The sequence below is a fragment of the Pseudomonas sp. MS646 genome, from assembly GCF_036693845.1.
Lineage (GTDB): Bacteria > Pseudomonadota > Gammaproteobacteria > Pseudomonadales > Pseudomonadaceae > Aquipseudomonas > Aquipseudomonas chlororaphis_E.
Window position 1 is genome coordinate 4,338,929 of the sequence record NZ_CP144763.1, and the last position, 112,569, is coordinate 4,451,497.

The 112,569-nt window shown below is 63.1% G+C and carries 113 protein-coding genes and 4 tRNA genes (1 of these 117 running past the window's edge); 26 read left to right on the forward strand and 91 right to left on the reverse strand.

Annotation, left to right across the window (positions count from 1 at the left end):
- Positions 1-36: 36 nt before the first annotated feature.
- From V3H56_RS18895 to V3H56_RS18905, 3 genes are all read left to right on the forward strand, one after another.
- A complete protein-coding gene (locus V3H56_RS18895) occupies positions 37-726 on the forward strand; it encodes a crotonase/enoyl-CoA hydratase family protein (RefSeq protein WP_042730335.1) in 690 nt (229 codons plus the stop codon).
- A gap of 248 nt (positions 727-974) precedes the next feature.
- A complete protein-coding gene (locus V3H56_RS18900) occupies positions 975-1,697 on the forward strand; it encodes a 1-acylglycerol-3-phosphate O-acyltransferase (RefSeq protein WP_047736406.1) in 723 nt (240 codons plus the stop codon).
- Positions 1,698-1,830: 133 nt separating this feature from the next.
- Complete coding sequence (locus V3H56_RS18905) at positions 1,831-2,802, forward strand: magnesium and cobalt transport protein CorA (RefSeq protein WP_042730333.1); 972 nt, start codon at positions 1,831-1,833, stop codon at positions 2,800-2,802.
- Positions 2,803-2,904: 102 nt separating this feature from the next.
- Here V3H56_RS18905 and V3H56_RS18910 read toward each other — a convergent pair whose 3' ends face one another.
- The 3 genes from V3H56_RS18910 to V3H56_RS18920 all read right to left on the reverse strand — a co-directional run bounded on the left by V3H56_RS18910 (position 2,905) and on the right by V3H56_RS18920 (position 7,097).
- Positions 2,905-3,636: an amidotransferase gene (locus V3H56_RS18910; RefSeq protein ID WP_042730332.1), complete on the reverse strand. Its 732-nt coding sequence runs from the start codon at positions 3,634-3,636 to the stop codon at positions 2,905-2,907.
- An 86-nt stretch (positions 3,637-3,722) separates the two neighbouring features.
- On the reverse strand, positions 3,723-5,867 hold the full coding sequence (locus tag V3H56_RS18915; protein WP_047736407.1) for a 3-hydroxyacyl-CoA dehydrogenase NAD-binding domain-containing protein: 2,145 nt from the start codon (positions 5,865-5,867) through the stop codon (positions 3,723-3,725).
- Positions 5,868-5,891: 24 nt separating this feature from the next.
- Positions 5,892-7,097: an acetyl-CoA C-acetyltransferase gene (locus V3H56_RS18920; RefSeq protein ID WP_047736408.1), complete on the reverse strand. Its 1,206-nt coding sequence runs from the start codon at positions 7,095-7,097 to the stop codon at positions 5,892-5,894.
- 595 nt (positions 7,098-7,692) lie between these two features.
- Here V3H56_RS18920 and V3H56_RS18925 point away from each other — a divergent pair.
- Positions 7,693-8,499 (forward strand): cytochrome c, encoded by an 807-nt coding sequence (locus V3H56_RS18925; protein ID WP_047736409.1) that lies wholly within the window; start codon positions 7,693-7,695, stop codon positions 8,497-8,499.
- Positions 8,500-8,609: 110 nt separating this feature from the next.
- On the opposite strand, the gene V3H56_RS18930 is transcribed toward V3H56_RS18925, so the two are convergent.
- From V3H56_RS18930 to V3H56_RS18980, 11 genes are all read right to left on the reverse strand, one after another.
- On the reverse strand, positions 8,610-8,951 hold the full coding sequence (locus V3H56_RS18930) for a ribonuclease E inhibitor RraB (RefSeq protein WP_042732242.1): 342 nt from the start codon (positions 8,949-8,951) through the stop codon (positions 8,610-8,612).
- Between the two features lie 200 nt (positions 8,952-9,151).
- The gene (locus V3H56_RS18935; RefSeq protein ID WP_042732241.1) at positions 9,152-9,388 is read right to left on the reverse strand and encodes a hypothetical protein; all 237 of its coding nucleotides are present in this window, start codon (positions 9,386-9,388) and stop codon (positions 9,152-9,154) included.
- 138 nt (positions 9,389-9,526) lie between these two features.
- The gene (locus V3H56_RS18940; protein ID WP_042732240.1) at positions 9,527-10,135 is read right to left on the reverse strand and encodes an START domain-containing protein; all 609 of its coding nucleotides are present in this window, start codon (positions 10,133-10,135) and stop codon (positions 9,527-9,529) included.
- A 48-nt stretch (positions 10,136-10,183) separates the two neighbouring features.
- A complete protein-coding gene (locus V3H56_RS18945; protein WP_042732239.1) occupies positions 10,184-10,438 on the reverse strand; it encodes a YkgJ family cysteine cluster protein in 255 nt (84 codons plus the stop codon).
- A 145-nt stretch (positions 10,439-10,583) separates the two neighbouring features.
- Complete coding sequence (locus V3H56_RS18950; RefSeq protein WP_047736410.1) at positions 10,584-11,057, reverse strand: hypothetical protein; 474 nt, start codon at positions 11,055-11,057, stop codon at positions 10,584-10,586.
- 86 nt (positions 11,058-11,143) lie between these two features.
- The gene (locus V3H56_RS18955) at positions 11,144-12,586 is read right to left on the reverse strand and encodes a PLP-dependent aminotransferase family protein (protein ID WP_014339472.1); all 1,443 of its coding nucleotides are present in this window, start codon (positions 12,584-12,586) and stop codon (positions 11,144-11,146) included.
- A gap of 196 nt (positions 12,587-12,782) precedes the next feature.
- A complete protein-coding gene (locus tag V3H56_RS18960) occupies positions 12,783-13,592 on the reverse strand; it encodes an OmpA family protein (protein ID WP_042732092.1) in 810 nt (269 codons plus the stop codon).
- A complete protein-coding gene (locus V3H56_RS18965; RefSeq protein ID WP_042732091.1) occupies positions 13,589-13,948 on the reverse strand; it encodes a DUF4398 domain-containing protein in 360 nt (119 codons plus the stop codon). Before V3H56_RS18965 ends, V3H56_RS18960 begins: the two co-directional genes overlap by 4 nt.
- Before the next feature lie 9 nt (positions 13,949-13,957).
- On the reverse strand, positions 13,958-14,782 hold the full coding sequence (locus tag V3H56_RS18970; RefSeq protein ID WP_042732090.1) for a transporter substrate-binding domain-containing protein: 825 nt from the start codon (positions 14,780-14,782) through the stop codon (positions 13,958-13,960).
- Positions 14,783-14,960: 178 nt separating this feature from the next.
- Positions 14,961-15,890: an FAD-binding protein gene (locus tag V3H56_RS18975; RefSeq protein ID WP_047736411.1), complete on the reverse strand. Its 930-nt coding sequence runs from the start codon at positions 15,888-15,890 to the stop codon at positions 14,961-14,963.
- A 2-nt stretch (positions 15,891-15,892) separates the two neighbouring features.
- Positions 15,893-16,642: an electron transfer flavoprotein subunit beta/FixA family protein gene (locus V3H56_RS18980; protein ID WP_028620627.1), complete on the reverse strand. Its 750-nt coding sequence runs from the start codon at positions 16,640-16,642 to the stop codon at positions 15,893-15,895.
- Positions 16,643-17,185: 543 nt separating this feature from the next.
- Here V3H56_RS18980 and V3H56_RS18985 point away from each other — a divergent pair.
- Positions 17,186-18,850: an electron transfer flavoprotein-ubiquinone oxidoreductase gene (locus V3H56_RS18985; RefSeq protein ID WP_338473756.1), complete on the forward strand. Its 1,665-nt coding sequence runs from the start codon at positions 17,186-17,188 to the stop codon at positions 18,848-18,850.
- A gap of 185 nt (positions 18,851-19,035) precedes the next feature.
- On the opposite strand, the gene V3H56_RS18990 is transcribed toward V3H56_RS18985, so the two are convergent.
- Positions 19,036-19,926, reverse strand: a complete 891-nt coding sequence (locus V3H56_RS18990) for an AraC family transcriptional regulator (protein ID WP_042732993.1) — start codon at positions 19,924-19,926, stop codon at positions 19,036-19,038.
- Between the two features lie 179 nt (positions 19,927-20,105).
- Between V3H56_RS18990 and V3H56_RS18995 the strand changes: the two genes are divergently transcribed.
- Positions 20,106-21,158, forward strand: coding sequence for an NAD(P)-dependent alcohol dehydrogenase (locus V3H56_RS18995; protein WP_338473757.1), 1,053 nt, complete (start codon positions 20,106-20,108; stop codon positions 21,156-21,158).
- Positions 21,159-21,213: 55 nt separating this feature from the next.
- Here the strand turns inward: V3H56_RS18995 and V3H56_RS19000 are convergent, their stop codons facing one another.
- From V3H56_RS19000 to V3H56_RS19020, 5 genes are all read right to left on the reverse strand, one after another.
- Positions 21,214-22,017, reverse strand: coding sequence for an IclR family transcriptional regulator (locus V3H56_RS19000; protein ID WP_042732127.1), 804 nt, complete (start codon positions 22,015-22,017; stop codon positions 21,214-21,216).
- 59 nt (positions 22,018-22,076) lie between these two features.
- Positions 22,077-23,387, reverse strand: coding sequence for an MFS transporter (locus tag V3H56_RS19005; RefSeq protein WP_042732128.1), 1,311 nt, complete (start codon positions 23,385-23,387; stop codon positions 22,077-22,079).
- Positions 23,388-23,574: 187 nt separating this feature from the next.
- On the reverse strand, positions 23,575-24,723 hold the full coding sequence (dgoD, locus tag V3H56_RS19010; RefSeq protein WP_042732129.1) for a galactonate dehydratase: 1,149 nt from the start codon (positions 24,721-24,723) through the stop codon (positions 23,575-23,577).
- A 49-nt stretch (positions 24,724-24,772) separates the two neighbouring features.
- Positions 24,773-25,393, reverse strand: coding sequence for a 2-dehydro-3-deoxy-6-phosphogalactonate aldolase (locus V3H56_RS19015; RefSeq protein WP_042732130.1), 621 nt, complete (start codon positions 25,391-25,393; stop codon positions 24,773-24,775).
- 19 nt (positions 25,394-25,412) lie between these two features.
- Positions 25,413-26,396, reverse strand: a complete 984-nt coding sequence (locus tag V3H56_RS19020) for a 2-dehydro-3-deoxygalactonokinase (protein ID WP_338473758.1) — start codon at positions 26,394-26,396, stop codon at positions 25,413-25,415.
- A 188-nt stretch (positions 26,397-26,584) separates the two neighbouring features.
- Here V3H56_RS19020 and V3H56_RS19025 point away from each other — a divergent pair, with 188 nt between their 5' ends.
- Positions 26,585-27,217, forward strand: a complete 633-nt coding sequence (locus tag V3H56_RS19025) for a glutathione S-transferase family protein (RefSeq protein ID WP_123578329.1) — start codon at positions 26,585-26,587, stop codon at positions 27,215-27,217.
- 5 nt (positions 27,218-27,222) lie between these two features.
- Here V3H56_RS19025 and V3H56_RS19030 read toward each other — a convergent pair whose 3' ends face one another.
- Positions 27,223-27,705, reverse strand: a complete 483-nt coding sequence (locus V3H56_RS19030) for a GNAT family N-acetyltransferase (protein ID WP_042730311.1) — start codon at positions 27,703-27,705, stop codon at positions 27,223-27,225.
- Between the two features lie 188 nt (positions 27,706-27,893).
- On the opposite strand from V3H56_RS19030, the gene V3H56_RS19035 reads away from it, so the two are divergent.
- Positions 27,894-28,241 carry a hypothetical protein gene (locus V3H56_RS19035; RefSeq protein ID WP_338473759.1) on the forward strand — a complete coding sequence of 116 codons (348 nt, stop codon included), beginning with the start codon at positions 27,894-27,896 and terminating at the stop codon, positions 28,239-28,241.
- Between the two features lie 32 nt (positions 28,242-28,273).
- Positions 28,274-28,654 (forward strand): Rho termination factor N-terminal domain-containing protein, encoded by a 381-nt coding sequence (locus tag V3H56_RS19040; protein WP_338473760.1) that lies wholly within the window; start codon positions 28,274-28,276, stop codon positions 28,652-28,654.
- A 156-nt stretch (positions 28,655-28,810) separates the two neighbouring features.
- On the opposite strand, the gene araH is transcribed toward V3H56_RS19040, so the two are convergent.
- The 23 genes from araH to V3H56_RS19155 all read right to left on the reverse strand — a co-directional run bounded on the left by araH (position 28,811) and on the right by V3H56_RS19155 (position 49,031).
- Complete coding sequence (gene araH / locus V3H56_RS19045; protein ID WP_042730314.1) at positions 28,811-29,779, reverse strand: L-arabinose ABC transporter permease AraH; 969 nt, start codon at positions 29,777-29,779, stop codon at positions 28,811-28,813.
- A 9-nt stretch (positions 29,780-29,788) separates the two neighbouring features.
- A complete protein-coding gene (gene araG, locus V3H56_RS19050) occupies positions 29,789-31,333 on the reverse strand; it encodes an L-arabinose ABC transporter ATP-binding protein AraG (RefSeq protein ID WP_042730315.1) in 1,545 nt (514 codons plus the stop codon).
- Positions 31,334-31,399: 66 nt separating this feature from the next.
- On the reverse strand, positions 31,400-32,404 hold the full coding sequence (locus V3H56_RS19055) for a substrate-binding domain-containing protein (RefSeq protein WP_042730316.1): 1,005 nt from the start codon (positions 32,402-32,404) through the stop codon (positions 31,400-31,402).
- A gap of 175 nt (positions 32,405-32,579) precedes the next feature.
- Entirely contained in the window at positions 32,580-33,398 is an 819-nt protein-coding gene (locus tag V3H56_RS19060; protein ID WP_047736418.1) for an SDR family oxidoreductase, read from the reverse strand.
- A gap of 236 nt (positions 33,399-33,634) precedes the next feature.
- Complete coding sequence (locus V3H56_RS19065; RefSeq protein WP_047736419.1) at positions 33,635-34,510, reverse strand: SMP-30/gluconolactonase/LRE family protein; 876 nt, start codon at positions 34,508-34,510, stop codon at positions 33,635-33,637.
- Positions 34,507-35,253: a FadR/GntR family transcriptional regulator gene (locus tag V3H56_RS19070; protein WP_042730319.1), complete on the reverse strand. Its 747-nt coding sequence runs from the start codon at positions 35,251-35,253 to the stop codon at positions 34,507-34,509. Before V3H56_RS19070 ends, V3H56_RS19065 begins: the two co-directional genes overlap by 4 nt.
- A 175-nt stretch (positions 35,254-35,428) precedes the next feature.
- Positions 35,429-35,989: a DUF1285 domain-containing protein gene (locus V3H56_RS19075; RefSeq protein WP_042730320.1), complete on the reverse strand. Its 561-nt coding sequence runs from the start codon at positions 35,987-35,989 to the stop codon at positions 35,429-35,431.
- A gap of 15 nt (positions 35,990-36,004) precedes the next feature.
- Positions 36,005-36,610 carry a DUF4823 domain-containing protein gene (locus tag V3H56_RS19080; RefSeq protein ID WP_042730321.1) on the reverse strand — a complete coding sequence of 202 codons (606 nt, stop codon included), beginning with the start codon at positions 36,608-36,610 and terminating at the stop codon, positions 36,005-36,007.
- A 137-nt stretch (positions 36,611-36,747) separates the two neighbouring features.
- Positions 36,748-37,716 carry a radical SAM protein gene (locus V3H56_RS19085; RefSeq protein ID WP_042730322.1) on the reverse strand — a complete coding sequence of 323 codons (969 nt, stop codon included), beginning with the start codon at positions 37,714-37,716 and terminating at the stop codon, positions 36,748-36,750.
- Between the two features lie 136 nt (positions 37,717-37,852).
- Positions 37,853-38,491 carry a TetR/AcrR family transcriptional regulator gene (locus tag V3H56_RS19090; RefSeq protein ID WP_042730323.1) on the reverse strand — a complete coding sequence of 213 codons (639 nt, stop codon included), beginning with the start codon at positions 38,489-38,491 and terminating at the stop codon, positions 37,853-37,855.
- Positions 38,492-38,876: 385 nt separating this feature from the next.
- On the reverse strand, positions 38,877-39,671 hold the full coding sequence (locus tag V3H56_RS19095; RefSeq protein ID WP_047736420.1) for a TatD family hydrolase: 795 nt from the start codon (positions 39,669-39,671) through the stop codon (positions 38,877-38,879).
- 11 nt (positions 39,672-39,682) lie between these two features.
- Positions 39,683-40,039, reverse strand: coding sequence for a PilZ domain-containing protein (locus V3H56_RS19100; protein WP_042730325.1), 357 nt, complete (start codon positions 40,037-40,039; stop codon positions 39,683-39,685).
- 42 nt (positions 40,040-40,081) lie between these two features.
- The gene (locus V3H56_RS19105) at positions 40,082-41,068 is read right to left on the reverse strand and encodes a DNA polymerase III subunit delta' (protein WP_047736421.1); all 987 of its coding nucleotides are present in this window, start codon (positions 41,066-41,068) and stop codon (positions 40,082-40,084) included.
- Complete coding sequence (tmk, locus tag V3H56_RS19110; protein ID WP_042730327.1) at positions 41,061-41,693, reverse strand: dTMP kinase; 633 nt, start codon at positions 41,691-41,693, stop codon at positions 41,061-41,063. The genes V3H56_RS19105 and tmk overlap by 8 nt, the downstream gene beginning before the upstream one ends.
- Before the next feature lie 19 nt (positions 41,694-41,712).
- A complete protein-coding gene (gene mltG / locus V3H56_RS19115) occupies positions 41,713-42,873 on the reverse strand; it encodes an endolytic transglycosylase MltG (protein WP_080922082.1) in 1,161 nt (386 codons plus the stop codon).
- Between the two features lie 3 nt (positions 42,874-42,876).
- Complete coding sequence (gene pabC / locus V3H56_RS19120) at positions 42,877-43,692, reverse strand: aminodeoxychorismate lyase (protein WP_042730329.1); 816 nt, start codon at positions 43,690-43,692, stop codon at positions 42,877-42,879.
- Positions 43,692-44,936: a beta-ketoacyl-ACP synthase II gene (fabF, locus tag V3H56_RS19125; RefSeq protein ID WP_047736424.1), complete on the reverse strand. Its 1,245-nt coding sequence runs from the start codon at positions 44,934-44,936 to the stop codon at positions 43,692-43,694. Before fabF ends, pabC begins: the two co-directional genes overlap by 1 nt.
- 108 nt (positions 44,937-45,044) lie before the next feature.
- On the reverse strand, positions 45,045-45,281 hold the full coding sequence (gene acpP, locus V3H56_RS19130) for an acyl carrier protein (RefSeq protein WP_003175607.1): 237 nt from the start codon (positions 45,279-45,281) through the stop codon (positions 45,045-45,047).
- Positions 45,282-45,472: 191 nt separating this feature from the next.
- Complete coding sequence (gene fabG, locus V3H56_RS19135; protein WP_042728825.1) at positions 45,473-46,216, reverse strand: 3-oxoacyl-ACP reductase FabG; 744 nt, start codon at positions 46,214-46,216, stop codon at positions 45,473-45,475.
- A 15-nt stretch (positions 46,217-46,231) separates the two neighbouring features.
- Positions 46,232-47,170 carry an ACP S-malonyltransferase gene (gene fabD / locus V3H56_RS19140; RefSeq protein WP_338473761.1) on the reverse strand — a complete coding sequence of 313 codons (939 nt, stop codon included), beginning with the start codon at positions 47,168-47,170 and terminating at the stop codon, positions 46,232-46,234.
- Positions 47,171-47,293: 123 nt separating this feature from the next.
- Positions 47,294-48,304 (reverse strand): phosphate acyltransferase PlsX, encoded by a 1,011-nt coding sequence (gene plsX / locus V3H56_RS19145; protein WP_338473762.1) that lies wholly within the window; start codon positions 48,302-48,304, stop codon positions 47,294-47,296.
- A gap of 3 nt (positions 48,305-48,307) precedes the next feature.
- Positions 48,308-48,490 (reverse strand): 50S ribosomal protein L32, encoded by a 183-nt coding sequence (gene rpmF, locus V3H56_RS19150; protein ID WP_003179396.1) that lies wholly within the window; start codon positions 48,488-48,490, stop codon positions 48,308-48,310.
- A gap of 13 nt (positions 48,491-48,503) precedes the next feature.
- Entirely contained in the window at positions 48,504-49,031 is a 528-nt protein-coding gene (locus V3H56_RS19155; protein WP_003204262.1) for a YceD family protein, read from the reverse strand.
- Positions 49,032-49,136: 105 nt separating this feature from the next.
- Here V3H56_RS19155 and V3H56_RS19160 point away from each other — a divergent pair, with 105 nt between their 5' ends.
- Positions 49,137-49,715, forward strand: coding sequence for a nucleoside triphosphate pyrophosphatase (locus V3H56_RS19160; protein ID WP_123578335.1), 579 nt, complete (start codon positions 49,137-49,139; stop codon positions 49,713-49,715).
- A gap of 77 nt (positions 49,716-49,792) precedes the next feature.
- On the opposite strand, the gene V3H56_RS19165 is transcribed toward V3H56_RS19160, so the two are convergent.
- From V3H56_RS19165 to rluC, 3 genes are read right to left on the reverse strand one after another with little or no spacing between them, the layout of a single operon-like run.
- Positions 49,793-50,782 (reverse strand): S49 family peptidase, encoded by a 990-nt coding sequence (locus tag V3H56_RS19165; protein WP_042728821.1) that lies wholly within the window; start codon positions 50,780-50,782, stop codon positions 49,793-49,795.
- 19 nt (positions 50,783-50,801) lie between these two features.
- A complete protein-coding gene (locus V3H56_RS19170) occupies positions 50,802-51,464 on the reverse strand; it encodes an HAD-IIIA family hydrolase (protein WP_042728820.1) in 663 nt (220 codons plus the stop codon).
- Positions 51,454-52,410, reverse strand: coding sequence for a 23S rRNA pseudouridine(955/2504/2580) synthase RluC (gene rluC, locus V3H56_RS19175; RefSeq protein ID WP_047739465.1), 957 nt, complete (start codon positions 52,408-52,410; stop codon positions 51,454-51,456). Before rluC ends, V3H56_RS19170 begins: the two co-directional genes overlap by 11 nt.
- 698 nt (positions 52,411-53,108) lie before the next feature.
- Between rluC and rne the strand changes: the two genes are divergently transcribed.
- Entirely contained in the window at positions 53,109-56,336 is a 3,228-nt protein-coding gene (rne, locus tag V3H56_RS19180) for a ribonuclease E (RefSeq protein WP_052497360.1), read from the forward strand.
- Positions 56,337-56,564: 228 nt separating this feature from the next.
- Here the strand turns inward: rne and V3H56_RS19185 are convergent, their stop codons facing one another.
- From V3H56_RS19185 to V3H56_RS19240, 12 genes are all read right to left on the reverse strand, one after another.
- Positions 56,565-57,155 carry a nucleotidyltransferase family protein gene (locus V3H56_RS19185; protein ID WP_338473763.1) on the reverse strand — a complete coding sequence of 197 codons (591 nt, stop codon included), beginning with the start codon at positions 57,153-57,155 and terminating at the stop codon, positions 56,565-56,567.
- A 20-nt stretch (positions 57,156-57,175) separates the two neighbouring features.
- Positions 57,176-58,147, reverse strand: a complete 972-nt coding sequence (locus V3H56_RS19190; RefSeq protein ID WP_053146128.1) for an XdhC family protein — start codon at positions 58,145-58,147, stop codon at positions 57,176-57,178.
- Positions 58,147-60,462, reverse strand: coding sequence for a xanthine dehydrogenase family protein molybdopterin-binding subunit (locus V3H56_RS19195; protein ID WP_042728816.1), 2,316 nt, complete (start codon positions 60,460-60,462; stop codon positions 58,147-58,149). Before V3H56_RS19195 ends, V3H56_RS19190 begins: the two co-directional genes overlap by 1 nt.
- Positions 60,459-60,929 carry a (2Fe-2S)-binding protein gene (locus V3H56_RS19200; protein WP_042728815.1) on the reverse strand — a complete coding sequence of 157 codons (471 nt, stop codon included), beginning with the start codon at positions 60,927-60,929 and terminating at the stop codon, positions 60,459-60,461. Before V3H56_RS19200 ends, V3H56_RS19195 begins: the two co-directional genes overlap by 4 nt.
- Positions 60,930-61,194: 265 nt before the next feature.
- Complete coding sequence (gene murB, locus V3H56_RS19205) at positions 61,195-62,214, reverse strand: UDP-N-acetylmuramate dehydrogenase (RefSeq protein WP_123578341.1); 1,020 nt, start codon at positions 62,212-62,214, stop codon at positions 61,195-61,197.
- Complete coding sequence (locus V3H56_RS19210) at positions 62,211-62,675, reverse strand: low molecular weight protein-tyrosine-phosphatase (RefSeq protein ID WP_338473764.1); 465 nt, start codon at positions 62,673-62,675, stop codon at positions 62,211-62,213. The genes murB and V3H56_RS19210 overlap by 4 nt, the downstream gene beginning before the upstream one ends.
- Positions 62,675-63,439: a 3-deoxy-manno-octulosonate cytidylyltransferase gene (kdsB, locus tag V3H56_RS19215; RefSeq protein ID WP_042728812.1), complete on the reverse strand. Its 765-nt coding sequence runs from the start codon at positions 63,437-63,439 to the stop codon at positions 62,675-62,677. The genes V3H56_RS19210 and kdsB overlap by 1 nt, the downstream gene beginning before the upstream one ends.
- Positions 63,436-63,621, reverse strand: coding sequence for a Trm112 family protein (locus V3H56_RS19220; RefSeq protein WP_042728811.1), 186 nt, complete (start codon positions 63,619-63,621; stop codon positions 63,436-63,438). The genes kdsB and V3H56_RS19220 overlap by 4 nt, the downstream gene beginning before the upstream one ends.
- Positions 63,622-63,646: 25 nt before the next feature.
- Positions 63,647-64,657 (reverse strand): tetraacyldisaccharide 4'-kinase, encoded by a 1,011-nt coding sequence (lpxK, locus tag V3H56_RS19225; protein WP_047736433.1) that lies wholly within the window; start codon positions 64,655-64,657, stop codon positions 63,647-63,649.
- Entirely contained in the window at positions 64,657-65,085 is a 429-nt protein-coding gene (locus V3H56_RS19230; RefSeq protein ID WP_338473765.1) for a biopolymer transporter ExbD, read from the reverse strand. Before V3H56_RS19230 ends, lpxK begins: the two co-directional genes overlap by 1 nt.
- Positions 65,082-65,717, reverse strand: coding sequence for a MotA/TolQ/ExbB proton channel family protein (locus V3H56_RS19235; protein ID WP_161796100.1), 636 nt, complete (start codon positions 65,715-65,717; stop codon positions 65,082-65,084). Before V3H56_RS19235 ends, V3H56_RS19230 begins: the two co-directional genes overlap by 4 nt.
- Positions 65,718-65,812: 95 nt before the next feature.
- Positions 65,813-68,059 (reverse strand): DNA internalization-related competence protein ComEC/Rec2, encoded by a 2,247-nt coding sequence (locus V3H56_RS19240; protein WP_338473766.1) that lies wholly within the window; start codon positions 68,057-68,059, stop codon positions 65,813-65,815.
- A gap of 144 nt (positions 68,060-68,203) precedes the next feature.
- Between V3H56_RS19240 and V3H56_RS19245 the strand changes: the two genes are divergently transcribed.
- Positions 68,204-68,719, forward strand: coding sequence for a DUF2062 domain-containing protein (locus V3H56_RS19245; protein ID WP_042728806.1), 516 nt, complete (start codon positions 68,204-68,206; stop codon positions 68,717-68,719).
- A 134-nt stretch (positions 68,720-68,853) separates the two neighbouring features.
- Here the strand turns inward: V3H56_RS19245 and V3H56_RS19250 are convergent, their stop codons facing one another.
- The 4 genes from V3H56_RS19250 to V3H56_RS19265 all read right to left on the reverse strand — a co-directional run bounded on the left by V3H56_RS19250 (position 68,854) and on the right by V3H56_RS19265 (position 72,024).
- Complete coding sequence (locus tag V3H56_RS19250) at positions 68,854-69,633, reverse strand: ABC transporter permease (RefSeq protein WP_042728805.1); 780 nt, start codon at positions 69,631-69,633, stop codon at positions 68,854-68,856.
- The gene (locus tag V3H56_RS19255; protein ID WP_042728804.1) at positions 69,630-70,562 is read right to left on the reverse strand and encodes an ABC transporter ATP-binding protein; all 933 of its coding nucleotides are present in this window, start codon (positions 70,560-70,562) and stop codon (positions 69,630-69,632) included. The genes V3H56_RS19250 and V3H56_RS19255 overlap by 4 nt, the downstream gene beginning before the upstream one ends.
- A 132-nt stretch (positions 70,563-70,694) precedes the next feature.
- The gene (locus V3H56_RS19260) at positions 70,695-71,318 is read right to left on the reverse strand and encodes a glutathione S-transferase (RefSeq protein WP_042728803.1); all 624 of its coding nucleotides are present in this window, start codon (positions 71,316-71,318) and stop codon (positions 70,695-70,697) included.
- A gap of 46 nt (positions 71,319-71,364) precedes the next feature.
- Complete coding sequence (locus tag V3H56_RS19265) at positions 71,365-72,024, reverse strand: transglutaminase family protein (protein ID WP_042728802.1); 660 nt, start codon at positions 72,022-72,024, stop codon at positions 71,365-71,367.
- Positions 72,025-72,299: 275 nt separating this feature from the next.
- Between V3H56_RS19265 and V3H56_RS19270 the strand changes: the two genes are divergently transcribed.
- The 5 genes from V3H56_RS19270 (at position 72,300) to V3H56_RS19290 (ending at position 78,026) form a co-directional block, all read left to right on the forward strand.
- Positions 72,300-74,747, forward strand: coding sequence for an acyl-CoA dehydrogenase (locus tag V3H56_RS19270; protein WP_338473767.1), 2,448 nt, complete (start codon positions 72,300-72,302; stop codon positions 74,745-74,747).
- A 140-nt stretch (positions 74,748-74,887) separates the two neighbouring features.
- The gene (locus V3H56_RS19275; RefSeq protein WP_024776930.1) at positions 74,888-75,295 is read left to right on the forward strand and encodes a PA2817 family protein; all 408 of its coding nucleotides are present in this window, start codon (positions 74,888-74,890) and stop codon (positions 75,293-75,295) included.
- Between the two features lie 442 nt (positions 75,296-75,737).
- A complete protein-coding gene (locus V3H56_RS19280) occupies positions 75,738-76,961 on the forward strand; it encodes a type II and III secretion system protein family protein (RefSeq protein WP_042732920.1) in 1,224 nt (407 codons plus the stop codon).
- Positions 76,962-77,017: 56 nt separating this feature from the next.
- Positions 77,018-77,731: a tetratricopeptide repeat protein gene (locus V3H56_RS19285; RefSeq protein WP_123578347.1), complete on the forward strand. Its 714-nt coding sequence runs from the start codon at positions 77,018-77,020 to the stop codon at positions 77,729-77,731.
- 22 nt (positions 77,732-77,753) lie between these two features.
- Positions 77,754-78,026 (forward strand): DUF3613 domain-containing protein, encoded by a 273-nt coding sequence (locus tag V3H56_RS19290; protein ID WP_042732918.1) that lies wholly within the window; start codon positions 77,754-77,756, stop codon positions 78,024-78,026.
- Positions 78,027-78,483: 457 nt separating this feature from the next.
- Here the strand turns inward: V3H56_RS19290 and V3H56_RS19295 are convergent, their stop codons facing one another.
- The 12 genes from V3H56_RS19295 to V3H56_RS19350 form a co-directional block, all read right to left on the reverse strand.
- Positions 78,484-79,449, reverse strand: a complete 966-nt coding sequence (locus V3H56_RS19295; protein WP_042732752.1) for a type II secretion system F family protein — start codon at positions 79,447-79,449, stop codon at positions 78,484-78,486.
- A gap of 27 nt (positions 79,450-79,476) precedes the next feature.
- Positions 79,477-80,463, reverse strand: a complete 987-nt coding sequence (locus tag V3H56_RS19300) for a type II secretion system F family protein (RefSeq protein ID WP_042732753.1) — start codon at positions 80,461-80,463, stop codon at positions 79,477-79,479.
- Entirely contained in the window at positions 80,460-81,896 is a 1,437-nt protein-coding gene (locus V3H56_RS19305) for a CpaF family protein (protein ID WP_047736440.1), read from the reverse strand. The genes V3H56_RS19300 and V3H56_RS19305 overlap by 4 nt, the downstream gene beginning before the upstream one ends.
- A 3-nt stretch (positions 81,897-81,899) precedes the next feature.
- Positions 81,900-83,120 carry an AAA family ATPase gene (locus tag V3H56_RS19310; protein WP_042729927.1) on the reverse strand — a complete coding sequence of 407 codons (1,221 nt, stop codon included), beginning with the start codon at positions 83,118-83,120 and terminating at the stop codon, positions 81,900-81,902.
- Entirely contained in the window at positions 83,114-83,608 is a 495-nt protein-coding gene (locus tag V3H56_RS19315; RefSeq protein WP_047736441.1) for a TadE/TadG family type IV pilus assembly protein, read from the reverse strand. The genes V3H56_RS19310 and V3H56_RS19315 overlap by 7 nt, the downstream gene beginning before the upstream one ends.
- Positions 83,608-84,087 carry a TadE/TadG family type IV pilus assembly protein gene (locus V3H56_RS19320; protein WP_338473768.1) on the reverse strand — a complete coding sequence of 160 codons (480 nt, stop codon included), beginning with the start codon at positions 84,085-84,087 and terminating at the stop codon, positions 83,608-83,610. The genes V3H56_RS19315 and V3H56_RS19320 overlap by 1 nt, the downstream gene beginning before the upstream one ends.
- An 8-nt stretch (positions 84,088-84,095) precedes the next feature.
- Positions 84,096-85,430, reverse strand: a complete 1,335-nt coding sequence (locus tag V3H56_RS19325; RefSeq protein WP_338473769.1) for a TadE/TadG family type IV pilus assembly protein — start codon at positions 85,428-85,430, stop codon at positions 84,096-84,098.
- Between the two features lie 74 nt (positions 85,431-85,504).
- Positions 85,505-86,317 carry a Flp pilus assembly protein CpaB gene (gene cpaB / locus V3H56_RS19330; protein ID WP_338473770.1) on the reverse strand — a complete coding sequence of 271 codons (813 nt, stop codon included), beginning with the start codon at positions 86,315-86,317 and terminating at the stop codon, positions 85,505-85,507.
- Between the two features lie 15 nt (positions 86,318-86,332).
- Positions 86,333-87,661: an ATPase AAA gene (locus V3H56_RS19335; RefSeq protein ID WP_042729932.1), complete on the reverse strand. Its 1,329-nt coding sequence runs from the start codon at positions 87,659-87,661 to the stop codon at positions 86,333-86,335.
- 2 nt (positions 87,662-87,663) lie between these two features.
- A complete protein-coding gene (locus V3H56_RS19340) occupies positions 87,664-88,194 on the reverse strand; it encodes a prepilin peptidase (RefSeq protein ID WP_338473771.1) in 531 nt (176 codons plus the stop codon).
- Between the two features lie 144 nt (positions 88,195-88,338).
- Entirely contained in the window at positions 88,339-88,530 is a 192-nt protein-coding gene (locus tag V3H56_RS19345) for a Flp family type IVb pilin (protein WP_042729934.1), read from the reverse strand.
- A 137-nt stretch (positions 88,531-88,667) separates the two neighbouring features.
- Positions 88,668-88,859, reverse strand: a complete 192-nt coding sequence (locus V3H56_RS19350) for a pilus assembly protein PilA (RefSeq protein WP_042729935.1) — start codon at positions 88,857-88,859, stop codon at positions 88,668-88,670.
- A 276-nt stretch (positions 88,860-89,135) separates the two neighbouring features.
- Between V3H56_RS19350 and V3H56_RS19355 the strand changes: the two genes are divergently transcribed.
- Positions 89,136-90,005 carry a response regulator transcription factor gene (locus tag V3H56_RS19355; protein WP_042729936.1) on the forward strand — a complete coding sequence of 290 codons (870 nt, stop codon included), beginning with the start codon at positions 89,136-89,138 and terminating at the stop codon, positions 90,003-90,005.
- Between the two features lie 102 nt (positions 90,006-90,107).
- Here V3H56_RS19355 and V3H56_RS19360 read toward each other — a convergent pair.
- The 4 genes from V3H56_RS19360 to V3H56_RS19375 all read right to left on the reverse strand — a co-directional run bounded on the left by V3H56_RS19360 (position 90,108) and on the right by V3H56_RS19375 (position 90,521).
- Positions 90,108-90,183 (reverse strand) — tRNA-Gly (locus tag V3H56_RS19360).
- A gap of 3 nt (positions 90,184-90,186) precedes the next feature.
- Positions 90,187-90,262: transfer RNA gene (locus V3H56_RS19365), tRNA-Glu, on the reverse strand.
- A gap of 105 nt (positions 90,263-90,367) precedes the next feature.
- Positions 90,368-90,443, reverse strand: a tRNA-Gly gene (locus V3H56_RS19370).
- A 2-nt stretch (positions 90,444-90,445) separates the two neighbouring features.
- Positions 90,446-90,521 (reverse strand) — tRNA-Glu (locus V3H56_RS19375).
- Between the two features lie 371 nt (positions 90,522-90,892).
- Here V3H56_RS19375 and V3H56_RS19380 point away from each other — a divergent pair.
- Positions 90,893-91,651 (forward strand): hypothetical protein, encoded by a 759-nt coding sequence (locus V3H56_RS19380; protein WP_042729937.1) that lies wholly within the window; start codon positions 90,893-90,895, stop codon positions 91,649-91,651.
- A gap of 142 nt (positions 91,652-91,793) precedes the next feature.
- On the opposite strand, the gene V3H56_RS19385 is transcribed toward V3H56_RS19380, so the two are convergent.
- The 3 genes from V3H56_RS19385 to V3H56_RS19395 form a co-directional block, all read right to left on the reverse strand.
- Positions 91,794-93,758, reverse strand: coding sequence for a methyl-accepting chemotaxis protein (locus V3H56_RS19385; protein WP_042729938.1), 1,965 nt, complete (start codon positions 93,756-93,758; stop codon positions 91,794-91,796).
- Between the two features lie 110 nt (positions 93,759-93,868).
- Entirely contained in the window at positions 93,869-95,266 is a 1,398-nt protein-coding gene (locus V3H56_RS19390; RefSeq protein ID WP_042729939.1) for a PLP-dependent aminotransferase family protein, read from the reverse strand.
- A 205-nt stretch (positions 95,267-95,471) separates the two neighbouring features.
- On the reverse strand, positions 95,472-96,233 hold the full coding sequence (locus V3H56_RS19395) for an SDR family oxidoreductase (protein ID WP_042729940.1): 762 nt from the start codon (positions 96,231-96,233) through the stop codon (positions 95,472-95,474).
- A gap of 224 nt (positions 96,234-96,457) precedes the next feature.
- On the opposite strand from V3H56_RS19395, the gene V3H56_RS19400 reads away from it, so the two are divergent.
- Complete coding sequence (locus tag V3H56_RS19400) at positions 96,458-97,462, forward strand: NADP-dependent oxidoreductase (protein ID WP_047736445.1); 1,005 nt, start codon at positions 96,458-96,460, stop codon at positions 97,460-97,462.
- 125 nt (positions 97,463-97,587) lie between these two features.
- On the opposite strand, the gene pyrF is transcribed toward V3H56_RS19400, so the two are convergent.
- Positions 97,588-98,286, reverse strand: a complete 699-nt coding sequence (pyrF, locus tag V3H56_RS19405; protein ID WP_161796108.1) for an orotidine-5'-phosphate decarboxylase — start codon at positions 98,284-98,286, stop codon at positions 97,588-97,590.
- A 290-nt stretch (positions 98,287-98,576) separates the two neighbouring features.
- On the opposite strand from pyrF, the gene V3H56_RS19410 reads away from it, so the two are divergent.
- From V3H56_RS19410 to V3H56_RS19420, 3 genes are all read left to right on the forward strand, one after another.
- Positions 98,577-99,335, forward strand: a complete 759-nt coding sequence (locus V3H56_RS19410; RefSeq protein WP_042729943.1) for a response regulator — start codon at positions 98,577-98,579, stop codon at positions 99,333-99,335.
- Positions 99,335-100,378 carry a HAMP domain-containing sensor histidine kinase gene (locus V3H56_RS19415; RefSeq protein ID WP_123578356.1) on the forward strand — a complete coding sequence of 348 codons (1,044 nt, stop codon included), beginning with the start codon at positions 99,335-99,337 and terminating at the stop codon, positions 100,376-100,378. Before V3H56_RS19410 ends, V3H56_RS19415 begins: the two co-directional genes overlap by 1 nt.
- A gap of 143 nt (positions 100,379-100,521) precedes the next feature.
- Positions 100,522-101,256, forward strand: coding sequence for an EF-hand domain-containing protein (locus tag V3H56_RS19420; protein WP_042729945.1), 735 nt, complete (start codon positions 100,522-100,524; stop codon positions 101,254-101,256).
- Positions 101,257-101,394: 138 nt separating this feature from the next.
- On the opposite strand, the gene V3H56_RS19425 is transcribed toward V3H56_RS19420, so the two are convergent.
- The 8 genes from V3H56_RS19425 to V3H56_RS19460 all read right to left on the reverse strand — a co-directional run bounded on the left by V3H56_RS19425 (position 101,395) and on the right by V3H56_RS19460 (position 107,738).
- Positions 101,395-102,432 carry an AI-2E family transporter gene (locus tag V3H56_RS19425; RefSeq protein ID WP_047736447.1) on the reverse strand — a complete coding sequence of 346 codons (1,038 nt, stop codon included), beginning with the start codon at positions 102,430-102,432 and terminating at the stop codon, positions 101,395-101,397.
- 60 nt (positions 102,433-102,492) lie between these two features.
- Complete coding sequence (locus V3H56_RS19430; RefSeq protein ID WP_338473772.1) at positions 102,493-103,311, reverse strand: DUF4892 domain-containing protein; 819 nt, start codon at positions 103,309-103,311, stop codon at positions 102,493-102,495.
- A 129-nt stretch (positions 103,312-103,440) separates the two neighbouring features.
- A complete protein-coding gene (locus tag V3H56_RS19435) occupies positions 103,441-104,292 on the reverse strand; it encodes an alpha/beta hydrolase (protein ID WP_042732567.1) in 852 nt (283 codons plus the stop codon).
- Positions 104,289-105,083, reverse strand: coding sequence for an alpha/beta hydrolase (locus V3H56_RS19440; RefSeq protein ID WP_338473773.1), 795 nt, complete (start codon positions 105,081-105,083; stop codon positions 104,289-104,291). The genes V3H56_RS19435 and V3H56_RS19440 overlap by 4 nt, the downstream gene beginning before the upstream one ends.
- Before the next feature lie 151 nt (positions 105,084-105,234).
- On the reverse strand, positions 105,235-105,678 hold the full coding sequence (locus tag V3H56_RS19445) for a hotdog fold thioesterase (RefSeq protein ID WP_042732569.1): 444 nt from the start codon (positions 105,676-105,678) through the stop codon (positions 105,235-105,237).
- Positions 105,679-105,887: 209 nt separating this feature from the next.
- Complete coding sequence (gene sixA / locus V3H56_RS19450; RefSeq protein ID WP_042732570.1) at positions 105,888-106,340, reverse strand: phosphohistidine phosphatase SixA; 453 nt, start codon at positions 106,338-106,340, stop codon at positions 105,888-105,890.
- Positions 106,337-106,684 carry a DUF4389 domain-containing protein gene (locus V3H56_RS19455; protein ID WP_042732571.1) on the reverse strand — a complete coding sequence of 116 codons (348 nt, stop codon included), beginning with the start codon at positions 106,682-106,684 and terminating at the stop codon, positions 106,337-106,339. Before V3H56_RS19455 ends, sixA begins: the two co-directional genes overlap by 4 nt.
- Positions 106,685-106,712: 28 nt before the next feature.
- Positions 106,713-107,738 (reverse strand): NAD(P)H-dependent glycerol-3-phosphate dehydrogenase, encoded by a 1,026-nt coding sequence (locus V3H56_RS19460; protein WP_047736449.1) that lies wholly within the window; start codon positions 107,736-107,738, stop codon positions 106,713-106,715.
- 199 nt (positions 107,739-107,937) lie between these two features.
- Here V3H56_RS19460 and V3H56_RS19465 point away from each other — a divergent pair, with 199 nt between their 5' ends.
- The 3 genes in view from V3H56_RS19465 to V3H56_RS19475 are tightly spaced (each overlapping or abutting the next) and all read left to right on the forward strand, a layout consistent with a single transcriptional unit that may run on beyond the window.
- Complete coding sequence (locus tag V3H56_RS19465) at positions 107,938-110,064, forward strand: TonB-dependent receptor (RefSeq protein WP_042732865.1); 2,127 nt, start codon at positions 107,938-107,940, stop codon at positions 110,062-110,064.
- Positions 110,065-110,997, forward strand: a complete 933-nt coding sequence (locus V3H56_RS19470; RefSeq protein WP_047736450.1) for an ABC transporter substrate-binding protein — start codon at positions 110,065-110,067, stop codon at positions 110,995-110,997.
- Positions 110,994-112,569, forward strand: the 5' portion of a protein-coding gene (locus V3H56_RS19475) for an ATP-binding protein (protein ID WP_047736451.1). Its footprint extends 326 nt past the window's final position; only the first 1,576 of its 1,902 coding nucleotides appear in the window; the start codon lies at positions 110,994-110,996; its stop codon lies beyond the right edge, outside the window. The genes V3H56_RS19470 and V3H56_RS19475 overlap by 4 nt, the downstream gene beginning before the upstream one ends.

A 112,569-nucleotide genomic window follows, 5' to 3' on the forward strand; every position in this document is an offset into this window, starting at 1 on the left:
AACGTCTGCCTCACTTCTCTTACAAGGAATAGCGTGATGAGCGACCTGATTGGCTACCATCTCGAAGACGGTATCGCGACCCTGACCTTGAACAACGGCAAGGTGAATGCCATCTCGCCCGATGTGATTGTCGCGCTCAACGCTGCGCTGGACCAGGCGACGGCGGATCGGGCGGTGGTGATCATCACCGGGCAACCGGGGATCCTGTCCGGTGGCTATGACCTGAAGGTCATGACGGCCGGCCCTCAGCAAGCGGTGAGCCTGGTCACGGCCGGCTCGACGCTGGCCCGTCGCCTGTTGTCGCACCCCTTCCCTGTCGTCGTCGCGTGCCCGGGGCATGCCGTGGCCAAGGGCGCGTTCCTGCTGCTGTCGGCGGACTACCGCATTGGCGTGGACGGACCGTTCAGCATCGGCCTGAATGAAGTGCAGATCGGCATGACCATGCACCACGCCGGTATCGAGCTGGCCCGTGACCGCTTGCGCAAGTCGGCCTTTCACCGCTCGGTGATCAACGCCGAGATGTTCAACCCGCAGGACGCAGTGGGTGCGGGCTTCCTCGACAAGGTGGTGTCGGCGCAGGAACTGCAAGAAGCCGCGCTGGAGGCGGCGCGTCAGTTGAAGAAACTCAACATGACCGCCCACAAGAACACCAAGTTGAAGGTGCGCAAGGCGCTGTTGGAGACACTGGACAGTGCGATCCTGCAGGATCAGGAACACTTGGGTTAACCCCTTCCACCAGCCAACATGGCTGGATCAACCCCGTGGCGAAGGATCATGCGCCTTCGCCACGGTCCTCTGTCGACTTTTCCCACCTGCCCTGTTTGAAAATCAGCGACCGGCTTAGCCTGTTTCCGCCATGCCTTCGGGGAGCGTTCCCCGTGAACGTCGTCCATCTCCTACCTCTATAGGGACAATTGCCGAAAACAGTGCACAACCGTACACTGCGCCCACTTTTGTCGCAACAGGGCCTGTAGATGCTGTTTGTACTGCGTATGTTGTTGATGGGACTGCATTTTGTCCTGGCAGGTGTGCTGGGGTTGATCCTTGGTATCTGCCGGCCGTTCAACCCGGACAACAGCCGTCTGTGCGCCCGGCTGTACGCGCTGCCGGCGATGTGGATCCTGCGCCTGCGGGTCAGGGCCGACGTCACCTCGTTGATGGATAAACCCCCGAGCTGCGTGATCATCGCCAATCATCAATCCAACTATGACCTGTTCGTGTTCGGCAACGTGGTGCCGTACCGTACCGTGTGCATTGGCAAGAAGAGCCTGAAGTGGGTGCCGCTGTTCGGGCAGTTGTTCTGGTTGGCCGGCAACGTGTTGATCGACCGTGGCAATGCCATCAGGGCACGCCGGGCGATGCTGACCACCACCCATACGCTGCAACATGAGGACACCTCGATCTGGGTGTTCCCGGAAGGCACACGCAACCTCGGGGCCGACCTGCTGCCGTTCAAGAAAGGCGCCTTTCAGATGGCCATCGCGGCCGGGGTGCCGATTATCCCGGTGTGCGTGAGCAACTACGTCAAGCACATGCACCTCAATCGCTGGCGCAGCGGTGATATTTTCATACGCTCATTACCGGCAATTCCTACAGCCGGGCTGAGCATGGATGACATGCCCCAGCTCATCGCCCAGTGCCGTGAACAGATGCGCGAGTGCATCGCCTCGCTGGACCGGCAAGCGCAAACCGCTTGAGTGCAAACCCGCCTGATGGCGGGTTTTCTTTTGCCCGCGGAAACTCGGCAGATTTTGCTGACTCTCAAATGACAGCGCACGCTAAGCTGGACGTTGCGTGCCACTGCCATTTTCCAAGAAGTGAACCATCACCATGGGTAGAGTCGTTGCTGCTGCGGTATACAGCGCCGGTAAGAAAGTCACCAATATCACCCTCGACGAAGGCAGCGCCTGGGCTGCGAAACCTGGCCATTTTGTCTGGATCGGTCTGGAAGAACCCAGCGCCCAGGAGCTGAACAACTTGCAACGCCAGTTCAACCTGCACGAACTGGCCATTGAAGATGCGATGGAAAAGCACAGCCGCCCCAAGCTGGAAACCTTCGGCGATGCCCTGTTCATCGTGACCTATTCGCCGATTCGCAAGGACGGCAAGTTGCAGTTCATCGAGACGCATATCTTTGCCGGCAAGGGCTACATCATCACCGCCCGCAACGGCCACTCGGCATCCTACGCCCACGTCCGACAACGCTGTGAGGCGCGTCCACTTCTGCTGGAGCACGGGGAAGATTTCGTGCTCTACGCCATCCTCGATTTCGTGATTGAAAACTACCAGCCGATGGGCGAAGCCATTCATGCCGAGATCGATGAACTGGAGCACCACGTGCTGTGCAGCGCCTTGAACGAGCGGGACATCCAGAATCTGCACAGCCTGCGCCGTGACGTGTTGCGCCTGCGTCGTTATGCGGCGCCGATGGTGGAGATCAGCGAAGAGTTGCAGAAGCTCAACTTCCCGTTCATCGACAAGAACATGCGCCCATACTTCCGCGACGTGCAGATTCACGTCACGCGGCAGATGGAGGACCTGACGACCCTGGCGGACATCGCCAGCCAGACCATCGAAGTCGGTGTACTGCTCGAGGCCTCACGCCAGAGCGTGGTCCAGCGCAAGTTCGCGGCGTGGGCGGCGATCCTGGCGTTTCCGACGGCGGTGGCCGGGATCTACGGGATGAATTTCCAGGACATGCCGGAGTTGAGCTGGCACTACGGCTACTTCACGGTGCTGGGGGTGATTACCATTGGGTGCACGGCATTGTGGGCCAGCTTCAAGCGCTCGGGTTGGCTGTAGCGGTTCAGCCCGCGGCGCGGGGATTGGGCCGACCTCTTCGCGAGCAGGCTCACTGCCACAGTGACTGGGGGTCACTGTGGCACTTGGGTCAGCCCAATGGCATCAACCCTGGGTCGCGGCCTCGGGCTTGTGGGCAACGAAGCGCATCATCCACTCCGCCACGGTCGTGCCATGGTGCTCCTGGTCGAGGCTGGCCACGCCCTGGCTGTAGACCTGCTCGCCCAGGTGCTGCTGCCGAAGCTCCAGCAAGGCGCGGGAGTAATCGTGGATGAATTCCGGATGCCCCTGGAAGCACAGCACCTGGTCGTTGATGTGGTAGGCGGCGTACGGGCAGAAATCGCTCGAAGCGATCACCGTGGCGTTTTCGGGCAATTCGGTGACCTGGTCCTGGTGGCTGATCAGCAGCGTCAGTTCTTCTTTCACCGGGCTCATCCACGGCGCCTTGGCGGCGAGTTTGTAGCGATGGGTGCCGACACCCCAGCCCTGGGTGGCGCGCTCGGTCTTGCCGCCCAGCAGCAAGGCCAGCAATTGATGACCAAAGCACACGCCGAGCAGCTTGTCGCCCCGCTGGTAGCGGTCCAGCAGGTAGGTCTTGAGGGTTTGAATCCAAGGGTCGGTGCCAAAGGAGTCGGCCTTGCTGCCGGTCACCAAATAAGCGTCGAACTGTTCGCTATCGTCGGGGTAATGCCCCTCCATCACGTTGTACACGATAAATTGCGCCGCGATGGGCTGCTGTGAAAACAGCCGCTGGAACATCTGCCCGTACCCCTGATATTGGTCGACCAGTTCCGGACGCAGGATATCGGTTTCCAGAATGCAGATGCGTAACGACATAAAAAATACCTGACACGTGATGGGAATATTGCACACCCCAGAGCCTGCCCTGAAACACGGTCCCAAGGCAAGCCCCTCACGGCGTCTCAGAACAGTTCCTGGCGAGCGGCTTTTTCCAACAGCAAGGCCGGCGGCGAGAAGCGTTCACCGTACTGCTCGGCGAGGTATTGGGCGCGAGCGACGAAATCCGGCAAGCCGTACTGATTGATGAACTGCAAGGCGCCACCGGTCCAGGCCGCAAAGCCGATGCCGAAGATCGAGCCGACGTTGGCATCGGCGGTCGACGTGAGCACACCTTCCTCCACGCAACGCACGGTTTCCAAGGCTTGGATAAACAGCAGGCGATCGCGGACATCCTGCGGTGAAATCTGCCCGTCGGCTTGCTCGAAGCGGCTCTTGAGACCCGGCCAGAGATGCTTCGACCCGGTGGTCGGGTAATCATAGAAACCACCGCCCGCGGCCTTGCCCGGTCGCTTGTATTCGTTGAGCAGTACGTCGATCACGGCGAAGGCCGGGTGTTCGCTCGGTGCTGTCCCTTCGGCCTGCAGGTCCTTGGCGGTTTGCACGCGGATATGGTTCATCAGGCTGAGGGACACTTCGTCAGCGATCGCCAGGGGACCGACCGGCATTCCGGCCTTGCGCGCCTCGGTCTCGATCATCGGCGCGCTCACACCTTCGCCGAGCATGGCGATGCCCTCGCTGGTATAGGTGCCGAACACCCGGGAGGTAAAGAAGCCGCGGCTGTCGTTGACCACTATCGGCGTCTTGTTGATCTGCAGGACAAAGTCGAAGGCCCGCGCCAAGGTTTCATCGCCGGTGCGTGCCCCCTTGATGATCTCCACCAGGGGCATTTTCTCCACCGGGCTGAAGAAATGCAGGCCGATGAACCGGCTCGGGTCAGGCACCGCCGTGGCCAGGCCGGTGATGGGCAAGGTCGAGGTGTTGGAAGCGATCACCGCCTCAGGCCCCGCCACGGCCTGGGCGGCCGCCGACACCTGAGCCTTCAAGGCGCGGTCCTCGAACACCGCCTCGATGATCAGGTCGCAACCGGCCAGGTCCGCGTCGCTGCCGGTGGCATGGATCCGCGCCAGCGTGGCGTCGCGCTGCTCGACAGTGAGCTGGCCGCGGGCGATCTTCTTGTCCAGCAGCGCCGCCGAACGGGCCTTGCCCTTTTGCGCTGCGGCCAGGTCGACATCCTTGAGCACCACGTCGATACCGGCCACGGCGCTGACGTAGGCAATGCCGGCGCCCATCATGCCGGCCCCCAGGACGCCAACTTTCTTCGTCAGAGACTGCGCAAAACCGTGTGGGCGAGAGCCGCCAGCCTTGATCTCGTTGAGCTGGAACCAGAAGGTCCCGATCAGGTTCTTGGCCACCTGGCCGGTGACCAATTCAGTGAAATAGCGGGTTTCGATCAGGTGAGCGGTGTTGAAATCCACCTGAGCGCCTTCCACGGCCGCGCAGAGTATCTTCTCCGGCGCGGGCAGGCAGCCTTGGGTCTTGTTGCGCAGGATCGAAGGCATGATCGCCAGCATCTGCGCCATTTTTGGCTCGGTCGACGTGCCACCTGGGATCCGGTAGCCCTTCACGTCCCATGGCTGGGCCACGCCGGGGTTGGCCAGGATCCAGGCCCGGGCCTTGGCCAACAGCTCGTCACGGTCTGCCGCCAGCGCGTCGATCAATCCTGCCTGCAACGCCTGTTGCGGGCGAACCTTCTTGCCTTCCAGCAGATACGGCAACGCCTGCTCCAGGCCGAGCAGGCGGACCATGCGCACCACCCCGCCGCCGCCCGGCAACAGGCCGAGGGTGACTTCCGGCAGGCCGATCTGCACCGACGGATGATCCAGCGCCACCCGATGATGGCAAGCCAGGCAGATCTCCCAACCACCCCCCAGCGCCGCGCCGTTGATCGCCGCCACTACCGGTTTGCCGAGGGTTTCCAGGGTGCGCAATTGCGCCTTGAGATCCAGGACGCTGGCGTAGAACGCCTGGGCCTCGGGCTTGCCGACCTTGACCAGCTCGTTGAGGTCGCCGCCAGCAAAAAAGGTCTTCTTGGCCGAGGTGATGATCACACCGGCGATTGACGCCTTCTCGGCGATCAGACGGGACAGGCAGGCCGCCATGGCCTCCCGGTACGCCGCATTCATGGTGTTGGCGCTCTGGCCCGGCAGGTCGAGGGTCAGGACGACGATCCGGTCGGCGCCGGTTTCGTAACGGATGGCATCGGTCATGAAAAGTGTTCCTTGAAGTCGGGCTCAGAGGCGTTCGATGACGGTGGCAATGCCCATCCCGCCGCCGACACACAGGGTCGCCAGGCCATAACGCAGGCGCCGTGCCTCCAATTCATCGAGCAAGGTGCCGAGGATCGCGCACCCGGTGGCGCCCAACGGATGCCCCAAGGCAATGGAGCCGCCATTGACGTTGACCTTGGCGGGGTCAATGGCCATGTCCTTGATGAACTTGAGCACCACCGAGGCGAAGGCTTCGTTGACTTCGAACAGGTCGATGTCCTCCACCCGCAACCCGGCCTTGACCAAGGCCTTGCGAGTGGCCGGGGCCGGGCCGGTGAGCATGATGGTCGGGTCGGTGCTGGTGACGGCCGTGGCGACGATGCGCGCCCGCGGTTGCAGGCCCATTGCCCGCCCCTTGGCTTCGGAGCCGATCAACATCGCCGCCGCACCGTCGACGATGCCGGAACTGTTGCCCGGCGTGTGCACATGGTGGATGCGCTCGACATGGCTGTAGACCCGCAGCGCGGTGCCGTCGAACCCCATCTGGCCCATGGCTTCGAAACTCGGCTTGAGCTGGCCCAGGCCTTCGAGCGTGGAGTCGGCACGAATGAATTCATCATGGTCCAGCAGCACAATGCCATTCTGGTCCCGTACCGCCACCAGGGACTTATCGAACGCTCCCTCAGCCCGGGCTCGCGCCGCCTTTTGCTGGGAATGCAGCGCATAGGCATCGACTGCCTCGCGGCTGAAACCTTCGAGCGTGGCGATCAGGTCGGCGCCAATCCCCTGGGGAATGAAATGACCGTGCAGGTTGGATTGCGGGTCCAATGCCCACGCGCCGCCATCGCTGCCCATGGGCACCCGGGACATCGATTCGACGCCGCCCGCCACCACCAGGTCCTCGAACCCGGAGCGCACCTTCATGGCCGCCAGGTTCACCGCTTCCAGGCCGGAGGCGCAGAACCGGTTGAGCTGTACACCCGCAACGCTGACATCCCAGTCGGCCACCAGCGCGGCGGTCTTGGCGATGTCGGCGCCCTGTTCGCCCACCGGCGTCACGCATCCGAGCACGATGTCGTCGACCTGGCTGGTGTCCAGGTCCATGCGTTGCTGCAAGGCGCCGAGCAAGCCGCCCATCAGGTTCACCGGCTTGACGCTGTGCAAGGCACCGTCGGCCTTGCCCTTGCCACGGGGCGTGCGCACGGCATCGAAAATCAAAGCTTGGGTCATGACGTCCTCGGGGCGTAATGCGAGGTCTTCACCATAAGCCCAACGGCGTCGGATTCAATGACCGCAGCGCTCAATGACGTTGACGGCCACGCTCAGACGAACGGTAGTGAGCTATCGGGTTAACCGTTTCAGGAGAGCGAGCTGTCTAGCCAAAGGGCCTTCAAGAAGGTGGCAATAGGCCTCATGCCGTTTTAATAGAAAAAATACAGCCATTGATACGAATTGGATCTAAGCCAAGCCGGCTGCGGCCCCTAATGTAATCCTTGTACAAGAAAGTCGTCGGGTTTTGCCGAGGCACTTGTCAAACAGGAAGTGCAACGCCAGCCGTCATGGAGATGCAGGCTGGCCTCAGGAAATAACAATAAAGGCGGGTCAGCCATGTTCAAACATTCGAAAGTTCGTCAAGCCGGGCTCATTCTCTTTGCCACGACGCTGCTGTTGATCTTGCCGAACATCACCAAGGTGATCGGCTGAGTCGTACGCGCGCCGCCTGCATCCAGACATCTGCATCACCAAAAAAGTAGCGGGGCTCGTTGTTCGGGTCGGGGTGGCTGTGCCAATCTTTGCGCTCCCCTCGACACGGAAGGCGACCCCCTTGAAAGCTCTCCTCATGATCGGGGCGCTGCTGCTCAGCTCGCCCTTGTATGCCGCGCAGTTGGTGCTGGACCTCGGCGCGAATGCGCGCACCTGGCAAACCGAGGCCTTGCTCAAGCACCCCGAAGCCCGGACGATCCAGATCGCTGAGGACGTTTCCTACAAGAAGCCAATGACATATCGCGCCGTGCCGCTGGCGGCGCTGTTGACGGGGGTGCAGCCAAGCGATCATCTGCAGGCCGTTGCCCTGGATGGCTTCGCGGCAGAAATGCCCGCCGCGCCGCTGCTCGAACGCCACGGTGCGCGAGCCTGGCTCGCGATCGAAGACCCGGCCAGCCCATGGCCGCCGCTGAGTGAAGGCAAGTCCAGCGCCGGACCTTTCTACCTGGTCTGGACGGATCCCCAGGCGGGCCCCATCAGCCCCGAGCAATGGCCCTACGCGGTCGCCACCATCAAGCGCTTGCCGGCGGTGGCCGAACGCTTCCCTGCCCTGCTGCCGGCCGCCAGCCTGGCGAAGGACGACCCGGTCAACAAAGGTTTCGAACTGTTCCAGAAGCATTGCCTGGCGTGCCATCGACTCAACGGCGCAGGCGACGCGCAATTCGGGCCGGACCTGAACATCCCCTTCAATCCGACCGAGTACTTCTCCGGCGATTTTCTCAAGCACTACATCCGTGACCCGCAAGGCCTGCGCCGCTGGCCCCAGGGCAAGATGCCGGGGTTTTCGGCGGCGGTGCTGCCAGATTCGGAACTGGACCTGCTGGTGGGCTACCTCAAGCACATGGCGGGGCGCAAGCAACCCCAATGACCCTGGCGCGGGCGGGCCGTGCTCGACAGCGGTTGCGGGGCCAGCCCGGGCCACACATGAAAACGGCCGACCCCAAGGTCAGCCGTTGTTCGGGTTACGCAGGTAGGCAATCAGCCCTGCAGGCGTCGGATCTCCTGCTTGACTCCCCACCCCTCGATGACGCCGCCCAAGGGTTCCACGACGGCCTCGAAATCTTGCTCGAAGTCTCCAATGTCATCGTAGGTCGCGTACATCACCCGGCTCAATTCCAACGACCATGCCCCGTCGTCCCGGGCACTGACCTGCGCGTTCAACGACTCGCCCCGAAATTGACCTGCCGCCCTGCGCGCCCGCTCCTCGTCCGGGAAAATGGCGTAGAACTCGATGGGATGGAATCGGGAAAAATCGAAACCGCCTTCTTTCATGCGGCGCAACACGTGGGTGCTGATGTCTTCTTGATAGGCTGTGCTCATGAAACGTCCTCCTAACAGATGGATAGACTTTCCGTCTTCCCGTGCGTGCCACCCGGAGGTTGCAGGCGATACGGCATCAAATTGCCGTCGGGACACAAGCATGTAGCTGACAAGACCGGACCTTGGCGATCCTTTCGCTGATCTCAATTGCAGAGTAGCTTCAAGTGATGGCCACTGCCAAGCGAGGCCAGCCAACGATTTCATGAAATCGATTTAATGCTGATGATTTCAATACTGTGCTGGGACTTGAGATTCTTGACCGTCGGGTCCTCGGTGCGCCCTTCCAGATCGTTGAGGTCCAGCTTTGCGGGCACCGGCAGCAGCTTTTCGCGAATCAATTGCGCCGCCTGTTCCATCGTGGGCTCCTGTTCATAGTCGAACTGCTCGGCGATGGCTTCGCCATGATCATCCACGAAAGTGATTTCCCACTTTTGCATCGGTATCTCCTTGATCAATTCAGGGCCGGGATTACCTTTATCTCGACATTGAGGGCTGAACAATCGTTCCACCAGGCCGGTGGACGGCACACATGAAAAGACCGCCACGTGGGCGGTCTCGCGAGGCTCACGCGGCGATTATTTTTCGGCGCGGTCCCTCAGGGCTTTCAAGGTGTTGAACGGCGCATCCACCACGAACTTGTTCGCCAGCCAGGACGGTACATCGCCTCCTGGTTCGGTGTGGACCTGATAGGTCACCTCGATCTGGTCGGCGCCCTTGGGCGCGAACTTCCAATAGCCGTCGACCTGGGTGACGCGCACGAAACCCTTTTCTTCCGGCAGGTAGGTCGGCACGCCCTTGAGCTTGCGGGTCAGGCTGCCATCGGCGCCTTCTTCGGTGGTGACTTCCAACACCGAGTCCCGGGAGGTCACCGGCCATGGCGTGTTGAACTGGGTGTAGGTCCAGCTCTGATTGCCTTCGTGCTTGAGCAGCTTCTGGCTCTTGCATTCATGAATCCACGCACAGGCACCCGGCACGTCTTCCTGCAGGGCGCGCAGCTTGGCCATGGTGGTTTTCATCACGGTCACGCCGCGATAGGCCTTGTACTTGGAGCCGGCCACTTCGCTGAGCGAAACCTTGATGCCGTCCTGCTCCTTGGCGACCTGCCAGTCTTCCGCCTGAGCGGTTGCGGTTGCCATCAACACGGTCAACCCACACAACATGGCCATACGATGCAGCGAACCCATGGTTTTTTTCCTTATTGTTCGTTCATTTGAATTGCGCACAGTGCCCCATTACGCCGCCGTGACTTGCTCCCACCAGTCGATCAGGCGGATGGCTTCTTCACGGCTGCTGCCGCACACCTCGATGTCTGCCTGGAACCCCGAGCACACGGCCGGACGCTGCGGCTGACCGAAAATCAGGCACAGATTATCGACCGACAACTGCACGCAACGTTCTCCCGCCGGCTTGCCGTCGGGCATGCCAGGGATCGGTGAACTGATGGAAGGGGCGATGCAGCAGGCGCCACAGCCTTCACGGCATTTCATGCGACGACATCCTCACGGCGGTAATGGTTGGTAACAAACACAGAGTAACGGCTAAAACACCTGTTTTAAATTACTGGCTGCGTGTTTTTTTGACCACGGCACGCATGACCGATCGGTCAGCGACGAACTGCATGATGGCACCGGTTTATTGCTTGAATTCGAAGTCCAGTGCCGCGCCCTCCAATTCACTGCGCTCGGGGTTGCGCAGGGGCAGTTGCATCTCGTTGCTCAGCAAACGGCCATTGAGTTGGAAGGGACCGGGCTTCTGGCCGAACATGGACGGCAACAGCGGCTCATGCTTGGGCGTCACCACCTTGCCCGGCGGCTGCAACGCCTCGACCATGTCGTGGGGCAGGCTCAAGTCCAGCTTCGCGGGGGGCAACGGGGTCTTGGCGACCTCACGGGCGGATTTGCTCTTGGACGCGATGGGCGCGCGTTTTTTCTTCGTCGCGGCGGGTTTCTTCACCGGGGCTTTCTTGGCCACGACGGGTTTCTTCGAGGCATCGCGGGTGGCGCTGGCGGCCGGTTTATCCTGCGCCGAAGCCGCCATGACACCTCCCGCCTGAAACGCGGTGAGCAGGCCGATCAAAACCCAGGCAGCAGGAGCAATGGCTTTCATAACACACAACGGCAATAACGGCAGAGGCCCCCATGCTCGCCTGATAATGAGGCGCTGACAAGCACATCAGGCTAAGGTGCTGATTCCTATAAAAACCCGTTGGCGGTCTCTTGGCACAGTTGGGTGGCCAATAGCCCCAGTGTCATCAAGGCCCGCTCTGCCTCGCGGTTCCACGGCGTACCGCAGTTCAGGCGGATGCAATGGTTGAACTGCTCGGTGTTACTGAAGATCAGCCCCGGCGCAATACTGATGCCCTGCTGCAATGCCCGGACGTGCAGCTCTTGGGTGTTGACCCGGCCCGGCAGGCTGACCCACAGGATGAAACCGCCGGTGGGACGGCTCATCTGAGTGCCTTCGGGGAAGTACTGCTGCACCGCCAACTGGAAAGCACTGAGGTTCTTTCGGTACTCCTGGCGGATATAGCGCAGGTGGCGGTCATACCCGCCATTTTCCAGGTACGCCGCGATCCCCATCTGCGTGACGCTGCACGCCGAATGGGTGCTGAAGGTCTGCAAGCGCTGGATTTCCTGCTGGAACTTGCCGGCGATCATCCAACCGATGCGTACGCCCGGCGACAACGTCTTGGAAAAACTCGAGCAATATATGACCCGGTCCAGCCGATCGTAGGCCTTGAGGGCCTTGGTCCGCCCTTGCTCGAACATCAGTTCGCCGTAGATATCGTCCTCGACGATCTGGATGTCGAAGTCCGATGCCAGGCGCAACAATTGTTTCTGCCGCTCCTCGGGCATGGTGCCGCCCAACGGGTTGCTCAGGCGCGTGGTCAGCACCAGCGCCTTGATCGACCATTGGTTGGCCGCCAGTTGCAGGGCTTCAAGGCTCATGCCGGTAACCGGGTCGCTGGGGATCTCGATGACCTTGAGGCCCAGCAGGTCGGCCAGTTGCAACAAGCCATAGTAAGTCGGCGACTCGGCGGCGATCAGGTCCCCCGGTCGGGTCAGTACCCGCAAGGACATCTGCAAGGCATCGACGCAACCGTGGGTGATCACTACTTCGGAGGGGTCCACCACCACGCCGGCATCGCGCATGCGAATCGCCACCTGGCGTCGCAACGGCTCGAAGCCCGGGCTGAACATGTAGCTGAAGGCCCGTGGGCTGTGGAAGCGCGTGACCTTCGCCAACTGCTGATGCAACGCCCGCACCGGTAAGTAGTCGACGCTAGGCACCGCCGCTCCCAAGGGAAACACCCCCTCGCGGCGCGATTCGACCAGTACCTGCTGGATGATGCTGCTGCGCGTCACCAGCCCCGGCCGCTCTACCCGGGCGATGTCCGGCGTCGGCGCCGTCAGGGCCGGCGTCTGGTGCACGTAGTAACCCGATTGCGGCCGCGCGCGAATCAACCCCTGGTCTTCAAGGTTCGCGTAGGCCTGCAATACCGTGGCGTGGCTGACATTGAGCTGCGAGCTCATCTTGCGCACCGACGGCACGCGCTCCCCGGGCTGGTACACACCGCGCCGGATGTCTTCAGCCAGCTGTTGAGCAATACGTTGATAGAGCAGAAGGTTGGTCATGACGCAGCACTCGATTTCACGGGCATTTTATTCTTGTCGGAAACGATACCGGAACAGTTTAGAAGTGTACTGGGACAGTTGCCAGATTACTCGACCGTACAGTGCAGTGACAGCCCCAACTGTACTCATTGCCCCGATTCACTGGCAAAAAAAACCCGGCACCTTCAAGGCGCCGGGCTTTCCAGTGACGCCGCCCTCAGCGGGCGGCGCCGAGCTGGCCTTTCTCGTCGGAGAACACGATCTCGACGCGACGGTTCTGGGCCCGGCCACGCTCGGTGGCGTTGACGTCCACCGGGTAGTCGTCACCGTAGCCCTGGACTTCGATGCGCTTCTCATCAATCCCTAAGTCCACCAGCACATCCGCCACCGCCTGTGCGCGGTCGCGGGACAGCTTGAGGTTTTCCTGGCGACCGCCAGTGCTGTCGGTGTACCCCTCGATGCGCACCACGCGCTTGGGGTTGAGCTGCAGGAACTGGACGATCTTGAGCACGACCCGATTGGCCGAATTCTTCAACTCCGCTTCGCCGGTGTCGAACAGCACATCGCCCAGGGTCATCACCAGGCCGCGATCGGTCTGGGTGGTGGCCATGGCCATGATCTGTTCCTCCAGCCACTTGCCCTGCTGTTGCACGCTGAGCAGCTTGGATTCGCGCAAGGCCAGTTGCAGGCGCTGGCGCTCCAGTTCGAGCTTCGCCGCACGCTCTTCGTTGAGCACCTGGTTGCTGTGTTCACGGGCGATCGCGCTGTAGCGCTGGCTCAAGTAAGCGTAATGCTGCACGTCTTCCCCGCTGCCCCAGTAGGTGGACAAGCGATCGGCACGGGCCAGGGATTCGCCGGCGCGGATCACATCCCGGGGCGCGGCGCGCAATACATTGGCGTCTTCCTTGACCTTCTGGAAATCGGCACTGGCCTGGTCGAGCGCGGCTTCGCTACGCTGGCCCGCACAGCCATACAGACTCGCCAGGCCGGCAATAACCAGGCCGCCGAGGACTTGGGACGACTTCATTGGGCGTCCTCCCTCAGTTGTTTGCGCAAGCGCTTGATACGCGTGTCGAGCACGTTCAGTTGTTCCTGGCTCTTGAGGGTCAACACCTTCGCTTCCGCCAGGCGTGCATCCAGTTCAGCCTGCTCGGCGCGCATGCGCGCCTTCTTGTAGGACTCGTCGGCCATGTTGGATTTGGCCCGGGCGAACTTTTCTTCAGCCAGTTTCAACTCGGGCACTTCGTCGGCGTTGGCGCCCACGGCCCGGGCCTGCTCCAAGGCCTGTTCGGTCAGGCGGATCTGTTCATTCGGCGCCGGATCGGCTGCGCAACCCGCCAGAGCCAGAACGGCCAGGGCAGCGAAAAGAGGTCGAATAGTCACTAATGTTCCCTACTGTTTTGGGGCACCGACAGGAGACTGCAACTGTGTGTTCCAGCGCTCTAGATTGCGTTGCAACACAGCCTCTGCCAGGCCGGACGCGGACAATTCTGTCATCTTTTGCGCCAGCTGTCCGCGTAACCATGGGTCATTGCAGGCCGAGTTATGGGAAACCGCGAGGAACAGGCCAGGCTTATCCACCGGTTGCGGCGCGGCCTGCAGGTCATTCGCCATCCCCAGTGTCTGCGCCATGGCCAGGCCCGAGTAGCGTCCCGCCAGGACATATTCCACCTCTCCCAACAGCAATTTCTGAAAGGCCTGGGTCAGGTTTGGCGTACGGGTGAGGGACAATTGCTGCTCTGCAAAAACGCCGAATCCTGCAGTCATACGTGACTTTTCCGACAAGGCGCCGGTATGTCCATGAAGGTCTTCGGGGCGGTTGATGACCAGCGTGGAGTCCTTGCGGGTCCAGACCAGGTAATCGTTTTCCAGCAGCGGCGGATGCACGTAGTCCAGGGCTTCGAGCCCGGTCGTGGTCAGCGGTGCATCGGTGAGCAAGTCCATGCGCCCGCTGCGCACTTCGTCCAGCGCCTGGGCACGCTTGCCGGCATAGAGCAGCTCAATCTTGATGCCCAGTTGCGCCGCCACTTGCGTCAGCAGGTCGGCACCGGCGCCAATCAGATGCTTGGGGTCCTGGGGGTCTTGCCAAAGATAAGGCGGCGCATCCGGGCTGCCGGTGGCGATCAGTCGTTCACACTTGCCGGCAGCGAGCGCCAACCCAGGCCCGACCATCAACAGGCCCAACAACGGCCAGCCGGCCAAACGGCGAAGATCCATGGCGACACGCTCCCCTTCAAAATGCAGACGATAAAAAGCCCGGCCAGGCCGTAGCGTTGTCATCAAGGGAATGGATCTGTGGCGAGCAAGCTTGCTCCCTCGCCACGATGATCCAGACAACCCTCAAATGAACACTGCTACCGCCAAAGCCGGGCTCTTTATAAGTGAAGAAGCCGGATTAGACCAGCTTCTCCAACTCGGGGACTGCTTCGAACAGGTCAGCGACCAGGCCGTAATCGGCCACCTGGAAGATCGGCGCTTCTTCGTCCTTGTTGATCGCAACGATCACTTTGGAGTCTTTCATACCGGCCAGGTGCTGGATCGCGCCGGAGATACCGACGGCGATGTACAACTGTGGCGCAACGATCTTGCCGGTCTGACCGACCTGCATATCGTTCGGAACAAAACCGGCATCGACCGCGGCGCGGGAAGCACCTACGGCAGCGCCCAGCTTGTCGGCCAGGGCGTACAGGTGCTTGAAGTTGTCACCGTTCTGCATGCCGCGGCCGCCGGAAACGACGATTTTGGCAGCGGTCAGCTCAGGACGGTCGGACTTGGCCAGTTCTTCGTTGACGAAGCTGGAAATGCCGGCGTCGTGGGCAGCGCCTACGGCTTCGACGGCAGCCGAGCCACCTTCGGCGGCAACCGGGTCGAAACCGGTGGCGCGCACGGTGATGACCTTGATCGCGGCAGTCGATTGCACGGTGGCAATGGCGTTACCGGCGTAGATCGGACGCTTGAAGGTGTCGGCGCTTTCTACCGAGATGATCTCGGAGATCTGGTCGACATCCAGGGCAGCGGCAACGCGCGGCAGGATGTTCTTGCCGTTGGACGTGGCGGCAGCCAGGATGTGGCTGTAGCCCTTGCCCAGCTCGGTGACCAGTGGCGCAACGTTTTCCGGCAGCTGGTTTGCGTAGGCGGCGTTGTCGGCCGACAGTACTTTTGCCACGCCGGCAATTTTCGCGGCGGCTTCGGCTACGGCGCCAGCGCCCTGCCCGGCGACCAGTACGTGAACGTCGCCGCCGATTTTGGCCGCGGCAGCAACGGTGTTCAGCGTGGCCGGAGCCAGCGCCTTGTTATCGTGTTCGGCGATTACCAAGATAGTCATAGTTAGATTACCTTCGCTTCGTTTTTCAGTTTCTCGACCAGTTCAGCCACCGACTTGACCTTGATGCCCGCGCTGCGTGCCGCCGGCGCTTCGACTTTCACGGTCTTGTTGGTGGAGGCGGTGGAAACGCCCAAAGCGTCAGGCGTCAGCACTTCAAGCGGCTTCTTCTTCGCCTTCATGATGTTTGGCAGGGACGCATAGCGCGGCTCGTTCAAACGCAGGTCGGTGGTGACGATGGCTGGCAGCTTCAAGGAAACGGTCTGCGCGCCGCCGTCGATTTCACGGGTCACGGCAACGCTGTCGCCGCTGACTTCGACCTTGGACGCGAACGTGCCCTGACCGTAGCCGCTCAATGCAGCGAGCATCTGGCCGGTCTGGTTGTTGTCGCTGTCGATGGCTTGTTTGCCGAGGATCACCAGCTGTGGTTGTTCCTTGTCGACAACGGCCTTGAGCAGCTTGGCCACGGCCAGGGAGGTCAGGTCTTCGGCGGATTCGACGAGGATGGCGCGATCGGCACCCAGCGCCAGCGCAGTGCGCAGTTGCTCCTGGGCGGTGGTCGGGCCGATGGAGACAACGACGATCTCAGTCGCCACGCCCTTCTCTTTCAGGCGTACGGCTTCTTCTACGGCGATTTCGCAGAAAGGGTTCATCGACATCTTGACGTTGGCGAGGTCGACGCCGGAGTTGTCCGCCTTGACGCGAACCTTGACGTTATAGTCGACCACTCGTTTGACAGCTACAAGAACCTTCATGGATTCCTCGTTACTCTCCGGTGAAAAGAAAGTCGCCTAGGCGAACCTGGCGGTTGATGCTCATGGGCGCAAGGGCACCTCTAAAAACGCCGGCATGAACCACACATGACCCTGCTCACGGGAGTGAAGACCATTGGTCGGCGAGACCGATGAGTCATTCAATATCGCGGCGTGTAAACTGCGCATCCGAGCCACGCAATACGTCACTTTGTGCTGCCTTCGCCCTGTCTTTAGAGGTGCTCTTGAAACCAACAGTCAGCCTACGGCGAGCGCAAAACCGCCCGTATCTTGACCGGAACGCCTATTCCGGTCAATACGGCAAAATGGCCAGGCATAAGCCGTACGTCAGTGATTTATCTGGGCTGCGGCAATTTCAAACAAACGTTTGTATTGGACCCTGAGAGTGGTGTAGATATAATGCGCCACCCAGAGAGACCCGCGTCTGATCCGTTGTCACTTTCGTCAGTTTTGCGAGTCAACAACGGATGCAACGCCCAACCTCCAATTAGAAAAAAACCGTGAGCCTTGAGTAGGAGATAGCCTGTGGAACGCGAATACATGGAATTCGACGTGGTCATCGTCGGTGCCGGCCCCGCTGGCCTGTCTGCCGCTTGCCGACTGAAACAGAAGGCTGCCGAAGCCGGTAAGGAAATCAGCGTCTGCGTGGTCGAAAAAGGCTCCGAAGTCGGTGCGCACATTCTCTCCGGTGCGGTGTTCGAACCCCGTGTCCTGAACGAACTGTTCCCCGACTGGAAGGAACTGGGCGCGCCGCTCAATACCCCGGTCAAGCGCGATGACATTTATGTCCTGAAGAACGCCGACAGTGCGAGCAAAGTCCCTGACTTCTTCGTGCCCAAGACCATGCACAACGAAGGCAACTATATTATTTCCCTGGGCAACCTGTGCCGCTGGCTGGCCCAGCAGGCCGAGAACCTGGGCGTGGAAATCTACCCAGGCTTCGCCGCCCAGGAAGCGCTGTTCGACGAAAATGGCGTGGTCCGCGGGATCATCACCGGCGATTTGGGTGTCGACCGCGAAGGCCACCCGAAAGAAGGCCTGTACACCCCCGGCATGGAACTGCGCGGCAAGTACACGCTGTTTGCCGAAGGCTGCCGTGGCCATATCGGCAAGCAACTGATCAAGCGCTTCAACCTCGACAGCGACGCCGACGCCCAGCACTACGGCATCGGCTTGAAGGAAATCTGGGAAATCGACCCGGCCAAGCATCAACCGGGCCTGGTGGTGCACACCGCCGGCTGGCCGCTGGACATCATGGGCACCGAGAACACCGGCGGTTCGTTCCTTTATCACCTGGAAAACAACCAGGTGGTGGTCGGCCTGATCGTCGACCTGTCCTACAGCAATACCTACCTGTCGCCCTTCGACGAGTTCCAGCGCCTCAAGCACCACCCGGTGCTCAAGCAGTACCTGGAAGGCGGCAAGCGCGTCAGCTACGGCGCCCGCGCCATCTGCAAGGGCGGCCTGAACTCGCTGCCTAAAATGGTCTTCAAGGGCGGCGCCCTGATCGGCTGCGACCTCGGCACGTTGAACTTCGCCAAGATCAAAGGCAGCCACACCGCCATGAAGTCCGGCATGCTCGCCGCCGAGGCGGTGGCCGATCGCCTGTTCGCCGAGTCCGAAGGCGGTGATGAACTGACCGCTTACGTCGACGGCTTCAAGAACAGCTGGCTGTATGAAGAACTGTTCGCCAGCCGTAACTTCGGCGCGGCGATCCACAAGTACGGCGCGATCATCGGCGGCGGCTTCAACTGGCTCGACCAGAACATCTTCGGTGGCAAGCTGCCGTTCACCCTGCACGACAACAAGCCTGACTACGCCTGCCTGAAGCTGGCGGCCGATTGCAAGAAGATCGACTACCCGAAACCGGACGGCAAGATCAGCTTCGACAAACTCAGCTCGGTGTTCATCTCCGGTACCAACCATGAAGAAGAACAGCCCTGCCACCTGAAGCTGACCGATCCAAGCATCCCGCTGGCCAAGAACCTGCCGCTGTACGACGAACCGGCCCAGCGCTACTGCCCGGCCGGCGTGTATGAGGTGGTGACCAAGGAAGACGGCGAGAAACGCTTCCAGATCAACGCCCAGAACTGCGTGCACTGCAAGACTTGCGACATTAAAGACCCGGCCCAGAACATCACCTGGGTGACCCCGGAAGGCGCTGGCGGACCGACCTACCCGAACATGTAAGCCGACCCGCTGAACATCAAGGCTCCCGCAATGGGGGCCTTTTTGTTGCGTGCCCATCCAAGAACATCGCAGACCAACGTGTGGGAGCGAGCTTGCTCGCGATGACGGCAGCCCATTCAACATTGATGCAAGCTGAACCGCCGCTATCGCGAGCAAGCTCGCTCCCACAGGTGAACATCACAGGATCAGGCGGCGCGTTCTTCCCCGGGACTGCGCTCGAAATAACGCTTGTACTCCCGGCTGAACTGCGACGAGCTCTGATACCCCACCTGATGCGCCACCTGCGCCACCCCCATGCCATCGATGAGCAACAGCCGCTGGGCCTTGAGCAAACGCAAGCGCTTGAGGTACTGCACCGGCGAGAGCAGCGTGCTGCGCTTGAAATGCTCATGAAACGTCGAAGCACTCATGTTGGCGCAGTTGGCGAGGGTCTCGACGTTCAGCGGCTCGGTGAAGTGCGCGTGCAGATGGCTCAGGGCCGCGGCAATCCGGGCGAACTGGCCGTGCTGTTCCACCAGCGCCCTGAGCACATCGGCCTGGGGCCCGCGCAAGGCGGCGAAGAGTAATTCGCGCAGTCGCGCCTGGCCCATGACCTGGCACTCCAGCGGATCATGCAAGCATTGCAGCAGACGTTCGACGCAGCCGCGCATGGCGCCATCGAGCACGGCACTGGTCATGGACTCCGGCGTCTGGGCCGCGAGGCTTCGCCCCGGCATCAACCCCATGGCCAGCACCAACTCGCCCAACAGCGCCCGATCGATCGCCACGGATATCCCGAGCAACGGAGCATCGGGCATGGCATAGGTTTCGCACTCGAACGGCACCGGCAGTGCCTGGATCAGGTAATGCCCGGCGCCGTACTCCAGCGTGCGCGGGCCCAGATAAGCCAATTTGCTGCCTTGGGCGATGATCACCAGGCTCGGTTCGTAGAGCTGCGGGCCACGGGCAATGTCCTGGCTGCACCGCAGCACTTGCACGCCCGCAAGACGTGTAGGGATAAAGCCGTCACGGGTCGCCAAGGGTTCGATCAGCGAAACCAGCGCCGCGTTGGCATCGAGATGACGAGTCAGCAACATGGGGAAAACTTCACGGAAAAAGGGATGAGGACATCATCGCAGGTCTGGCGCCCCATAGGAGCAATCCACGGCCAAGGTCGGAGGATTAGGCATGACACCCGTAGGAATCGCCATCGCCGCAGGCCGCCACGGCTCCCAGAATAGATCACCTCACTGTTCACTGCTTAGCGAGGTCCATCATGTACACCGCCATCGGATACGCCGCTCAATCACCCACCGCGCCCCTCGCCCCTATGAAGTTCGAACGCCGCAGCCCACGGGCCGACGACGTGGCGATCGAAATTCTCTACTGCGGCGTCTGCCACTCCGACATCCACCAGGCGCGCAACGAGTGGGGCATCGCCGTCTACCCGCTGATGCCTGGCCACGAGATCGTCGGCAAGGTTACCGCCGTCGGTGCGAATGTGACCCGCCATAAGGTCGGCGACGTGGTGGGCGTAGGCTGCATGGTCGACTCCTGCCGCGAGTGCGAAGCCTGTCATGCCGACCTGGAGCAATACTGCTATCAGGGTATGACCCAGACCTACGCCAGCCCGGACCGCGTGAGTGGCGGCCATACCATGGGTGGCTACTCCAACAGCATCGTGGTCCAGGAGCACTTCGTGCTGCGCATCCCGGCTGGACTGGACCTGGCCAGCGCCGCACCGATCCTCTGCGCAGGCATCACGACCTACTCCCCGCTCAAACACCACGGCGTGAAAGCCGGCGACAAGGTCGGCGTGTTGGGCATGGGCGGCCTCGGCCACATGGGCATCAAGTTCGCCAAGGCCATGGGCGCGGAAGTCACGTTGTTCACCCGCTCGGCCAGCAAGGCCGAAGAAGCCCGTCGCCAGGGTGCCGATCATGTGATCGTATCCACCGACGCCGCGCAGATGGCCGCCGCAGCCGGACGCTTCCACTTCCTGCTGGACACCATTCCGGTACAGCACGACCTCAACCCCTACCTCAGTACCCTGCGCTTCGACGGCGTGCACATCCTGGTGGGCCTGGTCGAGCCGATCGATCCGCCAGTGCATGCGGCCAACTTGATCATGGGTCGCCGGGCCCTGGCCGGCTCGCTGATCGGTGGCATCGCTGAAACCCAGGAAGTGCTGGACTTCTGCGCCGAACACAACATCAGTTGCGACATCGAGATGCTCGACATCCGCCAGATCAACGAGGCCTACAGCCGCATGATCGCCGGTGACGTGAAGTATCGCTTCGTCATCGACATGGCCACGCTCAAGGCCTGACGCAGTGGCCTGTACGGTTAATTCGAATACTCGAATTAGCCACACCGGCCACTCATCAGACCTTGGCGCCCAACTCCGCCGAAAGCCGGGCTGTGACCCCTTTGACCAGGGGAATCAGCTCGGCCATTTTTTCCAGCGGCATGTACGGCACGGTGCTGGCGATGCTGATACCGGCGACAATCCGTTTGCCGGCGTCACGAATCGGCGCCGCCACGCAGCGAATCGACGGTTCGTTGTCTTCCAGGTCGAACGCATAGCCCCCCGCCACGTACTCCAGCATCCGTTGCTGGAACTGCTCCCAGGATTGCTCCTGATGCTGGGGCCAGAATTGATGCTTGCCGCCGGCCGGCAGACTGATTTCATACAACCGCTGCCACATCTGCGGAGAATCATCGAGCATCAACGCCTTGCCGATCCCGGTGCGCGCCAAGGGCATGCGATGGCCCACCCGTGAGCGCATTTCCGGGCCGTTGCGCCCCGGATTCTTCAGCAGGTACAAAACCTCGTCGCCTTCGCGGATCGCCAGGTGCACGGTGTCCCCGGTGAGCGCCGACAATTCGTCCAGGTACGGCCCCGCCAGGTTCACCAGCGGCAGTTCTTCCCGGGCCTGGAAACCCAGCTCGATCAACTTCGGCCCCAGCAGGTAACCCACTTGTGGCACCACGCGCAGGTAACGTTCCTCCACCAGGCAACTGGCGAGGCGATGGGTGGTGCTGCGGGTAGTGCCGATCAGCCGGGCGATTTCCTTCAGGTCACGGGCGCCGCTGGCGACTGCCTGGACCACCCCCAGGCCGCGCAGCAATGTCTGGGTGCCCGTAGGCGCTGCGTCCTTGGTGGTTTTTGGTTCGTCTTGCTGCATAACCGGCCTTCAACAGTGAGCGGGGAACGGGCGGCATTATGGTCGCCCGCCCCGTCGGACTACAACTCGATGCGCTCGACCTTCCCGACCAGCAGAATGTAGGACAGCGCGCCAACCAGTGCCAGAACGGCGATGTAGGTGATGGCCGGGGCGAACGAATCGCCACTGGCCAGGAAGCCGATGACGATGGGCGTGGCGATGGCCGCCAGGTTGCCGATGAAGTTGAACACCCCACCCGTCAGCCCGAGCAGGCGTGCCGGCGCCAGGGTGGAAACCAACGACCAGGTGATCGACGCCAGGCCATTGCCGAAGAACGCCAGGGCCAGGAAGGCGATGACCAGCGGTGTCGACTCGACGAAGTTGGCCCCGATGATCGCGGTGGAGATCAGCAACCCGCCAATGATTGGCAGCTTGCGCGCGAACCCCACGGTGGCACCGCGCCGGATCAGCCAGTCGGAGAAAAACCCCGAGCACAACACGCCAACAAACGCCGCCAGGAACGGCAACGACGCCAACAAGCCAGACTTGATGAAGTCCATCCCGCGGTATTTCACCAGGTAGGTCGGGAACCAGGTCAGGAAGAACCACAACGTGGAGTTCAGGCAGAACTGCCCTAGGTAGATGCCCCACAGCTTGCGCTGGGTCAGGACGATGCCGAGGTCGGCCCAACTGAACTTCGCCTTGGCCCGGGTGGTTTCGGCCTGGATGTCCACCAGCCCGCCGCCCTCGCGGATTAACTCGATTTCGGCGGCGTTGGCGCCTTTGAAATCCCGTGGCTCGCGATACACCGCGTACCAGATCGCCGCCCAGATAATGCCCACGGCACCGGTCACCACGAACACCATGTGCCAGCCGAAAGCGTGTTGCAGCCACGCCAGCACCGGAGTCAGGAAGGCCAGCCCGACGAACTGCCCGGAGGTGTAGAAACCGATGGCCGTGGCCCGCTCGCGCTCGGGAAACCAGGTGGTCACCACGCGGCTGTTGATCGGATACGCCGGCGCTTCCAGGGCACCGACCGCCATGCGCAACACGAACAGCGCGATGAAGCTGGCGGCGAAACCGAGCATCACCGTGGCCGCCGACCATAACAACAGCGCCACGCTGTACAGGATGCGCGGCGGCACGCGGTCCACCAGCCAACCGCCAGGAATCTGCATGGCGGCGTAGGTCCAGCCGAATGCCGAGAAAATCAGCCCGACATGAATCGGGTCGATGCCCAGTTCACTGGTCAGTGCGGGAGCGGCGATCGACAGGTTGCTGCGGTCCAGGTAGTTGATCACCACGGTGATGAACAGCAGGACCATGATGAAAAAACGCTTGCGGCTGGGCGTCACCAACGACGCCTGCGCGCTCAGGGTGTGCGCTTGCATGTGAGGTGCCTCTTCTTATGGTTATTGAGGGGGCGGACGCTTGATGAGCGATCTCCTGACCTACGGAGATCAAACTGTGGGAGCGGGCTTGCTCGCGAAGAGGGAGTGTCAGCTGACGAATGTGCGGCTGACACACCGCCTTCGCGAGCAAGCCCGCTCCCACAGGGATTGGCGGAGTGTCAGGCAGTTACCACTCAGCAAAACTCCCATCGGCATGCCGCCAGATCGGATTGCGCCAACGGTGGCCGATGGCCGCGCGCTCGATGACGTACTCCTCGTTGATCTCGATGCCCAGGCCCGGGCCATTGGGGATCTTCACAAAACCCTGGTCATAGTCGAACACCTGCGGGTCCTTGATGTAGTCCAGCAGGTCGTTGCTCTCGTTGTAGTGGATGCCCAGGCTCTGCTCCTGGATGAACGCGTTGTAGCACGCGGCGTCCAGTTGCAGGCACGCCGCCAGGGCGATCGGCCCCAGCGGGCAGTGCAGCGCCAGCGCCACGTCGTAGGCCTCGGCCATGTTGGCGATCTTGCGGGTTTCGGTGATGCCGCCGGCGTGGGAGGCGTCCGGTTGGATGATGTCGACGTAGCCTTCACTGAGCACCCGCTTGAAGTCCCAACGGGAGAACAAGCGCTCGCCCAGGGCAATCGGCGTGCTGGTCAGCGGCGCCAGTTCCTTGAGCGCTTCGTAGTTTTCACTGAGCACCGGCTCTTCGATGAACATCAGCTTGTACGGGTCAAGTTCCTTCATCAGCACCTTGGCCATCGGCTTGTGCACCCGACCATGGAAATCCACGCCGATGCCGACGTTCGGCCCGACCGCATCGCGCACGGCGGCGACGTTGGCCAAGGCCAGGTCGACCTTCTCGAAGGTGTCGAGGAATTGCAGCTCTTCGGTGCCATTCATCTTCACCGCCGTGAAGCCACGGCCCACGGCCTCTTTGGCGGCGCGGGCGGTGTCCGCCGGCCGGTCACCGCCGATCCACGAATACACGCGGATCTTGTCGCGCACCTGGCCTCCGAGCAAATCGCTGACCGACACGCCCAGGGCCTTGCCCTTGATGTCCCACAACGCCTGGTCGATGCCGGCCAAGGCGCTCATATGCACGGCGCCGCCGCGGTAGAAGCCGCCGCGATAGAGCACGGTCCAGATGTCTTCGATGTTGCGTGGGTCTTTGCCGATCAGGTAGTCGGACAATTCTTCAACGGCTGCCGCCACAGTGTGGGCACGGCCCTCGACCACGGGCTCGCCCCAACCGGTGACACCCTCGTCGGTCTCGACCTTGAGGAAGCACCAGCGCGGCGGAACGATGAAGGTGGTCAGTTTGGTGATTTTCATCTTGTTGTCTCTCTTATCGGATGCAGCGCCTGCAGCGCCGGAAAAATCTTCAGTTCAGGGCATTCCACGCGGCCACATAGGCCTTGGCGCGCACCGCGACCTCCTCGGCCGTCAGGCCCGGCTTGAACAGCCCGGAACCGAGGCCGAAGCCCTTGACGCCAGCCTCGACGAACACCGCCATGTTGTCCGGCGTGATCCCGCCCACCGGCACCAGCACAGTCCCGGCCGGCAGCACGGCGAGCCAGGCCTTGACCACTGCCGGGCCCATTTGCTCGGCGGGAAACAGCTTCAGGACATGGGCGCCTTCGGCCAGTGCGGCGAAGGCTTCGGTGGGCGTGGCGACCCCCGGCGACAGGTACAGCCCTGCCGCTTTCGCCGCACGCAAGACTTTCGGGTCGCTGTGGGGCATGACGATCACCTGGCCGCCGGCGGCCTTGACCTGTTCCACCTGCTCAGGCGTAAGCACGGTGCCGGCACCGATCAGGCAATCGGCAGGCAAGGTACTGCGCAGAATGCGGATACTTTCGTACGGCTCGGGGGAATTGAGCGGTACCTCGATGACGCGAAATCCGGCGCTGTACAGGACTTCGCCGATGGCTGCCGCCTCTTCGGGACGCAGACCACGCAGGATCGCGATCAGCCCGTTGTGCGCCAGTGCTTGAGTGAGCATGTCAGACCTCCAGTCAGGGTTAACGCGATGCGGTGGAATCGAGCAGCCCGGCCGCCACGGCCAGTTGCCACAAACCACGTTCGGTGGCCTGTTCGGCCAGGGTCACCCGGGTAAAACCGCAGGCGTCGAGCGCTCGTTGATAACGGGCGCAGAGTTGGGAATTGCCGATCAGCACCACCGTTGGCAGGTGGACGCTGTTGCGCCGCTGGCGTTGCACGGCGGCCAGCGCCGTCAATTCGTGGCCGATCAACAGGCCGGAAAGGTAGTCCGCTTGGGCTGCGGCGCCGAGTGCACCGGTCAGGCCGAGGCTACGGGCGCTGAACACCGTCGACAGCGGGCCGATCTGACCGTCCGTGGACAACGCCACCTGCACGCCGCGATCGAAGGCCTCGCCGTCGAACGTCGCGCCCCGCTGCTGGGTCCGACCGAGAATGCTGTGATCACTGAGCACGGCGAAGATCTCACCGGTCATGAAGGTATCGAAATGCACGATGCAGCCGGCAGCCACTTCTACCCATTTCGAGTGGCTGCCGGGCAGGCCGATCAACACGGCTTCGTCCGGCAGGCTGTGCAGGGCACCAAGTACCTGGGTCTCTTCACCCCGCATCACATTGGGCAAGCGGGAACGTTGGATCACGCCGGGCACGATGTGCACATCGACACCGCGAAGACTGCGAACGGTTTGTAGGGAATGTCCGAGATTGGCCACGTTGGCCGGCGTGTCGCAGTAAGGCGCTTCGCGCCAGCCTTGGGCGCTGCCCACCATGCCGCAGGCAATCACTGGCAAGCCTGGCTGTGCATCGAGCCAGTCGCCACAGGCCTCGTCGAACGCCAGCTCGAAACCATCGCTGCATAGCCGACCGGCCACGGTGCGCGGCCCGGCGGGCAATTGCATGATCCCCGACGACAGCGCGCGCTGTTCCAGCACCTCGCCGCCGGCAGCGAGTTTGTAAGCCCGTAATGAGGTGGTCCCCCAATCGAGCGCGATCAATTGCGCCTGCATCCGCTTCACCTGTTCTGTTTTTTGGCAGTGAGTGAGGCGGACTATAAACCTGAGCACAGAAAAATCTCAATATATAAATAACACTCCCATATATTGGGAATAAAACCACCCTCCGCCAAACCCATCGCCATCCGCCCGCGACCCTGCTACGTTCTGCGTCGGATGCCTCTACTCTCAGGGAAAACGTAATGGGACAACTGTTGAAAATTCTCGGTCGGACCTCTTCGATCAACGTCAGGAAGGTGCTGTGGACCTGCCAGGAACTGGCCATCGACTACGACCGGGAAGACTGGGGCATCGGCTTCAATTCGACCCAGAACCCGGAATTCCTGGCGCTGAACCCCAACGCCCAGGTGCCGGTGATCATTGACGAGAATGGTGTGCTCTGGGAATCGAACACCGTCTGCCGCTACCTGGTGGGCAAGCATGGACGCAGCGATCTGCTGCCCGTCGAACCGGCTGCGCGGGCGCGGATCGAACAGTGGATGGACTGGCAGGCGACGGAGCTCAACCCGTCATGGGGCTACGCGTTTCACGCGCTGGTGCGCAAGAACCCGGCGATGCAAGACCCGTCGGCCATTGCCGCAGGCATCAAGGGCTGGAATGAGAAGATGGGCCTGTTGGAGCAGCAGTTGAACCGCACCGGCGCGTACGTGGCGGGTGCCGATTTTTCCCTGGCCGACGTGCTCATCGGCCTATCCGTGCACCGCTGGCGCCAGGCGCCCATGGAGCGCCCGCACTACCCGGCCGTTGCCGCGTATTGCAAGCGCCTGGAGCAGCGACCGGGATTTGCCCAGTGGGCGTCCAACGACCACTCGTGAGCCGTTCAATGGCCCTGGGCGAAATCCCGTAGCACCTTGCCGTCCATGCGGTAGCGCACCCATTCTTCCTGAGGCTGCGCACCCAGGGACTTGTAGAACTCGATGGCCGGCGTGTTCCAGTCCAGGACACTCCATTCGAAACGGCCGCAATCGTTGTCACAGGCGATCTTCGCCAGATGCCGCAACAGCGTCTTGCCCGCCCCGCCGCCGCGCTGGTCGGGGGTGATGTACAGGTCCTCCAGGTACAGGCAATTGCTGCCCAGCCAGGTGGAGTAGCTGAAGAAAAACACTGCGAAACCGATCGGCACGCCATCGCGCAGACAGATCAAACCGTGGGCGGTCGCGCCTTCGCTGAACAGGCTGCGCTCGATGTCGGCCACACTGGCGATGACTTCGTGACGAGCCTTTTCGTAATCGGCCAATTCGGTGATGAAGGCAAGGATTTGCGGCGCATCGCTGGGTTGCGCGGGACGGATCTCGATCGACATGGACAGGCCTTGTAGCCAATTGAAAACGCCATACTAAGCCGCTACGTCGCGCTCGTCACGGGCAGCGTCCAGCTTCTGGCAGATAGACAGGCGGTTTTCCAATGCGCCATTCGTCGCCCTCCAGGCACCAACCTCGAACCGCCAAGGCCCAAGATCAGGCAAGCATTCAAAAAAATGGAGGCGACACCATGATCACTTCAAGGCTGACTGCATTTACCCTCGCCACGCTGCTGTCCTCGGCGGCGTTCGCGGCGACCACTTCCGGCACCGGGCCGACCGACCCCGTGCAGGCGCCCAACTCCCCGGCCACCCAAGGGCTGCCCAAGTTGAACACCGACGGTACCGGCGGCGGCACCTTGAACAATGGTCAGCCACCAGCCGCCGGCACCGACCCGCGCGTGCAGGGCAATGACACGGGGCGCCAGGGCGGGATGAATACCCCGGACGCCACCGCCCCCGACAACGCCGGCACCGGCGTGGGCTCGAAAACCACCACCGGGGGTTCGGGTTCCGAAGGCGGCGGCGCCAGCCAGTAAGCGCGGCTCACACACCGGAGGAGGAAGATCCCATGCCTCGTGGAAGCAAAGACAAGTACACCGCCGAGCAAAAGCGCAAGGCCGAGCACATCGAGGAAAGCTACGAGAAGAAAGGCTTGTCCGAAGAGAAGGCCGAGGCCCGGGCCTGGGCGACGGTGAACAAGCAATCGGGGGGTGGCGAACGCGCCGGCGGTTCGGGGAAGGACAAGCCGGTGGCGCGGAAGAAAACCGATCGCAAGGCGTCCGCCCGCCGCGCCGCCAAGACCCGCGAAGGCCATCCGCGCAGCAGCAAGGCCTCCCACCAGACGCAAACGGTGGACAGCCTGATGAAGGAAGCCCGGGCGAAAAACATCCCCGGGCGTTCGAAGATGCGCAAGCAGGAACTGGTCGAGGCGTTGCGCAAGGCAGGGTGATGGTTGAGCGTCAGGGATGACGCCTTCGCGAGCAAGCTCGCTCCCACAAAGCCCAGGCCGGCACAAGATTCGCACCCACCACAAAATCACCCACCACCGCAGCCACTGTGGGAGCCGGGCTTGCCCGCGAAGGGGCCCGCCCGGCCGCCGCAGGGTTCAGCGCTGTTTCAGGCGGTCGATCACCACCGCCAGCAACAGGATCGAGCCGCGGATGACGTATTGGTAGAAGGTGTCGATGTTCTTCAGGTTCATCGCGTTTTCGATGATCGCCAGGATCAGCACGCCGGCAATCACGTGGCGGATCATGCCGATACCACCGCTGAGCGACACTCCACCCAGGACGCAGGCCGAAATCACGGTCAGCTCGAAGCCCTGGCCGATCATCGGTTGCCCCGAGGTCATGCGCGAGGCCAGGATCACCCCGGCCAGGGCGCCGATCACACCGTGCACGGCGAAAATGATGATCTTGGTGCGATCAACGTTCACCCCCGCCAGCAACGCCGCTTCCTGGTTGCCGCCGATGGCCATGGTGTTGCGCCCATAGGTGGTGTAGTTCAGCAGCCAGCCAAAAAACAGGAAACAGGCAATGGTGATCAGGATCGGCACCGGCACGCCGAACAACTGGCCGTTGCCGTACACGAAGAACGCTTCCTGGGACACGCCCACCGCTTTACCGTTGGCGAAGATGTAGGCCAGGCCGCGGACGATCTGCATCGTCGCCAGCGTGGTGATCAACGCATTGACCCGCAGCTTGGCGATGACGATGCCGTTGATCAGGCCGACGATCAGCCCCATCACCAGCGCCGCGCCGACGCCCAGCAACACGCTGTCGGTGTCGCGCATCACCACGGCCGCGACCACGCCGGCACAGGCGATCACCGAGCCGACCGACAGGTCGAAGTGCCCGGAGGCCAGGCAATACAACATGGTGCAAGCGGCGATGCCGGTGGTGGAAATCGCCAGGCCCAGGCCGCGCATGTTCAAAGGCGACAGGAAGTTGTCGATCAACAGCGTGCAGAGCACGAAGACCCCGATGGCCGCCAGCAACATGGCCCAATCGTCGAGGAAACGCCGCATATCCAGGGGTTTGCGCGCCGTTGGCAGTGCATTGTTTTGAATGGTCATGATTACCTCTCAGTTCGCCGCGTCGGCAACGCGTTGGCGTGGCAGCGCCAGTTGCAGCAGGTTGGATTCATTGGCCTGGTCGCGCGGCAACTCGCCACGCATGGCCCCTTCGCAGAGCACCAGGATCCGGTCGGAAATACCCATCACTTCCATCAGGTCGCTGGACACCACGATCACCGCGATACCGTCGGCTGCCAGGTTGTGGATAATCTGGTAGATCTCGGCCTTGGCGCCGATGTCGATGCCGCGGGTCGGCTCGTCCAGCAACAACACCTTCATCGGCATCGACAGCCAGCGACCGAGAATCGCCTTCTGCTGGTTGCCGCCGGACAGGTACATGATTTTTTGCCCCGCCGTCGGGGTCTTCACTTTCAACGCCTTGATCTGTTTGTCGGCGTTGCCCCGCTCCCAATCGCCGCGCAACAGGCACCCCAGGGTGGAATGGGCGCTACGGGCGCTGATGTTGATGTTCTCGCCCACGCTCGCCAGGGGCATGATGCCTTCCTTCTTGCGGTCTTCCGGGCAAAGCAGCACGCCGGCACCGATGGCGTCCCGGGGCGAACGCAGTGTCAGTTCCTGGCCATGCAAGACCAGGCGCCCTTCGGTCTGGCGCTCCAGACCGCTCAGCAAGCGCAGGAGCTCGGTGCGACCGGCCCCCACCAACCCGAACAGGCCAAGGATTTCACCCTTGTGCACCTGGAAACTCACCGGCTCGCGCAGCCCCGGCCCGAGCAGGCGCTCGACCTGCAACGCCACTTCGCCGCGCTCGCGCGCACGGTAATCGTAGATGTCCTGGATATCGCGGCCGACCATGCAGGTGACCAACTGGTCGTGGGTCAGCTCGCCCATGTTCTCGAAGGTGCGCACGTAGCGACCGTCCTTGAACACCGTCACCGCGTTGCAGATGCGGAACACCTCTTCCATGCGGTGGCTGACATACAGCACCACTTTGCCCTCATCCCGCAGGCGCGCGATGATCGCCATCAACCGGTCGATCTCCCGGGCCGACAGGCTGCTGGTGGGTTCGTCGAAGGCGATGACATGGGCGCCACGGGACAGCGCCTTGGCGATTTCCACCAATTGGCGCTGGCCGAGGGACAGGCGGCCGACCTTTTCGTGCGGGTCGATTTCGTCGGCCAGGCCCTTGAGCAGGTTCAGCGCCTGCTGGCGCAACAACCCACGGTTGACCAGGCCGAAGCGAGCCGGCAGATGGCCGAGGAACAGGTTCTCGGCGACGGTCATTTCCGGCACCAGGTGCAACTCCTGGTGAATCACCGCCACGCCGCTGGCGATGCTGTCGGCGGTGGATTTGAAGGCCATCGTCTGCTCGCCGATCTGCAGCTCGCCGCTGCTCGGGATGTAGGCGCCGCCGAGGATCTTCAGCAACGTGGACTTGCCCGCGCCGTTCTCGCCCATCAAGGCATGAACCTGACCCGGATGCGCGACGAAACTGATGTTGGCCAGCGCCTGCACGCCGGGAAAGGATTTGCCGATCCCGTTGAACCGCAAGCTGCCGCCGATGTTGTGTTGTTGTGTCGCTGTTTGCGCTTGCATAACCACCTCGAACTCACAGAGATCAAGCGGCCCCGTTACCAGGGCCACTCTTGAATCAACCGACCGTCAGTTCCACAGGCCGATTTTTTCCAGCTCCTGCTTGAAGTTCTCGCGGGTGATCAGCGTCACCTCGTCCATTGCGGTGTACTTCGGCGGTTCCTTGCCGGTGGTGATCCACTCGTACATCATCTCGGCGGTCTTGTAGCCTTCGATGTGCGGGCTTGGCAGCATTGACCCAAAGAAGCCGCTGTCGGGTTTCTTCAGCTCGCCAATGGCGTCGGTGCCGTTGATACCGATCCCGATCACGTTCGCTGCCTTGAAGCCGGCACTTTCGGTGGCGCGCACGCCGCCCAGCACGGTGTTGTCGTTCATGCCGCCGATGATCAAGTTCTTCGCGCCGCTGGGCAGTTTCACCAGGGCGGAGTTGGTGGAGTCCATGCTGCCTGGTACGTCGAGGGTCTTGAGCGCCGAAAAGAGGATATGGTCTTGCGGCATCCCGGCCTTCTTCAATGCATCGACCGAACCGTCGGTGCGCTTCTTACCGGTGTCCAGCTCGTTGAAGGTGTTGATCACCGCGTAGGTGTCCTTCCAGTCCCAGTTACGTTTTTTCGCTTCGGCAGCCATGGCGGCGCCCTGCTTCTGGCCTACTTCGAACGCGGCCATGCCCAGGTACGGGACGTCTTCCATGAACTTGCCGCTGGCGTCGACGAAACGGTCGTCGACGGCAATGACCTTGAGGTCGTTGAGCTTGGCCTTGGCCATGATGGCCGGGCCGAGGGACACGTCCGGCGGGCAGATCACGAAACCCTTGGCGCCGTTGGCGGCCAGGCTGTCGATGGCCGAAAGGGTTTTCTCGCCATCGGGCACGGCAATCTTGATCAGTTCGAAGCCTTTATCCTTGCTCGCCTTCTCGGCGAACGCCCATTCGGTCTGGAACCAAGGCTCCTCGGCCTGCTTGACCAGGAAACCGATTTTCACGGGATCAGCCGCCAGCAAGCTGCTGCTGAGGCTGACCGCGGTAACCGCCAGGGCGGCGCGGCACAGGGAACGGATCCCACGACGATGCTTCATAGTTGACTCCTTGTTTTTTTTATTGAAAGCCAGACGTCCAGGGCCCTGCTCCACCGTCGGTGAAAAAACGCAGGCTGGGCGGTTACAGCACGTTGCTACACAGCATAGGCCTAAATAGTCATATCGTATGATGATTGGATGACAGGCGAAATTTCACCCGGCCATCCAGGTTCGTTCAGTCGTGGTACATGACCGAACGCCCACCATCGATGGTGATGCATGAGGCATTGATAAAAGGTGCTTCATCGCTGGCCAGGAACACCGCCGTCATGGCCACTTCGATCGGTTGCCCGATACGCCGCGGCGGGTGCAGGTCCAGTGCTCGCTGGCGTTCGGCATGGGGATCGGCAAAGCCGTTCCAGTAGTCGACGTTCAGTTGGGTTTCGATATACCCCGGGGCGATGGCGTTCACGCGTACCCCCTTGGGTGCGTATTCGATGCCCAGGGCGCGGGTCAGGCCCAACAGGCCGTGCTTGGCCACCGGGTATGGGAAACAGCCGGGAATAATGTGGGACGAATGGGTCGAGGCGATGTTGATGATGCTGCCAACGCCCTGCTCGATCATCTGCGGCAACACCGCCTTGCAACCGTACCAGGCACCATCCAGGTCGATGGCGAAACAGCGCCGCCAGTCTTGCTCGGTCATTTCCAGCGGGTCACGGAAGACGTTGACGCCGGCGCAGTTCACCAGCACGTCGATGCGACCATGCAATTCGACAGCCCGGCGGGCCATGGCGTCCAGGTCCTGCGGGTTCGACACGTCAGCCCGCATGGCGTGGACGTCCGCCCCGCGCTCACGCCAGAGCGCGGCCACTTGCTCGACCTTCTGCGCCTGGATGTCGCTGATCACCAACCGTGCCTGTTGCGACGCGAACGCGGCGACGATCGCCTCGCCAATCCCCTGGGCCGCCCCGGTGAGCAACACGACCTTGCCCTTCAGGCGCTCGCCCTTGGGTGGCTCCGGCACGGGCGGCAGGCGAAGCGCATCAGCCATGGATCAAATCTCCTGTTTCCAGGCATGACGAAAACCGGGCATCCACGGATGACCGGTCCAGAGGCACTTGGAAAAACACTGGCTCGCGTACGCCACCGGGGCGCACGGGGGAGGATCGTTGCATCACTTCACCTGTCTTGTTTTTTTAGTGTGAGTGCGTCTTGCTGATGGAGCCGACTATAAACCCGGCCGGCCAACAATCTCAATATATATATTTACATCCCATATTTTGGGATCTAACCAGCAAACCTCGTACACGCTATCCCTGGCACATCGACCCGCATCGACAGCACGGCACCGTCCAGCGGGTGGCCCAGCGGGCTCGCCGCGCTGGTGATGTACAGCGTCTTGAGGTCTTCGCCGCCAAACACACAGCTGGTCGGGCGGCTGACAGGCAACTCGATCACCTGGTCGACATGGCCGTCCGGGTGCAAGCGCAGCAGGCAACTGCCATCCCAGCGCGCGTTCCAGATGTAGCCACGGGCGTCCATTGCCGAACCATCGGGCCCGCCGCGCGGGTGGGGGCCGAACCAGACCTCGGGCGGCGCCAAGTGGCCTTCGGGGTAGATAAAGTGCCGATACAGCGTGCCGTCGAGGCTGTCGCCGAAGTACACCGTGGTGCCGTCGGGGCTCCACAGCAACGTATTGGGAATGCCCAGCCCACGTAACAGCGGCATCACCCGGCCGTCGCTACCGACGCGAAACAACCCGCCGGAACGTCGTTCGATGGGCAAGTCTTCGCCGGCTTCGCCGATGTTGTTCTGCATGGTGCCGAGCCAGAGCTGGCCCTGGGCATCGCAGCGGGCCTCGTTGGGGCGGTTGCCGGGCTGGGGATCGGCCATGCACAGCAGCGTCAGGCGCGGTTGCAGCCCAGGCGAGTCGAGGTCCAGCCGATAGACACCGCTGCTCAGGGTCACCAGCGCGTCGCCATTCTGGGTTGGGATAAAGGCCGAGACATGCTCGGGCATCTGCCAGATCTGCACATTGGCGCCGATCAACCGAAGCGCCTGCTTGCCGGCGATGTCGACCCAGTACAACGCCTGGGTCGGTTCATCCCAGAAGGGCCCTTCGCCCAATTGCGCACGGTGTTCCGTCACAGCCTTGCACTTCATTGAAATCTCCTGTTCCCGATGGGTCCGGCGGTCTCCGTGCGACCGGCCATGACATTGGGGTAAAAGCGTTTGATCGCCAGGTCGGCGTTATCGATCAGGGTCATGCAGGCCCACACGCCTCGCGCCGCGTCACGGGCGGCGATGGCTTCGGCGATGTCCTTATGGATGGGTAATGTGCGCCGCAGTTCATCCGGGTCGGCGGCCGACACCTCGAACGACACGGCCAGCAACGCCCCGAGGGCCGGGACCATCTGTTCGATGAACTGATTATGACTGGCGGCGAGGATGCACTCGTGGAAGAACTGGTCGGCACGGTTGTAATCGGTGCCGCTGTCCACCGCCCGTTCCAGGGCATGGTAGGCCAGGCGAATCGCCGTCACCTGGTCGGCCGTGGCGCGCTCGCAGGCCCAGCGGACCGCCATTGGTTCGATGGTACGACGCAGGTCCAACAGGTCATCGACAAAGTTTTCCGGCAGGCCGCTGCGCGACAACCAGCCGACCACCTGCGGGTCGAACAGGTTCCAGCGGCGCACGGGCAATACCCGGGTACCGACTTTCGGCCCGACCTCCAGCATGCCTTTGGCCACCAGGGTCTTGATCGCCTCGCGAATCACCGTACGGCTGACGCCCAGCTGTTCGCCCAGGTCCGCTTCGACCTTGATGGTTTGCCCAGGCTTGACCTGGCCGGCGGCTATCCAGCCACCCAACCAATCGACGGTCGATGCATGAAAACTGCTGGACATGGAGACCCCGTGGGCTGTTCTTGTGGTGGCCCACGCTAATCATCATACGATTGGGTGTCAATCCGAATCTTGCACAAAACAATGTGGGAGCGGGCTTGCCCGCGAAGGCGGTAGATCGGCAAACATTGATTTGACTGACTTATCGCCTTCGCGAGCAAGCCCGCTCCCACAGGATCTAAGGCTCCAGGCCTATCGGGTAGAACTCGCCACCACTCCACACACCCAGCCAGCGCTGCCCATCCATCTCACGACTGACCGCCAATTCCACCAGTTGGTAAAACACATTGCGGTGGATCAGCGCTTCGAGATTACTGCGCACATGGACGTAGGGCGCGGGTTCCTGGGTTTGAGGATCGATCACCACTCGCATCGGATGCTCGGGGCCGGCTTCGGTGGTTTCCTCGACATTGGTGGTAAAACGCAGGAGCTGCCCTTCCCCCTCGCCTTCGACGTCCAGGGTCACGGCCACGAACGGCGCGTCGTCGACCTGGATGCCGACTTTTTCCACAGGGGTGATCAGGAAATAATCATCGCCGTCGCGGCGGATGATGGTAGAGAACAGTTTGACCATCGGCTTGCGCCCGATGGGAGTGCCCAGGTAGTACCAGGTGCCGTCCCGGGCGATGCGCATATCGATGTCGCCGCAGAAGTCGGGGTTCCACAAGTGGACCGGTGGCAGGCCTTTGGTCTTGGGGATCTGCCCCAGCAAGTCATTGGCTTTTTGCGGTCCGCTCATGGTGACTCCTCGTGGTTACTCGTCGCTCATCCCCAGCAGGCTGCGGGCATACTCACGCAACGGCGTGGCGATGAGGTCTTGGGGCTGTTTGTCGTGCAACGTCAGTAAACCGCCACGACTCTTGATGCGTGCAGTATCAATCAAATACTGGGTGCTGGTCTCGATCAACATGATCTGAATCACACTGGTGTCGACCCCCAGGCGATCCACCGCTTCCTCGTCCGCCCATTCGTCGGTGTTGCCGATGCGGTTATCCGCCTTGGCGAAACGGGTGTACAGCAGGTAATGAGCGCCGGCGGCGCGGGCTTCGCCCATGGCCTGGTCGAGGCCTTCGGGGGCGCGGGCGCGACGAACCATGGGGAAGTATTCGATGAAACCGTTGAAGGCCTCCTCGGCCACCACGTTGGGCCGCGGATAAGCGCCACCTGGCGGGGCGAAGGCTCCCTGGGCGATGAAGATGAACGAGTCCGGCTGAATACGCAGGTTGTTCACCCGACGGCTGTCGCTGTGGTCCAGCAGGCCGGCATCACTCATGTGGTAACGAACGCCCTCTCCCATGTCGCTGACATTCATACAGCCGCCAAGCGCCAAAACGGCCAGCAGCAAAACCAGGCTACGCATCCTACCCTCCAAGAACCGGTGTCGGAAAACCGGCGAATGGCCGTGGGATGCAGCTTTTGCGCCAGCTCAGGAACTTGTCGGAATTTCAGCCTCGGATATCCGTGGCGAGGGAGCAAGCGCCCTCGCCACAACGGCCGTCAGCCGCCGATGATTTTCATGATGGTTGCACCGCCGGAAAACGCGACTTCCTGCTTATCCCCCAGCGCCTTGACCAACAATCGTTGAAGGGCAGGCAACGCCTGGTGACGGGGTTTGTCGAGCAGGTCGCCGACAAAGTGCCGATTGCTCGACGACAGGCAGCCGTGCAGCCAACCCGTGGACGACAACCGCAGCCGCGAACAGGTCCGGCAAAACGGCACGCTTTCGTTGGCAATCACGCCGAAATACCCCAGCCCCGGGATCTCGTAGCGCACCGCCGTGGCGTCCACGGGCGCGTTGGCCTGCAGGTATTCGTATTGGTCGCCGATCAGGCTGAGCAGTTGCTGGAGGCTGACGAACTGCTGCAAGAATGCATTCGAGTCGCTGGCCAGGTGCCCCATGCGCATCAGCTCGATGAACCGCAGTTCATAGCCGCGCGCCAGGCAGTATTCGAGCAACGGCATCACCTGGTCCAGGTTCTGCCCGCGCAACGGCACCATGTTGACTTTGATCTTCATCCCGGCGGCCCGGGCCTGCTCCATGCCATCGAGCACGGTCGCCAGGTCACCGCCCCGGGCGATACTGCGAAACGCCGCGGGATCCAGGGTATCGAGGGAAACGTTGATGCGGCGAATCCCGGCGTCAACCAGTAAGGGCAGCTTTTTCGCCAGCAACTGGCCATTGGTGGTCAGGCTGATGTCTTCCAGGCCCATCTGCCCCACCGCGGCCATGAATCGCTCAAGCTTCGGACTGACCAACGGCTCGCCACCGGTAATGCGCAGCCGCTCGATGCCGGCCGCCTCGATCAGGTAGGCCACGCCCCGCGCCATCGCGTCGGCCGACAGTTCATCCTGCGCAGCCACCAGCCGCTTGCCGTCGGGCACGCAGTAGGTACAGGCGTAATTGCAGGCTGAAGTCAGGCTGATCCGCAGATTGCGGAAACGCCTGCCTTGACGGTCAACGATCATGGATCACTCCGGCGAAAGGATAATGGGGCTGATAAAACTTGACCTAGAAATCAAGTCTGCGCAAGGCCCATGCCTGAGTATATTCCTGGGGCACTGCGCCATGTAAGCGGACATGGCGCAATCAGGCAGCTGAATGTCAGTTGCTCGGCACGTCCGTATCGCGCTTGCGCTTGTTGCCCATGCGCACGCCGATGTCCATCAGGAACTGGAAGAAGCCTTCCTGATCTTCCAGCACGTTGCTCCAGAACGGCGAGTGATACAACGCCACCGCGCCATGCACCAGCGCCCAGGCCGCGCAGTAGTGGAAATAAGGCGGCACGTCTTCGAGCTTGCCTTCAGTGATCCGACCCTTGATCAACAACGTCAGGCGCTCGAAGTTCGAGGCACGGATCTTGTGCAGCTCCTCGACCATTTCCGGCACCTGGTTGCCCTTGACCACCTTCTCTTCCAGGCGATCAAACAGGCGGTAGCGCTGCGGGTCGCGCATGCGGAACTCGAAGTAGGCCCGCGACAGCGCCTCCTTGTCCTTGTCCACATCGGCCGAATGCAGCAGCTCGTTCAAATCGCGCTCGTAGTCGAGCATCAGGCGCAGGTAGATCTCCGCCTTGGATTTGAAATGTTTATAGATCGTGCCTTTGCCGATACCCACGGCATCCGCAATCATCTCGACGGTGACACTGTCTTCACCCTGGTCGAGGAACAACTTGAGCGCGGTGTCGAGAATTTCCTGCTCGCGGCGGCGAAACTCACGGACCTTACGGGGTTCTTTGTGCATAAGAAAAAGGTCTGAAGGGTCAAAATTCGAAGCCGGGTATTATGCCTAACTTACGCAAAAATGCACGGATCATCCGTTCTCGGCCGCAGTTCTTCAGAAAACCGCGCATGCCAGGCTTCCCAGGATTCACCTCGATACGCTCTACCTCCCTGGCCGCAGCCACAGTGAGAACCTATCCGAAGCGAGCGTATTCCAAATTTGTTTAAAAACCGTCCGGGCCCGACTGGACGCGTCGGCATAGTGATCAATACTTCAACTGTCGGCGCGACATCTCCCCCAAGTGACGCGCTGATAAAGGTACCAAAGGACCGCGTGCCTTTGTTTTACTCCTAATGGTCTTAACCCGGATTCACCCCCCAGAACCCGGGTTTTTTTTGCATGAAATTCAGGCCTGCGCCGCGCGGACGTGGGCCAGTGGAAACAATTTCTTAAAATTCTCCGTGGTCTGCTCGGCGAAACGCTCGTACGACTCGCCACGCAGCATCGCCAGGAACTGCGCCACTTCCCGCACGTATTGCGGCAGGTTGGGCTTGCCGCGATAGGGAATCGGCGCCAGGTAAGGCGCATCGGTTTCCACCAGCAGGCGGTCGGCCGGCACCTTGCTGGCCACGTCACGCAAGGCATCGGCATTGCGAAACGTGACGATCCCGGACAAGGAGATGTAATAACCCATGTCCAGCGCAGCCTTGGCCATGTCCCAGTCTTCGGTGAAACAGTGCAGCACTCCGGCCTGAGGCAGCGCAGCCTCGCGCAGCAAGGCCAGGGTATCGGCCCGGGCACCTCGGGTGTGAATGATCACCGGCTTGCCAGTCTGCCGAGCCGCTTCCAGGTGCAGGCGGAACGATGCCTGCTGGACGTCGGCGGCTTCGGGCTCGTAGTGGTAGTCCAGGCCGGTCTCGCCAATGGCTACCACCCGTGGATGATCGAGCTCACGCAGCAGCCAGTCGAGCGCAGGGGCGGCGTCAGGCTGGACATCCAGCGGGTGGACACCGACCGAACAATCGACATCGGCATAACGCTCGGCCAGCGCCTTGACGTCGGCGGCGTTGTCGGCGCTGACGCCGATGCACAGGAAATGGCCGACACCTCGCTGGCGGGCGGCGTCCAGGGCGGCATCCAGGGAGCCATCATGGGCGGCGAGGTCGAGGCGGTCGAGGTGACAATGGGAATCTACAAGCATAAAGGGCTGGGCTACATCGTATGGGTAGGACGGTCGGACTTCAGGGAGCCGGCCAAGTGGGTTTCGATCTGGTTGCGGGCGCTATTGTCGCCATCGCTGAACTGCACGCCAACACCGGCGGCGCGGTTGCCCTGGGCGCCCTTGGGCGTCATCCAGATCACCTTGCCGGCGACCGGGATTTTTTCCGCTTCATCCATCAGGCTCAGCAGCATGAACACCTCGTCGCCCAAGCGATAATGCTTGTTCGTGGGAATGAACAGGCCGCCATTCTTGATGAAGGGCATGTAGGCAGCGTAGAGCACCGACTTGTCCTTGATGGTGAGGGACAGGATGCCATTGCGTGGGCCGGGACTGACAGGTTCGTTCATGCTGATCTCCGCTGCGATTGAGCTCAGTCTAGGCGGTGTCTGTCAGTTGCGACCAGGCAAACTCGCCCACTGCACCAACAGCGCTTCGAGCAACAGTACCCGATTGAGGTTCGCCTTGCTCAGCACCTTCTGACGTTGGGCAAGTATCCAGTCCTGAATGTTCAAGATTTTGTCCTGGCTGCTTTTTTGCGCCAGGTACTGGATCACCTTGCGCATGTCCGCCAGCCCAAGGCCGGCCTCGTCTTCGGTGAGCTGGTAGCGCAGGACCAGGCTCGACCAGTCGCAGAACCAGTCGAACAGCAGGAGCAACGGTATGGCGTTCCAGCCTTCGGCCAGCTGCGTGGGCGATTGCTGTTGCTTGAGCAGTTTCTTGACCCCGTCCACCACCAGCGCTCGCTGCTCGCGCACGCCCTGGGCCTGGAGGCTGGCCGCCGCCAGGGGCGAGCCGGCCGCGAGGGTCAGCAACTCGGCACGCTCCTCGTCGGTGTTGTCGGGCAGGGCCTGGGCCAGCCATTGCAGGCTCATCGCCTGGCTTGGCAGCGGGCAGGCCTGTTGCACGCAACGGCTCTTGATGGTGGGCAGCAAACGGCTAGGCTGGTGGCTGACCAGCAACAGCACGGTGTCGCCGGAAGGCTCCTCCAGGCTCTTGAGCAGGGCGTTGGCGGCATTGATGTTCATCGACTCGACCGGCTCGATCAGCACCACCTTGCGCCCGCCCATCTGCGAGGTCTGGACCACGAAACTGACCAGGTCGCGAACCTGGTCGACCTTGATCGCCTTGTCCGCCTCTTCCGGCTCCAGCACGTAATTGTCCGGATGGCTGCCGGCCTTGAGCAACAGGCAGGATTTGCACTCGCCACACGCGTTCGAGGCCGTCGGGCGCTGGCACAGCAAGCTCGCCATCAGGCGCTCGGCCAATGCCCGCTTGCCGATCCCGACCGGGCCGTGCAACAGATAGGCGTGGGCATGCTGGGCACGACCGGCCAGTTGCTGCCAGAGCCCGTCTTGCCAGGGATAGGCTTCAGCCACGGGCGCGCTCCAGCAAACCTGGCAACAACGCGTCCAGGGACTGCTGGACCTGGGCCAGCGGCTGAGCGGCGTCGATCAACAGGTAGCGCGCCGGATCGGCCTTGGCACGGCCCAGGAAGGCGTTGCGCACCGCATTGAAGAAGGCCTGGCCTTCCAGCTCGAAGCGATCCAGCCGGCCACGGGCGCTGGCGCGGGCCAGGCCGATTTCCACCGGCAGGTCGAACACCAGGGTCAGGTCCGGCCGCAGGTCGCCCTGGACGAAGGTTTCCAGTGCGCCAATACGCTCCAGCGACAAGCCCCGGCCGCCGCCCTGGTAGGCATAGGTCGAATCGGTGAAGCGGTCGCACAGCACCACCGCGCCACGGGCCAGCGCCGGGCGTATCACTTCGGCCAGGTGTTGCGCGCGTGCGGCAAACACCAGCAACAGCTCGGTGTCCGGGTTCATGACTTCTTCGATCGGCGCCAACAGCACCTCGCGAATCCGCTCGGCCAAAGGCGTGCCGCCCGGCTCACGGGTCAACACCACTTCGATGCCGGCGGCCCGCAGGCGCTCGGCCAGGTAGTCGCGGTTGGTACTCTTGCCGGCGCCTTCCGGGCCTTCCAGCGTAATAAACAAGCCAGTCACGGGCAGTCCTTAATCAGAGTCATTGCGGGCTCGGCGGCTCGCTGGCGTCCGGCTCGGGGGCCGGTTGCTGCGCCGGTACCTGGGGCACGGCTTCGGGTTGCGTGTCGGGCGAGGCCGCCGGAATCGGGGCCTGCCCGTCCGGCGCGGTCGGGGCCGGGCTGGAACGGTAATCGGCACGGCGCTTGAGCTGGAACTCGCGCACAGCGTTGTTATGCGACTCCAGGTCGTCGGAGAACACATGGCTGCCGTCGCCTCGGGCGACGAAGTAGAGGCTGTCGCCCGGAGTCGGGTTCAACGCCGCATGAATCGCTTCGCGGCCCACCATCGCAATCGGCGTGGGCGGCAAACCCGGAATCAGATAGGTGTTGTACGGGTTTTCTTCTTTGAGGTGGGCACGGGTGAGCTTGCCGGTGTAGCGCTCGCCCAGGCCGTAGATGACCGTGGGATCGGTTTGCAGCAACATGCCCAGGCGCATGCGCCGTACGAATACGCCGGCGATCTGGCCGCGTTCCTGGGGCACCCCGGTTTCCTTCTCCACCAGCGACGCCATGATCAGCGCCTGATAGGGCTGGGTGTAAGGCACATCGGCGGCGCGCTGGGCCCATTCCTTGGCAAGCACGTCTTCCAAGCGGTCATAGGCTTTTGCCAACAGCTCGACATCCGATGTGCCGCGCACGAAGCGATAGGTGTCGGGGAAGAACCGCCCCTCGGGGAACACCCCGGGATGCCCGAGACGCTCCATGACCTGGCTGTCGCTCAGACCAGCAAGGGTCTGCTGCAGCTTGTCGGTCTTGGCCAGCGCTGCACGCACCTGGCGGAAATTCCAGCCTTCCACGAAGGTCACGCCGTACTGCACCACTTCGCCGCGCTTCCAGACACTGATCAGGCCTTCCATGGTCATGCCCGGCACCATCCGGTACTCACCGGAGTGCAACGGCTGGTCGGCCAGATTGAAGCGCCAGTAGATGCGCAGCCAGAAAGCGTCCCTGATCAGGCCGTCGGCCTCCAGGCGCTTGAGGGTCCCGGTCGGGGTGGTCCCGTTGGGTACGTCCAGCATTTCTTCCTGGGTGATGTTCAGCGGCTGTTGCAGCGCCGAATGAATCTTCCAGGCAGAAACGCCCATCAGCAGCCCTGCCAGAACCAGTCCGGTCTCCAGCAGCAGCAAGAATTTACGTCTCACGAATCAGGCATCCAATAACGCGCGGGCAAGGGTCTGCAGTTTACGGGTGAGCGGCCCAACCGACCAGCGTGCCGAACCACATGCGCGCACGGGCCACACGCCATAGACGCTGTTGCAGACGAAGACTTCATCGGCCTGGTGCAGTTGTTCGAGGGGAATATCGGTGATGTCGGTGGCGATGCCCAGGGACTCGGCTTGAAACAATAATTCCGCGCGCATCACCCCGGCCACGCCGCAGCGGCTCAGGTCAGCGGTGATCAATGCACCATCGCGCACCAGGAACAGGTTGCTGAACACCCCTTCGATCACTCGCCCGGACGCATCCAGCATGAGGCCTTCGGCGTACTGTGCATCGGTCCATTCGGCCCGGGCCAGCACCTGCTCCAGGCGATTGAGGTGCTTGAGGCCTGCGAGCAAGGGCTGCTCGGACAAGCGTACGGTACAGGGAAACAGGTGCACGCCTTGTTCGGCATGGGCGGCAGGATAAGCCGGCGGCGGGTTACCCTGCAGGATGCGCCGTACCGGGGCGGATGGGTCCGCCGCATAACCGCGCAGGCTGTCGCCGCGGGTCACGATCAACTTCAGCACGCCGTCACCCAGCCTTAGGGCGTAGGCCTCCAGCTCGATGCTCAGCGCCACCGGGTCAACCTTCAGCGCCAGCCGCCGGCAGCCATTTTCCAGGCGTTGCAGGTGGCGCGCCAGCAGCAGCGGTCGGCCGCCGCGCACGGCGATGGTTTCAAACACTCCATCGCCATAAGCCAGGCCGCGATCTTTCAGCGACAGGACGTCGGCCGGCAGACCGTCGACCCAGCTCTCCATCAACCGGCGAACCGGCGGAACACCAGCGAGCCGTTGGTCCCGCCGAAGCCGAAGGAGTTGGACAACACCACGTCGATGTCCATGCCGCGGGCCGTGTGCGGCACGAAGTCCAGGTCGCAGCCTTCGTCCGGCTCGTCCAGGTTGATGGTCGGCGGCGCCACCTGGCTGTTGATCGCCAGCACGCTGAAGATCGCTTCAACCGCCCCTGCCGCACCCAGCAGGTGACCGGTCATGGACTTGGTCGAACTGACCGCCAGCTTGTAGGCGTGATCGCCGAACACCGTCTTGATCGCCTGCGCCTCGGCCAGGTCGCCGGCCGGGGTCGAGGTGCCGTGGGCGTTGATGTACTGCACCTGGTCGCCATTGATCTTAGCGTCACGCAGGGCGTTGGCGATGCAGCGGGCCGCACCGGCGCCATCGGCGGGTGGCGAGGTCATGTGGTAGGCGTCGCCGCTGGTGCCAAAGCCGATCAATTCGGCATAGATGGTCGCGCCGCGCGCCTTGGCGTGCTCCAGTTCCTCAAGCACCAGTGCTCCAGCACCGTCGGACAACACGAAACCATCGCGGCCCTTGTCCCATGGCCGGCTCGCGCGGGTCGGCTCGTCGTTGCGGGTCGACAAGGCACGGGATGCGCCGAAGCCGCCCATGCCCAGGCCACAGGCCGCCATCTCGGCACCGCCGGCAATCATCACATCGGCTTCGTCGTACATGATGTTGCGCGCGGCCATGCCGATGCAGTGAGTACCGGTGGTGCACGCCGTGGCGATGGCGTAGTTGGGTCCCTGTGCGCCGAGGTGGATCGACAGGAAACCGGAAATCATATTGATGATCGAGCCCGGCACGAAGAACGGAGAAATCCGTCGCGGCCCCGAATCGTGCAGCGTGCGGCTGGTTTCTTCGATATTGGTCAAGCCGCCAATACCCGAGCCCATGGCCACGCCGATGCGTTCACGGTTGGCGTCGGTGACCTCCAGGCCAGCGTTGCGCACTGCCTGGAAACCGGCTGCCAGGCCGTATTGAATGAACAGGTCAAGCTTGCGGGCTTCCTTGACCGACAGGTATTCCTCGACATTGAAACCCTTTACCGAGCCGCCAAAGCGGGTGGAATAGGCAGAAAGGTCGGTGTGTTCGATCAGACCAATGCCACTGCGGCCAGCCAGAATGCCCTGCCAACTGCCCGGCACATCCGTGCCCAGTGGGGACAACATACCCATACCGGTGACTACGACGCGTCTACGCGACACAGCACTCTCCTTTTTCTAATGACGACTTTGCATCAGGCCTAAAGAAAAAACCGCACGCCGTTATGGCAGTGCGGTTTTTCCATGACAGCGAGCAACGACTAAAAACGATTACGCCTGGTGGCTGGTAACGTAGTCGATAGCAGCTTGTACAGTAGTGATCTTCTCAGCTTCTTCGTCAGGAATCTCGGTCTCGAATTCCTCTTCCAGAGCCATCACCAGCTCAACGGTGTCAAGGGAGTCGGCACCCAGGTCTTCAACGAAGGAAGCGGTGTTCACAACTTCTTCTTCTTTAACGCCCAGTTGCTCGGCAACGATTTTCTTGACGCGCTCTTCGATGGTGCTCATACCTTGTTTTCACTCCTAATGGACAAATTCAGGCAGCTGGCCAGTGGGTAAGTGTATAGAAGAACTTTTCGGTTTTTCAACCGAAAGCTTCACTCCTCAAACCCTGTGGCCCGCTGTCTATAAATTGATTGCAGCTTTATAACGGATTTTAGACAGCTCGTATGACATTTTTTTGAAGCAATCCGTCACATTTAACTCATGTACATCCCGCCGTTCACCGGGATTGTAGCCCCGGTCACGTATGCCGCACCGTCCGACGCAAGAAAAGCGACCACGGACGCGATTTCTTGAGCTTGCCCCAGACGACCCAGCGGAATCTGCGTCTGCAGGGCTTCACGTTGCGCTTGCGGCAGTTCGCGGGTCATGTCGGTGTCGATGAAACCCGGAGTCACCGAGTTTACCGTAATCGACCGCGAACCCACTTCACGCGCCAGTGCACGGCTGAAGCCTTCCAGGCCGGCTTTCGCCGCAGCATAGTTTACTTGGCCTGCGTTGCCCATGGCACCCACAACCGAACCGATACTGATAATTCGGCCCCAACGAGCCTTGGTCATGCCACGCAACACGCCCTTGGACAGCCGGTACAGACTGTTCAGGTTGGTATCGACAACGTCGAACCATTCGTCATCTTTCATGCGCATCATCAGGTTATCGCGGGTGATGCCGGCATTATTGACCAGGATCGCCGGTGCACCGAACTGCTCCTGAATGCTGGCCAGCACGGCCGCAACGGATTCGTCACTGGTGACGTTCAGCTCAAGGCCGGTACCTTGGATGTCATGTTCTTTCAGGGTCGCGGCGATGCGCTCGGCGCCCGCGGCGGAGGTCGCGGTGCCCACGACGATGGCGCCTTGGCGACCCAGTTCCAGGGCGATGGCCTGGCCGATGCCACGGCTTGCACCGGTCACCAGTGCAACTTTACCTTGCAGACTCATGCAAGCTTCTCCTGTTCAGGCCTGCGCTGCACGGGCGGCAGCGAAAGCGTCTGGGGTGTTGAGGTTGGAAGTCGACACGCCTTCGGCGCAGCGTTTATTCAGGCCAGCAAGCACTTTGCCAGGGCCGCATTCAACCAGTTCAATGGCGCCCTTGGCGGCCAGGGTCTGTACCGACTCGACCCAGCGAACCGGCTTGTAGAGCTGTTCCAGCAGGTCACGCTTGAGCGTCTCGAGGTCCGCCGCCACGCTGGCGCTGACGTTCTGCACCACAGGAATCTGCGGCGCCTGCCAATCGATGGCCGCGATGGACTCGGCAAAGCGCTCGGCGGCCGGACGCATCAGCTCGCAATGCGATGGCACGCTGACCGGCAACGGCATGGCGCGCTTGGCACCACGGGCCTTGCAACCTTCGATGGCGCGCTCGACTGCCGCCTTTGCACCGGCGATCACCACCTGGCCCGGCGAGTTGAAGTTCACCGCGCTGACCACATCACCTTGCGCCGCTTCGGCACAGGCAGCCAGCACATCGGCATCTTCCAGGCCCAGGATCGCGGCCATGCCGCCCTGCCCGGCCGGAACGGCCTCCTGCATCAGTTGACCACGACGCTCCACCAGCTTGACGGCCTCGCCAAGGCTCAGGCTGCCGGCGGCTACCAAGGCGCTGTATTCGCCCAGGCTGTGACCCGCGACGAATGCCGGGCGCCCACCACCTTCAGCCAGCCACAGGCGCCAAAGCGCGATCGAGGCGGTAAGGATGGCCGGCTGGGTCTTATCGGTTTGATTGAGCTGTTCTTCCGGTCCCTGCTGGGTCAGCGCCCACAGGTCATAGCCAAGGGAATCGGAAGCTTCTTTGAATGTTTCAAGGATCAGCGGGTATTGCGCGCCCAACTCGGCCAGCATGCCGAGGGACTGCGAACCTTGTCCTGGAAAGACGAATGCGAGGGAAGCAGACATGAAAACAAAGCCCCTAATGATCTTGTCGTCAGAAAGTGACGCCCCTGGAGGCGCTAGGAAACTGACAGTTGGATGGCCGGTTGAACCAGCCGGTCACATTTAAGCATTGTCGGAAGAAAACGCCTAAGTTAACAAATCTTCGAGGCGACCATACAGGCGCTCGGGAAGGTTCTCCTGGATCTCGATCACCGCGCGATTGATCGCACTCTGAAACCCCTGCACGCCCGCCGAGCCGTGGCTCTTGATCACAATGCCCTGCAATCCGAGAAAGCTGGCGCCGTTATGCCGAGCCGGCGCCAGGTCGGCCTGCAACCGGCGCATCAAGGGCAACGCCAGGGCGCCCACCACGCGCGAGGCCAGGCTTTGCCTGAACAGTGCTTCGATGCGCTCGCTGATCATCGTTGCCAGGCCTTCGCTGGATTTAAGCAGGATGTTGCCGACAAAGCCGTCACAAACCACCACGTCCGCCTCGCCGCGATACACCCCATCGCCTTCGACGAAACCGATGTAGTTGATGCCCCGGGCGTTTTGCAGCAGGGTGGCCGCCAGCTTGACCTGCTGGTTGCCCTTGATGTCTTCGGTGCCAATGTTCAGCAGCGCCACCCGTGGGCGCGCGATGCCCAGGGTCTGCGCCGCGACCGAGCCCATCACGGCAAACTGCAGCAGATGCTCGGCACTGCAATCGACGTTGGCACCCAAGTCGAGCAGTTGACAGAAACCGCGCTGGGTCGGGATCGCCGCCACCATCGCCGGCCGGTCGATACCAGGAAGGGTCTTGAGCACATAACGTGACAGCGCCATCAGTGCACCGGTATTTCCTGCACTGACACAGGCCTGAACCTTGCCATCGCGCAGCAGCTCAAGGGCCACCCGCATCGAGGCGTCGGGCTTGCCGCGCAAGGCTTGCGCCGGCTTTTCGTCCATGGTGATGACTTCGGACGCCGGGGTAATCGTCAGGCGCGCGCGATCGACAGCCGATTGGCCGTTGAGCATGTCTTCCAGGAGGGAGGGTTGACCGACGAGGGTCAGGTGCAGCGAGGGCGTAGCATTCAGACAAGCAAGGCTGGCCTGAACAATGCTGCGGGGACCGAAGTCCCCGCCCATTGCGTCAATCGCGATGACTTGAGCGGACAAGGATTACTCGTCAGCGCCCTTGTCGATCACTTTACGACCACGGTATACGCCTTCTGGCGATACGTGGTGACGCAGGTGAACTTCACCGGTGGTTTTTTCTACAGACAGGGTGCTAGCCTCGAGAGCGTCGTGCGAACGGCGCATGTCACGGGCAGAGCGGGATTTTTTGTTCTGCTGAACAGCCATAATTGATTAACTCCTAAACGTTTGGGTCACGCTTTAACTGCGCCAATACACTGAACGGGTTGGACCGCGTTACCTCGTCCTCGCTCGGTTCGGGCTCATCTGCTCCCGCCGGCTGCTGGCATTCTTCCGGATGATGAGCAGGCACAATGGGCAAGGCGAGCAGAAGCTCCTCCTCGATCAGTGACTGCAGATCCAATGGATCTTCGCCCAGTTCCAGCACGTCATAACCTTTCGGCAACGACTGGGTATTCGCACCCTCCTTCACCACGGCGTAACTGCATTCGCTGTGGATCGGCAGGGTGACCAGCTCAAGACAACGCTGGCAAACCATTTTGACTTCAGTGTCGATAAAGCTGTGGATCACCACAGATTTACGTTCATCTCGTTCAAAAACGAATTTAGCCTGGACCGTCCCGACGTCGTCGGAAAGCGGGTCGCAGAGTCTCTTCAAATCGGCCAGCAGCAGTTCACCCTGGAGGGTGGTGCCACGGTCAGCCAATTTGCGCGGGTCAACGTGAGGTGGAATCGGGTCATTCAACATAGGCGCAGCATTATAGGGATACACCCTGCCATGTCAAAGGAAATTCAGCCCTGTCCGTCACTTGCGCGCCTCGCTAGAATTCGCCCCTGCCTATCGGAGATGCCCATGCTGCCTTTATTACTTGCCTCCAGCTCAGTCTATCGCAGGGAATTGCTGGCCCGCCTCGGACTGCCATTCGTCTGCAGCTCGCCAGACATCGACGAAAGCCACCGCCCTGGCGAGCCCGCCGAGGAGCTGGTCAAGCGCCTGGCCAGGGAAAAAGCCCTGGCACTGGCCGGCAGCTATCCGGCGCACCTGATCATCGGCTCAGACCAGGTGGCAGTGCTCGGCGAACGCATTCTCGGCAAACCGCACACCTTCGAAAACGCCCGCGAACAACTGCTCGCCGCCAGCGGCACCCGGGTCACCTTCCTGACGGGGCTGGCGCTGCTCAACAGCCAGACCGGAGCCTGCCAGGTCGATTGTGTTCCGTTCACCGTCAATATGCGCACCCTGGACGCGGCACGCGTCGAACGCTACCTGCGGATCGAACAACCTTATGATTGCGCCGGCAGCTTCAAGGCCGAAGGGCTTGGCGTCAGCCTTTTCCAGAGCACCGAAGGCCCTGACGCCACCAGCCTGGTCGGCCTGCCGCTGATTCGTCTCGTGGACATGCTGCTGGCCGAGGGCGTGCAAATCCCCTGACTCATCAGCTCACAACAGACACTGAACCTGTGGCGAGGGGATTTTATCCTCTCACCACAGGAGACAGCGCACACCAATCAGCGCAGCGTCGGCCCCTGGAAGCCCATCCACATCGCCAAGTGCTCGGCGACGCTGGCCCCCAGCTTTTTCGAGAAGCGGTCGAACGGCGACTCTTCGACAGTGAAGTCCACCAGGTCTTTCTGACCGATGACATCACGCGCTACCGAGCTGGCACTGCCCAGGCCATCGATCAGGCCCAGTGGCAGCGCTTGCTCCCCCGACCAGACCAGCCCGGAGAACAGTTCGGGATGCTCCTTGTCCTTCAGGCGCTCGCCTCGGCCTTTCTTGACGCTGGCAATGAATTGCTTGTGAGTGGTGTCGAGCACACCCTGCCAGAAAGCGGTTTCTTCCGGCTTTTGCGGCTGAAACGGGTCAAGGAACGATTTGTGCTCACCAGAGGTGTACACCCGACGCTCCACGCCCAGCTTTTCCATGGTCCCGACAAAGCCATAGCCGGCCGCCGTCACACCAATGGAGCCCACCAGGCTAGCCTTGTCGGCGTAGATCTGGTCCGCCGCACTGGCGATGTAATAGGCGCCGGATGCCCCGAGATCGGAAATGACCGCGTACACCTTGATATCCGGGTGCAACCCGCGCAACCGCACGATCTCGTCATAAACGTAGCCCGACTGCACCGGGCTGCCGCCAGGGCTGTTGATGCGCAGCACCACGCCCTTGACCTTCGGATCCTCGAACGCGGCTCGCAGACTGCCGACGATATTGTCCGCGCTGGCGGGCTCCTTGTCGGCGATCATGCCTTCGATGTCGATCAGCGCGGTATAGGCCGAGCCGCTGACAGCGCTTTTCTCCATGTCCATCAGCGGCGTGAACAGCGCCAATGCCACAAAGAGATAGGTAAACGTCAGTAACTTGAAGAAAATGCCCCAGCGACGGGAGCGACGCTGTTCCTGCACGCTGGCCAGCAGGGTCTTTTCCAACAGCTTCCAGCTTTTGTCATCCCCGCCCTCGGCGCTCGCCTTGGCAGGTGCCTTCCATTCATCGGTCATGCGTGGTTCCCCAGCAAACTTAATGGGCCCGCCGGCTCAGCCAGGCGTGCAACTCAGGAAAATGATCAATGGCCAACCGTGGTTCGAATGCCCGCAGCGCCTCGATCGACTGGGCCCCGTAGCTGACCGCCACCGAACCCATGCCGGCATTGCGCGCCATTTGCAGGTCGAACGACGAGTCGCCCACCATCAGCGCTTGCTCCGGGCGCATATTGCAGTGCGCCAGGATCTGCTCAAGCATCAGAGGGTGCGGTTTGCTGGCAGTTTCATCGGCAGCGCGGGTGATATCGAAATAATCGTCCCAGCCATGGGACTTGAGCACCCGATCCAGCCCGCGACGGGCCTTGCCGGTCGCCACAGCCAGTCGATAGCCTTCGGCGCGCAAGGCATGCAGGGTATCCGCCACGCCATCGAACAACGGCGAAGGCTCGGTCTCCAGCGCTATATAGTGGTCGGCATAGTGCTGACGAAAAACCGGCAACGCAGCGTCATCTATCTCCGGATAAAGGCTGCGGATGGCTTCCGGCAATCCCAGGCCGATGATGCCCTTGACGGCACTGTCGTCGCACCGCACGAACCCCATGCGATCCGAGGCGGCATGCATCGCCTCCACGATCCGATCGATGGAGTTCGCCAGCGTGCCATCCCAATCGAAGATCAGTAGCTTGTAATCAGGATGCACTCAACCGCTCCACGGTCTTGGCCCACACCTCATCCACAGGGGCCTGCAATTTTAGCTCGCTGCCATCGGGCAACGGCACAGTGAGCATGTAGGCGTGAAGGAACAGGCGCTTGCCGCCCAGTTCGCGGATTTCCTTGGTGAAATCCTCATCTCCGTACTTGCTGTCACCGGCGATGCTATGCCCGGCGTGCAGGGTGTGGACACGAATCTGGTGGGTGCGACCGGTCACTGGCTTGGCCTCGACCATCGTGGCGAAGTCACCGAAGCGGCGCAGCACCTTGAACACGGTCAAGGCCTCCTTACCCTCTTCATTGACCTCGACCATGCGTTCGCCGGACCGCAGGTTGCTCTTGAGCAACGGTGCACGCACTTGCTTGACGGACGTCTCCCAACGCCCGCGCACCAGGGCCATGTAGCGCTTATCGACGCCATCGCCGCGCAGTTGCTCGTGCAAATGCCGCAACATGCTGCGTTTCTTGGCGATCATCAGCAGACCGGAGGTGTCGCGGTCGAGGCGATGGACCAGCTCCAACTCCTTGGCATCCGGACGCAACTGACGAAAGGCTTCGATCACACCGAAGTTCAGCCCGCTGCCACCGTGAACCGCAATGCCTGCGGGCTTGTTGATCACGATCAGGGCTTTGTCTTCATGGACAATCGAGGCTTCGAGGCGCTGCAAGAGACCTTGGGCCAGGGGCACCGGCTCATCGCGCTCGGGCACCCGGACGGGCGGCACGCGCACGACATCACCGGCCTGGAGCTTGTATTCGGGCTTGATCCGTCCCTTGTTCACCCGCACTTCGCCTTTACGCAAAATGCGGTAGATCAAGGTCTTGGGCACGCCTTTGAGCCGGGCCAGCAGGAAATTATCGATTCGTTGGCCGGCATATTCCGGCGAGACCTCAAGCAGTTGAACGCCAGGGGTCGAGGGGGCAGTCGTTGTCATGGCGGCGATCATAACAATTTTTTATGGAATTGAAGCACTTAATCATTGCTGCTATAGTCGCGAACGCCGCCAAAAGTGGCTGGACAGCGGACTAACGGTCAAAAACCGGCCCTGACCAACGCAATTCACGAGGACGAGAGGCCGTCCTACGGGGCTTTCGCTACGAACGGTAGAGTTTGCAGGTGTAACGAGCGCAGGTGACATGAGGCCTGAAATACGCCGCAAAGCAGAGTTCTGACTCGCCTTGCGCGCCACATTCACGGCCAGTTCACAAAGTGCAGTCAGCTACGAACGACCCCGAGCGAGAGCTTCGGAAACAACGCCTAAATTAGCCATGATGCGTGACCTCCCCTTTCGGAGCTCACGGTAAATGCCAACCCGCTGCGGATTCTGCGCGCGGCAGCACCCGAATTATCAGGGATACGTGTAGGGTGGAGATGTACAACCGTCGGACTGTGTAGCACTAGGCTTATATTTAGACGCTTCATCTCGTCCACAGGCGTCGGTTGATTCCTCCTCCTGACTGAGTGCTTGAGTACCAGCAAGCAGGACGCGTCCGTCGCGACTTCGCCATCATTGGGTCGAACTCGCTGGACACTGGGGTGGCACTGCCACTTCCAGGACGCACCTGACACCGACCGTGAGAAGTCGTGTGTGCCGAACGCCGTTTCCGGCAGCCCGGAAACCGACGGTACTACATGAAAAGAATGCTGATTAACGCAACTCAACCCGAAGAGTTGCGTGTTGCACTGGTAGACGGCCAGCGCCTCTACGACCTGGATATCGAATCCGGTGCACGCGAGCAGAAGAAGGCCAACATCTATAAAGGCCGGATCACTCGCATCGAACCAAGCCTTGAGGCTGCCTTTGTCGATTTCGGCTCCGAGCGCCACGGCTTCCTGCCCCTCAAAGAAATCTCCCGCGAATACTTCAAGAAGGCCCCTGAAGGCCGCGTCAACATCAAGGACGTCCTGAGCGAAGGCCAGGAAGTCATCGTCCAGGTCGAGAAAGAAGAGCGTGGCAACAAGGGCGCCGCCCTGACCACCTTCATCAGCCTGGCCGGCCGTTACCTGGTCCTGATGCCGAACAACCCGCGCGCCGGCGGCATCTCGCGTCGCATCGAAGGCGAAGAGCGCAACGAACTGCGTGAAGCCCTCAACGGCCTGGTCGCCCCCGCCGACATGGGCCTGATCGTGCGCACTGCCGGCCTGGGCCGCAGCAGCGAAGAGATGCAGTGGGACCTCGACTACCTGCTGCAACTGTGGACCGCCATCAAAGAAGCCTCGCTGGATCGCTCCGCGCCGTTCCTGATCTACCAGGAAAGCAACGTGATCATCCGCGCCATCCGCGATTACCTGCGCCAGGACATCGGCGAAGTGCTGATCGACAGCGTCGAAGCCCAGGACGAAGCCCTGACCTTCATTCGCCAGGTGATGCCGCAGTACGCCAGCAAGATCAAGCTCTACGAAGACAGCGTACCGCTGTTCAACCGTTTCCAGATCGAAAGCCAGATCGAGACCGCCTTCCAGCGCGTCGTCGAACTGCCGTCCGGCGGCTCCATCGTCATCGACCCGACCGAAGCCCTGGTGTCCATCGACATCAACTCGGCCCGCGCCACCAAGGGCAGCGACATCGAAGAAACCGCCCTGCAGACCAACCTTGAAGCGGCCGAGGAAATCGCCCGTCAATTGCGCCTGCGCGACATCGGCGGCCTGATCGTCATCGACTTCATCGACATGACCCCGGCCAAGAACCAACGCGCCGTGGAAGAAAAAGTCCGTGAGTGCCTGGAAGCCGACCGCGCCCGCGTCCAGGTCGGTCGCATCTCGCGCTTCGGCCTGCTGGAAATGTCTCGTCAGCGCCTGCGTCCATCCCTGGGCGAAAGCAGCGGCATCGTCTGCCCACGCTGCAATGGCACCGGCATCATCCGTGACGTCGAGTCGCTGTCCCTGGCAATCCTGCGCCTGATCGAAGAAGAAGCCCTGAAGGACCGCACCGCCGAAGTGCGTGCCCAGGTGCCGATCCCGGTGGCCGCGTTCCTGCTCAACGAAAAACGCAACTCGATCACCAAGATCGAACTGCGCACCCGCGCCCGTATCGTCATCCTGCCGAACGATCACCTCGAGACGCCGCACTTCGAAGTGCAACGCCTGCGCGATGACAGCCCGGAAGCCCACACCAACCAGTCCAGCTACGAAATCGCCGCTGCCGCTGCCGAAGTGGAAGACGTCCAGCCGGCCGCCGCCACCCGCACCCTGGTTCGCCAGGAAGCCGCGGTCAAGACTGCACCGGCTCGCGCCAACGCTCCGGTGCCGACCGAAGTGGTTGCCCCGGTTGCCGCACCGGCCGCCGCGCCGGAGCCAAGCCTGTTCAAAGGCCTGGTGAAGTCGCTGGTCAGCCTGTTCGCCACCAAGGAAGAGCCCGCCGCACCGGCCGTCGTTGCCAAGCCTGCCGCACCCGAGCGCCCTGCCCGCAACGAGGAACGCCGCAACGGTCGCCAGCAGACCCGCAACCGCAACGGTCGTCGCGACGAAGAGCGCAAGCCGCGTGAAGAACGTGCCCCTCGTGAAGAACGCGCCCCACGCGAAGAGCGTGCACCGCGTGAAGAGCGCGCCCCACGTGAAGAGCGCCAGCCGCGCGAACTGCGTGAGGACGCACCCGCCGTAGCCCGCGAAGAACGCGCACCGCGTCCGCCGCGTGAAGAGCGCCAGCCGCGCGCACCTCGTGAAGACCGCAAGCCACGTGGCGAGCGTGAAGAACGCGTGCGCGAGCTGCGTGAGCCACTGGATGCCGCCCCGGCTGCCGCCGCCCCGACTGAAGAGCGTCCGGCCCGCCAGCCTCGTGAAGAGCGCGCACCGCGTCCTCCACGCGAGGAGCGTCAGCCACGTGCCGAGCAGGCCGCCGCCGCGGCCAGCGAAGAAGAAGTGCTGAACGCCGAAGAGCAACTGCAGGAAGATGGCCAGGACACCGCCGAAGGCGATCGTCCACGCCGCCGTTCCCGTGGCCAGCGTCGTCGCAGCAACCGTCGTGAGCGTCAGCGCGACGCCAACGGCAACGTGATCGAAGGTTCGGAAGAGTCCGAATCCACCGAGAACGCCCCGGCCCCAAGCGCTGCCGACCTGGCTGCCGGCCTGGCCGTGACCGCGGCCGTTGCCAGCAGCGCCATCAGTGCCAACGCCGAAGCCGAGGCTCACCAGCAGGCCGAACGCGCCACCGCTGCCGTGGAAAGCGCCTCGGTTGCTGAAGCACCCGTGGTTGAAGCCACCACGCCGGTAGAAGCAGTCGCTGCACCGGAAGTGGAAGTCGCCCCGGCGGTTGAATCCCAACCAGAAACGCCAGTCGCCGCCGAGCCTGCACCGGTCGTCGAGCAGCCTGTGGTTGCCGCTGAACCGGCCGTTGAAGCCCCCGCTGTCGAACAAGCAGCGGAGCCGGTGCGCGAAGAGCAAACCGCGTTCAACTGGAACGCCGAGCCAGCCGCATCGGCACCGGTGGTCGAGCCAGAGCCGACGCCAGAGCCAGTGAAGGCGATCGAGCCTGCCGTGGTCGAGGCAGCGCCAGTCGTCGAAGCACCCGTGGTCGCCCCGGCGCCCGCCCCCGTGCAAGAGCCGGCACCTGCCAGCGCCTTGACTGAAAACGGCCGTGCACCGAACGATCCACGTGAAGTGCGTCGCCGCAAGCGTGAAGCCGAGCGTCTGCAGAAGGAAGCCGAACAAGCTGCCGCTGCCGCTGCTCAAGCGCCTGCCGCCGAGCCTGCGCCGGTCGTGGAAGCCGTCGAGGCACCAGCCCCGGCCGCTGAAACCGTCGCTGAATCGGCCCCGGCTGAATCGACTCCAGTGATCGACGAAGCGCCTCACAGCGCTGAAGAAGTCGCCCCGCGTCACACTGAAGCCCTGGAAAAAGAGCACGAGCCTAAACCTCACGCTTGATTCCAGCGCCCAGTAAAAAGCCCCGCCCGGTCATGCCCGGCGGGGCTTTTTTATGCCTTGTCGCGCCCCAATCAGACGCTGCCGGATTTGAACAGCCGATGGGTCAGCGTGCAGGGTGGTTGGCTGTAACGCCGCCTTCGCGAGCAAGCTCGCTCCTACCTTGGATCTTAGGAAGCATAAAATCTGCGTTCGGCACAAAGGCCCTTGTGGATTGATGTATGTCGACTGTTACTTGAAAACCAGCGCTTCGGGTACGTCGATATCCCAGGTCACGCCCGGATCATCCACCGGCACTTCAACCACTCGCGCCCCGGCAAACAAGGCCTTGGCGCCACGGTCTCCGGTCAATGCCATCAGCTTTGAAGCGAACGCCCGGCCGAACCCTACCGGGTGTCCATACCCTCCTGCAAAAACCGGCACGCTGATGCCATCCTCGCGGATCCCGGCCGCCACCTGTTCGATACTCGCTGGCAGGATGAACGGCATGTCCCCCAGCACCATCAGCCACCCGCCAAGGTCCGGGCAGGCCTGGACACCGGCGGCAATGCTGTCACCGAGGCCGGGGGAATCCAGTTCCACGCAATCGCACCCGTAGGCCTGGGCCATGCGCACGGTCTGGTGACGGTCTTCGCGGGTCACCAGCACGCGCGTGTCCAGATGGGCCGGCAGATTCACCAGCACCTGCTCGATCACCGAGCGCATGCCGCCGTCCCGCCCTGTACAGTCAGCCAGCAGCTTGTCCTTGTCCGGGCCCGCCACCTGGCGGAACCGACTGCCCGCCCCGGCGGCGAGAATGATCACCCCAATGGACTCCTGCATACGCCCTCCTTGCCTGCGACCTACAGCGATTTTTTCTGACGCAGTTCGACGCCATTCTTGATCGCCACGATTTCAGCCAACAGCGACACGGCGATTTCCGCCGGGGTGTGGCTGCCGATGTGTAAGCCGATCGGCCCATGCAGCCGCTCGATGGCCTCCTCAGACAAGCCTAGCTGAGCCAGGTTATCCCGGCGCTTCTGACTGTTGACGCGCGACCCCAGGGCACCGACATAAAACGCCCTGGAATCCAGTGCCGTGAGCAAAGCCATGTCGTCCAGGCGCGGGTCATGAGTCAGGGCGACAATGGCCGTGCGCTCGTCGGTCCGGATATTCAACACGGCTTCGTCGGGCATCCCCGGGACGAAGCGTCCATGCTGCTCTTCCCAACCGTAGACGAATTCCTTGCGCGGGTCGCAGATCAGCACTTCAAAATCCAGCAAGCGGGCCATTTCCGCCACGTAGCGCGACAGTTGTCCGGCACCGATCAACAGCAGACGCCAGCGCGGACCATAAATGGCCCGCAGCACCTGGCCGTCGAAAACCAGCGCGTCAGTCTTATCGGCCGGCGTCAACGTCACCTGGCCGTCGGCGATATTCAACTGGCGGGCGACAATTTCGTGGGCATCGCAACGTCGCAGCAATTCGGCGACCCATTCAGGGTCGCCGACCCGTTCCTCGGTCAAGCGCAGGGTGCCTCCGCACGGCAGGCCAAAGCGCGCCGCTTCTTCACGCGTGACGCCATACGTGATCATCTGCACCGGCGGACCGTCCGCCGGTATGCGACCGTCGTGCAGCCGAGCGATCAAGTCATCTTCGACACAACCGCCCGACACCGAGCCGATCACCACGCCATCTTCGCGCAGGGCCAACATCGCCCCCGGCGGCCTCGGCGCGGTGCCCCAGGTCTGGACCACCGTGAACAACACCACTCGCTGCCCGGCGCGGCGCCATTGGAGCACGCTGCGCAGGACATTCAGATCAACGCTGTCCATCAGGCACCGGCCTGCTGCCAACCCTGCAACTGATAACGCACGGGCAAGCTGCGAATGCGCTTGCCGGTAGCAGCAAAGAGCGCATTGCACAGCGCCGGCGCAATCGGCGGCACACCCGGTTCACCGACGCCACCCAGCGGCACCTCGCCTGGCGGTGTCACCAGGTGCACTGCCACCTCCTTGGGCGCCAGGGACATGCGCGCCACCTCGTACATGTGGAAGTTGTCCTGCTGGACCTTGCCGTCCTTGAAGCTGATCTCCCCCACCATCGCGTTCCCCAGGCCCATGACGCAGGCACCTTCGAACTGCGAACGAATCCGCTCGGGGTTGATCTGCGGGCCGCAGTCCACCGCGATATCCGCCTTGTGCACGATCACCGTACCGTCGTCCTTGACCTCTACCTCGATCACCGCGGCGACATAGGTAACAAAGCTGTAGTGCACCGCCAGGCCAAGACCCCGACCCTTGGGCAGTTTACGGCCCCAACCGGCGGCCTTCGCCGCGGTTTCCAGCACGGTGCGGATCCGCGCCGTGTCGATGGGATAACGGTCGGGCGATTCGCCGTAGTTCCATTCATCACTCACGGTGCGCGGGTCGATCTTGCGGTCCGGGCCGAGCAGCTTGAGCTGGTACTTCAGCGGATCCTGGCCCGCCTTGTGGGCCAGCTCGTCGATGAAACTCTGGATCGCGAACCCGTGGGGGATGTTCGACACCGAGCGGTACCAGCCCACCCGGGCGTAGGCCGTCGCCTCGGGATTTTCCATGCGCATGTTCGGCACGGCGTAGGCCATGTTGGTCACGCCCATGCCTATCTCGAACGGTGCTTCGTGGGTCATTCCCGGCGCGAACAACGCGGTGATGCTCGGCGCCACGGTGCGGTGCAGCCAGCCGGACGGCAGGCCGTCCTGGTTCAGGCCGGCCTTGAGGTACTCGGCCGATACGGTGTGGAAATACGAATGATGGATGTCGTCCTCGCGGGTCCATTGCACCCGGATCGCCTGGCCGGGAAACTCCTTGGCCAGCACCGCGGCCTCAACGACGAAATCCGGCTTGGACTTGCGGCCGAAACCGCCGCCCAGCAACGTGATGTTCACCGTGACCTTGTCGAACCCAATGCCCAGGCGCTCGGCGATGCGCTCGCGCGTCACCTGCGGGGCCTGGCTCGGCGCCCAGGCTTCGCACTGGCCGTCCTTGAAGCGAGCGACCGCGACCATCGGCTCCATCGGTGACTGGGACAGGTGCGGCAGGTAATACGCCGCTTCCAGGGTCGAGTCGGCCTTGGCCAGCGCGTCGTCGAGGTTGCCGCTGCTGCGCACGACCTTGCCGGGCTTGAGCGCCGCCGCTTCCAGCTCCTTGCGATAGGCAATGGAGTCATAGCCGGCGTTCGGCCCATCGTCCCACTCGATTTTCAGCGCTTCACGGCCCTTGATCGCCGCCCAAGTGTTCTTCGCCACCACCGCCACGCCGCCCAGGGGCTGGAATTCCGAGGGCAACGGGCGCCCTTCGATGGCCACCACCTTGACCACGCCGGGTACTTTCAGCGCCGCGCTGCTGTCCACGGTCCTGACCTTGCCGCCATAGACCGGCGGACGGGCCACGACGGCGTAGAGCATGCCCTCAAAATGCACATCGGCACCGAACACCGCGCGACCATTGACGATGTCCGCACCATCGATAGCCCGGCTCGCTTGTTTGCCGATGTAGCGAAACTCCGACGCCTGCTTGAGGCGCAAGCTGTCCCGGGCCGGCACCGGCAAGGCGCTGGCGGCAGCGGCCAGCGCGCCATAACCCAACTCCCGACCGGACGGCTGGTGCAACACTTTATGCAGTTGCGCCCGGCATTCAGTCACCGCAACGCCCCACTGCGCGGCAGCGGCCTGCTCCAGCATGGTTCGCGCGGCGGCTCCGCAGCGACGCATCGGCTCGTACCAATGCCGCATGCTGCGCGAGCCATCGGTGTCCTGGTTGCCGAAACGCGCTTCATCGGCCGGCGCCTGTTGCACCTTCACCAAGGCCCAGTCGGCGTCCAGTTCATCGGCCACCACCATGCTGAGGCTGGTGCGCACACCCTGGCCCATTTCCGAACGATTGCAGATCACCGTCACGCTGCCGTCGGCGGCAATGCTCACGTACACCTTCGGGTCGTCGATCACGCCATGGGGCATGCCTTCGGCACCGAACTTCTTGTCCTCGGCAAAGGCATCCGGCAAGCCCCAACTGGCAGCCAGCACAAGTACACCGGTGGCGCTCGCGCCCTTGAGGAAACCGCGACGGCTGAGGTTGCTCAGCACAAAATCCTTGGGCAAGCGGCTCATGCCTTGGCCTCCTTCAGGTGGGTGGAGGCTTGGCGGATGGCGGTCTTGATCCGGTTGTAGGTGCCGCACCGGCAGATGTTGCCGACCATGGCCTCCTCGATCTGCTCATCGCTGGGGTTGGGGTTGCTCTTGAGCAAGGCCGTCGCGGACATGATCTGCCCACCCTGGCAGTAACCACACTGGGCCACGGCGGTATCGAGCCAGGCCTGCTGTACGACCTGCCCGACCGGGTCGGCGTGCAGCGCATCGATGGTGCTGATGGCCTGCCCCTGCACCGAGCCGATGGGGGTGATGCAACTGCGCGCCGGGGCGCCGTCGATGTGGATGGTGCACGCGCCGCACAGGCCCATGCCGCAGCCGAACTTGGTGCCGTTGTAGCCAGCGACATCGCGGATCGCCCAGAGCAGCGGCATGTCCTCGGTCACATCCAGTTGATGGTCTTTTCCATTGAGTTTCAGGGTAATCATGGGCACGCCCGCATAGTGGTCGGGTTATGGGGTCGAGCAATCTGCCGCGTGGGGAACGGTTCGGGTACCGCAGACTGGCTCAGGCTATTGGGCTCTCTTATGCACACGCACACAGGCGTCTGCACGGGGCCTTGCAGATGCAATGGTCGCATCGGTTGGAGGCTAAATTAACCCAGGATCACGCAAAACGCCCTGCACAATCCTGCACAAATGATCCATGTGCGCGATGGGACAGGGCGTTTTCAGATGATTACAAATGACAGGTTCAGTACCGGTTGGGTTCCATTTCCAGCTCGACCTGGAACCGCTCGGCGATGTCCTTCTGGATACGCAGGGCCAGGTCCAGCAGTTGCGGCCCCGTGGCGGCTCCATAGTTGACCAGCACCAGCGCCTGCAACGCATGCACTCCGGCGTCGCCCTCGCGAAAACCTTTCCAGCCGGCCCGCTCGATCAGCCACCCAGCGGCGATTTTCAACTGCCCTTCGGGCTGTGGATAAGCCACCAGGTCCGGGTACTGCACCTTGAGTTGCGCAACGTGCTCGGCCGGCACCAGCGGGTTCTTGAAGAAACTGCCGGCGTTCCCCAGCACCGCCGGGTCCGGGAGTTTTTCGCTGCGGATACTGCAAATCGCCCGGCTCACATCCATGGGCGTTGCCTGGTCGATGCCTTGCTCGGTCAACCGCTGGCGGACCGGACCGTATTCCAGGTGCAGGTGGGCGGCGCGACTGAGGGCAAAACGCACCCGCAGGATCAACCAGCGCCCGGCCTGTTGCTTGAACAGGCTGTCGCGGTAGGCGAAACGACACTCTTCGAGGCTGAACTCGCGTTGCTGGCCGGTATGGCGGTCGAGCGCCGTGAGGCCGGCAAACACGTCCTTGATCTCCACGCCATAGGCGCCGATGTTCTGCATCGGGGCCGCGCCAACGGTGCCGGGAATCAAGCTGAGGTTTTCCAGGCCCGACCAGCCCTGCGCCAGCGTGTACTGGACGAAGGGATGCCAGGGTTCCCCGGCTTCGGCTTCGACCACCACCCGCTCGCCGTCATCGCTGAGCAAGCGAACCCCCCGGCTGGCCATGCGCAGCACCAGGGCGTCAATGTCACCGGTCAGCAGCAGGTTGCTGCCGCCGCCAATCACCAGCAGCGGCACCTCGTGCTCACGGGCATAGGCCAGGGCCTCGCGGACATCGCCATCGTCGTGGGCCTCGGCGAACAGGCGCGCCGTCACATCGACGCCGAAACTGTTGAACGGCTTGAGGCTGACGCCGGCCTGTATCTGCAAGGTCATAACCGTCCCTTCAATTCGATCACCAGGCGATCAGTGGCCTGCTCGATCAAGTCCAGCACCTGCTCGAAGCCCTGTTCGCCGTCGTAGTACGGGTCCGGCACCTCGTCCAGTTCCGCTTCGTAGCGGCGCAGGAACAGGTCCAGTTCGGCCCTGCCGTTGGCCGGTTGCAGGGCCTTGAGGTTGCGCAGGTTGCTGTTGTCCATGGCCAGGATCAGGTCATAGGTGGCGAAGTCGGCGCGAGTCACCTGCTGGGCCCGCTGGGCCGACAAGTCGTAACCCCGGCGCAAGGCAGCGGCCTGGCTGCGTTTGTCCGGGGCCTTGCCGACATGCCAGTCGCCGGTACCGGCAGAGGCGACTTCGACCTGGCCGGCCAGCCCGGCCTCGCGCAACTTGTGCCGCAGGATGCCTTCGGCGGTGGGCGAACGGCAGATATTGCCGAGACAGACGAACAGGACCCGCATCAGGCCTCCAGCAGGCGACGAACGCGTTCGAGGTCTTGCGGGGTGTCGACACCGGTCGGCGGGGCGATCAGCGCATCGGCGACATGGATCCGCACGCCATGCCACAAGGCACGCAATTGCTCCAGCGCCTCGGTGTTTTCCAGCCAGCACGGGCCCCAGGCGACGAAGTCCTGGAGGAAGCCGGCGCGGTAGGCATAGATGCCGATGTGGCGACGGTACGGGACGCCTTCGGGCATCACGTCGCGGCTCTGGGCGAATGCATCGCGGGCCCATGGCAATGTCGCGCGGCTGAAGGTCAGGGCTAGGCCGTTGAGGTCGCTGACCACCTTGACCACGTTGGGGTTGAACAAGGCTTGCACATCCTCGATCGGCTCGGCCAGGGTCGCCATGCGCGCCTCGGTGTGGGCCGCGAGGTTGGCGGCGACCTGATCGATCACGCTGGGCGGGATCAACGGCTCGTCACCCTGCACGTTGACCACGATGGCTTCCGGTTCCAGACCCAGCTTCACCGCGACTTCCGCCAGGCGATCGGTGCCGGAGTTGTGGTCCTCGCGCGTCAGCACGACCTCGGCGCCAAACCCCTTGCAGGCCTCGACGATGCGCGCATCGTCAGTCGCCACCACCACGCGCTGGGCGCTGCTTTTGCAAGCCTGTTCCCAGACATGCTGGATCATCGGCTTGCCGGCGATCGCCAGCAACGGTTTGCCGGGCAGGCGCGTCGAGGCGAAGCGCGATGGGATGACAACGGTGAAGGCGGTGGTCATTTATCCAGGCGCTCGTCGGTGCTCAGGGTGCGGGCTTCGCTTTCGAGCATCACCGGGATGCCATCACGAATCGGATAGGCCAGGCCAGCGCCCTTGCTGATCAGTTCGGTCTTGTCGGCGCTGAGCTTGAGCGGACCCTTGCAGACCGGGCAGGCCAGGATATCGAGCAGTTTGGTGTCCATGGAAATTCCCTTGGGTAAAAGGTGTTTAAGGCAAAAGGCGATCCGGCAACAGGCGCATCAGCTGGGTGTCGAACCAGGCCGCGAAGGCCGGCGACGGCGCAGCATCCACCGCCAGGTACCACCAGTGCGGGCCGGCGAAGGCGCGGCATTTGACCGCGTCCTTTTCCGTCATGACCAATGGCAGCGCAGGCGAGAAGTCCAGGGCCTGGGCACTGTACTGGGCATGGTCGGCAAACCCGTGCGGTATGGGTCGCCAGTGTAGCGTTTCGAGGGTCTTGAAGAAACGCTGGGGATTGCCGATGCCAGCCACTGCGTGCACCGCCTGGCCGGGCGGGAAATGGTCGAGGTCGCGCCGCTCGCCGCTGGCCAGGTTCACCAGGGCGGTGGGCCGCAGTTCAAAGGCGAAGCCGTCGTCGCGATCCGCACTAGCGCCGTTGTACAGCACGGCGTCGACCGATTGCAGGCGCTCGACCGGTTCGCGCAACGGCCCGGCAGGCAGGCACCGGCGGTTGCCCAGGCCGCGGGCGTTGTCGATCAGCACCAGTTCGAGGTCCCGGGCCATCCGGTAATGCTGCATGCCGTCGTCGGACAGGATCAGGTCCAGCGGTTCGGTTTCCAACAGCGCCTGGACCGCGCGGCTGCGCTGCGGGTCGATCATCAGTGGCACGCCGGTGCGCTGGACGATCAACAGCGGCTCATCGCCGGCCACGTCGGCGCCCTGGCTGGCTTCGACCCGCCAGGGCAATTGCGGCGGCTGGGCGCCGTAGCCCCGGCTCACCACGCCAACCCGCAGGCCGCTGCGCTGGCAATGCTGGATCAGCCACAGAATCATGGGCGTCTTGCCGGTCCCGCCGACCGTGATATTGCCGACCACCACCAGCGGCACGGGCGGTTGGTAGATCGGGCCGTCACCGGCCAGGAAGCGCTCGCGCTTGCGCACCACCACCCGCCGGTACAACCATTCCAACGGCCGGAGCAGCGCCAGGGCCGGATGCCCCTGGTACCAGGCGGCAAGCAAACGATCGGACATGGCCATCAGGGTGCGGGCGCCGCCTCGACGGTGGTCATGCGCAGATGACTGAAGCCGAGCTTGCCGGCCGCATCCATCGCGGTGATCACCGATTGATGCGGGGTCTTGCCGTCGGCGCTGATGGACAGCGGCAGGTTGGTGTCGCCGCCGGACTCCTTCTGCAAGGCGTCGATCAGGCTCGACAAATCACTCTTGGGCAACAACTGGTTGTTCACCGAGAACGCGCCTTCGGCGCTGATGGTGACTTCCAGGTTCTTCAGCTGCTGGTCCTCGGCCGGCGAGCCACTGACGGCCTGCGGCAATTCGACCTTGAGCTGGGTTTCCCGGGTGAAGGTGGTGGTCACGACGAAAAACAGCAGCAGGATGAACACCACGTCGATCAGCGACGCCAGGTTGATCTCGATGTTTTCCCGGGGTTTGCGGCGGAATTTCACTTCTTGTCCCCGGCCAGGTCTACATCACGGTCACCCTGCACCACCTCGACCAGCTTGATGGCCTCCTGCTCCATGCCCACCACGAGCTCGTCGACGCGCCGTTGCAGGAAGCGATGGAAAAACACTGACGGGATACCCACCATCAGGCCGGCAGCAGTGGTGATCAGCGCCTTGGAGATGCCCCCCGCCAGCACGGCGGCGTTGGTGGTCATGCCGGAGCCGGTGAAGGCGCTGAAGATATCGATCATGCCCAGCACCGTACCCAGCAGGCCCAGCAACGGAGACATGGCGGCAATGGTGCCCAGGGCATTGATGTAGCGCTCCAGCTCATGGATGACCCGGGCGGCGGCTTCCTCGATGCACTCCTTCATGATCTCGCGACCATGCTTGGAGTTCGCCAGGCCGGCGGCGAGGATTTCCCCCAGGGGCGAACTGGCGCGCAGTTCCTTGAGCTTGTCCTTGTTCAGTTGCTTGTCCTTGATCCAGACCCAGACCTGCCCGAGCAGATGCTCCGGGGTCACACGGCTGGCCCGCAGGGTCCACAGGCGTTCGGCAACGATACCCAGTGCCGCGATGGAACTCAGAATGATCGGCAACATCATCCAGCCGCCGGATTTGACCAATTCCCACACAGTGACTGCCCCCTCGAAAAAGTGCGCCACTTTATCACACAGACTCGCCTTGGAAGACCCGACTCGCCGATAGGCGCTTGCCCGTTTGCGCTGGATCAATGTCGGCCCGGGGGGCCGGCGGGCAGTGGATCACGCCAGTAGCGGCGATGCCCGGCCTCGGTACGCGGCCGGGCGAAGGCCCCCAGTTGCAGACGAATGGCACCCTGTTCGGCGCTGTCGTAGATCGTCATCCCCGCCCGGCGGTAACGGGCCATCACCTGGGGATGTGGATGGCCGAAGGCATTGCCCTGTCCGCGGGAAATCAGCACCGAGTGAGGCTTGAGACGTGCCAGCAGCGCCATCGACGATGAGCTGCGGCTGCCATGATGAGGGGCGGCCAGCCAGTGGATCGGCACCGCCAGGGGGCCATCGAGCAAGGCGCGCTCGGCATGTCGGTCGATGTCGCCGGTCAACAGCAAGCGCTCGCCGCCCGCCTCCACCCGCAACACGCAGGACTTCTGGTTGCTGTCCTCGGCCGATGACCATTGCCACAGCGCGAAACCGACCCCGTCCCACTCCCAGCGCTGGCCACTGTCACAAGGCCCGGCGTGCAACGCCTCGGGCAGCGCGTCGGGATCGCCGCTGATCAGCTGCCGGGTGGGCAGCCCGTTGCGCACCGCCAGGGCACCACCGGCATGATCGGCATCGGCATGGCTGAGCAGCATCAGGTCCAATTCGCGCACCCCCAGCTTGCGCAAGGTGGGCAGCACGACACGCTCGCCCGCATCGGCGTCGCCCCAGCGTGGCCCGGCGTCATAAAGCAAGGCATGGCCATGGGTACGCACCAGCACCGCCAGCCCCTGGCCCACGTCCAGTTGCCAGATTTCGGCCTGCCCGTGCGGCAGGTTTTCCCGCGGTGCAAAGACCATCAAGCTCAACATTGGCCAACCCAAAAGACGCAGCGGCACGCCCTTGGGCAACAGCAGCACAAACGCACCGAGGGCGGCGATGCCCAAGGCCCACGGCGGAACCGCCGCCGGGGTCCAGGCGGGCAGTTGCCCGGCCACCCACGCCAGCCCCCTGAACCACACGTCGAGCAGCCCACCGGCGATCCATAGCAGGCCCTCGCCCACGAACGGCACCGGCAACAACAGCGTGCCGAGCAATGCCGGCGGCAGCACCAGCAGGCTGATCCAGGGCACCGCCAGCAGGTTCGCCAGCGGCCCGCTGAGGCTCACCGGCAACCCCAGGATCAACAGCAACGGACACAGGCCGAGCGCAACCAGCCATTGGGCGCGAGTCCAGGTCTGCCACCAGCGCCAGGGCCCCAGGCGGCCGCCAAAGGTGAACATCAGGATCGCGACGGCGGCGAACGACAGCCAGAATCCGGGCCGCAGGCAGGCCAGCGGATCGAACAACAGCACCCCGTCGAACGCCAGCAACCAGGCCCACCAGGAGGCCGCAGGCTTGAAGCGCAAGCGCCACAGCAACACCAGGCCGATCATCGCGCAGGCCCGCCGCACCGGCACCTCGAACCCAGCCAGCAAGCCGTAGCCCAGCGCCGCCATGAAGGCCAGGCCGCAGGCCCAGGGCAACCATGGCAGCCTTGCCGGCCACAAGCCATGGCGCGCCGCACCCGCCACCATCAGGTACACCAGGCCGGCGAGCAGGCCAATATGTTGCCCGGAGATCACCAGCAGATGAACCGTGCCGGTGTCTTGCAACGCCCGCCAGTCTTCGCGGCTCAACCCGGCACCATCCCCCAGCACCAAGGCCATCAGCGCACCGGAGCGGCCCTGGGCATCGACCCGCGCCAGCGCCTGGCGCACCCCGTCACGCCAAGCGCCCTGAGCCGGCTGCAGCAGGCGACCGTCCTTGATGGTTCCGGTGGCGCCGATGCCCCGGCTCAACAGCCAGGCCTGATAGTCGAAACCGTGAGGGTTCAGCAGCCCGGCGGGCCGCTTGAGCTTGACCGCCAATCGCCAACGCTCGCCACTGCTGACCGGCGGCCCACCGAACCAGGCGAGGCGCATCAACGCCGGCAACCGGTCGCGACGACCATGGGCATCGGCCAGTTCGAAGCGCACCACGCCGTCGCTGTATTGCGGCAAGCCGACGACACGCCCTTCGACCCAACGGGTTTCTCCCTCCAGCGCGGCAGGCAACCGATCGTCCAGCGCACACTGCGCCGACAGACAGGCCCAGGCCAATCCGCCCAGGAAGAAGCCCAGCGGGTAGGTTCGAAACGGCACGGCCATCAGTGCCAGCACCGGCAGCGCCACCATCAGCCACGGCGGCGGCAACGCCGGGAAAAAAACCGGGGCCACCAGCCCCAGCGCAAGCGCGACCAATCCTGTGCGCATGACCCGTCCTTGAGAGTGCCCTCTCAAGGCTTAGCCGTTGTGCGGCACCCCGGGCGTTATCAATTGTCACAAAGTCTGAATCTGCCAACCGTAGAATCCGGACATACTTGCCGCCTTACTGCTTTGAACCGACCGAGAAGCCTTATGCCCCGGCGCCTATTCAAACGTTACATGCCTGACCCGCAGAGCATCCGGGAACACAAATCCTTACGCTTTCTCGGCACCTTGCTGCATGACCCCAACCTCTGGCACCTCAACCGTCACTCCGTCGCGCGCGCCATGGCCGTCGGCCTGTTCGCCGCATTCCTGCCCATTCCCTTGCAAATGCTGCTGGCTGCCGCACTGGCCGTCGCGGTACGCGGCAACATGCCGATTGCCGTAAGCCTGGTGTGGCTGACCAATCCGATCACCATGCCGGCGGTGTTCTTCTGCACCTACCAGACCGGCGCCTGGCTGATGGACGTACCTGCCCGGACGCTGCCGGAAGAACTGACCTGGGAATGGATCAGTGGCCAGTTGTCGACCTTGTGGCAGCCGTTCCTGCTCGGTTCGGTGGTCACCGGCCTGGTGCTCGGCGCCCTGGCCTACTTCGTCACCATGAGTTACTGGCGCTGGTGGGTGACCCGGCAGTGGAAACGGCGCAAGAAAAGCCGGATGTGAAGGGGGAAAAAAAGGGCCTTCATTGCTGGAGGCCCTTTTTTTTGGGGCGTGCTGGCTGACGCCTTCGCGAGCAGGCTGGCTCCCACAAGGGGAGTGGCGCCGGCGTCATTTTTTGCCTACAGCCCCCTTGTGGGTCAGGTGCGCATGCCGCGCCCGCTGACCAGCAACCGCGAGCAACCGATGTACAGCACCACAGTGGCCACCAGCATGAAGGTGATCGCAATGCTGATCTTGATGTCGGAAACCCCCAGGATGCCGTAGCGGAAGGCGTTGACCATGTGCAGCACCGGGTTGGCCAGGGAAACGGTCTGCCAGAACGGCGGCAACAGGGAAATCGAATAGAACACCCCGCCCAGGTAGGTCAACGGCGTGAGCACGAACGTCGGGATGATGGAGATGTCATCGAAGTTGCGCGCGAACACCGCGTTGATGAAGCCCAGCAGCGAAAAGATCGTCGCCGTGAGCACCACCACCAGGACCGTCACCCCCAGGTGATGCACCTGCAGATGGGTAAAGAACAGCGACAGCAGCGTCACGATCAACCCCACTGCCAGGCCACGCAGGACGCCGCCCAAGGTGTAGCCGATAAGGATCGTGTGGGGGGAGACCGGCGAGACCATCAGCTCTTCGATCGAACGCTGGAACTTGCTGCCGAAGAAGCTCGACACCACGTTGCCGTAGGAGTTGGTGATCACCGACATCATGATCAGCCCCGGCACGATGTAGTCCATGTAGGTGAAGCCACCCATGTCGCCGATCTGCCGGCCGATCAGGTTGCCGAAGATCACGAAGTACAGAACCATGGTGATCGCCGGCGGCAGCAGGGTCTGCGGCCAGATGCGCATGAAGCGCCGCACTTCACGGTAGACGATGGTATTGAGGGCAATCAGGTTGGGGCGCAGTTCGGAACTCATACCGCCACCTTCGCCAGGTTTTTCTCCACCAGGGACACGAACAACTCCTCGAGGCGATTGGTCTTGTTGCGCAGGCTCTGCACTTCGATGTTCTGCAAGGCCAACTGGCCGAACAGCCCGGTGATGCCGACGGCCTTGTCCACCTGGACCTCCAGGGTATGGCTGTCGACCAGGCGCGCAGGGTAACCAGTGAGCTGGGGCGCGGCCTTCAGGTCGTGCTTGAGGTCCAGCACAAAGGTTTCCACATGCAGTTGGCCGAGCAACTGCCGCATGCTGGTGTTCTCGACGATGGTGCCGTGGTCGATGATGCCGATGTTGCGGCACAACTGCTCGGCCTCTTCCAGGTAATGGGTGGTCAGGATGATGGTGATGCCTTTCTGGTTCAGCTCGGTCAGGAAGGTCCACATCGAACGACGCAGCTCGATGTCCACCCCCGCCGTCGGTTCGTCGAGGATCAGCAGGCGTGGCTCATGCACCAGCGCGCGGGCAATCATCAGGCGGCGCTTCATGCCGCCGGACAACGAACGGGACGGCACGTCGCGCTTGTCCCACAACCCCAGCTGGGTCAGGTACTGCTCGGCGCGCTCGTTGGCGATCTTCGGCGGGATGCCGTAGTAACCGGCCTGGGTCACGACGATGTCGAAGGTCTTCTCGAACTGGTTGAAGTTGAACTCCTGGGGCACCACGCCAATGCAACGCTTGAGGGCGGCGGGCTCGCGGTCCAGGTCATGGCCGAAGACATTCACCGTGCCGCTGGTCTTGTTCACCAACGTGGAAAGAATGCCGATGGTGGTGGATTTGCCGGCGCCGTTAGGACCGAGCAAGGCAAAGAAATCGCCTTCGGCGACGTCCAGATCGATACCACTCAGGGCCTGGAAACCGTTGCCGTAGGTTTTGGTTAGCTGCCGGATGGACAGAGCGGAACTCATATCGGATTACGCACCAAGAAGGGAAGAAAGAAGTACATGAGGGCGCGCGGCGAGCAAAACAACCACGGCGCACGATGGCCATGGTGCTGGGCGTCGCCGCACAAGTACAGTCACGCGTGTCGATAGTAAGTATTAAGTCAACGCGGTCATGACCGCCTTGCGGTAGGCCGGACGCTGTTTCAACTGCTGGTACCAGGCTTCCAGATTCGGCCAGGCAGCCCGCTCGATGGGCATTTCGAACCAGGCATAAATGAAGCTGCCCAAGGGAATGTCGCCCATGCCGATCTGCGCGCCGCTCAAATAAGGCTGCTCGCCCAATGCACGGTCGGCCATCGCCAGCAAAGCGTTGCATTCCTTGATAGCCGCATGGATGGCAGGCCAGTCCTGTTGCTCGGCCGGGGTGCGCAGCACGCCCCAGAACACCGTCCGAAACGGTGCGGCAAAGGACGAAGTGGTCCAGTCCATCCATTTCTCGGCGGCGGCCCGTGCCTGGGCATCGGCCGGGTACCAGGCCGAATCCGGCGCGTGGCGGGCCAGCAGGTAGCGCACGATGGTGTTGGATTCCCACAGCACGAAACCGTCATCCTCGATCATGGGCACGCGGCCGTTGGGGTTCTTCGCCCGGTACTCAGGCGTGTCCACCACGCCAAAAGCGCCGCCCGCATCGATGGCCTCGTAGGCCAGCCCCAGCTCTTCGGCACACCAGAGCGCCTTGCGCACGTTCGACGAATTCTTGCGACCCCAGATCTTCAGCATCACGGTTTCCTTCAATGGACAAAGTGCCGCAGCAGCATACGCCGGATCAGCCGCGACTCAAATCGTCCCGCATATCGCCGAGCAAGGACGGCGCCTGATCGCCGAACAAGTGTGGATAACATTTCTCCAGGTGCTCGAAAAAGAACGCTTCGGGGACATCGGCGAACTGCCCATGGTCGGTGATGTATTCCATCAGCTTCGCGCCTTGGCGATTGAACGGGTGGAAAACGCTGTCGTGGCGGCCATCGAACTCCAGCGGCGCGACGTCGAACAGCTCGCACAAGCCCTGGTTGAACGCCGGCGTGGCCTTGACCCAGCGGCCGTCCAGGTACAGCTCGGTGTAACCGTGCATGGCGAACACGTCGCTGCGCAGCAACGCCAGCAAACGGGGCGTGGACAGGTGGTTGCGCACATCCGCCAGGCCGATGCGTGCCGGGATACCACAATGCCGGGCACAGCCGGCGAGCAGCGTGGCCTTGGGCACGCAGTAGCTTTCCCCGTGGCTCAGCGCATGGCTGGCACGCAGGGTCGCCGGATCGCGACTGAAGGTATACGGGTTGTACCGCACCGCCTCGCGCACGGCGTAGTAAAGGTTGACCGCCTGCGCCACAGGGTCGCGGTCGGCACCGCGATGCGCCTCGGCAAAGGCGATGACCTGTGGATGATCGCTGTCGATGAAGCGGCTGGGCGTCAGGTAGGACTGCATGCAGGAAGGCCTCCGGGAAACGCCGGCCATCGTGGCTGGCATCGGCAAAACCCGAGTCTATCCACAGCCCCGTTGCAGCGATAACGACGTTTCGGCCAAACAATGGCGTTTTCTCACCTGGATAACGAACGATTTCCCACGGCTGTTGCCAACCAGACTGGCGCACTGCATCCAGGGTTTCCCACGAAATCAATCACATCGCGCCGACCGCCGGTTTTGCAGAGGCCGTCTAAGCTCTGTGGGTCGGTTTTGCCCTGGTTCACGGAGGATTACCTATGCTGTTGTTGTGGATACTGGTCCTGGTCATCGGGATCGCCTGGCTGGCCCATCGGCGCACCGCCCCGTTGCCCGCACTGGGCATCGTCGCGGTCTACCTGCTGGCCATGGGCATTTTCAGCCGCGCCCCCGGGTGGCTGATGCTGGTTCTGTGGGTGATGCTCGCCGCCGTCGCGGCTCCCCTGCTGCTGCCAGACCTGCGTCGCCGGTATTTCAGCGCGCCGATGTTCGACTGGTTCCAGAAAACCCTGCCGCCCATGTCCCAGACCGAACGCGACGCCATCGACGCCGGCACGGTGTGGTGGGACGGCGAACTGTTCAGCGGTCGCCCGGACTGGGACCTGCTGCTGTCCTACCCCAAGGTGCAGTTGACCGAGGAAGAACAGGCGTTCCTCGACGGCCCGACGGAAGAACTCTGCGCGATGGTCAGTGACTGGCAGATCGGCCAGGCCATGGACCTGCCGCCCGAAGCCTGGGCCCATATCAAGACGCACGGTTTCTTCGCCCTCATCATTCCCAAGGAATACGGCGGCAAGGGCTTCTCCGCCTACGCCCACTCCCAGGTGGCGATGAAGCTGGCGACCCGCAGCGGCGACCTGGCGTCCACGGTGATGGTCCCCAACTCCCTCGGCCCGGCGGAACTGCTGCTGCACTACGGCACCGATGAACAACGCGACCACTACCTGCCACGGCTGGCCCGGGGCGACGATATCCCCTGCTTTGCCCTGACCGGGCCGCTGGCCGGCTCCGACGCCGGGGCGATGCCCGACACCGGCATTATCTGCAAGGGCGAATGGCAAGGCCGGGAAACCCTGGGCCTGCGCCTGAACTGGGAAAAGCGCTACATCACCCTCGGCCCGGTGGCCACCCTCCTCGGCCTGGCCTTCAAGGCGTACGACCCCGACCACCTGCTGGGTGACGAAGAAGACCTGGGCATCAGCCTTGCACTGATCCCCACCGACACCCCGGGCGTACACATCGGCCGCCGCCACCTGCCACTCGGCGCGGCGTTCATGAACGGGCCGAACTGGGGCAAGGACGTGTTCATCCCGCTGGACTTCCTCATTGGCGGCCAACCGATGCTCGGCAAAGGCTGGATGATGCTGATGAACTGCCTGTCGGTCGGGCGTTCGATTTCCCTGCCCGCGGTGGGCACCGGCGCGGCCAAGTTCACCAGCCTGGTGACGGGCCAGTACACCCAGGTGCGCGAGCAGTTCAACGTCCCGCTGTCAGCGTTCGAAGGCATCCAGGAAGCCATGGCGCGCATCGGCGGCAACGCCTGGCTGATGGACGCGGCCCGCATGCTGACCGCCAACGCCGTGGACCTGGGGGAGAAACCCTCGGTGCTGTCGGCGATCCTCAAGTACCACCTGACCGAGCGCGGTCGTGAATGCATCAGCCACGCCATGGACGTGCACGGTGGCAAGGGCATTATCATGGGCCCGAACAACTACCTGGGCCGCAGCTGGCAAGGGGCGCCGATCTTCATTACGGTCGAAGGCGCGAACATCCTCTCGCGCAACCTGATGATCTTCGGCCAGGGCGCCATCCGCTGCCATCCGTTCGTGCTCAAGGAAATGGCCCTGGCCACCCGTGAGGACAAGGACCAGGCCCTGGTGGAATTCGACGGCCTGTTGCTCAAGCACATTGGCTTCGCCATCAGCAATGCCGCCAGCACGCTGGTGTTGAACCTGGGCCTCGGCCGCTTTGAACACGCACCGGGCAATGCCTTGAGCCAGGGCTACTTCCGCGCCCTCAACCGGCAGGCGGCGGCATTCGCCCTGCTGGCGGACCTGAGCATGATGCTGCTGGGTGGCGAGCTCAAGCGTCGTGAACGACTGTCGGCACGCCTGGGGGATGTGTTGAGCAATCTTTACCTGGCGTCCGCGGCACTCAAGCGCTACCACGACCTGGATTCGCCGGACCACATGGCGCCGCTGTTCACCTGGGCCATGGAGGAAAGCCTCGGCCAGTCGGAACGTGCGCTGGACGAACTGCTGGCCAATTTCCCGAACCGGGTATTGGGTTGTCTGTTGCGTGGAGTGGTGTTCCCGTTCGGCCGTCGCCACAAGGGCCCGAGCGACAGGTTGGATGCCGAGGTGGCCGCGGTGATAGGCCGGGCCAAGGGGGACCCGACCCTCGAAGAACTGCTGCAGGGTTGCTACCGTCCACAATCGGCGGACGATCCGGTAGGTGCCCTGCAGCACGCCGCCGACCTGCTGGGCGCCGCCCATCCGGCGCAGAAAAAACTCCACGTCGCGCTCAAGCAAGGTCAGCTCGACCCGGCGCCAGGCGAACCCCTCATCGATGCCGCCCTCCAAGCCGGGGTGCTGCAAGCCGGCGAAGCCGAGGCCCTGCGCGTGGCCGAAGCGGCGCGGCGCAAGGTCATCGACGTGGATGACTTCGACAAGGAGGCGCTGACACTGGCCGAAGCCAAGGTCCGCTGAGTCCGTGACGAGGGGCCTGCTGCACCGTCCCGCGGGAGCAGGCGCCCCTCGCCGCGATGTCCCACTGATCCGCGGCCATGTAAAAGCCGGCGCGGGGGCTTTATACTCCTGCGCCCGTTTTGCTCTTGAGGACTTATCTCGTGTCCAATGTCGTTGCCGATCATCTTGTCCTGCTCGACCACTTGCGCAGCATCCTGGTCGCCGTAGGTGAGGCCGAACAGGTTCCCGAAGAAAGCCATGCCCTGTTCCTGGAGCGCTTCGACGAACTGCGTGCCCAGTTGCCCGTCGACCCGATCGAAAGCCAGTACCTGGGCCAGGACCTCTTGTGCCAGGTGATCGTGCGCTATCCACAGATCGCCCACCTGGTGCCACGCGACCTGCTCTGGTACTTCGGCGGTGATTGCCTGCACTACATGCCCGATGAAGAAATCGACCTGTACCAGGCCCTGGAGGAGCGTCGTTTCGAAGCCGAACAAAACGACGAGCCGTTCGACTGGAACCAGGAAAAGCAGTTGCTGGCAATGTCCGACCAGGACAGCAAGCATTGATTGCGCCGTGACACACAAAGGCCCGCCTGGATCACTCAGCGGGCCTTTTTTTATGGCTTGTCGGCGGCGATGGTCATGGGCCCGCTGGCGAGCAGGATCGCTCCCATAACCACTCGCCCCCCTGCTCGCGAAGCGCTCCCAAAGATCCCCACCTCACCAAAAAGACAGTTTATTGACGCGCAATCTGTCATGAATTTCACCACCGCCACTTTTCAGACGTTTTTTTCATTTTTGACGTGGCGCTTTGCCATAGGTGAACTACCGTCAACAGAACCGAGCACGGTGGCTGGCAAATTGCCCTTCAAGGGAGCCGTCCATTGCAGCCGTCCGCTCGTCCACCCGGCCTTGTCCCGGGTGATGCGATAGGGGGCAGCCCGGGCCCATCGATGATCCGAGGCAATTGGTTAAGCCTAGGGACGGCCAGTCTGTCGAGGATCATCCTATGAACCAGCGTACCGCGCTTGCTTTGAAACACGTTATCCATGGTCTGTTCTGGATGGGCTTCGGCCTGGAAACGGCGCAGGCCGTTGCCGCCGATTGTTCCCAGTTAGACAGCCTGCCAGCGACCTTCGAGGTCGGCCAGGGTTTGCAGAACGAACTGCGCATCCTCGCCCCCGTGACGAAGTTGGCGGTGGGTGACCCGAAAATTGCCGATGTACAACCCAGTGGCAGTGACGCTTTCATTCTCACCGGCCTGGCACCGGGCGCCACCAGCCTGATGGTCTGGACGGATTGCTCGAAAATACCCCGCCAGAGCATGGTTTTCGTCAAGGGTCGGGCCACGGCCGCGCTGACCAGCGTGGCGAGCGTGCCCTCCGAAGACCCGATGCTGCTTGCCCAGGTCCAGACCGACATCCGTTTCGTCGAGGTCAGCCGGACCAAGCTCAAGGAAGCCTCGACGTCGCTGTTCGGCACCCGTGGCAACTTCCTGTTCGGCTCGCCGAGGACCCTGCCCACCATCGGCGGGGTGGTGCGCCCTTCCCTGCCGGTCAACAACGACATGTTCAACTTGTCGTTCGCCACCGGTAAAACCCTGCTGATGATCAATGCCTTGGAGGGCAGCGGTTTTGCCTACACCCTGGCACGGCCGAGCCTGGTGGCCCTCAGCGGACAGAGCGCCAGTTTCCTGGCCGGCGGCGAAGTGCCGATCCCGGTGCCCAGTTCCGGCAGCGATAACGTGTCCATCGAGTACAAGGAGTTCGGTATTCGCCTGACCCTGACCCCCACTGTCATCGGCCAGAACCGCATCGCCCTGAAGGTCGCGCCGGAAGTCAGCGAGCTGGATTTCACCAATGCCGTGAACATCGCCGGGACCCTGGTGCCAGCGCTCACCGTGCGCCGTACCGATACCAGCATTGCCCTGGCCGACGGCGAAAGCTTTGTCATCAGCGGCCTGATCAGCACGCGCAACAGCTCACAGGTGAACAAGCTTCCGGGGCTGGGTGATATCCCGGTGCTGGGCGCGTTCTTCCGCGACCACTCTATCGACCGCGAGGAACGCGAGCTGTTGATGATCGTCACGCCGCACCTGGTCCAGCCCTTGGCCGCCAATGCACAACTGCCGACATTACCGGGTGAGCAACTGCGCAACTACGACCCGAATTTCTATCGCATGTATTTCCTCGAACATGGCGAGTTCGATAACCGCAGCGGGCTTTCCCAATGAGCCGGCGCCCTAAGTACCTGGCGCCTGGCGTCCAACCCATTGCGAGGGGATATTCCATGAAAGCAGCAATCGCGGTAGCCGCAACATTGATGCTGGCCGGCTGTTCCAGCCATGGCGTGGTGGCGTCGGACCCGTCCCATTGCGCCAAGCCCAGCGCCGATCAGGAGCTGGCCCTCAACATGGCCGACGACATGGCCAACGAGGGGCGCTTGTACGCCAGCCTGGCGAACCTGGAACGCCTGCCCGAGGACCTGGTCCAGGTGCGCCTGCGCAAGGCCCGGGTATTGCGCCTGATGGGGCGCAGCGAGGCGGAGCCCTTGTATAGAAGCCTGCTCGGAACCTGCCTGGCCGCCGACGGCGAACATGGCCTGGGCCAACTGGCCGCCGTCAAGAACGACAACGCGAGCGCCACGGAGCACCTGGAGCGGGCCGCGAAAATGGCCCCGACCGAAGGCAAGATCCGCAATGACCTGGGGGTCGTCTACCTCAATCAGAAACGCATTCCCCAAGCGCGCTTCGAGTTCATGACCGCCATGGAGCTCCAGCAATCCGACGCCCTGGCGGCGCTCAACATGGTGACCCTGTTGATCTACCAGGACAACTGGAAGCAGGCGGCCGAACTGGCAAGCATGGCCAAGCTCAGTCCCCAGCAGATCGCGGACGCCCAGGCCCGCGCCGAAAGAATCAGAGGCTCGGCCCCCAACGCAGCAACGTCGCAAGCGAACCGCCTGGAAGAGGTCGTCGATGCCTCATCCGGCGCGGTCAAGTAGAGCGTGACGAGGAGTCCATGAGATGAAAACCCAACAACTGATGATCGTGTGCACGCTGTGCCTGTCCACCCCGGCCTGGGCGATCGACCCGGGCCCCTCCTCGACAGCCCAGCAAGGTACCGAAAGCTGGATGCAACTGCAGATCCGCGGCGTGGTGGCGTCCACCCACTTGCAGACCGCCTCGGCCGCCGAGCGCGAACTGGCCATGCAGCGCTGGCTCAATAGCTTCAACTATCCCATTCCGGAATTCTTTGACCAGGACACAGGCGGGGACATCAGCAGCGGCAGCAAATGAAGTACGAGGTGGGTTGAACAAAGGTTTCAAACCGTACCGTGGCGAGGGCGCTTGCTCCCGCTCGGGTGCGCAGCAGCTGCCAAAAGCAAGGGCCGCTGCGCCGCCCGAGCGGGAGCAAGCGCCCTCGCCACATGTTGTGTTTAGCCGGGATAGGTCTGTTGTCACTCTACTTTGTAGCGAGGGGATTCATCCCCGTTGGGCGCGCAGCGGCCCTGAACCTGGGCGCTCGGGGTATCTGTTCGAAGGGGATTGGCATCGAGGGGTGGCTGCGCACCCCAGCGGGGATGAACCCCCTCGCCACGGGGGCATGCTGAGTCCTGGAAACAGGAGGTACGCCGTGGCGAGGGCGCTTGCCCCCTCGGGTGCGCAGCCGCCGCCAAGGAGCGAGGGCCGCTGCGCTGCCCGGCGGGAGCAAGCGCCCTCGCCACAACTGTTCGGCTAATGAAGGATCACCCGCCTACATGTTCCCGAACGCCCTGAACACGCCAATCATCGCAGGGCCGATGGCGACCAGGAAGAAGCTGGGCCACAGGCAGAAAATCAGTGGAAAGATCAGCTTGGTGCCAATTTTCGCCCCCATTTCCTCGGCGGCCTGGGTGCGCCGGTCGCGGAATTCGTCGGCATAGATGCGCAAGGTATCGGCCACGCTGGTGCCGAAGCGAATGCTCTGCGCCAACAGGCTGACCAACCCCTGGATGTCTTCAAGCCCAGTGCGCATGGCCAGTTGCCGGAGGGCCTCGGTGCTGGTGATGCCGGCGCGGATCTGCGCGTTGACCAAGGCCAGTTCTTCGGCCAGTTCGGCCTGGCTGACCGCCATTTCTTCGGCCACTCGCTCGATGGTCGTCGGCAAGGCCAGGCCTGATTCGACGCACACCACCATCAGGTCCAGTGCATCCGGGAACGCGGCACGCAGCCGGCCCTGGCGCGCCTGCTTGCGCTTGCCGACATACAGCGACGGCAGCAGCCAGCCGAGACCGGTCACCGTCGTCACCGCCAGCAGCACGACCACCCCGGACACCTTGATCAACGGCATCACCAGTACCGCCAGGCCGAGCAGTGCCAGCGGCATCATCAGGCGCACGGCCCAGTAGACCTGCACCGCCGATGCAGAGCGGTAACCGGCATGGGTCAGCAGGGTCTGGGTCGCCGAGGTGCGGGCCGGGTCGGCCGAAGCGAAGCGCTGGCCCACCCGCTCCAGCAGCAGTTGCAGGTTACCCGGTGCCTCCTGCGCCGCCGAACTGCCCGAATAACCCCGCTTGATCAGCGCCAGGCGCCGCTGCACCGGGTCTTGCAGGCCCACCAGCAGCAGGAGCACGGCCACCGCCGCCAGCACGGTACTCACGCCAATCGCAGTAATGAACAACAGGCGCGCCAGTTCCTCGCTCCCGGTAAACCGACTGAACAACCCGAGCAAATAATCCATGACTGATACCTCGTGTCAGGGCAGCGATCAGACCTGGATCCGGATGATTTTGCGGATCCAGAAAATCCCGACCAGCATGGCGCAGAAGGCGCCGATGATCAGCTTGTGGCCGATCGGATCATTGAGCAGCACCGGCATGTAGCTGGGGCTGGTGAGCACGATGGCGATCGCCAGCACAAAGGGAATCGCCACCAGCACCCAGGCCGACATGCGACCTTCGGCCGACAACGTGCGGATCTTGCGCTGGAAGCGGAAGCGCCCGCGAATCAACCGACTCAGGCGTTCCAGCACTTCGGTGAGGTTGCCGCCGGTCTCGCGGTGGATGAGGATCGACGTCACCAGCATCATCACCGTCATGCTCGGCATGCGCTCCAGCAGGCCCAGCATCGCCCGGCGTACGTCGTTGCCATAGTTGATGTCGGCGAAGGTCAAGCCGAACTCCTGGGCGACCGGCCCTTTGTGCTCGTCGGCAACCAGGCGCAAGGTTTCGTTGAACGGATGGCCGGCGCGCAGGGCCCGGCACATGGCGTCCAGCGCGTCCGGCAGGCCTTCCTCGAACGCGTTGAAGCGCTTGCTGCGGTCACGCAGGATCTTCAGCACCGGCAACCAGGTGACGGCCAGCGTGGTCAGCAGCGCCACCCACCAGAGCGGCGTCACCATCAGCACCGACGCTCCCGCCACCGCACCCAGGACCAGGCCCAGCAGCATCACCCGGTAGGCGCGGTACTCGTGGCCGGCCTGCTCGATCAACTGCGTCAGGCTGGCCATGAACGGCAACTGCTCGAGTCGAGCTTCCAGGGGCGACAGGCGTGTCAGGTACTTGTGCCGCAACACGGTCTGCATATTGGGCAAATGGTTGGCCTTCTCCAGCACGTGCAAGCGCCCACGAATGCGTTTGCGCATCTTGCCGGCCTCGCCGAACACCGGCACCACCACGCCCTGGGACAGCAGAAAGACCGCGATGAAGACCATGCCAAGGAAAATCAGGATGAATTCGCCGGGAATACCGTTCATGACTGCCGCGCCTCCATCCATTCAGGGCGGAACAGGCTCAGTGGCAACTCGATGCCGCGCTTGGCCAACACCTCGCGGAACGCCGGGATCATGCCGCTGGGTCGATAATCGCCGAGCACTTCGCCGTGTTCACCGATGCCCTGGCGCACGAAAGAGAAAATCTCGGTCATGGTGATGACCTCCCCTTCCATGCCGTTGATCTCCTGCATGCTGACCACCCGTCGCTTGCCATCTTCTTGACGCTCCAGTTGGATCACCACGTCGATGGCCGAGGCAATTTGTTGACGCATCGCCTTGATCGGAAACGTAGCCCCGGTCATCGACACCATGTTCTCGATGCGCCCCAGGGCATCGCGAGCCGTATTGGCGTGGATGGTGGTCAGGGAGCCGTCGTGACCGGTGTTCATGGCCGTGAGCATGTCCAGCGCCTCGGCGCCGCGCACTTCACCGATCACGATGCGATCGGGGCGCATCCGCAGGCTGTTGCGCACCAGTTCACGCTGGCTCACCTCACCCCGCCCCTCGATGTTCGAAGGCCGGGTTTCCAGGCGGACCACGTGGGGTTGCTGCAGTTGCAGTTCGGCGGAGTCCTCGATGGTGACGATCCGTTCGTTGTGGGGAATGAAACTGGACAGCACGTTGAGCATGGTGGTCTTGCCACTGCCGGTTCCGCCGGAGATCAGCACGTTCAGGCGTCCACGGACGATGGCCTTGAGCAGCAAGGCAATGGCCGGGGTCATGGTGCCCACCTGGATCAGGCTGTCGGTGTTGAGCAGGTCCACCGCGAAACGCCGGATCGACATGCTCGGCCCGTCGATGGCCAACGGCGGGATGATCGCGTTGACCCGCGAGCCATCCTTGAGCCGGGCGTCCACCAGCGGCGAGGATTCGTCGATGCGCCGGCCAAGGCTGGAGACGATCCGGTCGATGATGTTCAGCAGATGCTGGTCATCGCGAAAGCGCACATCGGTGCGTTGCAATTTGCCGAAGCGCTCGACGTACACCGAGGCAAAGCCATTGACCAGGATGTCGGACACGCTGTGGTCGGCCAACAGCGGTTCCAGCGGGCCAAGGCCCAGCACCTCGTCGGTGATCTGCTTGATGATCAGTTGCCGGCTGGCGGAACTCACCGGCGCCGAATGTTCGTCCAGCAGGCGCTGGCAGATGTCGCGAATCTGCCGCGTGGCCTCGACCTGCTCGAGGGCATCGAGCAGTGACAGGTCCATCACCTTGAGCAACTGTTGGTAGATTTTTTCCCGCCACTCGGCTTCCACCGGTGTCACCTGGGTGCGGGTTTCGTAGAGCACGTCCGGGACGGCCTGTTCCCAGGCCATCAAGGCTTCGGCCGGCTCCGCGAGGCTGTCGCCGTGGACGCTGGAAGGGCCGGGTTTGGCGGGCTGTTTGCGCAAGCGGGTGCGGAAGTCGCTGATCATGGGTCATCCCCCGAAGAAACGGTTGAAGGCGCGTTTGAACAGGCCTTTGTTCGTGGCCATCTGGTGACCGACCAGGTCTTCGGTCAAATCGCGCAAGGCGGCGGTGATCGCAGCTTTCGGCGCATGCAGCCCCAACGGCACGCCAGTGTTCTGACTCTGGCTGACCAGGTTGAAGTCATTGGGTAATTTCGACAGGTTCGCGCAGCGCAGGGCCTCGCCGATATCCTTGAGGCTGATCGTCGTCGACTTGTCGTAGCGGTTGACCACGATCTGCAACTGGTCGCCGCGCACGCCCAGGTCCTCGCGAAGTATCCGCACCAGGGCGCTGGCATCGCGCAGGTGGCTGACGCTCTGCTGCACCACCACGTAGACCCGGTCCACCTGCTCCAGCACAGAGCCGGTGAGCGAGTCGATCTGGCGCGGCAGGTCCACCACGATCCAGTCGTAGCTGGCGCGGGCCAATTGCAGCAAGGCATCGAGTTGTTCGGGTTGGGCGTCCTGGGGCAGGCACAATTCGCCGGCCCGGCCACCGAGCACGTGCAAGGTCGGGCTGAAATGACTGCAGAAACCCCGCAGGGCAAGGCTGTCCAGATCTTCGACCTGTTGCAGCACTTCCAGGTGGCTATGGGTCTGTGCCACGTCCAGGTAATGGGTCACGCTGCCGAACTGCAGGTCCATGTCCAGCAACAGGGTATTGCCCGCCCGGGCGCTGAGTTGCTGGGCCAGGTTGCACGCCACCAACGTTGCGCCGGAACCGCCCTTGGCACTGATCACGGCGACCAGCTTGCCTTCGGCGCCGTTGCCCAGGCGCACCTCCGCCACCAGGCGATTCAGGGCGGCCACCAACTCCGTTTCGGCGACCGGTTCAGGCAGCACATCCCGGGCACCGGCCTGCATCGCCAGGCGCATGCCGTCCTGTTCGCCCAGCGGCCCGCACACCAGCATCGGTGGGCGTTCATGGGCCGGGCGTTGCAGCAAGGCCGCCAACTCCTCGCGCCACAGGTGGCTGACCCGCAACAGCAACAAGTCGGGCATCCGGTCCAGGCCGTAGAGTGGGTCGACATGCCCGTTGCTCACCAGCCGCGTGCTGACTTCCAGGCAGGGCATGCGTTGGCAGACACACTGCAGGTCGCGCAGAGACGTGGCGTCGCGGCTGCTGATCAGTAACCGCAGCCCGGCTTTGCCGGTAACGGTCGCAAGTGGGTTTTCCCTGGTACTCAGCATGGTGTGATCTCCGCGGAGTCGGAATGACGCCCAAGGCTTTCGCGTGGCAAGGTTGCCTGGAACGCAGGCAAGGTAATGGGCACGCCCAGCCCGGGAATGAACAGATTGAAAACGTAGTTCTGCACGCTCAACCGGACGTAGCGAATGGCCCGGAAGCCGGTGGCGCTGACCGTGTCGGCGGGGTTCGCCACCACGGCGCCGTTGACATCCAGGTAGGTCAGCGCCAGGTTCGAGGTCGCCAGGCTGCTGATCAGTTGGCTGGTGCCGGCGTCGGTCGCGGCATTGAAGATCGCCCGGCGCAGCACCACCGGGTCGCTGATGTTGCACACCGCTGCCAGGCGCGCACCGCGTCGCGCGGCCTCGTCCAGGGCATTGGCGGTGAAGTACAGCCGGCCCATCTCCACCACGCCGAACAGCAGGACGAACACCAGCAGGCCGACGAAGGAAAACTCCACGATGTATGTACCGCCCATGTGCTTGCCGTTCATCACAACGCCCTCATGACAGTGGTCGCCACCAGCGAGATACCCAGCGGGATGGCGGCGCCGAACAACCCCGGGATCGACCCGGTGCAGTTGCCCGCGCCAATCACCGGGCAGAAGGTGTAGGTGATGGTGACGCGCACGTGGTCGGTGCCGACGGCGGCGACCTGCACGTTGGCCGTGGTCAACCCCGACAGCACGGCGCTGCCGGCCTGGCTGGGCACGCCATACACCGCCACGTTCCGGGTCTGGGTCTGGAGCGTGTTGCTCAGGGCGACGCCACCAAGGGTGCCATTCCAGGCCTGGCTGGCGACGAAACGATCAGCATCGCGGCTGGCCTGCAGCAGCACGTTGTACTGGTAGAGCATCCGGCCGAACTCGCCGAAGGCCAACAGCAACAACAGCAACACCGGCAGCACCAGGGTGAACTCCACCAGCGCCACCCCTTGCTGGGCGCGGGGTGATTGAAATCGGGCAAGTCCCATGGCGCCTCCTACGAGTCGGTGCTCGGCGTGCCGCTGCCGTTGAGATAGGTCTTGTAGAGCTGGATGATCTGCGGCCCGGCATCGCTCGAAGGCGTGGGGCCCGGTACGCCGTCGCCTTCGCACTCCCGGACGAATTGACCGAACACCAGCGAGTCCGAGCCGCCGCCATCCACCGGCTGCACGACGAAATAGCAACCGAACCCCAACACCGGGATCGACGTCGAACCACCCTGCTTGCCGGTGCAGTTGCCGACCACGATCTTCAGCATCCGGCGCTCGAACACGCCGTTGCTCTGGCAACCGCTCGCGCCACCGGCCACACAGGCGGCAACCTTGGTCCGCCAGTCGTTGTAGTCCTGGATCGCCTCGCCACCGGCCGAGAGATCGCCGTTGCTCGACGTCACAGGCTTGCCTTTGTATTGCGCCTGGGAGAGCGTGTCGTTGTAGGTCATCGCCGGGGTGCTCGAGGCGGTGACCAGGTCCGGTGGATAGTCCGACGCACTGACCGGGCCGTTGTAGATCCCAAAACGTGTATTCATGCCTTGGGACGTCGGGCCGGCCTTGTTACCGGGCGCGGTCTGGACGTTGTCCCCGACGCTGCGGCAGACCGAACCACCGCCCGCCAGGTCTTCGCGCACCGCGCTGCCGCCTGAGCCGAAATCGAGCAACTGGAAATTGCCGGGGCCGATGGGCGACGTGTTGCCTGCGGCCGTCTTCAAGACTTCCAGGTCACCGAAGTGATACCCCCAGAAATTGCCCGCCCCCGGGTTGTACTGCGTGGGGTCGCCGCAAACCATCAGCGGGGCCAGGTCGCAGGGCGCGGTGGGACTGGGGCCGGCAGTGGCGATGGCGGCCACGCTTTTGGCGCCCAGGCCGGCGCTGCCCATCGACTGCACGAAATTCCAGAAAAAACCATTCAGCTGATAGCTGGACACCGACACCCGCACGTACTTGGCATTCGCCGGGCCGGGATAGGAAAACGGTCCGTAGACACTGCTGGCCAGCTCCACCACGGCAAAGGCACCCGGATTACCGCCAACAGCGGTGGCCAGTTCAGCGTTGCCCGAGGCCTGGGCGTTCTTGTTCAAGGTGTCCAGGGCCGCTGTCCGGGTCGTGCTGGCCATGTTGAGGCCGCCGCTGACCTGGCTCAGGGTCTTGGCGCCGCTCAGGGCGGCGGCGTCCACCGCATTTTGCAGGCGCGTCTTGTTCAGCAACATGTGTCCGCCGTCCAGGGCCAGTGCCGCCATCATGGAAATCGCCACCAACGCGATCACCATCAACACACTCACCGCCCCTCCCTGGCGCCGAGGCACCGTGAAAGGCTGCCGGATACTGGGTTTCATCGTCGCATCCTCGCTGACTGAGGGAGAGGATCGGCATTGCCATCGCCTGGCCAGCCCGATGGCGCCGGGGCCTGCTAGCGAAGGTTGATGACGCTGCGCTCGACCCCACGGATCACCGTGATCGAACTGTCCTGCGCCTTGGCGATGCGTTGCACCACAGGCCTTGGAGCCGGTGCGGCCACCGCCACGACCGGTGCGGCCGGTGTCGGCGCCACGGCCACGGCTTTTTTCTCCAGGTTCAACGGGTTGCGCAGGGCCAGTTGCAGCTTGCCTTCGGTCTGCGCGGTCACCAATGCCTCGGCTTCAGTGGTCGTCATCTCCAGCGTCACCGCCCGCACCACCACCGGCTGGGTCTTGTCGGTGCCGGCCGTCTGGTCCACCGCCAGTACCCGCAGATTTTCCAGGAGCGTGCGGGACACGGCGTTGTTGCTGCCGGCCGCGGTGTTTTTCGTCGCCAGAACGTCGACCCGGTTACCCGGCAACAGGAAACCGCCCACGCCGACCACATCATCCACCCGTACCGAGATGGCACGCTTGTCGGGGGCGATCAGCGAGGCCAGGGTGCTGCCGCCCAGGTGCTCGCTCAAACGGGCACTGCGCACAATGTCGCCGCGCAGGATGTCGAACGTGGCGATCTTGCCCACGGCCTGCTCGCTGGAGTCGAAGGCGTCGTCCGGAATCGTGTCCATGGGCATTCGCACGGTCGTGACCTGCTGGGCCTCGACCATCTGCCCGAAGGGGATTTCCACCGTGGCCACCACCACGCTGCGCAAATGGTCATCGGGGGTGGCATTGAGTCGTGCGTTCAGCCAGGAATCGGCCATCCATGCGGCACCAAGGCCCATTACCAGAGAAACGCCTATCAGCGAAAGCGTACGGGAGCTCATGTCGGTATCTCCGAATCAAAGAAAGTCGAGCTGGACAAAATAGTTGTGCCAGGCCCATTCCAACTCCTGCGGCAACAGCGGTCCGGAACCGCCCAGGTAACGCTGGCGATCGAGCGCCATGTTCAGCAGATCGCGAGGATGGCAAGGCACCAGCGGCATGCCTTCACCGGCGTACAAACGCTGCAGCACATAGCGCACCAGCAACGGGTCATGGGCGATGCCCAGGCGCTCGCATTCCTGGCGCCAGATGCGCTCGTACTCCTCGGGCCTGAGGTAGCCGAACTGCACCTTGTAGCCAATGCGCCGCAGGAAGGCCTCGTCGGCCAGTTCCAAGGGATTGAGGTTGGTGGAAAACACCAGGACCAGGTCGAACGGCAGCTCACAGTGCCGGCCACCGCCCAGGTTGATGAAGTCGCGCTTCTCTTCCATGGGCACGATCCAGCGATTGAGCAGCTCGGCCGGCGCCATGCGCTGGCGGCCCATGTCATCGATGATGAACAACCCATTGCTGGCCTTGAGCTGCAAGGCCGCCTGGTACTGGCGGGTAAAGGGGTCATAGCGCACGTCCAGCTGTTCCATGCTCAACTCGCCGCCGGTGATGACGATCGGGCGTTTGCAGCAGAGCAACCGGCGGTCGATGCCCTCATTGAGCATCAGGTTGTTCGATTGACGATTGTCATCCAGGCGCTGGTGCACTTGCGGGTCGTAGATCTCGATCACCGACTCGTTGATGACGATGGCGTGGGGCACCCAGATCGCTTCGGCAAACAGACGGATCAGCCGGCTGCTGACATAGGTCTTGCCGGTGCCCGCCGGGCCATAGATCATGATCGCCCGGCCGGAATTGAGCGCCACGCCCAACTGGTCGAGCATCCCCTGGGTCAGCACCACGCCTGCCAGGGCGCGATTCATGTCAGTGGCGGTGATGCGGCCGTGGTGAATGGTCTGGATCTTGATCAGCGAACGATAGGTGCTCACCGGAAACGGCGCCGCCCCGATGTAGCCGCTGCGCGCCAGGGCGTCACGGGCAAAATTGCGACCGCGCTCGGTCAGGCCGTAACGCAACGACTGCACACTGGCCTGGCCGACCTGGCCGAGGACTTCGACACGACCGTCCTTGCGCAGGAACGCCAGGACTTCTTCCAGCACGGCGCCCGTCAGGGCCAGGCGCTCTACCAGCCGAGGCAGGTCCAGCACGCCGGCGTCATGCAGGTGCTTGCACACCAACTCACCCAGGAAACTGTCGCTCAGGCCGGTGTCGCGGATGGTGCACGGCTGGGGTGCCAGGCGTTGCACCGCCTCCCGCTCGCTGGGGTAGGCATCACTATCATTGATGACGTGCATGACTACACTCCCCAGCCGCCGGCGACCAACTGCCAGTAAACGCTGTTCAAGGTGCCGATCAGGATCGCGATCGAGTAGGGAAACGGCTTGCCGGCCACCTCATCCGAGCCAGGCGCCAGGTACGCCTGGGCCCGCAGGATCAACCAGTAGCGCCCGAGGGTCTGCAACAACTGACCGCGGGCCAGCACCATCAGCAAGCCACACACGCCACCGGCAATCAGGCTGAACAGCGCGGCCCACAGGGCGTAATGAAAGGGCAGGAAACTGCCGACCATGGTCATCAGCTTGACGTCGCCGGCCGCCATGCCGCCGACGGCATACATGGGCAGGAACAGCGCGAAGCAGATCAACATGCCCAGCACACTGTCGCCCACTGCACCGAGCCCGCCTGCATTGGCCTCGCTCGCCAAACCCAGGGCCAACCCTGCCAGGACCAGCGCGTTGGGGATGCGATGGCGACGCAGGTCGCTCACCACCGCCAAACCCAGCAACCCCAGCAGCAGTAACGTCGACACCAGCAACTCCATGGACATGATGCGTCTCCCTCATCTAATGATCATTGGCAGGCGACACTGCACCTGAGGAAACCTATCAAGCGGTCATCCGCCGCGTGGGTCGGCGAAAACGAAAACCGGTGGCCTCGATAGGCTTCACTGCACGCTTGGTAGCAATGACGGTCAGCAGGCCGCACCTTTCACGGCGGCACACAGTGCAGTGATCCGGTCATTCACGGCTCCGCCCAGCAGGACGAACATGGCGGCCACCGCCACGGTGATCAGCCCGCCGGCGACGGCGTACTCGACGATGGTCAGGCCATCTTCATCCCTGGCGAACTTACTGATCGAAGTTCTGATTGTTTGAAGGGTCATGTCAGTTACCTCACATCAATCGCAACACATCGCGGGAAGGAGCGGCGTAAAACCCAGCAAGACGTCATCGAAGCTTCAACCCTCGACGAAACCAGCGCCTCGATGGGCTTCACCGCGCTTCCCGACCGGGGTGGCCGTTAGCACGCAGCGCCTTTGACCGCCGCACACAGGGCGGTGATCTTGGTGTTCACGGCGCTGCCCAGCAGGATAAACATCGCGGCCACGGCCACCGTGATCAACCCACCGGCCACGGCGTATTCCACAATGGTCAGGCCGTCTTCATCTTTGGCGAACTTCAGTACCGAAGCCTTGATTGTTTGAAGAGTCATTTCGCGCACCTCATCGGGTTGTTTTCGCAAGGGGGCAGCACATTGCGAACTGCCTGATGCAACCCTAGTCATGAGGGGTGGAGGGTCGTTAGGAGGATTTTGCACATCCCTAGGATTATTTTGCGCCCCAGGCCAGGTGTGGGTCGGCGGGGGGCGCAGGCGGTCCGCGGCCTGGCGCCAAGGGGGGCGGGCTTATGAAAATTTATTCGGCGAAGTGATAGCACATTGGCAATACTGCTAGCTAAAGGGCAGCAAGAACCGCTGGGTAGTCGTCCTATGGCGCCACATCTGACTGGAAAGCCAAAGCTGTTGTGGTTCGATCTGACGCACGATCGCTCCACCCGGGAACTGGTCGCCCAGTTCGAGGACGCTTGCGACTGCACGCTGGCCAAGAACGCCATGTTGCCCAGTGGCGAACAGGTCGACATGATCTGCATCCATTTCGACCGGCCCGACACGCCGGGGCTGCGCCGGCTGCTGGAGATCAAGCGCACCGCGCCCACGATTCCCATCACCATGTTCACCGTGCAGCACTCCGAAGAGCTTGCGGTCTGGGCGATGCGCTCCAGCGTCTGGGAATACATGGTGCTGCCCCTGCCCGCCAACGAGCGCAAGCGCTACCTGACGGCCGTGGTGCAATTGTGCGAATTGCGCCGTACTGCCAATGGCCGGGGCAAGACCTCGCAGATCGACCACGCCCCCACCCTGCCCGACAGCATTCGCCTGACCTCCGGACACCAGAAGCACCAGGCCCTGAGCCACATCATGCTGTACATCGACCAGCATTTTCGCGAAAGCATCGACCAGCGCGATCTTGCCAAGCGTTGTGGCATGACCACCTTTCGCTTCAGCCGCCTGTTCAAGGAGGCCAACGGGCTGGGCTTCACCGATTACGTGCTGAACAAACGCATGAGTTTCGCCAAGGAACTGCTCGACAACAGCCAGATGCCGATCACCAGCATCGGCTACGAGGCCGGTTTCAAGGACCCGTCCTATTTCGCCCGGGCGTTCAAGCAATACGCCAGTTGCACCCCCAGCGAATACCGCTCGGCACAGCAACTGCGCGTCGCGAGCCCATCGCAAGCAGTGCCCGACGAGGCCAGCACAGCGGCGCTCGACAGCTTGGTGCAGAGCCTGGAGGGATGACCCCGGCACGCCCCAGGGCTCATTGGGTTATCCACAGTCGGCTCGATGACTTTTCTCCAGGCATAAAAAAACGCCGCTCAATGAGCGGCGTTTTCTTGAATTTGGAGCGGGAAACGAGACTCGAACTCGCGACCCCGACCTTGGCAAGGTCGTGCTCTACCAACTGAGCTATTCCCGCAAATGGCGTCCCCTAGGGGACTCGAACCCCTGTTACCGCCGTGAAAGGGCGGTGTCCTAGGCCACTAGACGAAGGGGACACGCTGCCCGGAACACATGGTGTGTGTTCCAGTGCCCAGACCCGCATCCGAAAATGACGTTTCTGGTTTCACTCAGCCCTGCCCGAAAGCAACGCTGTTTAAAATTGGAGCGGGAAACGAGACTCGAACTCGCGACCCCGACCTTGGCAAGGTCGTGCTCTACCAACTGAGCTATTCCCGCATTGGCGTCCCCTAGGGGACTCGAACCCCTGTTACCGCCGTGAAAGGGCGGTGTCCTAGGCCACTAGACGAAGGGGACACACGTACAACATTCACTGCTTATCGCGTTTCGCTGAGTGCTTTACGCTGTAAGTGGCGCGCATTCTATGGATGGATTGGGAGGTCGTCAACCCCCAGATATAAATTTATTTAAATCAATGACTTCCCAGGGTTTGAGGGCGATTCGCCGATTTTGCTCGCCCGGTCTCTGACGTCTATATTCTGTCGCCCGCCAAGGCGCTATAGTCGCATCCGGCAAATAGTGGCAATGTGCAGCCATTGAGCCGCATTCCCTATAAACAGCACGACGCCCGTCTAATCGCGCCGCTCAGGCCTATGCGCTTAAAAGCCAAGCCACTACACTCATGACATGCGTACCCCAATAAAGAGGTCTTACCGGTGACACCACTCATGATCACCCTGCTCGTCGTAGCCGGGATCGCACTGTTGATCGCCATTGGCTACATGAACCATGTGGTGGAAAACAACAAGCTGGAAAAGGTCCGCACCAAGGTTGAACTCAACGACCGGATGCGGCGCTGTGGCGAGCTCACCGAAACCTTCCCCGGGCAATTGATGACGCCGGCCTTGAAACTGCTGCTGACGCGCCTTGAGATGAACGTCTGCCAGCGCCTGCTGAACCTGGACAAGACCAATACCGCGGTCAAGGCACGCCTGGACGAACTGACCGCATTGGCAGCACAAGGTGAATCGATCCCGGTGGGCAATCCGCCGGCACCGATCCTGACCGAAGCCAAGGCCAAGGACGTTCGCTTCCTGCTCGAAGCCCTCCACGGCCAGATCACCCGTGCCGCCCAGGACGGCTTCCTGCCGCCCAACGAAGCCAAGCGCTGGGTCCGCGAAGTGCGGCATATCCTGGTCCTGCTGCACATCGAGTTCTTCAACAACCTCGGCCAGCAAGCCTTGCAACAGGAACAACCGGGCCAGGCCCGCCTGGCGTTCGAACGCGGCGTGCAGTATCTGCGCAAACAGCAGGAGCCCCAGGTCTACGCCGAACAGCTCGACTACCTCGAAAAGCTCCTGGCCCGCGCCAACGCAATGGTCCTGGCCAGCACCAAGCCGGTCGAAGGCGAGGTCAACCAGTTGACCGAAGGCTTGAAGGAAGACGAAATGAACGACGAGTGGAAGAAGAAGAAGGTCTACGACTGAGACCTCGTCGAACCTCAGGGTGACGAGGGGATTTATCCCCGCAGGGCTGCGCGGCAGCCCTGAAATGTACGAGCGCTGCGTGCTCGACAGTGGATCCCCTCCTCGCTACGTGCTCCTCCATCGGTGAGCCAGCTATGGCGGCTCACAGCCTGAAATGCCCCACCATCCCCTTCAACTCAACCCCCAACTGCGCCAGCTCGATGCTGGAAGCGGCATTGCCTTGCATCGCCAGGGACGATTGATCGGCGCTGGCACGGATACTGGTGACGCTGCGGTTGATCTCTTCGGCCACCGAACTCTGCTGTTCGGCGGCCGCCGCGATCTGCTGGTTCATCTGCTGAATCAACGACACCGCCGCGGCAATACTGCCCAAGGCACTTTCGGTTTGCAGCGCATCGCTGACAGCCATCTTCACCAGCTCGCCGCTGCTCTGGATCTGCTGCACGGAAGCCTGGGCCGCTGAACGCAATGCGCTCACCAACCGCTCGATCTCTTCGGTGGACTGCTGCGTGCGTCTGGCCAGGGCCCGCACCTCGTCAGCCACCACCGCAAACCCCCTACCCTGCTCGCCAGCGCGTGCGGCCTCGATGGCAGCGTTGAGCGCCAGCAGGTTGGTTTGTTCGGCGACGCTCTTGATCACGCTCAGCACCGTGCCGATGTTCTGGATCTCGGCACTGAGGCTTTCGATACTGGAACTGGCCGACGTGGCCGAGTCGGCCAACTGCTCGATACGCACCATGCTCTGGCGCACCACCTGCTGACCGCTCTCGACCTTGTCATCGGCCGTCTGCGCCGCCAGGGCCGCTTCCTCGGCATTGCGGGCCACGTCATGCACCGTGGCGGTCATCTGGTTCATGGCCGTGGCAACCTGCTCGGTCTCCTCTTTCTGGCTGCTGACTTCCAGGTTGGTCTGTTCGGTCACGGCCGACAGCGATTGCGCGGAGTTGGCGAGCTGTTCGATACCCGCCTGCAAGCCGCTGACGATGCCGCTCAGCCCCGCGCCCATCTGCTGCATGGCGAGCATCAACTGGCCGATCTCATCCCGGCGCGTCACCTGCACCGTGGCGCTCAGGTCCCCCGCCGCGATCTGCTGGGCCACGCGGATGACGCTGCGCAGCGGCGCAACGATCAGCCGGGTAATGACCCAGGCGGCAATCAACCCCACCAGCAGGGCAAGGGCCGACGAGCCGATGATCAACAGCGAGTTCTTTTTCAACTCCGCCTGCATGGCATGGTCTTCGGCGGCGTAGGCCTGGTTGACCCGCTCCACCACTTGGCCGGCACGCTCGTGAAGTTCCTGGTAGACGCCTTTTTCCTTCGCCAACAGGCCGGTGTACTCGGCCAGTTGCGTGTTGAAACCGGCAATGTGCCCGGCCACCTCGTTGAGCACGGTCTGGTAGCCCGGATCCTTGACCTGGGTCTTGAGCGCCTCGGCCTGCTTCATGGCTTGCTCGGCCTGCTCGATCGGGCCTTGCCCGGCGTCCTCGCTGCCTTTGCGGCTCTGGTCCAGGCGTACGCGCGCTTCGTTCATGGCCTGCAGCATCAACCGTGACACTTCGCTGACCTGGTTGGCCTGCTCGATGAACTCGGCGCCCTCCTTGCCCTCGGAATCCTTCAGGGTGTAGGCGCCGTCGTCCGCCAGACCGGCCTGCAACACGTCCAGGTTGTTGGCGACACTGGACACCGACCAACTGGCCATTTCCAGCGCCAGGTCCTTGCTCTGGCTCAACCCGACGAATTCATCGAACGCCTTGCGGTAATCCGCCAGCGCCTGTTGCACATCGTTCATCACCGACAGGTTTTCAGGTGTCTGGGCCTTGAGCGCATCGGCCTGGGCCACCAGGCCGTCGACCCCCTTGCGCAGGGTGTCGGCCGTCTTGGGGTCGGAGCGCAAGGCGTATTCCTGCTCGAGCAAGCGCACCTTCAGCAGTTCGCTGTTGAGGGAGGACATCTGCTTGAGTCCGTCGAAACGCAGGCTGATGGTGCGCAAGGACCACACGCCAATGGCCGCGACCACGGCCGTGAGCAACAATACCAGGACAAACCCGATACCCAGTTTCTTTGCCATACCCAGGTTGGCAAAACGTCCTTGCACGGCCGAAATCATTGCGCTCAGTCCTCTGCCAGTGTGTGTTGTTCGCAGATTCGCAACGAGACGCCCTGCAACACAAGATGCTGGCGTCGGAATAATGGCAAAAAGCTACAGCCGCGTCGTTTTCAGGACACTCGAGGTCGATCCAGGGCCGCGCCCCGGAAAAACGCCAACGCCCTCGGATCACAGGCATAAGCCACATTGATCCGCAGCCACTGGCTGTCGGCGCCTGAAGGGCTGAAGGCCGTGGGCGAAGACAGCTGCACACCGAACCGTTTGGCCAGACGCTGCACTCCAGCGTAGTCGCATAACGGTGGGCGTGCCCAGATGAACAGCCCCCCGGTCGGCTTGCCGAACACCTCCCAGTCGGCCTCCTCCAGCACCTGCAACACAGCCGCCATGTCGCCCCCCAAACGCTGCCGCTGGCGCTGCACCAGCTTGCGATAGGCACCGTTGGCCAGGAGATTGGCCAGCACCGCTTCGCTGAACCGTGAAACGCCCAGGCTCGTGACCTCCTTGACCTCACTGAGCCGGGCGATGATGGGCACAGGCGCCACCACGAACCCGACTCGCAACGAACTGCTCAGGGTTTTTGAAAAACTGCCTACATAGATCACATCGGCATCCAGGGCCGCCAGGCGGGTGCGTGTCGAACCCTGGAAATCGGCGTAGACATCGTCTTCGATCACCAGCATCCCGTGTTCCCGGGCCAGCGCCAGCAAGCGTTGCGCCACCCCCAGGGACAGGCTGCTGCCGGTCGGGTTATGGCAGGCGCTGTTGACGAACAGCGCACGGGGCCGATGCGTCGCCAGCAGAGTCTGCAAAGCCTCGACGTCCGGGCCTCGAGGGGTCCTGGGCAGTTCGAGCATGTCGATGCCGTGCAGCCTCAGCAGCTCGAACAGTTTCGGGTAGCCGGGGCTCTCCACCACCACGCAACTGCCCGGCGCCAGCTGTGTCCGCACGATCAGGTCCAACGCCTGGGTAGCGCCGTGGGTGGTCAGGATAAGGTCTTGCGCGGCCTCGATATTGAGTTGCTTCAAGCGCCGGGACAGTTGCTCACGCAGGGCGGGCAAGCCCAACGACGTGCTGTAGCTGAACAGCCCCGCCATGTCGGTGCGGGTGACCTGGCGGATCGCATAGCCCAGGTCGTCGCTTTCGCGCCAGCGCTCAGGCAGCCCGCCGGCCCCCAGCTTCAGCGCCCACGCCGAGTTGTCGGCAAGGCCGCCGCGTGCCAGCGGCGGGTGTTCCGGGCAGGTTCCGTCGTTGGATGCGAGGCCGAGGGAAGGCGGTGGCGCGACGAAGAAGCTTGAGCCATGCCGGGACGCCAACACCCCTTGGGCGACCAGACGCTCACAGGCCTCGTTGACACTCGACTGGCTGAGCAGGTTCTGCCGTGCCAGTTGCCGGATAGACGGCAAGCGCGTGCCCGGCTGCACGGCGTCCTGGCGGATCCAGCCGGTCAGCGCGTCGACAATTTGCTGCACGACAGGCACCAGGGCCTGTCGGTCGATTCTCAATTCCATGAGTGACCAGACTCCTAAGCGTTTGTTTTATTTCCGGAAACAGTTAAGCACAGGCGGCCCTGCGGCGATGTACGACAAACCCGCCAAAGCAGCCGTTTCACACCCTTTGAAATACTTTGATGGACCGCGTCGGTGCTTTTTCGACCAACCAAGAAAAAGCCCGCAACCAGTGCGGGCTTTTTCCTACAAGCCAGGTGACACGTCCTCAGAACGCCGTGACACCGCCGTCCACCGCCAGGGAATGGCCGGTGGTAAAGGCCGCGCCATCGCTGCACAGGTACAGCACGGCGCTGGCAATCTCTTCGACTTTACCGATCCGTCCCACCGGGTGCATGGCATTAGCGAAGTCAGCTTTCTTCGGGTCCGCTTCATAGGCTCGCCGGAACATGTCGGTGTCGATCACGGCCGGGCACACCGCATTCACGCGGATTTTTTTCTTGGCGTACTCGATGGCCGCCGATTTGGTCAGGCCGATCACCGCATGCTTGGAGGCCGCATAGATGCTCATTTTCGGTGCCGCACCCAGGCCCGCCACCGAGGCCGTATTGACGATGGCCCCGCCGCCCTGGGCCAGCAGCAAAGGCAACTGGTATTTCATGCACAGCCAGACGCCCTTCACGTTGACCCCCATGATGGCGTCGAACTCATCGACGGTGCCGTCGGCCAGCTTGCCCTTCTCGATCTCGATCCCGGCGTTGTTGAAGGCGTAGTCGAGACGACCGTAGGCGTGGATCACCTCATTCATCAGGTTCTGCACATCGCTTTCCTGCGTCACGTCACAACGCACGAACACCGCCTCGCCGCCCGCCTCGCGAATCGCCTGCACCGTGCCCTCGCCGCCCGCCACATCCAGGTCGGCCGCCACCACCTTCAAGCCTTGCGCGGCGAAGGCCTGGGCGGTCGCCCGGCCAATGCCTGCGGCAGCGCCCGTGACCACGGCGACCTGCCCGGAAAACGTCATGCTCATTGTCAGTTCCTCGAAGAATGCGATGTTTCGCCAGTGTAGCCACGGCCCCGTGCAGCGCGGCAGCACTATCCAGGCGCCGGTGGGTGGCTCATGGGCGCCAGTGATAACGAGCCCGGCGCCACTATCACTGCGTTGGATCGAAGTGCATTCGCTGGGCCGGCAAACCTTGCGGCAATTGTCTCGAAGGGCTATCAACAAGGCTTCATTCATCGTGAGTGCCAGCCATGACTGCCCAGACCAATCGCCAATTCCTGCTCGCCAAGCGCCCGGTGGGCGCGGCGACCCGCGAGACGTTCACTTATCAGCAAGTACCGGTCGGCGAACCGGCCGCCGGCCAGATCCTGGTGAAAAACGAATACCTGTCCCTGGACCCGGCCATGCGCGGCTGGATGAACGAGGGCAAGTCGTACATCGCGCCAGTGGGCATTGGCGAAGTGATGCGAGCCCTGGGGGTTGGCCAGGTGATTGCGTCGAACAACCCGGGGTTTGCGGTGGGGGACTACGTCAACGGCGCGCTGGGGGTGCAGGATTACTTCCTCGGCGAGCCACGGGGTTTCTACAAAGTCGATCCGAAACTGGCCCCGCTGCCGCGCTACCTGTCAGCGCTGGGCATGACCGGCATGACGGCCTATTTCGCCCTGCTGGATGTGGGCGCGCCAAAGGCCGGCGAGACGGTCGTGCTGTCGGGCGCCGCCGGTGCGGTAGGCAGCATTGCCGGGCAGATCGCCAAGCTCAAGGGCTGCCGCGTGGTGGGGATCGCCGGCGGGGCCGACAAATGCAGGTTCCTGATCGATGAACTGGGCTTCGACGGGGCCATCGACTACAAGAGCGAAGACGTCCAGGCTGGCCTCAAGCGCGAATGCCCCAAGGGCGTGGACGTGTATTTCGACAACGTCGGCGGCGACATCCTCGATGCCGTGCTCAGCCGCTTGAACCTCAAGGCCCGCGTGGTGATCTGCGGCGCCATCAGCCAGTACAACAACAAGGAAGCGGTCAAGGGCCCTGCCAACTACCTGTCGCTGCTGGTCAACCGGGCGCGCATGGAGGGCTTCGTGGTCATGGACCATGCCGCGCAGTTCGCCGCCGCCGGCCAGGAAATGGCGGGCTGGATGGCCAAGGGGCAACTCAAGAGCAAGGAAGATATCGTCGAAGGCCTGGAGACGTTTCCCGAAACCCTGACCAAACTGTTCAGCGGGGAGAACTTCGGAAAGTTGGTACTCAAGGTCTGACACAAAACACCTGATGTGGGAGCGGGCTTGCTCGCGAAGGGGCCCTGTCAGTCAACATTGATATTGACTGACATACCGCTATCGCGAGCAAGCTCGCTCCCACATCAGGGATCTTCGGTATCAGGTCAGGCCAGTTCGGCCACGACCGCCGCCAGCGCCTGGGCCGGATCGACGGCCTGGCTGATCGGACGGCCGATCACCAGGTAGTCGGAACCGGCGTCCAGCGCCTGGCGCGGGGTCAGGATACGGCGCTGGTCGTCCTGGGCGCTGCCCGCCGGGCGAATCCCCGGGGTCACCAGTTGCAGCGACGGGTGCGCGGTCTTCAGTGCATTGGCTTCCAGGGCCGAGCAGACCAAACCGTCCAGACCCGCTTTCTGGGCCAGCGCTGCCAGGCGCAGCACTTGTTCCTGAGGCTCGATGTCCAGGCCGATCCCGGCCAGGTCCTCGCGTTCCATGCTGGTCAGCACGGTTACGCCGATCAGCAGCGGTTGCGGGCCACTGCGCTGGTCCAGCACTTCGCGGCAGGCCGCCATCATGCGCAGGCCGCCGGAACAGTGCACGTTGACCATCCAGACGCCCATCTCGGCCGCGGCCTTCACGGCCATGGCGGTGGTGTTGGGGATGTCGTGGAATTTCAGGTCCAGGAACACCTCGAACCCCTTGTCACGCAGGGTGCCGACGATTTCAGACGCGCAACTGGTGAACAGTTCCTTGCCGACTTTGACCCGGCAGAGCTTGGGGTCCAACTGGTCGGCCAGCTTCAGGGCGGCGTCACGGGTAGGGAAATCCAGGGCGACGATGATGGGCGTCTGGCAGGCGGACATGAGCGGGCTCTCAGGCAAGTCGAAATCGGCGCGCATTGTAGCGGAACCAGCGCCGGTGGGGGACCCGATGATCGGTAAATCTCACCGCGTCACCCCGAGCATGGACGATCCCGACCTTTGTGTCGAAGTCGATACAGGGCTGACACGCCCCCAATACGCCGGCACGCTACCGTCTGCCGCCGCACCCCGTCCTTTCAGCGCTTCACGCCTCGCGGTCCGAAGCCTATGCTGAAGCCTCAACCTTGCCGCCTCCTTTGCGATTGGCAGCTTACCTGGCAGATGATGCATCCATGCAGAACACCCCTGTTGCAAATGCCGATGATCACAAAGCGTGCGACGACGACAAGCGCTGGAACACCCGGGCGCTGATCGTCGACGACGATGTGCCGATCCGCGAACTGCTGATCGATTACCTGGCCCGCTTCGGCATACGCGCCAGCGGTGTGACCGATGGCGCGGCCATGCGCCAGGCGTTGCAGGCCGAGCACTTCGACGTGGTCGTGCTCGACCTGATGCTGCCCGGTGAAGACGGCCTGCAATTGTGCCGCTGGCTGCGGGCCGAATCGGACATCCCGATCCTGATGCTCACCGCCCGCTGCGAACCCACCGACCGCATCATCGGCCTGGAACTGGGTGCCGATGACTACATGGCAAAACCGTTCGAGCCCAGGGAGCTGGTGGCCCGTATCCAGACCATCCTGCGCCGGGTACGCGACGACCGCAGCGAACAACGGGCCAACATCCGCTTCGATAACTGGCGGCTCAACAGCGTGCTGCGCCAACTGATTTCCCTCGACGGGCTGGTGGTGCCGCTGTCCAACGCCGAGTTCCGCCTGCTATGGGTGTTCATCGAACGACCGCGCCGGGTGCTCAGCCGCGAACAACTGCTGGACGCCGCCCGTGGACGCTCCATCGAGGCGTTCGACCGCAGCATCGACCTGCTGGTCTCGCGCCTGCGCCAGAAACTGGGCGACGACCCGAAGGCCCCGCAATTGATCAAGACCGTGCGTGGCGAGGGCTATCTGTTCGACGCCCGGGACATCGGTTGATGCGGCTGCGCCTCGACTCCCTGTTCGGCCGGCTGTTTGGCGTCCTGCTGCTGGCGATTGTCCTGGCGCACCTGTTGGCCTTTGCCTGGTTTTCCGTCTACGACAAACCGCCGCCCGGACCGCCACCCGAGTTTACCCAGCATGGCGACGGCCCTCCGCCCTTCGGCCCTCCGCCCGAGCATGCCGAGCGTCCGTGGTTCGGCGGGCCGGTGGTGCCGCTGACGTTGCAGTTCGTGTTCCTGATCGTGGCCGCCTGGTATGGCGCCAAGCTGTTGACCCGGCCGATCCAGCGCCTGAGCAACGCCGCCGAACGCCTGAGCGAAGACCTCGACAGCCCGCCGCTGGCCGAGGACGGCCCACGCGAGGCGCGCCAGGCAGCCCATACGTTCAACCTGATGCAGCAACGGATTCGCGAGCAGGTGCAGCAGCGTTCACGCATGCTCGGCGCGGTGTCCCACGACCTGCGCACGCCGCTGTCGCGGCTCAAGCTGCGCCTGGAGCAGATCGACGACGTAAAGCTGCAAGGCCAGATGCGCCAGGACCTGGACGACATGATCGGCATGCTCGATGCCACCCTCACCTACCTGCATGAACAGCGCACCAGCGAAGCCTTGCAATGGATGGACGTGCAGGCCCTGGTGGAATCGCTGAGCGAAAACGCCCAGGACCAGGGCGCCGACGTACAGGCCAGTGGCGCGTGCGCGCCGCTGCACGTGCAGCCGATGGCGCTGCGCTCGTGCGTCAACAACCTGATGGACAATGCCCTGCGCTATGCGGGCCACGCCTTGATCACCCTGGACGACCAGGGCGACCGGGTGCTGATCCGGGTCATCGACCACGGCCCCGGCATTGCCCCAGACAAGCGTGAAGCGGTGTTCGAACCCTTCTATCGCCTGGAAGGCTCGCGCAACCGCAACTCCGGCGGCGTCGGCCTGGGCATGACCATCGCTCGGGAAGCCGCCGAACGCCTCGGCGGGCAGTTGAACCTGGAAGAAACACCGGGCGGCGGATTGACGGCCGTCATCCACCTGCCACGCACCTGAGCCCCCAGTTCCCACAGGGTTCAAGGGTGAGCCGGGGCTGTGTATGGCCTGCGATACAAACCCCACACACCCACGACAACTGGCCCGCCGACGCTGCTTGAGCCGGTGCACCCGCCGGCAACACCAGCCCAAGGAGAGTGCCCATGATCGGCAGCGTCAGCGCCAGCAATTACGCGTCATACACCAGCACCAGCAATACCTCGACCCACAGTGCCCACGGCCAGTCATTCCAGAAGGAACTGCTTGGCCGGCTCGACAGCAACGACGACGGTTCGATCGACCAGGATGAACTGAGCAGCGCCCTGTCGCAAAAAAGCGACGACGGTATCCTGGTCAGCCTGAGCGACAACTTCGACGACCTGGACAGTGACGGCAGCGGTGACTTGAGCAGCGAGGAAATGGCGGCGATGGCCCCGCCACCACCGCCACCGCGGAGCCAGGCGCCCGATACCGAACTGGCCGATGCGTTGCTCAGCGCCCTGGACACCGACGGTGACGGCGTGGTCAGCAGCGACGAATTGAGCAGCGGTCTGGCCAGTGCCGGCAGCAATGCCGACAGCCAACAGGTGTTCTCGGCCCTGGACAAGAATGAGGACGGCACCGTCAGCGCCGACGAACTCGCCGCCAGCCTCGCCCCACCGCCGCCCCCTCAACAGGCCTCCAGCGACGAGCTGTTCAGCCAGCTCGATGCCGATGACGACGGCAGCATCACCGCCAGCGAACTGACCAGCGCCTTGCAGGCGAACCGCGACAGCGACAGCACCACCGACCAGGACAGTGCCAGCGAGGCCTTGGGCAGGATGATCGCCAACCTCAGCCGGCAGTACTCGCTGGACAGCGTCGCGACCGTGGGCAAGCACCTGAACGTGGCGACCTGAGACGACGGCGAACCTGGCGGCGAGGGCGTCAGGCTACGCGTCGACCTCAGGGCTTAGAAGACTCCGTGGCGAGGGCGCCGGCGCCCGCTGGGCCGCCCGATTCGCCACGGTTTTGGGTTCCGGAAGGTGCTGTTCAAGCTAGCGTGCCTGGCTTTTGCTCCAGTCCGTCAACAGGCTGTACGCCACCGCCAGCAAGGTCGGGCCGATGAACAGGCCGATGAAGCCGAAGGCAATCAACCCGCCGAACACGCCCAGCAGCACGATGACCAACGGCAGGTTCCCGCCCCGGCTGATCAGGTAGGGCTTGAGCACGTTGTCCACGCCGCTGATGATGAACGTGCCCCAGATGCCGAGGAACACCGCCATCCCGTACTCGCCTTTCCACGCCAGCCAGGCCGTGGCCGGAATCCAGACCAGCGGCGGGCCCATGGGGATCAGGCTGAGCAGGAACGTGACGATCCCCAGCACCAGCGCGCCCGGCACGCCAGCGATCAGGAAGCCGATCAAGGCCAGCAGGGCCTGGGCCGCCGCAGTGCCGATCACGCCATTGACCACCCGTTGTACCGTCCCGGCCACCAACTCGATGTAGTAACCGGCGCGGTCGCCGATCAGGCGCTCCAGCAATCCATGGACGAACGCCGCAAGGCGCGGGCCATCGCGATAGAAGAAAAATACGAACACGATGCTCAGGGTCAGTTCGAGCATGCCGCCACCAATCTGCTTGCTGCGGGCCAACAACCAGTTGCCGACCTGTCCCAGGTACGGCTTGAGGGTGACCATCATCGCCGCGCCCTGCTGGTCGATGCTGTTCCAGATCGCCACCAGCCGCCCACCCACCAGCGGCAAGCCGCCCAGCCAGGCCGGTGCGTCGGGCAGGCCATCGACCTGCACATCGCGGATGAACGCCGTGGCATCGCGCACATGATCGGCCAGGTTGAACCCCAGCCACACCAGCGGCCCCGCCACCAACAGCATCCACCCCACCGTCAACAGCCCCGCCGCGAGGGACTCGCGACCATTGACCCAGCGGGTCAGCAGGCGCATCAACGGCCAACTGGCAAACGCCAGCACCGCCCCCCAGAACAGCGCCGACCAGAACGGCGCCATCACCCAGAGGCTTGCGCCGAACAACACCAGGAGCAGAATCTGCACCAACAGCCGATCGTTATTGAGCATGTAAGGTCTCGAAAAATGTCCAGGGCGGGCCACGGCGTGAGGCCCGCGACCCGCCACAGCTTATCGCAGCAGTTCCAGATGCAGGCCCGGCGCGTCGCCACTGGCGGCTTCCAGGCGCGCGGCCCGCACCCCCTGGCCCGCCAGCGCCTGCCGCCACTCTTCGGCCCGAGGGCCGGCAATACTGACCCGCAGCCCCGTATCCAGGTTCAATGCCCGGGACAACAGGCGCAGCCAGGTATCGTCCGGCTCACCGCCAAGGCGCGGCAAGTCGAGCACCCCGGTGTCCTTGAGCTGGCGCAGCAGGGTCGCCGAAGTGGGCAGCAAATCCCCCAGCGCGGCATTCGCCGCAAACTGTTCGACGTGCAGGTAGGCCTTGCGATTGCCGCGGGTGATGCCATAGAGCGCAATCAAGGTGTTGTCCGCCGGGGGCGCCAGGCGCAACAGCAGGTAGGCCTGGCCGTTGTCGGCACCGTAGAGCTTGGCGTTGCCGAAGACCTCGTTGGCCCACAGGCTGCTTTCGCCGCAATCGCGGGCCTGGCACCAGAACAACAGCTCGGCACCCTGCTTCTGCAACGCTTCGCGCGCCGCCGTGAAGGCCTGGGTCGCGGAATGTTCGGGCGGCAGTTCGTAGGTGACCGAGGTCACGTTGCCCCGGGCGTCGACCTGGCCGTCGAAACGCAACTGGCCACTGATTCGGCGGATCGAGCCCATGGGATAGACGCGTTCCAGGTCATTGGTTTGCCGGTAATCGACGATCTGGGCATCGGGCATGCGTGGCACGCCCTCCAGGTCGCGACTGCCCGGCACATCGGCAGCGAACGATACCGGGCTGAAGCAGGCCAGCGCCAGCAGGACGAGTGAATGGACGGATGATTTCATCGGATCGACGTGGCCTGGAGCGCCCGGACGCGACAAGCGTCGTCGGTGCACCACGGGGCGGGTAAGCAGCGGTCTGTCATGGTTGTCTCCCTTTCAACCCGCCCAGCCTCGACAGTTGCCCGGCGCAAGTCAAGAAACGCTGAAGAACCGATTGAAACAGTCTGCTACAAGCGCGGCGCCGCCTTCGTCATTCAGGTGCAAATGATGGCCGCCCGGCAACTGCTCATGACTGAAGGGTAGACGCTCCAGCAACTCCGGGTGCCGCGCCAGCATGCCGTCGGCCGCCACCACCAGGTGCGCGGGACAGGCGACCCGTGCCACGAACGCCATGGCCTGCTCGTCGGTCAGGCGCAGCGGCGATGGCAAGGTCAGGCGGTTGTCGGTGCGCCACGTGTAGCCACCAGGCACCGGCATCAGTCCGCGCTGGGCCAGCAGCTCGGCCGCCTCGCGACTGACCGCCACCAGGCCTTTCATGCGTGCCTCGATGGCCCGGTCGAGGGTTTTGTAGACCGGTTTGCGTTTGTGCTGCAAATCCATTTGCGCTTGCAGGGCCATGCCCATGCGTTCGGCCGCGCCATCGCCCTGGGCGGTGGGCGGGATGACGCCGTCGATCAGCCCCAGGTGCGTCACCCGCTCCGGCAAGGCGCCGGCCAGCACCAGCGAAACAATGGCGCCCATGGAGTGCCCCAACAGGGCGAAACGTTTCAAGCCCAGTTGTTCGGCGACGTGCAGCACGTCATGGGCATAGTCCCAGAGCGCGTAACCGGCACCGGCCGGCCGATGCCCGGAATGACCATGGCCGGCCATGTCCAGGGCGATGACCCGCAAGCCCGCCAGCCGCGGGGCCAGCCGGGCGAAACTGTTGGCGTTGTCCAGCCAGCCGTGCAGGGCGATCACCGGACGGCCCTCTTCCGGGCCGAACAGGTGGGCTGCCAACTCGATATGCGGCAGGCTCAGGCGGACCTCTTCGACCGTGCTCATGGGCAATGCCCCTGCCAACGCTGGAACAGGTCCTTGAGCAGGTTGGCCGTGTCTTGCGGCCGCTCCAGGGGGAACATATGGCCGCCGGGCATGCTCAGGGCTTCGCCATGGGGCATGCGCCGCACCGATCGAGTGTGATGGCGCATCACCACGCGACTCTGCCGGCCACGCACCACTGCCAACGGCACCTGGAGCGTGCGGGGCCGGCCCGGGCTGGTGTGCGGCACGCCGCGATAGATGCTGATTTCCGTGGCCGGGTCGAAGCGCAACCGCAAGCGGTCGCCCACCGGCTGCAGGCCGTGTTGCAGGTAAGCGTCAAAGCAATCCGGGTCGAAGCCGCGGAACAGCGTCTTGCCGGCGAAATACTGCCGCGCCGAGGCCATGTCGGCGAACTCCTCGCGCCGGCCCAGGGTCCGGCCGGCCGGGGTGAGGCGATCGATGAAGCCCAGGCGCTTGGCGGCCAGGATCACCCACCGGTCGGTGCGGGTCAGCACCGGCGAATCGAGCATGACCACGCCTCGATACAAGTGCGGGCATCGCAACGCCGCGTGCAGGTGCAGCACGCCACCCAGGGAATGGCCGACACCCCATACCGGCGCCGGCTGGCGTTCCAGGTGATGGATCAATTCGTCCACCAGGTTGTGCCAGTTGTCGTCCACCGGAAAGCGCGGATCGTGGCCGTGCAGTTCCAGGTGCGCGACCTCGTACTGCGGCGCCAGCGCGGCGAACAGCTTGCCGTAGGTGGCCGAGGGGAAACCGTTGGCGTGGGCGAAAAATACCTGTTGCGACATGACAGCCGATCCATTGGGGGAACTGGCACCGATTCTGCGCACAAGCCACCGACGCGGCAATGACCGTAACTGCCAGGAATGATGACAGTCGAGCTTGGGCTATAGACAGAAGCTGCAAGCCTCAAGTTGATAGCTTGCAGCTCCCAGCGCTTCACCGCGCCGGCGGTTGCTCGCCGAGCGGCACCACCGCCATGGTCAGGCGCGATACGCAGTTGAGCTTGCCGTCGTCGTTGGTCAAGCGGATGTCCCAGACCTGCGTGGTGCGGCCCAGGTGGACCATCCGTGCCGTGGCGGTGACCCGTCCGCTGCGCACGCCACGCAGGTGGTTGGCGTTGATCTCCAGGCCCACGCAGTAGAACTTGCTGGTGTCCACGCACAGGTAAGCGGCCATGGACCCGACCGTCTCGGCCAACACCACCGACGCGCCGCCATGCAGCAGGCCGAAGGGTTGGTGGGTGCGGTGATCGACCACCATGCTCGCGGTCAGGGACTCGTCGTCGAACGACTCGAAACGAATGTCGAGCACTTCGCTGATGGTGTTTTTACCGGCGGCGTTGAGTTGTTCGAGGTTGGGGGTGTTGCGCCACAGACTCATCGTGTTCATTCCTTTATCGTTGTTATTGTGGCCGCTTGCATTTCGTACACAGCCTAGGCTCTGTCTGAAAAGCCTTGATACTCGTTCATGCTGCGTTGAAAACCGGCTCGGAATGCTCATTTACTCCAGTAAAGTCGAGCGCGACCCCGGCCGTTCCTCGCCGGTTTTCGCCTTGCCTGACCTTCGTCTCAAGACTTTTCAAACAGAGCCTAGGGGTGCCGCAGGGCCTTGAGCGTCATCGCCCCGGCCAGCGGCAGGTCGCCTTCCAGTTCGGCCAGGCCGGCGGTCTGCACCTGTTCGGGTTGTTGCAGGTGGCCGTGTTGCAGCAGGCCCAGCAGGCTGCCCACCAGCGGGTTGTGGCTGACCAGCAGCACCGGGGCCTGGTCCGCCAGGTGTTCCAAAACCTTTTGCGGCCGTGTCTCCGGCGTGAGCCAGTTGACCGTGATCAGCTGCGGCTCGAACCCCAGCGCTTGGCGCACCAATTGCGCGGTCTGCTGGGCACGCCGGTACGGGCTGACGTAAATGGCCGCCAACGGCTGGCCGATCAGGTGCGCGGCACTGTGCAGCACTTGCTCGCGCCCGTGTTCGGTCAGGGCCCGCTCGGGATCGGGACAGTTGCCGTAGGGCTCGGCCTCGCCATGACGCAATACCCAGAGTTTCATAGCTTGGGCTCTTCGTCCCGGACCGGATGCGCGGCCGGCGCCACGACGTGCGGCGCTTCACCTTCGGGCGTGCGCGGAGTGGGCCAATCGGCGAACGGCCATGGCTTCTGGTCGCTGTGGAAAGTGCCAAAACGGCCGATCTGCGCCAGGAACTGGCTCAGGCTGTCACCGAAATTCATCAGGCTGGCGCTGGGCGCGCCGTAGATCAGCCGATAGATCAACTGCACCAGCACCACGGCGCCCAGGATGAACTGCGCCACCTGCCAGACCAGCAGGTAGATCACCATCCACAGCACACGCAGCAGGATGGATTCGTATTGGGGTTGTCCTTTCGGATCGTTCATGGCTCGCTCCTGCTTGCGGTCAAAAGACTCAGTTGAAACCGCTGGTGGAAATGAAATCGACGTCGGTCTTCGGCTCGCCGCGCATCAGCAATTCGATCACCTGTTCCAGCGTACGCCCCTCGAACAGAATTGCATGCAACCCGGCCACCAGCGGCATGTACACCCCGGCCTCCTGGGCCTTGGCCTTGAGCACCTTGAGGGTGTTGACCCCCTCGGCCACTTCGCCCAGGCGCGAGACGGCTTCTTCAAGGCTCAGGCCCTGGCCGAGGGCAAACCCGACCTGATAGTTGCGGCTCTTGGGTGACGAACAGGTGACGATCAGATCGCCGACCCCGGCCAAGCCCAAAAACGTCATCGGGTTGGCGCCCTGGCTGACGGCAAAGCGGGTCATTTCCGCCAGCGCCCGGGTGATCAGCATGCTCTTGGTGTTCTCGCCCATGCCCAGCGCCACCGCCATGCCGGCGATGATCGCATAGACGTTCTTCAGCGCCCCGCCCAGCTCCACGCCAAAGCGATCGGCACTGGCATAGACGCGAAAGGTGCGGCCATGGAGCGCAGCCTGGACCTGCTGGCACAGCGCTTCGTCTTCACTGGCCACCACCGTCGCGGTCAACGCGTGCTCGGCGATCTCGCGCGCCAGGTTCGGCCCGGAAATCACCCCGATGCGGGCCTTGGGGGCGATGTCTTCGAGAATCTCGCTCATCAGCTTGAACGTCTGCGCCTCGATGCCCTTGGTCAGGCTCACCAACGACTTGCCGCTCAGGCGTTCAGCGTGGGGCGCCAGGACCGCGCGCAAGGCGCTGGACGGCAAGGCGACGAAAAACAGCTCGCTGTCGTCGAGGGTCGCCTGCAAGTCGGTGACCGGTTCCACTTCCGGGCGGATCTTGATGCCCTTGAGGTAACGCGGGTTCTCGCGGTTGACCCGGATGGCCTCGGCCTGCTCCGGGTCACGCATCCATTGGCGCACCGGGTGGCCATTCTCGGCCAGCAGGTTGGCCACGGCGGTTCCGAAGCTCCCGCCTCCCAGGACCGCAATCGGGCGCTGATCAGTCATATGCAATCCGTTCATCCATACCAAGTGGCAATGCGGGGCATTATACGGAGCGGCCGCAGCGCGACCAGCCCCGGCAACAATTACCGACGACTGTAGGAAGCTGACCATCAATTCCTAGGAAAATGCTGTCAACGTGAATGGAAAAGTCGTTCAGCTCAGTTACCATGCGCGCCATTCTCCTATTATCAAAGGCTGCACCGTGCCCGTTGGCCCTTCCCGCTCCGGTTCGACCCTGCTATTGGCGCTGATCATCAGCCCGCCAGTGCTGGGCGACGACCTGTTCGTGGACAGCCAGCCCCTGCCCCAGGTGCTGACGGCCACCCGGCTCAAGCAATCGCCGGCGGCCGTGCCCGGCAGCATGACCGTGCTCGACAGCGAATTGATCAAGGCCAGCGGCGCCCGCGACATCAGCGAGCTGCTGCGGCTGGTGCCGGGCATGATGGTCGGCAACATCAGCGGCAACCAGGCCGCCGTGAACTACCACGGCACCAACGCCAGCGAAGCCCGGCGCATGCAGGTGCTGATCGACGGCCGCTCGGTGTACCGCGCCGGCCTGGCCACCGTGGACTGGAGCGACATTCCGGTGGCCATGGAAGACATCGAGCGAATTGAAGTCTTCCGGGGCCCCAACACCGTCAGCTACGGCGCCAACGCGCTGATGGCCGTGGTCAACATCATCACCCGCGCCCCGGCCGACAGCCACGGCACCCGCCTGAAGATCACGCGCGGCCAGCGCGGCATCAGCGACTGGTACGCCAGCCAGGGCAGCGGTTGGGAAGGCGGCGACCTGCGCCTGTCGTTGTCCGGCCAGGAAGACGACGGCTTCGACAGTGACCGCAACGGGGCGGACTACCGCGACAGCCGTCGCCTGGAGCGCTTCAACCTGTCGGTCAGCCAGACCCTGGACGAACGACAGAGCATCGACTGGCAATTGAACGCCAAGGACGGCACCAACCAGCGGCCCTACACCTACCACCCGGTGTTTGCCGGGATCACCGCCGCTGGGGATAACTCCGACGTCATCGCCAAGGACTACGCCGGTTCGCTGCGCTGGAACCTCGACCTGGACCCCGACCACAGCCTTTATGTACAAGGCTCGATCCAGCACTGGGATCGCCAGCAGACCTGGCGGGCCTGTGACGCCGAAGTCTCCTTCAGCCCGCAACTGACCGACCTGTGGCAGCTCAACCCCAACTACGCCGAGAAGCTGGCGCGCAACATGCCGTCCTTCACCCGCACCGGCGCGCCACCCGGCGGCACGCCGCAGGAACAGGCACTGGCCAACCAGGTGATCGACCAGTGGCGCAACGGCGCCTCTCAAACCCTGTGCGGGGACATCGACCAGAGCACCCGTGAATCGCGCTACGACCTGGAAATCCAGGACACCCTGAGCCTGTCCGACAGCCTGCGACTGGTGACCGGGGCGAATTACCGCTACGACCGGGCCGACTCCGAGACGTACTTCAACGGCACGCTGGACGACACCACCTGGCGCCTGTTCGGCCAACTCGAATGGCGGGCCAGCGAACACTGGCTACTGCAGGGTGGCGCCATGTTCGAGGACGCGCGCCTGACCGGCAGCTCGCTGACGCCCCGGGTGGCCGTCAACTACCTGATCACCCCGCGCCATGGCCTGCGCGCGGTGTACTCCGAAGCCGTGCGCTCGCCGGACATGTTCGAGAACAACGTCAACTGGAGCTACCAGGTCACCAATCTGCAGCCGTCCGCCTTCGGCCAGCGCAGCGCCCGCTATTTCGTCGTGACCCGTGGCCCGGGCAACCTGGAACAGGAACACATGCGTTCCCGGGAGCTGGGCTACAACGGCTATTTCATGGACCTGGGCCTGACTGTCGATGTCAAGCTGTTCCACGACGAAATCACCGGCATGATCAGCGAACCGCTGCGCAACAACCAATACATCGCCAGCAACAGCAACCAGTCACAGTTCTCCGGGGCTGAAACCCAGTTCGACTGGCGCATGACCGGCGCCGACCGCCTGCGCCTGACCTACGCCTACGTCGACGCCCAGGCGAGCAACCCCCTCGACGAGCAACTGACCGCCCGCAACAGCGGTTCGGCCGGCTGGCTGCGGGACTGGGGCCAGGGCTGGAACAGCGCGGTGTTCTATTACGCCGCCAACGCCCTGGACGGCTACCGCTTCGAACGGGTCGACACGCGGGTCGCCCGGCGCATTCCCCTGGGCAAGGCCAGCCTGGAATTGGCGGGCACCCTGCAACAGCGCCTGGACGACGAACCGACCACGTTCGTCGACAACCGCTACGATTCCCGCCATGTGCTGTATTTCAGCGCAGAGTTGTCCTTCTAAATGTGCCGGGCCCCTGCACGAAGGACGCCATTGCGTGGCTGCCGAAGGCTGGCGCTGGGGCTGTTGCTCATGGTCGGGCTGACGGCGATCCAGGCCCGGGCCGCCGAGATCGTGCTCACCGGCGCCGAGGACAGCCCCGGCGTGCAGTCCTTTACCCAGGCCCTGAAAGCCCTGCGTCCGGAAGACAGTGTGCGATTCACGCCGCTGGCCAGCCTGCCGACGCCCGATAAGCTGCCCGCCAATGTCCGCCTGGTCCTGCTCGACCTGCCCAGCCTGGACTGGCGCCTGCAAGACACCCGCGGGCCGGCCACGCTGGTGCTGCGCATCAGCCGCCTGCAAGCCCGCGACCGCCTGGGCGAGGCAACGCCCAATCACCTGAGCCTGCTATGGAGCGACCCGCCGGTGGCGCGGCAGTTGCGCCTGATCCGCGCGATCCTGCCGCAGTTGCGCCGGGTCGGCGTGCTGTACGACGGGCACAGCGAGTTTTTGCTCAACGACATCCGCCAGGCCGCCGCGCCGCTGGGCCTGGAAATCGTCACCGAACGCTGGGACGACACCGCTGACAGCCGCCCCCTGCAAAACCTGCTGGGCCAGAGCGACGTGCTGCTGGGCCTCGACGACCCCGACCTGTACAACCCCAAGACCGTGAAAAACCTGTTGCTCAGCAGCTACGCCCGGCAACGACCGTTGATCGGCCCCAGCGCCGCCTTCGTCAAGGCCGGCAGCCTGGCGAGCACCTACAGCGACCAGGACGACTGGCTGGCGATCCTCGACGAACTGCTCGATCGCCCCGCCACGACTTGGCCGCGCACGTTGTACCCGGCCCGTTTCAAAGTCCTGGGCAACCGCCAGGTCACCCGCTCGCTGGGGATCGAACCGATTGATGCCGAATCCGTCGCTGCAACGTTGGCCGAAGGAGAACACCGCCCATGACCTTGCGTCGCCGTTGGGACATCAACACCCGCACCCAGCTCATCGCCCTCGGCCCGGCGTTGCTGCTGACCGTCCTGTTGATCAGCTTCTTCACCTTCGTGCGGATCCAGGACTTGCGCCAGGAACTCAATCACACCGGGCAACTGATCGCCAACCAACTGGCGCCGGCCACGGAGTATGGCGTCATTTCCGGTAACAACGATGTCCTCGAAAGCTTGCTCACGGCGACCCTGGCGACGCCCCACGTGCGCTTTCTCGAAGTGCAGGACAGCACCGGCAAGGTGCTGGTGTACGTCGAACAGCCCGAGCAGGCTCGCAGCCACTCCCAGCAGATCGAGGTCTTCCAGTCCCCGGTGCGCCTGCAACGCATCACCCTGAACAATGACTTCCTGCAGGGCAACAGCACATCCGTCGAGGCGCCGGTGGAGGATTACCTGGGCCGAGTGATCGTCGGCATGTCCAGCGACGCCTTCAGCCAGCGGCAACAGGAGATCCTGTTCAAGGCGGCGATCCTGGCGCTGTTCGCCCTGCTGTTCACCTTCCTGGTGGCACGCCGCCTGGCGACCGACCTGTCGCAGCCGATCCGCGACATCGGCAACGCGGTCAAGGCCATCCAGCAAGGGGACTACAGCACCCCGCTGCCCATCGTCGACGATGCGGAGCTGGGGGCCTTGTCACGGCACATCAACAACCTGGCCGACGGCCTGGAGCAAGCCAGCCGGGAACAGCACCAGACCATCGCGCAACTGATCCAGACCCGTGAGGAAGCGGAAAAAGCCAACAGCGCCAAGTCCGAGTTCCTGGCGATGATGAGCCATGAATTGCGCACGCCCATGAACGGCGTGCTGGGCATGCTGCAACTGTTGGAAACCACCCGCCTGAGCGACGAGCAGCACGAGTACACGACCCTGGCGTCGGAGTCTACCGAGCACCTGCTCAAGGTGATCAACGACATCCTCGACTTCTCGCGCATCGAACGCTCGGCCCTGGAACTGGAACACATTGCGTTCAACCTGGCGGAACTGGTGGGCAGTTGCGCCCAGTCGTTCCAGCACAGCGCCGCACAACGCCAGCTGGGCCTGGAGTTGCTGATTCCCGAGGACATGCAGGCCTTGCAGGTCCAGGGCGATCCGACGCGCATACGCCAGATCCTGGTGAACCTGATCGGCAATGCCCTGAAGTTCACCGAGCAAGGCCAAGTGACCGTGCAATGCCAGTGGCAGGCCCTCGACCACGAGCTGCTGTGGTTCACCTGCACCGTGCGCGACAGCGGCATCGGGATTGCCGCCGAGACCCTGGAGCGCATGTTCGACGCCTTCCAGCAGGCCGACAGCTCGATTTCCCGGCGCTACGGCGGCACCGGCCTCGGTCTGCCGATCGCCCGCACCCTGGCCGAACGCATGGGCGGGACGCTGCGCGCCCAGAGCGAGGAAGGCCACGGCTCGGTGTTCACCCTGGAGATCCCGCTGGCGCTGTCGCGGCAGACGCCGCCGGTGCTGGCGGCGCAGCAGCCGGCCGACAAAGGCGACGGCGCGGGCCGCAACATCCTGCTGGTGGAAGACAACCCGGTGA

Bases quoted from the DNA above. Each gene is read 5' to 3' on its own strand.
- V3H56_RS18895 (WP_042730335.1), top strand. From the start codon at position 37: ATGAGCGACCTGATTGGCTACCATCTCGAAGACGGTATCGCGACCCTG.
- V3H56_RS18900 (WP_047736406.1), top strand. From the start codon at position 975: ATGCTGTTTGTACTGCGTATGTTGTTGATGGGACTGCATTTTGTCCTG.
- V3H56_RS18905 (WP_042730333.1), top strand. From the start codon at position 1,831: ATGGGTAGAGTCGTTGCTGCTGCGGTATACAGCGCCGGTAAGAAAGTC.
- V3H56_RS18910 (WP_042730332.1), bottom strand. From the start codon at position 3,636: ATGTCGTTACGCATCTGCATTCTGGAAACCGATATCCTGCGTCCGGAA.
- V3H56_RS18915 (WP_047736407.1), bottom strand. From the start codon at position 5,867: ATGACCGATGCCATCCGTTACGAAACCGGCGCCGACCGGATCGTCGTC.
- V3H56_RS18920 (WP_047736408.1), bottom strand. From the start codon at position 7,097: ATGACCCAAGCTTTGATTTTCGATGCCGTGCGCACGCCCCGTGGCAAG.
- V3H56_RS18930 (WP_042732242.1), bottom strand. From the start codon at position 8,951: ATGAGCACAGCCTATCAAGAAGACATCAGCACCCACGTGTTGCGCCGC.
- V3H56_RS18935 (WP_042732241.1), bottom strand. From the start codon at position 9,388: ATGCAAAAGTGGGAAATCACTTTCGTGGATGATCATGGCGAAGCCATC.
- V3H56_RS18940 (WP_042732240.1), bottom strand. From the start codon at position 10,135: ATGGGTTCGCTGCATCGTATGGCCATGTTGTGTGGGTTGACCGTGTTG.
- V3H56_RS18945 (WP_042732239.1), bottom strand. From the start codon at position 10,438: ATGAAATGCCGTGAAGGCTGTGGCGCCTGCTGCATCGCCCCTTCCATC.
- V3H56_RS18950 (WP_047736410.1), bottom strand. From the start codon at position 11,057: ATGAAAGCCATTGCTCCTGCTGCCTGGGTTTTGATCGGCCTGCTCACC.
- V3H56_RS18955 (WP_014339472.1), bottom strand. From the start codon at position 12,586: ATGACCAACCTTCTGCTCTATCAACGTATTGCTCAACAGCTGGCTGAA.
- V3H56_RS18960 (WP_042732092.1), bottom strand. From the start codon at position 13,592: ATGAAGTCGTCCCAAGTCCTCGGCGGCCTGGTTATTGCCGGCCTGGCG.
- V3H56_RS18970 (WP_042732090.1), bottom strand. From the start codon at position 14,782: ATGGATCTTCGCCGTTTGGCCGGCTGGCCGTTGTTGGGCCTGTTGATG.
- V3H56_RS18975 (WP_047736411.1), bottom strand. From the start codon at position 15,890: ATGACTATCTTGGTAATCGCCGAACACGATAACAAGGCGCTGGCTCCG.
- V3H56_RS18980 (WP_028620627.1), bottom strand. From the start codon at position 16,642: ATGAAGGTTCTTGTAGCTGTCAAACGAGTGGTCGACTATAACGTCAAG.
- V3H56_RS18990 (WP_042732993.1), bottom strand. From the start codon at position 19,926: ATGTTGCTGACTCGTCATCTCGATGCCAACGCGGCGCTGGTTTCGCTG.
- V3H56_RS18995 (WP_338473757.1), top strand. From the start codon at position 20,106: ATGTACACCGCCATCGGATACGCCGCTCAATCACCCACCGCGCCCCTC.
- V3H56_RS19000 (WP_042732127.1), bottom strand. From the start codon at position 22,017: ATGCAGCAAGACGAACCAAAAACCACCAAGGACGCAGCGCCTACGGGC.
- V3H56_RS19005 (WP_042732128.1), bottom strand. From the start codon at position 23,387: ATGCAAGCGCACACCCTGAGCGCGCAGGCGTCGTTGGTGACGCCCAGC.
- dgoD (WP_042732129.1), bottom strand. From the start codon at position 24,723: ATGAAAATCACCAAACTGACCACCTTCATCGTTCCGCCGCGCTGGTGC.
- V3H56_RS19015 (WP_042732130.1), bottom strand. From the start codon at position 25,393: ATGCTCACTCAAGCACTGGCGCACAACGGGCTGATCGCGATCCTGCGT.
- V3H56_RS19020 (WP_338473758.1), bottom strand. From the start codon at position 26,396: ATGCAGGCGCAATTGATCGCGCTCGATTGGGGGACCACCTCATTACGG.
- V3H56_RS19025 (WP_123578329.1), top strand. From the start codon at position 26,585: ATGGGACAACTGTTGAAAATTCTCGGTCGGACCTCTTCGATCAACGTC.
- V3H56_RS19030 (WP_042730311.1), bottom strand. From the start codon at position 27,705: ATGTCGATCGAGATCCGTCCCGCGCAACCCAGCGATGCGCCGCAAATC.
- V3H56_RS19035 (WP_338473759.1), top strand. From the start codon at position 27,894: ATGATCACTTCAAGGCTGACTGCATTTACCCTCGCCACGCTGCTGTCC.
- V3H56_RS19040 (WP_338473760.1), top strand. From the start codon at position 28,274: ATGCCTCGTGGAAGCAAAGACAAGTACACCGCCGAGCAAAAGCGCAAG.
- araH (WP_042730314.1), bottom strand. From the start codon at position 29,779: ATGACCATTCAAAACAATGCACTGCCAACGGCGCGCAAACCCCTGGAT.
- araG (WP_042730315.1), bottom strand. From the start codon at position 31,333: ATGCAAGCGCAAACAGCGACACAACAACACAACATCGGCGGCAGCTTG.
- V3H56_RS19055 (WP_042730316.1), bottom strand. From the start codon at position 32,404: ATGAAGCATCGTCGTGGGATCCGTTCCCTGTGCCGCGCCGCCCTGGCG.
- V3H56_RS19060 (WP_047736418.1), bottom strand. From the start codon at position 33,398: ATGGCTGATGCGCTTCGCCTGCCGCCCGTGCCGGAGCCACCCAAGGGC.
- V3H56_RS19065 (WP_047736419.1), bottom strand. From the start codon at position 34,510: ATGAAGTGCAAGGCTGTGACGGAACACCGTGCGCAATTGGGCGAAGGG.
- V3H56_RS19070 (WP_042730319.1), bottom strand. From the start codon at position 35,253: ATGTCCAGCAGTTTTCATGCATCGACCGTCGATTGGTTGGGTGGCTGG.
- V3H56_RS19075 (WP_042730320.1), bottom strand. From the start codon at position 35,989: ATGAGCGGACCGCAAAAAGCCAATGACTTGCTGGGGCAGATCCCCAAG.
- V3H56_RS19080 (WP_042730321.1), bottom strand. From the start codon at position 36,610: ATGCGTAGCCTGGTTTTGCTGCTGGCCGTTTTGGCGCTTGGCGGCTGT.
- V3H56_RS19085 (WP_042730322.1), bottom strand. From the start codon at position 37,716: ATGATCGTTGACCGTCAAGGCAGGCGTTTCCGCAATCTGCGGATCAGC.
- V3H56_RS19090 (WP_042730323.1), bottom strand. From the start codon at position 38,491: ATGCACAAAGAACCCCGTAAGGTCCGTGAGTTTCGCCGCCGCGAGCAG.
- V3H56_RS19095 (WP_047736420.1), bottom strand. From the start codon at position 39,671: ATGCTTGTAGATTCCCATTGTCACCTCGACCGCCTCGACCTCGCCGCC.
- V3H56_RS19100 (WP_042730325.1), bottom strand. From the start codon at position 40,039: ATGAACGAACCTGTCAGTCCCGGCCCACGCAATGGCATCCTGTCCCTC.
- pabC (WP_042730329.1), bottom strand. From the start codon at position 43,692: ATGGAGAGCTGGGTCGACGGTCTGCCGGCCGACGTCCTGTCGCTGAAA.
- acpP (WP_003175607.1), bottom strand. From the start codon at position 45,281: ATGAGCACCATCGAAGAGCGCGTCAAGAAAATCGTTGCCGAGCAACTG.
- fabG (WP_042728825.1), bottom strand. From the start codon at position 46,216: ATGAGTCTGCAAGGTAAAGTTGCACTGGTGACCGGTGCAAGCCGTGGC.
- fabD (WP_338473761.1), bottom strand. From the start codon at position 47,170: ATGTCTGCTTCCCTCGCATTCGTCTTTCCAGGACAAGGTTCGCAGTCC.
- rpmF (WP_003179396.1), bottom strand. From the start codon at position 48,490: ATGGCTGTTCAGCAGAACAAAAAATCCCGCTCTGCCCGTGACATGCGC.
- V3H56_RS19155 (WP_003204262.1), bottom strand. From the start codon at position 49,031: ATGTTGAATGACCCGATTCCACCTCACGTTGACCCGCGCAAATTGGCT.
- V3H56_RS19160 (WP_123578335.1), top strand. From the start codon at position 49,137: ATGCTGCCTTTATTACTTGCCTCCAGCTCAGTCTATCGCAGGGAATTG.
- V3H56_RS19165 (WP_042728821.1), bottom strand. From the start codon at position 50,782: ATGACCGATGAATGGAAGGCACCTGCCAAGGCGAGCGCCGAGGGCGGG.
- rluC (WP_047739465.1), bottom strand. From the start codon at position 52,410: ATGACAACGACTGCCCCCTCGACCCCTGGCGTTCAACTGCTTGAGGTC.
- rne (WP_052497360.1), top strand. From the start codon at position 53,109: ATGAAAAGAATGCTGATTAACGCAACTCAACCCGAAGAGTTGCGTGTT.
- V3H56_RS19185 (WP_338473763.1), bottom strand. From the start codon at position 57,155: ATGCAGGAGTCCATTGGGGTGATCATTCTCGCCGCCGGGGCGGGCAGT.
- V3H56_RS19190 (WP_053146128.1), bottom strand. From the start codon at position 58,147: ATGGACAGCGTTGATCTGAATGTCCTGCGCAGCGTGCTCCAATGGCGC.
- V3H56_RS19195 (WP_042728816.1), bottom strand. From the start codon at position 60,462: ATGAGCCGCTTGCCCAAGGATTTTGTGCTGAGCAACCTCAGCCGTCGC.
- V3H56_RS19200 (WP_042728815.1), bottom strand. From the start codon at position 60,929: ATGATTACCCTGAAACTCAATGGAAAAGACCATCAACTGGATGTGACC.
- murB (WP_123578341.1), bottom strand. From the start codon at position 62,214: ATGACCTTGCAGATACAGGCCGGCGTCAGCCTCAAGCCGTTCAACAGT.
- V3H56_RS19210 (WP_338473764.1), bottom strand. From the start codon at position 62,675: ATGCGGGTCCTGTTCGTCTGTCTCGGCAATATCTGCCGTTCGCCCACC.
- kdsB (WP_042728812.1), bottom strand. From the start codon at position 63,439: ATGACCACCGCCTTCACCGTTGTCATCCCATCGCGCTTCGCCTCGACG.
- V3H56_RS19220 (WP_042728811.1), bottom strand. From the start codon at position 63,621: ATGGACACCAAACTGCTCGATATCCTGGCCTGCCCGGTCTGCAAGGGT.
- lpxK (WP_047736433.1), bottom strand. From the start codon at position 64,657: ATGGCCATGTCCGATCGTTTGCTTGCCGCCTGGTACCAGGGGCATCCG.
- V3H56_RS19240 (WP_338473766.1), bottom strand. From the start codon at position 68,059: ATGCGCACAGGATTGGTCGCGCTTGCGCTGGGGCTGGTGGCCCCGGTT.
- V3H56_RS19245 (WP_042728806.1), top strand. From the start codon at position 68,204: ATGCCCCGGCGCCTATTCAAACGTTACATGCCTGACCCGCAGAGCATC.
- V3H56_RS19250 (WP_042728805.1), bottom strand. From the start codon at position 69,633: ATGAGTTCCGAACTGCGCCCCAACCTGATTGCCCTCAATACCATCGTC.
- V3H56_RS19255 (WP_042728804.1), bottom strand. From the start codon at position 70,562: ATGAGTTCCGCTCTGTCCATCCGGCAGCTAACCAAAACCTACGGCAAC.
- V3H56_RS19260 (WP_042728803.1), bottom strand. From the start codon at position 71,318: ATGCTGAAGATCTGGGGTCGCAAGAATTCGTCGAACGTGCGCAAGGCG.
- V3H56_RS19265 (WP_042728802.1), bottom strand. From the start codon at position 72,024: ATGCAGTCCTACCTGACGCCCAGCCGCTTCATCGACAGCGATCATCCA.
- V3H56_RS19270 (WP_338473767.1), top strand. From the start codon at position 72,300: ATGCTGTTGTTGTGGATACTGGTCCTGGTCATCGGGATCGCCTGGCTG.
- V3H56_RS19280 (WP_042732920.1), top strand. From the start codon at position 75,738: ATGAACCAGCGTACCGCGCTTGCTTTGAAACACGTTATCCATGGTCTG.
- V3H56_RS19285 (WP_123578347.1), top strand. From the start codon at position 77,018: ATGAAAGCAGCAATCGCGGTAGCCGCAACATTGATGCTGGCCGGCTGT.
- V3H56_RS19290 (WP_042732918.1), top strand. From the start codon at position 77,754: ATGAAAACCCAACAACTGATGATCGTGTGCACGCTGTGCCTGTCCACC.
- V3H56_RS19295 (WP_042732752.1), bottom strand. From the start codon at position 79,449: ATGGATTATTTGCTCGGGTTGTTCAGTCGGTTTACCGGGAGCGAGGAA.
- V3H56_RS19300 (WP_042732753.1), bottom strand. From the start codon at position 80,463: ATGAACGGTATTCCCGGCGAATTCATCCTGATTTTCCTTGGCATGGTC.
- V3H56_RS19305 (WP_047736440.1), bottom strand. From the start codon at position 81,896: ATGATCAGCGACTTCCGCACCCGCTTGCGCAAACAGCCCGCCAAACCC.
- V3H56_RS19310 (WP_042729927.1), bottom strand. From the start codon at position 83,120: ATGCTGAGTACCAGGGAAAACCCACTTGCGACCGTTACCGGCAAAGCC.
- V3H56_RS19315 (WP_047736441.1), bottom strand. From the start codon at position 83,608: ATGAACGGCAAGCACATGGGCGGTACATACATCGTGGAGTTTTCCTTC.
- V3H56_RS19320 (WP_338473768.1), bottom strand. From the start codon at position 84,087: ATGGGACTTGCCCGATTTCAATCACCCCGCGCCCAGCAAGGGGTGGCG.
- V3H56_RS19325 (WP_338473769.1), bottom strand. From the start codon at position 85,430: ATGAAACCCAGTATCCGGCAGCCTTTCACGGTGCCTCGGCGCCAGGGA.
- cpaB (WP_338473770.1), bottom strand. From the start codon at position 86,317: ATGAGCTCCCGTACGCTTTCGCTGATAGGCGTTTCTCTGGTAATGGGC.
- V3H56_RS19335 (WP_042729932.1), bottom strand. From the start codon at position 87,661: ATGCACGTCATCAATGATAGTGATGCCTACCCCAGCGAGCGGGAGGCG.
- V3H56_RS19340 (WP_338473771.1), bottom strand. From the start codon at position 88,194: ATGTCCATGGAGTTGCTGGTGTCGACGTTACTGCTGCTGGGGTTGCTG.
- V3H56_RS19345 (WP_042729934.1), bottom strand. From the start codon at position 88,530: ATGACCCTTCAAACAATCAGAACTTCGATCAGTAAGTTCGCCAGGGAT.
- V3H56_RS19350 (WP_042729935.1), bottom strand. From the start codon at position 88,859: ATGACTCTTCAAACAATCAAGGCTTCGGTACTGAAGTTCGCCAAAGAT.
- V3H56_RS19355 (WP_042729936.1), top strand. From the start codon at position 89,136: ATGGCGCCACATCTGACTGGAAAGCCAAAGCTGTTGTGGTTCGATCTG.
- V3H56_RS19380 (WP_042729937.1), top strand. From the start codon at position 90,893: ATGATCACCCTGCTCGTCGTAGCCGGGATCGCACTGTTGATCGCCATT.
- V3H56_RS19385 (WP_042729938.1), bottom strand. From the start codon at position 93,758: ATGATTTCGGCCGTGCAAGGACGTTTTGCCAACCTGGGTATGGCAAAG.
- V3H56_RS19390 (WP_042729939.1), bottom strand. From the start codon at position 95,266: ATGGAATTGAGAATCGACCGACAGGCCCTGGTGCCTGTCGTGCAGCAA.
- V3H56_RS19395 (WP_042729940.1), bottom strand. From the start codon at position 96,233: ATGAGCATGACGTTTTCCGGGCAGGTCGCCGTGGTCACGGGCGCTGCC.
- V3H56_RS19400 (WP_047736445.1), top strand. From the start codon at position 96,458: ATGACTGCCCAGACCAATCGCCAATTCCTGCTCGCCAAGCGCCCGGTG.
- pyrF (WP_161796108.1), bottom strand. From the start codon at position 98,286: ATGTCCGCCTGCCAGACGCCCATCATCGTCGCCCTGGATTTCCCTACC.
- V3H56_RS19410 (WP_042729943.1), top strand. From the start codon at position 98,577: ATGCAGAACACCCCTGTTGCAAATGCCGATGATCACAAAGCGTGCGAC.
- V3H56_RS19415 (WP_123578356.1), top strand. From the start codon at position 99,335: ATGCGGCTGCGCCTCGACTCCCTGTTCGGCCGGCTGTTTGGCGTCCTG.
- V3H56_RS19420 (WP_042729945.1), top strand. From the start codon at position 100,522: ATGATCGGCAGCGTCAGCGCCAGCAATTACGCGTCATACACCAGCACC.
- V3H56_RS19425 (WP_047736447.1), bottom strand. From the start codon at position 102,432: ATGCTCAATAACGATCGGCTGTTGGTGCAGATTCTGCTCCTGGTGTTG.
- V3H56_RS19430 (WP_338473772.1), bottom strand. From the start codon at position 103,311: ATGAAATCATCCGTCCATTCACTCGTCCTGCTGGCGCTGGCCTGCTTC.
- V3H56_RS19435 (WP_042732567.1), bottom strand. From the start codon at position 104,292: ATGAGCACGGTCGAAGAGGTCCGCCTGAGCCTGCCGCATATCGAGTTG.
- V3H56_RS19440 (WP_338473773.1), bottom strand. From the start codon at position 105,083: ATGTCGCAACAGGTATTTTTCGCCCACGCCAACGGTTTCCCCTCGGCC.
- V3H56_RS19445 (WP_042732569.1), bottom strand. From the start codon at position 105,678: ATGAGTCTGTGGCGCAACACCCCCAACCTCGAACAACTCAACGCCGCC.
- sixA (WP_042732570.1), bottom strand. From the start codon at position 106,340: ATGAAACTCTGGGTATTGCGTCATGGCGAGGCCGAGCCCTACGGCAAC.
- V3H56_RS19455 (WP_042732571.1), bottom strand. From the start codon at position 106,684: ATGAACGATCCGAAAGGACAACCCCAATACGAATCCATCCTGCTGCGT.
- V3H56_RS19460 (WP_047736449.1), bottom strand. From the start codon at position 107,738: ATGACTGATCAGCGCCCGATTGCGGTCCTGGGAGGCGGGAGCTTCGGA.
- V3H56_RS19470 (WP_047736450.1), top strand. From the start codon at position 110,065: ATGTGCCGGGCCCCTGCACGAAGGACGCCATTGCGTGGCTGCCGAAGG.